Annotated in this window: 95 protein-coding genes, 1 tRNA gene and 1 pseudogene (2 of these 97 running past the window's edge); 36 read left to right on the forward strand and 61 right to left on the reverse strand. The window is 69.7% G+C overall.

Annotation, left to right across the window (positions count from 1 at the left end; translation table 11 throughout):
- The 5 genes from FHR56_RS07270 to FHR56_RS07290 all read right to left on the reverse strand — a co-directional run.
- Positions 1-1,502: the 5' portion of a glucoamylase family protein gene (locus tag FHR56_RS07270; RefSeq protein ID WP_160947361.1), read on the reverse strand. Its footprint begins 121 nt before the window's first position; 1,502 of the gene's 1,623 nt are visible here — the first part of the coding sequence; the start codon lies at positions 1,500-1,502; its stop codon lies beyond the left edge, outside the window.
- Positions 1,503-1,595: 93 nt separating this feature from the next.
- Complete coding sequence (locus FHR56_RS07275; RefSeq protein WP_160947360.1) at positions 1,596-4,568, reverse strand: TonB-dependent receptor; 2,973 nt, start codon at positions 4,566-4,568, stop codon at positions 1,596-1,598.
- Between the two features lie 105 nt (positions 4,569-4,673).
- Positions 4,674-5,687, reverse strand: coding sequence for a LacI family DNA-binding transcriptional regulator (locus tag FHR56_RS07280; protein WP_160947359.1), 1,014 nt, complete (start codon positions 5,685-5,687; stop codon positions 4,674-4,676).
- 246 nt (positions 5,688-5,933) lie between these two features.
- The gene (locus FHR56_RS07285) at positions 5,934-6,218 is read right to left on the reverse strand and encodes a BolA family protein (protein ID WP_160947358.1); all 285 of its coding nucleotides are present in this window, start codon (positions 6,216-6,218) and stop codon (positions 5,934-5,936) included.
- Entirely contained in the window at positions 6,215-6,514 is a 300-nt protein-coding gene (locus FHR56_RS07290) for a YciI family protein (RefSeq protein ID WP_160947357.1), read from the reverse strand. Before FHR56_RS07290 ends, FHR56_RS07285 begins: the two co-directional genes overlap by 4 nt.
- 373 nt (positions 6,515-6,887) lie before the next feature.
- Here FHR56_RS07290 and FHR56_RS07295 point away from each other — a divergent pair, with 373 nt between their 5' ends.
- From FHR56_RS07295 to FHR56_RS07305, 3 genes are read left to right on the forward strand one after another with little or no spacing between them, the layout of a single operon-like run.
- Entirely contained in the window at positions 6,888-7,829 is a 942-nt protein-coding gene (locus FHR56_RS07295) for a ScpA family protein (protein WP_160947356.1), read from the forward strand.
- A gap of 22 nt (positions 7,830-7,851) precedes the next feature.
- Positions 7,852-8,829, forward strand: coding sequence for an SMC-Scp complex subunit ScpB (scpB, locus tag FHR56_RS07300; RefSeq protein WP_160947355.1), 978 nt, complete (start codon positions 7,852-7,854; stop codon positions 8,827-8,829).
- Positions 8,822-10,369: a pseudouridine synthase gene (locus tag FHR56_RS07305; RefSeq protein ID WP_160947354.1), complete on the forward strand. Its 1,548-nt coding sequence runs from the start codon at positions 8,822-8,824 to the stop codon at positions 10,367-10,369. Before scpB ends, FHR56_RS07305 begins: the two co-directional genes overlap by 8 nt.
- 170 nt (positions 10,370-10,539) lie before the next feature.
- Here the strand turns inward: FHR56_RS07305 and FHR56_RS07310 are convergent, their stop codons facing one another.
- Complete coding sequence (locus FHR56_RS07310; protein ID WP_160947353.1) at positions 10,540-10,986, reverse strand: pesticin immunity protein; 447 nt, start codon at positions 10,984-10,986, stop codon at positions 10,540-10,542.
- Positions 10,987-11,232: 246 nt separating this feature from the next.
- Here FHR56_RS07310 and FHR56_RS07315 point away from each other — a divergent pair, with 246 nt between their 5' ends.
- Positions 11,233-11,940: a hypothetical protein gene (locus tag FHR56_RS07315; protein ID WP_237473245.1), complete on the forward strand. Its 708-nt coding sequence runs from the start codon at positions 11,233-11,235 to the stop codon at positions 11,938-11,940.
- Between the two features lie 202 nt (positions 11,941-12,142).
- Here FHR56_RS07315 and FHR56_RS07320 read toward each other — a convergent pair whose 3' ends face one another.
- From FHR56_RS07320 to FHR56_RS07335, 4 genes are all read right to left on the reverse strand, one after another.
- Positions 12,143-12,580: a hypothetical protein gene (locus FHR56_RS07320; RefSeq protein ID WP_019796370.1), complete on the reverse strand. Its 438-nt coding sequence runs from the start codon at positions 12,578-12,580 to the stop codon at positions 12,143-12,145.
- Positions 12,581-13,070: 490 nt separating this feature from the next.
- Positions 13,071-13,898, reverse strand: coding sequence for an amidohydrolase (locus FHR56_RS07325; protein ID WP_160947352.1), 828 nt, complete (start codon positions 13,896-13,898; stop codon positions 13,071-13,073).
- Positions 13,895-14,203 carry a hypothetical protein gene (locus FHR56_RS07330; RefSeq protein WP_160947351.1) on the reverse strand — a complete coding sequence of 103 codons (309 nt, stop codon included), beginning with the start codon at positions 14,201-14,203 and terminating at the stop codon, positions 13,895-13,897. Before FHR56_RS07330 ends, FHR56_RS07325 begins: the two co-directional genes overlap by 4 nt.
- Before the next feature lie 73 nt (positions 14,204-14,276).
- Complete coding sequence (locus FHR56_RS07335) at positions 14,277-15,425, reverse strand: pyridoxal phosphate-dependent aminotransferase (RefSeq protein WP_160947350.1); 1,149 nt, start codon at positions 15,423-15,425, stop codon at positions 14,277-14,279.
- A 206-nt stretch (positions 15,426-15,631) separates the two neighbouring features.
- Between FHR56_RS07335 and ccmA the strand changes: the two genes are divergently transcribed.
- From ccmA to FHR56_RS07385, 10 genes are all read left to right on the forward strand, one after another.
- Positions 15,632-16,279: a heme ABC exporter ATP-binding protein CcmA gene (gene ccmA / locus FHR56_RS07340; protein WP_160947349.1), complete on the forward strand. Its 648-nt coding sequence runs from the start codon at positions 15,632-15,634 to the stop codon at positions 16,277-16,279.
- Complete coding sequence (gene ccmB / locus FHR56_RS07345; RefSeq protein ID WP_048488885.1) at positions 16,276-16,971, forward strand: heme exporter protein CcmB; 696 nt, start codon at positions 16,276-16,278, stop codon at positions 16,969-16,971. The genes ccmA and ccmB overlap by 4 nt, the downstream gene beginning before the upstream one ends.
- A gap of 105 nt (positions 16,972-17,076) precedes the next feature.
- Positions 17,077-17,826, forward strand: a complete 750-nt coding sequence (gene ccmC, locus FHR56_RS07350) for a heme ABC transporter permease CcmC (protein ID WP_010343777.1) — start codon at positions 17,077-17,079, stop codon at positions 17,824-17,826.
- The gene (locus FHR56_RS07355; RefSeq protein WP_160947348.1) at positions 17,823-17,999 is read left to right on the forward strand and encodes a heme exporter protein CcmD; all 177 of its coding nucleotides are present in this window, start codon (positions 17,823-17,825) and stop codon (positions 17,997-17,999) included. Before ccmC ends, FHR56_RS07355 begins: the two co-directional genes overlap by 4 nt.
- The gene (gene ccmE, locus FHR56_RS07360) at positions 17,996-18,445 is read left to right on the forward strand and encodes a cytochrome c maturation protein CcmE (protein ID WP_160947347.1); all 450 of its coding nucleotides are present in this window, start codon (positions 17,996-17,998) and stop codon (positions 18,443-18,445) included. The genes FHR56_RS07355 and ccmE overlap by 4 nt, the downstream gene beginning before the upstream one ends.
- Positions 18,446-18,655: 210 nt before the next feature.
- Entirely contained in the window at positions 18,656-20,590 is a 1,935-nt protein-coding gene (locus FHR56_RS07365) for a heme lyase CcmF/NrfE family subunit (RefSeq protein ID WP_160947346.1), read from the forward strand.
- Positions 20,587-21,195 carry a DsbE family thiol:disulfide interchange protein gene (locus FHR56_RS07370; protein ID WP_184502603.1) on the forward strand — a complete coding sequence of 203 codons (609 nt, stop codon included), beginning with the start codon at positions 20,587-20,589 and terminating at the stop codon, positions 21,193-21,195. The genes FHR56_RS07365 and FHR56_RS07370 overlap by 4 nt, the downstream gene beginning before the upstream one ends.
- On the forward strand, positions 21,192-21,647 hold the full coding sequence (locus FHR56_RS07375) for a cytochrome c-type biogenesis protein (protein ID WP_160947344.1): 456 nt from the start codon (positions 21,192-21,194) through the stop codon (positions 21,645-21,647). Before FHR56_RS07370 ends, FHR56_RS07375 begins: the two co-directional genes overlap by 4 nt.
- A 4-nt stretch (positions 21,648-21,651) precedes the next feature.
- Positions 21,652-22,686, forward strand: a complete 1,035-nt coding sequence (locus FHR56_RS07380) for a cytochrome C biogenesis protein (protein WP_160947343.1) — start codon at positions 21,652-21,654, stop codon at positions 22,684-22,686.
- A gap of 313 nt (positions 22,687-22,999) precedes the next feature.
- The gene (locus tag FHR56_RS07385) at positions 23,000-24,112 is read left to right on the forward strand and encodes a homoserine O-acetyltransferase (protein WP_160947342.1); all 1,113 of its coding nucleotides are present in this window, start codon (positions 23,000-23,002) and stop codon (positions 24,110-24,112) included.
- Positions 24,113-24,378: 266 nt separating this feature from the next.
- Here FHR56_RS07385 and cydC read toward each other — a convergent pair whose 3' ends face one another.
- Together cydC and cydD are read right to left on the reverse strand one after the other, a co-directional pair.
- Positions 24,379-26,055 (reverse strand): thiol reductant ABC exporter subunit CydC, encoded by a 1,677-nt coding sequence (gene cydC / locus FHR56_RS07390; protein WP_160947341.1) that lies wholly within the window; start codon positions 26,053-26,055, stop codon positions 24,379-24,381.
- On the reverse strand, positions 26,052-27,782 hold the full coding sequence (gene cydD, locus FHR56_RS07395; protein ID WP_237473298.1) for a thiol reductant ABC exporter subunit CydD: 1,731 nt from the start codon (positions 27,780-27,782) through the stop codon (positions 26,052-26,054). The genes cydC and cydD overlap by 4 nt, the downstream gene beginning before the upstream one ends.
- Before the next feature lie 273 nt (positions 27,783-28,055).
- On the opposite strand from cydD, the gene FHR56_RS07400 reads away from it, so the two are divergent.
- The 5 genes from FHR56_RS07400 (at position 28,056) to FHR56_RS07420 (ending at position 31,725) form a co-directional block, all read left to right on the forward strand.
- The gene (locus tag FHR56_RS07400) at positions 28,056-29,645 is read left to right on the forward strand and encodes a cytochrome ubiquinol oxidase subunit I (RefSeq protein WP_160947339.1); all 1,590 of its coding nucleotides are present in this window, start codon (positions 28,056-28,058) and stop codon (positions 29,643-29,645) included.
- Between the two features lie 19 nt (positions 29,646-29,664).
- Complete coding sequence (gene cydB, locus FHR56_RS07405) at positions 29,665-30,816, forward strand: cytochrome d ubiquinol oxidase subunit II (RefSeq protein ID WP_160947338.1); 1,152 nt, start codon at positions 29,665-29,667, stop codon at positions 30,814-30,816.
- Positions 30,817-30,839: 23 nt separating this feature from the next.
- Positions 30,840-30,971 carry a cytochrome bd-I oxidase subunit CydX gene (gene cydX, locus FHR56_RS07410; RefSeq protein ID WP_019796409.1) on the forward strand — a complete coding sequence of 44 codons (132 nt, stop codon included), beginning with the start codon at positions 30,840-30,842 and terminating at the stop codon, positions 30,969-30,971.
- Between the two features lie 60 nt (positions 30,972-31,031).
- Positions 31,032-31,108 (forward strand) — tRNA-Pro (locus tag FHR56_RS07415).
- 287 nt (positions 31,109-31,395) lie between these two features.
- Entirely contained in the window at positions 31,396-31,725 is a 330-nt protein-coding gene (locus FHR56_RS07420; protein ID WP_019796408.1) for a hypothetical protein, read from the forward strand.
- Positions 31,726-31,748: 23 nt separating this feature from the next.
- Here FHR56_RS07420 and FHR56_RS07425 read toward each other — a convergent pair whose 3' ends face one another.
- The 17 genes and pseudogenes from FHR56_RS07425 to FHR56_RS07505 form a co-directional block, all read right to left on the reverse strand.
- Positions 31,749-32,933, reverse strand: a complete 1,185-nt coding sequence (locus FHR56_RS07425; RefSeq protein WP_160947337.1) for an HlyD family efflux transporter periplasmic adaptor subunit — start codon at positions 32,931-32,933, stop codon at positions 31,749-31,751.
- Positions 32,926-35,064: a type I secretion system permease/ATPase gene (locus FHR56_RS07430; protein WP_343160759.1), complete on the reverse strand. Its 2,139-nt coding sequence runs from the start codon at positions 35,062-35,064 to the stop codon at positions 32,926-32,928. The genes FHR56_RS07425 and FHR56_RS07430 overlap by 8 nt, the downstream gene beginning before the upstream one ends.
- A 19-nt stretch (positions 35,065-35,083) precedes the next feature.
- A complete protein-coding gene (locus tag FHR56_RS07435) occupies positions 35,084-36,256 on the reverse strand; it encodes a TolC family protein (RefSeq protein WP_237473243.1) in 1,173 nt (390 codons plus the stop codon).
- 95 nt (positions 36,257-36,351) lie between these two features.
- Positions 36,352-43,041: an Ig-like domain-containing protein gene (locus FHR56_RS07440; protein ID WP_184502454.1), complete on the reverse strand. Its 6,690-nt coding sequence runs from the start codon at positions 43,039-43,041 to the stop codon at positions 36,352-36,354.
- Between the two features lie 1,717 nt (positions 43,042-44,758).
- Positions 44,759-46,675 (reverse strand): CocE/NonD family hydrolase, encoded by a 1,917-nt coding sequence (locus tag FHR56_RS07445; RefSeq protein WP_160947333.1) that lies wholly within the window; start codon positions 46,673-46,675, stop codon positions 44,759-44,761.
- 224 nt (positions 46,676-46,899) lie between these two features.
- Entirely contained in the window at positions 46,900-48,147 is a 1,248-nt protein-coding gene (locus FHR56_RS07450) for a glutamate-5-semialdehyde dehydrogenase (RefSeq protein WP_160947332.1), read from the reverse strand.
- A gap of 136 nt (positions 48,148-48,283) precedes the next feature.
- A complete protein-coding gene (gene proB / locus FHR56_RS07455) occupies positions 48,284-49,480 on the reverse strand; it encodes a glutamate 5-kinase (RefSeq protein ID WP_160947331.1) in 1,197 nt (398 codons plus the stop codon).
- Positions 49,481-49,484: 4 nt separating this feature from the next.
- Positions 49,485-49,742 (reverse strand): YciI family protein, encoded by a 258-nt coding sequence (locus tag FHR56_RS07460; protein WP_160947330.1) that lies wholly within the window; start codon positions 49,740-49,742, stop codon positions 49,485-49,487.
- 156 nt (positions 49,743-49,898) lie between these two features.
- A complete protein-coding gene (argH, locus tag FHR56_RS07465) occupies positions 49,899-51,197 on the reverse strand; it encodes an argininosuccinate lyase (protein ID WP_184502455.1) in 1,299 nt (432 codons plus the stop codon).
- Between the two features lie 113 nt (positions 51,198-51,310).
- Positions 51,311-52,276, reverse strand: a complete 966-nt coding sequence (gene argC, locus FHR56_RS07470) for an N-acetyl-gamma-glutamyl-phosphate reductase (protein WP_160947328.1) — start codon at positions 52,274-52,276, stop codon at positions 51,311-51,313.
- Positions 52,273-52,890: a GNAT family protein gene (locus FHR56_RS07475; protein ID WP_160947327.1), complete on the reverse strand. Its 618-nt coding sequence runs from the start codon at positions 52,888-52,890 to the stop codon at positions 52,273-52,275. The genes argC and FHR56_RS07475 overlap by 4 nt, the downstream gene beginning before the upstream one ends.
- A gap of 26 nt (positions 52,891-52,916) precedes the next feature.
- Positions 52,917-54,233, reverse strand: coding sequence for an acetylglutamate kinase (locus tag FHR56_RS07480; RefSeq protein ID WP_160947326.1), 1,317 nt, complete (start codon positions 54,231-54,233; stop codon positions 52,917-52,919).
- A 79-nt stretch (positions 54,234-54,312) separates the two neighbouring features.
- Positions 54,313-55,410 carry an acetylornithine deacetylase gene (locus FHR56_RS07485; RefSeq protein ID WP_160947325.1) on the reverse strand — a complete coding sequence of 366 codons (1,098 nt, stop codon included), beginning with the start codon at positions 55,408-55,410 and terminating at the stop codon, positions 54,313-54,315.
- Between the two features lie 11 nt (positions 55,411-55,421).
- The gene (locus FHR56_RS07490) at positions 55,422-55,871 is read right to left on the reverse strand and encodes a GNAT family N-acetyltransferase (protein WP_160947324.1); all 450 of its coding nucleotides are present in this window, start codon (positions 55,869-55,871) and stop codon (positions 55,422-55,424) included.
- A 245-nt stretch (positions 55,872-56,116) separates the two neighbouring features.
- On the reverse strand, positions 56,117-57,352 hold the full coding sequence (locus FHR56_RS07495) for an argininosuccinate synthase (RefSeq protein WP_017912497.1): 1,236 nt from the start codon (positions 57,350-57,352) through the stop codon (positions 56,117-56,119).
- Positions 57,353-57,409: 57 nt separating this feature from the next.
- The gene (locus FHR56_RS07500; protein WP_160947323.1) at positions 57,410-58,441 is read right to left on the reverse strand and encodes an N-acetylornithine carbamoyltransferase; all 1,032 of its coding nucleotides are present in this window, start codon (positions 58,439-58,441) and stop codon (positions 57,410-57,412) included.
- Between the two features lie 298 nt (positions 58,442-58,739).
- A pseudogene (locus FHR56_RS07505) lies at positions 58,740-59,271 on the reverse strand (hypothetical protein).
- A gap of 389 nt (positions 59,272-59,660) precedes the next feature.
- On the opposite strand from FHR56_RS07505, the gene cysS reads away from it, so the two are divergent.
- The 3 genes from cysS to FHR56_RS07520 all read left to right on the forward strand — a co-directional run bounded on the left by cysS (position 59,661) and on the right by FHR56_RS07520 (position 62,973).
- On the forward strand, positions 59,661-61,076 hold the full coding sequence (cysS, locus tag FHR56_RS07510; protein WP_160947322.1) for a cysteine--tRNA ligase: 1,416 nt from the start codon (positions 59,661-59,663) through the stop codon (positions 61,074-61,076).
- A gap of 209 nt (positions 61,077-61,285) precedes the next feature.
- Entirely contained in the window at positions 61,286-61,726 is a 441-nt protein-coding gene (locus FHR56_RS07515; protein WP_160947321.1) for a SufE family protein, read from the forward strand.
- Positions 61,723-62,973: an MFS transporter gene (locus FHR56_RS07520; RefSeq protein WP_160947320.1), complete on the forward strand. Its 1,251-nt coding sequence runs from the start codon at positions 61,723-61,725 to the stop codon at positions 62,971-62,973. The genes FHR56_RS07515 and FHR56_RS07520 overlap by 4 nt, the downstream gene beginning before the upstream one ends.
- A 131-nt stretch (positions 62,974-63,104) precedes the next feature.
- On the opposite strand, the gene FHR56_RS07525 is transcribed toward FHR56_RS07520, so the two are convergent.
- Positions 63,105-64,184: an alpha/beta fold hydrolase gene (locus tag FHR56_RS07525; RefSeq protein ID WP_345776732.1), complete on the reverse strand. Its 1,080-nt coding sequence runs from the start codon at positions 64,182-64,184 to the stop codon at positions 63,105-63,107.
- Between the two features lie 626 nt (positions 64,185-64,810).
- Here FHR56_RS07525 and FHR56_RS07530 point away from each other — a divergent pair.
- Positions 64,811-65,206 carry a hypothetical protein gene (locus FHR56_RS07530; protein ID WP_160947318.1) on the forward strand — a complete coding sequence of 132 codons (396 nt, stop codon included), beginning with the start codon at positions 64,811-64,813 and terminating at the stop codon, positions 65,204-65,206.
- Positions 65,207-65,388: 182 nt separating this feature from the next.
- The gene (locus tag FHR56_RS07535; protein ID WP_160947317.1) at positions 65,389-66,063 is read left to right on the forward strand and encodes a secreted signal peptide protein; all 675 of its coding nucleotides are present in this window, start codon (positions 65,389-65,391) and stop codon (positions 66,061-66,063) included.
- A gap of 262 nt (positions 66,064-66,325) precedes the next feature.
- Here the strand turns inward: FHR56_RS07535 and dksA are convergent, their stop codons facing one another.
- The gene (gene dksA / locus FHR56_RS07540) at positions 66,326-67,456 is read right to left on the reverse strand and encodes an RNA polymerase-binding protein DksA (protein ID WP_160947316.1); all 1,131 of its coding nucleotides are present in this window, start codon (positions 67,454-67,456) and stop codon (positions 66,326-66,328) included.
- 114 nt (positions 67,457-67,570) lie between these two features.
- On the opposite strand from dksA, the gene yidD reads away from it, so the two are divergent.
- Genes yidD through FHR56_RS07555 form a run of 3 tightly spaced genes read left to right on the forward strand, consistent with a single transcriptional unit; the run spans position 67,571 to position 70,037 of the window.
- Complete coding sequence (gene yidD / locus FHR56_RS07545; protein WP_184502456.1) at positions 67,571-67,843, forward strand: membrane protein insertion efficiency factor YidD; 273 nt, start codon at positions 67,571-67,573, stop codon at positions 67,841-67,843.
- On the forward strand, positions 67,843-69,177 hold the full coding sequence (locus tag FHR56_RS07550; RefSeq protein WP_160947314.1) for a dihydroorotase: 1,335 nt from the start codon (positions 67,843-67,845) through the stop codon (positions 69,175-69,177). Before yidD ends, FHR56_RS07550 begins: the two co-directional genes overlap by 1 nt.
- On the forward strand, positions 69,177-70,037 hold the full coding sequence (locus tag FHR56_RS07555; protein WP_160947313.1) for a M23 family metallopeptidase: 861 nt from the start codon (positions 69,177-69,179) through the stop codon (positions 70,035-70,037). Before FHR56_RS07550 ends, FHR56_RS07555 begins: the two co-directional genes overlap by 1 nt.
- 881 nt (positions 70,038-70,918) lie before the next feature.
- On the opposite strand, the gene FHR56_RS07560 is transcribed toward FHR56_RS07555, so the two are convergent.
- Both FHR56_RS07560 and FHR56_RS07565 read right to left on the reverse strand, forming a co-directional pair.
- Positions 70,919-71,875: a hypothetical protein gene (locus FHR56_RS07560; protein WP_237473240.1), complete on the reverse strand. Its 957-nt coding sequence runs from the start codon at positions 71,873-71,875 to the stop codon at positions 70,919-70,921.
- Positions 71,872-73,554 carry a diguanylate cyclase gene (locus tag FHR56_RS07565; protein WP_160947312.1) on the reverse strand — a complete coding sequence of 561 codons (1,683 nt, stop codon included), beginning with the start codon at positions 73,552-73,554 and terminating at the stop codon, positions 71,872-71,874. The genes FHR56_RS07560 and FHR56_RS07565 overlap by 4 nt, the downstream gene beginning before the upstream one ends.
- Before the next feature lie 379 nt (positions 73,555-73,933).
- Between FHR56_RS07565 and FHR56_RS07570 the strand changes: the two genes are divergently transcribed.
- Entirely contained in the window at positions 73,934-75,115 is a 1,182-nt protein-coding gene (locus tag FHR56_RS07570; protein ID WP_160947311.1) for a putative acyl-CoA thioester hydrolase, read from the forward strand.
- A 28-nt stretch (positions 75,116-75,143) separates the two neighbouring features.
- Here FHR56_RS07570 and FHR56_RS07575 read toward each other — a convergent pair whose 3' ends face one another.
- The 6 genes from FHR56_RS07575 to efp form a co-directional block, all read right to left on the reverse strand.
- Entirely contained in the window at positions 75,144-75,848 is a 705-nt protein-coding gene (locus FHR56_RS07575; RefSeq protein ID WP_160947310.1) for a squalene/phytoene synthase family protein, read from the reverse strand.
- Between the two features lie 193 nt (positions 75,849-76,041).
- Positions 76,042-76,746 (reverse strand): phosphoglycolate phosphatase, encoded by a 705-nt coding sequence (locus FHR56_RS07580; RefSeq protein WP_160947309.1) that lies wholly within the window; start codon positions 76,744-76,746, stop codon positions 76,042-76,044.
- Positions 76,747-76,792: 46 nt separating this feature from the next.
- The gene (ubiG, locus tag FHR56_RS07585; RefSeq protein ID WP_160947308.1) at positions 76,793-77,512 is read right to left on the reverse strand and encodes a bifunctional 2-polyprenyl-6-hydroxyphenol methylase/3-demethylubiquinol 3-O-methyltransferase UbiG; all 720 of its coding nucleotides are present in this window, start codon (positions 77,510-77,512) and stop codon (positions 76,793-76,795) included.
- A 53-nt stretch (positions 77,513-77,565) separates the two neighbouring features.
- Positions 77,566-78,900, reverse strand: a complete 1,335-nt coding sequence (locus FHR56_RS07590) for a TRZ/ATZ family hydrolase (RefSeq protein ID WP_160947307.1) — start codon at positions 78,898-78,900, stop codon at positions 77,566-77,568.
- Between the two features lie 25 nt (positions 78,901-78,925).
- Complete coding sequence (locus tag FHR56_RS07595; RefSeq protein ID WP_160947306.1) at positions 78,926-79,585, reverse strand: TMEM175 family protein; 660 nt, start codon at positions 79,583-79,585, stop codon at positions 78,926-78,928.
- A 126-nt stretch (positions 79,586-79,711) separates the two neighbouring features.
- Positions 79,712-80,278, reverse strand: coding sequence for an elongation factor P (gene efp / locus FHR56_RS07600; protein WP_010343528.1), 567 nt, complete (start codon positions 80,276-80,278; stop codon positions 79,712-79,714).
- A 99-nt stretch (positions 80,279-80,377) separates the two neighbouring features.
- Here efp and epmB point away from each other — a divergent pair, with 99 nt between their 5' ends.
- Positions 80,378-81,415, forward strand: a complete 1,038-nt coding sequence (gene epmB, locus FHR56_RS07605; RefSeq protein ID WP_184502457.1) for an EF-P beta-lysylation protein EpmB — start codon at positions 80,378-80,380, stop codon at positions 81,413-81,415.
- Positions 81,416-81,466: 51 nt separating this feature from the next.
- Here the strand turns inward: epmB and FHR56_RS07610 are convergent, their stop codons facing one another.
- The 3 genes from FHR56_RS07610 to FHR56_RS07620 form a co-directional block, all read right to left on the reverse strand.
- Positions 81,467-83,611, reverse strand: coding sequence for an EAL domain-containing protein (locus FHR56_RS07610; RefSeq protein WP_184502458.1), 2,145 nt, complete (start codon positions 83,609-83,611; stop codon positions 81,467-81,469).
- Complete coding sequence (locus FHR56_RS07615) at positions 83,608-84,498, reverse strand: phosphate/phosphite/phosphonate ABC transporter substrate-binding protein (RefSeq protein ID WP_160948479.1); 891 nt, start codon at positions 84,496-84,498, stop codon at positions 83,608-83,610. The genes FHR56_RS07610 and FHR56_RS07615 overlap by 4 nt, the downstream gene beginning before the upstream one ends.
- A 165-nt stretch (positions 84,499-84,663) precedes the next feature.
- Positions 84,664-85,422 (reverse strand): RNA methyltransferase, encoded by a 759-nt coding sequence (locus FHR56_RS07620; protein ID WP_160948478.1) that lies wholly within the window; start codon positions 85,420-85,422, stop codon positions 84,664-84,666.
- 118 nt (positions 85,423-85,540) lie between these two features.
- On the opposite strand from FHR56_RS07620, the gene FHR56_RS07625 reads away from it, so the two are divergent.
- Positions 85,541-86,368 carry an inositol monophosphatase family protein gene (locus tag FHR56_RS07625; protein ID WP_160948477.1) on the forward strand — a complete coding sequence of 276 codons (828 nt, stop codon included), beginning with the start codon at positions 85,541-85,543 and terminating at the stop codon, positions 86,366-86,368.
- Positions 86,369-86,449: 81 nt separating this feature from the next.
- On the opposite strand, the gene FHR56_RS07630 is transcribed toward FHR56_RS07625, so the two are convergent.
- From FHR56_RS07630 to FHR56_RS20755, 5 genes are all read right to left on the reverse strand, one after another.
- Positions 86,450-87,169 (reverse strand): DUF6796 family protein, encoded by a 720-nt coding sequence (locus FHR56_RS07630; protein WP_160948476.1) that lies wholly within the window; start codon positions 87,167-87,169, stop codon positions 86,450-86,452.
- A complete protein-coding gene (locus tag FHR56_RS07635) occupies positions 87,166-87,363 on the reverse strand; it encodes a hypothetical protein (RefSeq protein WP_160948475.1) in 198 nt (65 codons plus the stop codon). The genes FHR56_RS07630 and FHR56_RS07635 overlap by 4 nt, the downstream gene beginning before the upstream one ends.
- Positions 87,360-88,574 carry a PepSY-associated TM helix domain-containing protein gene (locus tag FHR56_RS07640; RefSeq protein ID WP_160948474.1) on the reverse strand — a complete coding sequence of 405 codons (1,215 nt, stop codon included), beginning with the start codon at positions 88,572-88,574 and terminating at the stop codon, positions 87,360-87,362. The genes FHR56_RS07635 and FHR56_RS07640 overlap by 4 nt, the downstream gene beginning before the upstream one ends.
- Positions 88,574-90,679 (reverse strand): TonB-dependent receptor, encoded by a 2,106-nt coding sequence (locus FHR56_RS07645; RefSeq protein ID WP_160948473.1) that lies wholly within the window; start codon positions 90,677-90,679, stop codon positions 88,574-88,576. Before FHR56_RS07645 ends, FHR56_RS07640 begins: the two co-directional genes overlap by 1 nt.
- 139 nt (positions 90,680-90,818) lie before the next feature.
- Positions 90,819-91,910, reverse strand: a complete 1,092-nt coding sequence (locus FHR56_RS20755) for an AraC family transcriptional regulator (protein ID WP_160948472.1) — start codon at positions 91,908-91,910, stop codon at positions 90,819-90,821.
- 383 nt (positions 91,911-92,293) lie between these two features.
- On the opposite strand from FHR56_RS20755, the gene FHR56_RS07655 reads away from it, so the two are divergent.
- Positions 92,294-94,441, forward strand: coding sequence for a methyl-accepting chemotaxis protein (locus FHR56_RS07655; protein ID WP_160948471.1), 2,148 nt, complete (start codon positions 92,294-92,296; stop codon positions 94,439-94,441).
- A gap of 318 nt (positions 94,442-94,759) precedes the next feature.
- Here FHR56_RS07655 and secF read toward each other — a convergent pair whose 3' ends face one another.
- The 6 genes from secF to FHR56_RS07685 form a co-directional block, all read right to left on the reverse strand.
- Positions 94,760-95,725, reverse strand: coding sequence for a protein translocase subunit SecF (secF, locus tag FHR56_RS07660; RefSeq protein WP_019798136.1), 966 nt, complete (start codon positions 95,723-95,725; stop codon positions 94,760-94,762).
- A gap of 73 nt (positions 95,726-95,798) precedes the next feature.
- Positions 95,799-97,643: a protein translocase subunit SecD gene (gene secD / locus FHR56_RS07665; RefSeq protein WP_160948470.1), complete on the reverse strand. Its 1,845-nt coding sequence runs from the start codon at positions 97,641-97,643 to the stop codon at positions 95,799-95,801.
- A 56-nt stretch (positions 97,644-97,699) separates the two neighbouring features.
- Positions 97,700-98,044 (reverse strand): preprotein translocase subunit YajC, encoded by a 345-nt coding sequence (gene yajC, locus FHR56_RS07670; RefSeq protein ID WP_019798110.1) that lies wholly within the window; start codon positions 98,042-98,044, stop codon positions 97,700-97,702.
- A gap of 287 nt (positions 98,045-98,331) precedes the next feature.
- Complete coding sequence (tgt, locus tag FHR56_RS07675) at positions 98,332-99,477, reverse strand: tRNA guanosine(34) transglycosylase Tgt (RefSeq protein ID WP_184502459.1); 1,146 nt, start codon at positions 99,475-99,477, stop codon at positions 98,332-98,334.
- A gap of 145 nt (positions 99,478-99,622) precedes the next feature.
- Positions 99,623-101,452: an ABC transporter ATP-binding protein gene (locus FHR56_RS07680; protein ID WP_160948457.1), complete on the reverse strand. Its 1,830-nt coding sequence runs from the start codon at positions 101,450-101,452 to the stop codon at positions 99,623-99,625.
- Positions 101,453-101,760: 308 nt separating this feature from the next.
- Entirely contained in the window at positions 101,761-103,377 is a 1,617-nt protein-coding gene (locus tag FHR56_RS07685) for a serine hydrolase (RefSeq protein ID WP_160948458.1), read from the reverse strand.
- A 368-nt stretch (positions 103,378-103,745) separates the two neighbouring features.
- Between FHR56_RS07685 and FHR56_RS07690 the strand changes: the two genes are divergently transcribed.
- The 3 genes from FHR56_RS07690 to FHR56_RS07700 all read left to right on the forward strand — a co-directional run bounded on the left by FHR56_RS07690 (position 103,746) and on the right by FHR56_RS07700 (position 106,760).
- Positions 103,746-104,585 (forward strand): DUF72 domain-containing protein, encoded by an 840-nt coding sequence (locus FHR56_RS07690; protein WP_160948459.1) that lies wholly within the window; start codon positions 103,746-103,748, stop codon positions 104,583-104,585.
- A gap of 198 nt (positions 104,586-104,783) precedes the next feature.
- Positions 104,784-105,758, forward strand: coding sequence for a 2-keto-3-deoxygluconate permease (locus tag FHR56_RS07695; RefSeq protein WP_184502460.1), 975 nt, complete (start codon positions 104,784-104,786; stop codon positions 105,756-105,758).
- A 54-nt stretch (positions 105,759-105,812) separates the two neighbouring features.
- Positions 105,813-106,760, forward strand: coding sequence for a DMT family transporter (locus FHR56_RS07700; protein WP_160948461.1), 948 nt, complete (start codon positions 105,813-105,815; stop codon positions 106,758-106,760).
- Between the two features lie 199 nt (positions 106,761-106,959).
- Here the strand turns inward: FHR56_RS07700 and FHR56_RS07705 are convergent, their stop codons facing one another.
- The 3 genes from FHR56_RS07705 to FHR56_RS07715 form a co-directional block, all read right to left on the reverse strand.
- Positions 106,960-108,027, reverse strand: coding sequence for a sensor domain-containing diguanylate cyclase (locus FHR56_RS07705; protein ID WP_160948462.1), 1,068 nt, complete (start codon positions 108,025-108,027; stop codon positions 106,960-106,962).
- Between the two features lie 109 nt (positions 108,028-108,136).
- A complete protein-coding gene (locus FHR56_RS07710; RefSeq protein ID WP_160948463.1) occupies positions 108,137-108,856 on the reverse strand; it encodes a pseudouridine synthase in 720 nt (239 codons plus the stop codon).
- A gap of 241 nt (positions 108,857-109,097) precedes the next feature.
- The gene (locus FHR56_RS07715; RefSeq protein ID WP_160948464.1) at positions 109,098-111,056 is read right to left on the reverse strand and encodes a DEAD/DEAH box helicase; all 1,959 of its coding nucleotides are present in this window, start codon (positions 111,054-111,056) and stop codon (positions 109,098-109,100) included.
- A gap of 264 nt (positions 111,057-111,320) precedes the next feature.
- Here FHR56_RS07715 and FHR56_RS07720 point away from each other — a divergent pair, with 264 nt between their 5' ends.
- Positions 111,321-111,542, forward strand: coding sequence for an RNA-binding S4 domain-containing protein (locus FHR56_RS07720; protein WP_160948465.1), 222 nt, complete (start codon positions 111,321-111,323; stop codon positions 111,540-111,542).
- Between the two features lie 67 nt (positions 111,543-111,609).
- Positions 111,610-111,936, forward strand: a complete 327-nt coding sequence (locus FHR56_RS07725) for a hypothetical protein (protein WP_160948466.1) — start codon at positions 111,610-111,612, stop codon at positions 111,934-111,936.
- Positions 111,937-112,124: 188 nt separating this feature from the next.
- Here the strand turns inward: FHR56_RS07725 and ubiM are convergent, their stop codons facing one another.
- The 5 genes from ubiM to FHR56_RS07750 all read right to left on the reverse strand — a co-directional run.
- Entirely contained in the window at positions 112,125-113,312 is a 1,188-nt protein-coding gene (gene ubiM / locus FHR56_RS07730; protein WP_160948467.1) for a 5-demethoxyubiquinol-8 5-hydroxylase UbiM, read from the reverse strand.
- A 99-nt stretch (positions 113,313-113,411) separates the two neighbouring features.
- Positions 113,412-113,801 (reverse strand): MAPEG family protein, encoded by a 390-nt coding sequence (locus FHR56_RS07735; protein WP_160948468.1) that lies wholly within the window; start codon positions 113,799-113,801, stop codon positions 113,412-113,414.
- A gap of 43 nt (positions 113,802-113,844) precedes the next feature.
- Positions 113,845-114,387, reverse strand: coding sequence for a DUF4019 domain-containing protein (locus FHR56_RS07740; RefSeq protein ID WP_184502606.1), 543 nt, complete (start codon positions 114,385-114,387; stop codon positions 113,845-113,847).
- Positions 114,388-114,506: 119 nt separating this feature from the next.
- Positions 114,507-114,767, reverse strand: a complete 261-nt coding sequence (locus FHR56_RS07745) for a hypothetical protein (RefSeq protein WP_184502461.1) — start codon at positions 114,765-114,767, stop codon at positions 114,507-114,509.
- An 87-nt stretch (positions 114,768-114,854) separates the two neighbouring features.
- Positions 114,855-115,343, reverse strand: partial view of a hypothetical protein gene (locus FHR56_RS07750; RefSeq protein ID WP_237473357.1) — the end only. 582 nt of this gene lie beyond the right edge of the window; 489 of the gene's 1,071 nt are visible here — the last part of the coding sequence; the start codon falls outside the window, past its right edge; its stop codon occupies positions 114,855-114,857.

Below are 115,343 nucleotides of genomic sequence, written 5' to 3' on the forward strand. Positions count from 1 at the left end.
GGCTGGGCCTCGCCCTCCGGGGTCAGCCAGCCGCCGGTGAAGCCGGCGCGCTCCAGGCCGGTGCGGATGTACTTGTTCTTCTTCATCACGTTCCAGACGAACTCATTGCGGTAATTGGCGATCATGGTGACGATCGCGCCCTGGTCGATGCCGATGTAGTCGCTGGCCACCCAGCCGCGGTTGGGGATCATGCGGCCGGTCTTGAGCGGGATATCGTAATTGAAGCTGGGATTGAACGAATCCAGGAAGCCGTAGCTCGAATACAGGAAGTCGCCGAAGCGCTTGTGCATTTCCTGGGTCGCCGGAATCACCACCTCAGGTGCGAACACGATCGAGGACACCGCCGCGGTCGGCGCGATGGTGCCGTCGTCGAACGCCTCGAACAGGCCGGCGCCGCGGGTGCGGTAGTGGAAGAACTGGCGCTGCTCGCCGCGGTACTCCTGGGTGGTGTTCTGCGGACCGTCGCTGGCGGTCAGGCCCCACACGTTCTCGCCGTACTCCTTCCACTTCATCGGGTTGTCGATGGCGTACTCGCGCTGCGCCAGGGTGGCGCGGCGGCTGTTGAGGAAATAGTCGATGCCATGCTCGCGCATGTACTGGTCCTGGATGTCGCGGAAATCGATCCAGACGTGGTTGTACTGGTGCGCGAACAGCGGGCCGAACGCCAGGTATTCCTGGCCGTAGTACACGCCCCAGTCCTTGTTGTAGGTGCGGGTCCACTCCTGCCACGCGTCCGGTTCCACCGGATGGGTCGGCGAGCCCAGCGCCAGCAGGTACACCATCATGCCTTCGTTGTAGCCCATCCAGTCGTGCTGGATGAAGCCGCGCTCGGGATACCAGCCCATCGAGATCAGCGGCTTGCGCTGCTGCATCCACGGCCAGTCCACGCGCCGGTACAGCGTGTCGGCGATCTGGCGGATCTCCTTCTCGTCGGCCGTGTCGCCTTCGTAGTAGGACTGGGCGAACAGCACACCCATCATCAGCAGCGCGGTGTCCACGCTCGACAGTTCCACCCACTGGTCGTAGCGCAGCCCTTTTTGCATGTCCAGGAAGTGGTAGTAGAAGCCCTTGTAGCCGGCGCGCCCGGTGCGCTGCGGGCCGACCGGCACGTCGCGCAGGAAGCGCAGCGTGGTCAGGGTGCGTTGCACGGCCTGCTCACGGCTGATCCAGCCGTTCTCGTAGCCGATGGGATAGACGGTGAGCGCGAAGCCGACCGACGCGATCGACGCGAACGGCCGCGACGGATAGCGGTCCACCGCCATGCCGTTCTGCTCGTTGGTGGTGTCCCAGAAGAACTGGAAGGTGCGGCGTTCGATGTCCTCGAACAGGGGCGGCAGCTCCGGCTTCAGCAGTTTCGGCGGCAGTTCGGCCTCGACCAGGATGACCTTGACCGGCTTCTTCTCCACCGCCTTCGGCTCCTCGGTCTTCTTGCAGGCCGTCAGCAGCACCCCTGCTGCCATCAGCATCAACGAAAACCTGATGAAACTGCGCTGCTTCTTCATCGTGCCCCCCGTGAAATCGTTTACACGCACGCAAAAAATACCCCACTTCCGCATCGCCGCGGCCCCCGTGCGAGGGAGCCGCGGCGACCTTGCTTACCAGTTCAAGCCAAACGACAGCTTGAACGTCCGCATCGGCGAGGCGAGCACGCCGTTCGGCGTGCCGAACGCCGTGTTCAGGTCGGCATAGGTGCCGGTATCGGTGCTGTAGTCCGCGTAGTTGGTCCAGTTGAACAGGTTGATGACATCGGCGCGGACGTTGAACTTGATGCCCGAGCCGGTATCCCATTCCTTGTTCGCCGCCAGGCTGAATTCCTTGTAGCCCAGCGTCGCATCCGGCTTGTACTGGATGATATAGCACTGGTCGTTGCCCGCCAGGCAGTTGGTGCCGTAGCGCGGGGTCTGGCTGGCCAGCGACAGCTTGGCCGACAGGGTGATGTCGTACGGCAGGTCGTAGATGCCGGTGACCACCAGGCGGTTCTTCGGGATGCCGCCGGCCTCACGCCAGCCGTAGCCGGCCATCGACGGCTGGTCCAGCGCGTAGTGCTCGCCGTACTGACGGTTCTCCTTGGCATCGGAGAAGGTATAGGCCACGGTCAGGCCCCAGCCGGACTCCTTGTCGTAGGGCTTGTCCAGCTTCAGCGCCAGTTGGTTGTTGCGCGTCTTCAGGCCGTTGGTGCCGAGCACGATCGCGCTGTAGCCATTGGGCGAGTCGGTGGGCACGCCGGAGGTGGTGCCGGGCAGGAAGAACGAGCCGTCGGCACGACGGTTGCCGCGCAGGAACACGAAGCCGTCCTCGCTGACGATGCGGCTCAGGGTCACGTCCGTGTACCAGTCGTTGCCCCAGAAATGCACCATGTTGCGCATGCCCAGGCTGAACTGGTCGGAGTACGGCACCTTGATGTTGTTGTCGATCAGGTACACCTCGCGGCCACCGCCGGTGCCGGCGGTGGTGGAGGCGGCCAGCCCGTTCAGGCCGGCCTGGGTCGCATAGCTCGGATCCCATGCCACGCACGGCTGGCCGAGGCACGGCGTGTTGGCGCTGTTGAAGTAGTAGCTGTAGGAGCGGAAGTTGTTGTTCAGCTGCTCCAGCGCCAGGTAGTCGAACAGGTTGCGGTCGTAGGCACGGCCGGCACCGCCGTAGATCACGTGCGCCTGGTCGCCGAACAGGTCGTAGGAGAAGCCCAGACGCGGCTGCCAGGCATCCTTGAATGCCTTGCGGTTGTTGCCGGTGCTGATGTAGTTGGCGATGTCGTAGTTGGCGTTGTCCAGGTTGCGCCAGTTCAGCAGCGCGCTGGCGACGTCGGCCGGGGTGACGAAGTCGAGGAACGAGGGGGTCTTCTCGTAGTCGTAGCGCACGCCCAGGTTCAGGGTCAGGTGCTCGTTGACCTCCCAGTCGTCCTGCAGGTAGATGCCGTACTGCTTGTTCTGCGACTGCACCGAACCGCCGTCGCCGGTGTCGCCGAAGCGCACCCGGTACGGCGTGCCGACATCGCTGAGGATGTTGTAGTAGTACTGCGGATTGGCCGGATTGATCTGGGTCGAATCGAGCTGGATGTCCTTGTACTTCAGACCCATCTTGATGGTGTGGCTGCCGTGCCAGTCGAGGCTGTTGAGGGTCAGGTCGTCCTGCAGGGTCCAGCCCTTCTGGCCCTTGTTCTGGAAGCTGCTGCCGGCGCCGGCGCTGAGGATGGTGGTCTCGTTGCCGGCCTGCGGCACGTAGGACAGCACGTAGCCGCTGCCGTCGGTGAGCGGGGTCTGGGTCCAGAACGCGCTCTCGTAGCTCAGGTTCAGGTCGTTGAGGAAGGTCTCGCCGCTGTACTGCCAGCGCAGGTTGGCGCGCTTTTCCTTCTGCCCGTTGGTGCTGCCGTGCTGGTAGGTGGTGGTTTCGCCGATGTCCGACAGCTCGTCTTCCTTGCGGTACTTGCCGGTCAGCTCGAACAGGTTGTTGTCGCCCAGGGTCCAGTCGATCTTGCCGAAATACAGGTCTTCCTTGAACGGCGTGCTGTAGGTGGCAACCAGCGGCTGCAGCTGCGCCGGCAACTGGTCGACGCGGTCGGCGTAGATGCCGCCGGGGATCACCGTGTTGGGCGTGGTGTATTCCTTGGCCTCGTAGGCCACGAAGAAGTGCGCGCGGTCCTTGAGGATCGGGCCGCTGAAGGTGGCGCCGTACTGGGTCTCGGAGAAGTCGTCGCGCTGGCCGGCCTTGCGCTCCAGCGGGCTTTCGGCGCGCCAGTCGTCGTTGGTCGTATCCCAGAAGAAGCTGCCGTGGAAATCGTTGGTGCCGGACTTGGTCGAGGCCACGATCGCCGCACTGCTGACCTGGTCGAACTCGGCCTTGTAGTTGGAGGTGATGACCTTGTACTCGCCGATCGCCGATTGCGGGAACGGATTGCCGCGGCTGGAATCCTGGCCGCTGACGCCGCCGGTCAGCACGTAGTTCTTCTGGCTGATGCCGTCGATGTAGACGTTGGTGCCGTTGGCCGAGGTCGCGCCGGAGCGCACCGTGGTGTTGCCCTTGGCGTCGCGCTGGAACTGCACGCTCGGCACGCTGTCGGCCAGTTCGAGGAAGTTGCGCGTGGCCTGCGGCAGCTTCTCGATCTGTACGTTGGAGATGTAGGTGGCGTTCTCCGAGGTGCGGGTTTCCACCAGCACCGGCGGCGCCTGCACCTGCACCGCGTCGAGCGTGGTCGCGCCCTGCCCGTTGGCAGTGGCCGCTTCGCCGCCCACGCCCAGGTCCAGGGTGGCGGTCTGGCCGACCTGCACGGTGACGTTCTGCGAGGTGGTCTTGCCGTCGGCGGTGACGTCGATGCGGTAGGAACCCGGCGGCAGGCCGCCGACCGAGTAGGTGCCGTTGCTGGTCTGCACGCTGCGGCTCAGACCGGTGGCGAGGTTGGTGGCGGTGACCTGCGCGGACGCGGCCGGCGCCGAATCGACCTTGACCTGGCCACGAATGGTGGCGCCGGTGCTTTGCGCGAATGCCGGCGCGGCGCCCAGCAGCAGGCAACTGGCGAGGGCGCAGCTCAACAGCTTGCGCGTGGGCCGGGCGGAGTGCGGGGTGTGTTGCATGTGGGGTTTTCCCTCCAGGAAGACGTGAAGCTCGTTATGGGTGGTGCGTGGTGCTTCGATCAAACGAAGTGGAACAAGCGATGCGGCGCGAAACACCGCGTCGCATCAGGAACGGGCCGTGCTGGAATCGCGCACGACCAACGTAGGAACCAGGGTCTGTCGCCGTCCATCGTCCGCGTCGGGACGATCGATCAGTTGCAGTAGGCGATGCATCGCCTGCTCACCAAGCCCGGCGATGCTGACGCGCATGGTGGTGAGAGACGGGTGAACGAAACGCGCCAGCGGAATGTCGTCGAAGCCGGCCAACGCGATGTCGTTGGGCACGCGCACGCCGTTCTGGGTGAAGGCGTAGAGGCAGCCGAGCGCGGTCATGTCGTTGGCGGCGAACACCGCATCGGGCAGCGTGCCAGCCTGCAGCATCGCCTGCCCAGCGCGATACCCGGAGGCTTCGTCGAAGTCGCCCGGGAACTCCTGGCCGTGCGCGTCGCCGGGATGACGCGCGATGGCGTCGCGAAAACCGCGCAGGCGTTCGCGCGCGTCGAAGTTCAGTTCCGGGCCACCGATGAAGGCGATGCGGCAATGCCCCATCGCCAGCAGGTGCTCGGTCATCGCCACCGCACCGGCATGGTCGTCGATGCTCAGTACCGGGTACTCGGTGCCCGGCAGGTGGGTGTTGATCAGCACCGTCGGCAGCGCCTGCGGCAGGTTGTCGGTGAGGAAGCCCGGGCGCTCGGCATACGGCGACAGCACCAGCAGACCGTCGACGCGACCGCGCATCGCGCGCAGCGCCCGTCCCTGCTCTTCCGGGTCGCCGTGGTAGCTGGACACCAGCAGGTGCTGGCGGCGCGCGCGGGCGGCGCCGTCGATGCCGCGGATCAATTCGGAGAAGAACTCGCCGTACAGGTCGGGCAGCACCACCCCCAGGGTCTGGGTGCGGCGGCTGCTGAGGCTGCGCGCCGCCGCGTGCGGGCTGTAGCGCAGGCGCTCGGCCACTTCCAGGACCAGGGTCCGGACTGGCGCGGCCACGTTCTCGTGGCCGTTGAGCGCACGCGACACGGTGGCCACGGAAACCCGGGCCTCGCGTGCAACGTCTTTGATGGTGACCGCGCTCTTCGCCATCGTGCCGCCCTCCGCGGCAGAGACCTTGAGAAACTGGCGCGGACTGTAATCGTTTTCAGCGCGAGGCAGAAGCCCTTTGTTATTTTTCCAATAAAACTCTTATTTTTCAGTTACTTGAATAATGCGACACCAGTCGAAATCGTGCCGCAATGCAACATAATCCAGGTGCAGATTCCGCTTTTCCGCGGGATCCACACTCCTGTTTGGACCTGCTTTGGACCTGCGGCACCCCTTCGCCGCAGCGCGTCAGCGGGCGGCGCCCGGCACCTCGGCGCGGATCGACAGCGCATGGATGTCGGTTTGCATCATCTCGCCCAGCGCCGCGTAGACCGCGCGGTGCCGGGCCAACGGCGCCATCCCGGCGAAGGCCGCACTGACGACCCTTACATTGAAATGTCCACGGCCATCGCGCGCGCCGGCATGGCCGGCATGGCGATGGCTGTCGTCCTCCACCTCCAGCGCCTGCGGCGCGAACGCCGCCTCCAGCGCAGCGCGGATCCGCGCCACCCGCTCGGCGCCGACCTGGCTCATGGCAGCACCTTGCGGAACGGCCGCACCTCGACCCGCGCGTAGACCCCGGCCTCGACATACGGGTCGGCCTCGGCCCAGGCCTGCGCCTCGGCCAGCGAGTCGAACGCGGCCACCACCAGGCTGCCGCTGAAGCCGGCCGGGCCCGGATCCTCGGCGTCGATCGCCGGGCACGGCCCGGCCAGCAGCAGCCGTCCGGCCTCCTGCAGCTGGGTCAGCCGCTGCAGATGCGCCGGTCGCGCCACCGCCCGCCGCGGCAGCGCATCGGCCACGTCATACCCCTCGATCACGTACCACATCGCGTATCCGCCCTCGTTCCATCGTCAGAGACGCGCCATTGTAGGACCTGCCCCGGTGCGGCGGCGCTGGACACCGACCCCGCCGGCGCATTACCCTTGGTTCCATTGCACGCGGCCGGATGCAGCGGCCCGTCGGTGATCGGCGACCCCAAGCCCCTTCCGACGACCGATTCGCTGCCTGACACCGCCCGCGCAGACGTCCTCCTCTGCAGTTCCCGCCGCCACGACACGCGTGGCGTGCGTCGTGTGTCTTGTTGAAGTACCGAGCGCGTTGCGGGGACGACGTGCCATTGAACCGCAGCACTGCCGGCAAGGAGCCGCGCCGGGTCGCGCCTGCCCGGCCCTTCGCTACCGCAACACCGATGTCCAACCGATGACCTCCGAACTCGCGCTCGACGCGAACCCGCCAACCCAGACGAGCCCGCCACAGCAGCAGGAAATGCCGCTGGCGGTCGTGCATGGGCAGCCGGTGCTGCAGATCCCGCAGGATCTGTACATCCCGCCGGACGCGCTGGAAGTGATCCTGGACGCGTTCGAAGGCCCGCTGGACCTGCTGCTGTACCTGATCCGCCGGCAGAACCTGGACATCCTGGACATCCCCGTCGCCGAGATCACCCGGCAATACGTGGACTACATCAACGTGATGCAGGAGCTGCGCTTCGAACTGGCGGCCGAGTACCTGGTGATGGCCGCGATCCTGGCCGAGATCAAGTCGCGGATGCTGCTGCCGCGGCCGCCGGCCGAAGACGGCGAGGAAGTGGACCCGCGCGCCGAACTGGTCCGCCGCTTGCAGGAGTACGAACGCTTCAAGCAGGCGGCCGAGGACATCGACGCGCTGCCGCGACAGGACCGCGACACCACCCCGGCGCACGCCCACGTGCCGGACCGCGCCGCGGTCAAGCTGCCGCCGCCGGTGGAGTTGAAGGAAATGCTGCTGGCGCTGTACGACGTGCTCAAGCGCGCCGAACTGTTCAGCGGCCACGCGATCAAGCGCGAGGCGCTGAGCGTGCGCCAGCGCATGGGCGACGTGCTGGGCCGTCTGGACGACGGCAAGTTCCACCGTTTCGAATCGCTGTTCAGTGCCGAGGAAGGCAAGCTCGGCGTGCTGGTCACCTTCCTGGCGCTGCTGGAACTGGCCAAGGAGCAGTTGCTGGACATCGTCCAGGAGCCGCTGGCGCACGTCCCCGCCGAGGCCACCGAGCGGCCGCCGATGCCACCGATCTACGTCAAGTCGCTGGCGCTGGGCAACACCAACGCGCCGCTGCAGTTCAACAGCGAGTTCGACGACAGCGACGCCGCCGACGCCACCACCTGAGTCCCCGAGAACCCGCCCCCGCATGGATCAAGCGCTGATCAACCGCATCGTCGAGGCCGCCCTGCTCGCCGCCAACCAGCCGTTGCCGCTGGCGCAGTTGCACGGCCTGTTCCCGGAGGAGGAGCCCGCGCCGCCGGGCAGCATCGAGCGCGCGCTGGAACTGCTGCGCGAGGCCTGCGAGGGCCGCGGCGTGGAGCTGGTCGAAGTGGCCTCCGGGTTCCGCTACCAGGTGCGCAGCGACGTGCATGCCTGGGTGGCGCGGCTGTGGACCGAGCGCAAGACCCGCTACACCCGCGCCACGCTGGAGACCCTGGCGCTGATCGCCTACCGGCAGCCGATCACCCGCGGCGAGATCGAGCAGGTGCGCGGCGTGGCGGTCAGCAGCAACATCATCCAGGCGCTGGAAGAGCGCGAGTGGATCCGCGTGGTCGGGCACCGCGACGTGCCGGGCAAGCCGGCGCTGTTCGGCACCACCAAGACCTTCCTGGACTATTTCGGGCTCAAGCGCCTGGACGAACTGCCGCCGCTGTCCGAACTCAAGGACATCGGCGAGCTGGAACCGCAGCTGCCGCTGGACCGCGACGCGCTGCCGGTCGGCGACATGGCCCAGGCCGGCGCCGCGCCGGGCGAGGACGCCGGCCAGGGCGACCAGGGCACCCAGGGCGACACCACGGCGCAGGCCGCGGCCGCCAACGAATCCGCCGCGCCTGCCGCGACGGCGCAGGCAGACGCGGCCGTGGCCGCAGACGCCACGGACACCGACACCAGCGACACCGCAGTACCCCACACCCCCGCGACCGACGACGCCGACGCGCCGACGGCCACGGATTCCACGACCGCCCCGACGGGCGAACCCGAAGCCGCGCCGGGAGAGCGCGCGGCGGATGCGAACGAAGCCGAAGACAACGCCGTCGCGACGACGACCGTGGCTGTTGACGATGCCGATTCCGAACCACAGGCCGACGCGCAACGCGCCGGCCGGAGCCAAGTAAATGAGTGACACCTCCCGCAAGCTGTCGTTGAACAAGCTCTCGCTCAAGCGCGACGCCGCTGCCGCCGAGCAGCCGAAACTGGAAGAACGCCTGCACAAGGTCCTGGCCCAGGCCGGGCTGGGGTCGCGCCGGGCGCTGGAACAGCGCATCGCCGACGGCCTGGTCAAGGTCAATGGCGAGGTCGCGCAGACCGGCATGTCGATCCGCAGCGGCGACAAGATCGAGCTGGACGGCCGCAGCTTCGTCGCCAGCGCACTGACCGAGCCCTCGCGCGTGCTGATCTACAACAAGCCCGAAGGCGAAGTGACCACGCGCGAAGATCCCGAAGGCCGCCCGACCATCTTCGAGGCGCTGCCGGCGCTGAAGGGCGCGCGCTGGATCGCGATCGGCCGCCTGGACATCAACACCACCGGCCTGCTGCTGCTCACCACCGACGGCGAGCTGGCCAACGCGATGATGCACCCCTCCTACGAAATTGAGCGCGAGTACGTGGTGCGCGTGCGCGCCCCGGAAGGCGAAGAGACCGTGCCCGACAGCATGATCGAGCGGCTCTCGCGCGGCGTGCTGCTGGAGGACGGCGGCGCCAAGTTCGACGAGATCGAACGCATCGGCGGCACCGACTCGCACGACTGGTTCCGGGTGGTGGTCAAGGAAGGCCGCAACCGCGAAGTGCGGCGCCTGTGGGAATCGCAGGGCTGCCAGGTCAGCCGGCTCAAGCGCACCCGCTATGGCAAGATCGCGCTGCCGCGCGAACTGCTGCGCGGGCACTCGATGGAGCTGGCGCAGGACAAGGTCGAGGCGCTGCGCGCCGAACTGAAGCTGGAGGAAGGCACCCCGTCGGCGCTGACCCTGCAGCCGGTGATCGGCCAGCGCAAGGCCGCCAAGGCCACCGTGCAGGTCGGCCGCGGCGGCAACGCCTACGTCAACGGCCACAACACCGCCGACGAAGGCCGCGAGCTGCGCCGCTTCGACACCTTCCGCGAGGACCGCGGCCGCGGCCGCGGCGGCAAGAAGCCGCACGGCGGCCTGACCGTCAGCGGCGAAATGGCCGCCAAGCAATCGCAGAAGCCGTTCAAGCAGCGCACGCCGAAGGGCCCCAAGCCGCTGCCGGACGGCAACCCGGCGGCGTTCCGCACCTGGTACGTGCCGGACGGCGTCAGCACCGGTCCGACCGGCCACCGCAACGCCGGTCCCGGCGGCCGCGGCGGCCAGGGTCAGGGCCAGGGGCGTCCTTATGCCAATGCCAAGCCGCGTCCGGCCGGCGCCGGTGCGGGCGCTGGCGGCCAGGGTCGCGGCCAGGGCCAGCAGCGCAAGGCGCATCCCTACGGGCATCCGGGCAACGCGCCGAGCTTCCCGTCCGATCACGCCACCCCCGGCTTCAACCCCTACGGCGCCGCGCCACGCGCCGCGCGCCCGGCCGGCGGCCAGAAGCGCGGCCCGGGTCCGGGCGGGCGCCCCGGCGGCGGCAACCGCCCGGCCGGTGGGCGTCCGGGCGGCGGCGGCCGTCCTGGTGGCGGCGGCAACCGTGGCGGCAACCGCGGCGGCTGAGTGACGGCGCCGACGCGGCCTGCGTCGGCCAGCCCGCTCCCGACAAGGGCGTCTGCGCAAGCGGCGCCCTTTTTCGTGGGCGCTACCGCTAGCCGGAATGGAGCGCGCCGCTGGACGCCAGCGTCCGCGCCATGGACGCGAGACGGTCCGCATCGCGGCCGCCTGCTCGCTCACGCATCGACAGGATCGTTCTTGCAGTCCGCAAACCCCGCGGAGACCTGCCTGGCGGTCCAGTTGCCATGGGAAGATTTCGAGACCAGCAACGCCGAGGTCGCGTTGTAGCTGGGGGCGCGTGTCTCGCCGGGCCTGGCCAATCCCGTGTCATGGAAGCACAAGCGCACGGACGTGGCGTCGGCCGACAGCACCTCGAAGCGCATCATCCAGCCCTTGTCAGTCTGGAGCAGACGCGCACCATCGGCGGTTTTCGTGACATCCACGAAACCATAGTCCGCGAACGTCGTCTTCCCCGGCAGGCGGCGCGGGCCGACCGAATTGGGGAACGAGGTCAGGTCCAGATGCTGGATGACCGCGTCCGCGATGCCCGCCTGCGGCGGCGCGGCCGGGGACGAAGCGCTGACCCCAAGCGCGACAAAGCCAACCAGCATTCCGGGGTTCATGCGGACGATCTCGCGTGCAGAGGCAGGATCGGATGATAGGCGCCGGGAAAGCCGGCATTCAATGGTGAGGGCCGTGACGGCTGCAGCCGAAGCGGCCCCGATGGCATCCCCGCCATTGCATGACATCCGTGTGGCGATACCAGGGCGCCCGACCATTGCGCCGTTCGCCCTGCGCGAACGAAGCCGATATCCTGGCGCATCTGGCGGCCGCCGCGGGTGGCCGCCCCTCACCGACCAGGAATCCCGATGACACGGAAGATGAAGATCGCCCTGCCGCTGCTGATCGCCGGCGTGCTGAGCCTCGGCGCCTGCCAGAAGGCGCAGCAGAAGGCCCAGGAAGAGATCGCCGCGGCGCAGAACCCCTACCCCAAGGATTCGCCGCTGCACGCGCCGTTCGATCGCATGTTGCGCAAGCTGGCCAGCGATCCGCGCTATGTGGCGCTGCTCAAGCAGAGCGGTCCGCAGGCGCAGCAGGCCGGCTTCCAGCTGGCGCAGAACGGCATCGCGCGGCTGGATCACGCCACGCTGGAACAGCGCCTGGAGATCCTGTCCCAGGTGAGCGAAAAGGTCGATGTGCCGCAGTGCGCGGTGCTGGCCCGCGGCGGCAATCCCAACGATGCGCAGGCGCTGAGCGCGGCGATGCTGTCGGGGCTGGAAAAGCTGCCGCAGGCGCAGATCGACCGCTGGTTCGATGCCTCCCTGAAGGCCACCGACGCGGAGTTGAACAAGACCCCGCCGCAGACGGTGGCGCCGGCGCAGATCCAGGCGGCGATGAGCACCCTGGTCAAATCGCTGCCTGCCGATCAGCAGCAACGTCTGATGCGGGTGTTGCCGCAGATCACCAAGGCCAGCGACGAGGATGCCTGCTGGACGGCGCGCACCCTGTACCGCCAGGCGCTGGCCACCCCGGAGCCGGTGCGCGGCCAGTTGGCCTGGGTGTTCGCGCAGCAGTAAGCGCGCCGTAAGCGCGACGCGCGTCCTCGTGCGGGGGCGCGTCGCCGGGTCGCATTGCACGCCAGACACGTGGTCGGCTTACGGTTGGCAACCACAAAAAACCCTTGACGCAAAAAAGAATCCAGGCGCACTGCGCCTGGATTCGATCAGTTCTCTTTGTGTCCGCCTGGCTGCGACACGACTGCAGCCAGCGCGCGGCGCCTTACTTGCGGCGCTCGATCACGAAGTTGCCGACGTTGACGCCCAGATCGACGCCTTCGCCGGTGCCGGCCAGGGCAAGCGAGATGTCACCCTTGGTGACGACCTGCGCGGTGCTGGACTTCACCACGCCGGCATGGGCTTCGGCGGCGGCATAGGTGCCGAACAGATCGTTGAGGCTGTAGGCGCCGCTGAAGGTGCCGCGGCCGCCGACGATCTTCGACTTGCCGACGGTCAGGCCACCGCCCTTGCTGCTGATCTTGACCGGAATCACCGCGCCGTCGTTGCAGGTGATGGTGCCGGTGCCCTTGGCGGTCTTGTAGAACACCGACCAGCCCGACAGGTTGAAGGACAGCTTGCAATCGATGTTGCCGGCGGCCTGGGCCTGCGGCGCCAGGGCGGCCGCGCCCAGCAATGCGAGCAGGGAAAGCGACTTGATCATGGGGGCATTCCGGTGAGTGGACCAAGCGCGAGCGTAGCAATGGGATTGTCGCGGCCGCGACAAGGTTGCCGGGGCGCGGCGCATGCGTTCAGCAGGCATTTCCACTCGCGGCAGGCAGGACCGGTTCCGGCCCGGCCGGAGTACATGCAGGACCCGACGCCGACGCCGACGCCGACGCCAAGCATCTCCAAAAACGCGTTTTCTGCGCCTCGGCCGGGTTGCCTCGTTGTTTTGTTGGGTCAACCGTCATGCAGCCGCGACACGCGAAGCGGCGTGCTTTCCGATGGCGCAATGCGTCGGGACTGAAGTTCCTCCCACAATGAACCCGCCAAACTTGCCGCAGCATGGTGCGGGCCGGGCTATTGCCGCGTTTTCGAAATCAGTCGCGACAGGCGTTGCAGGGAGAGCCCGTCGCGGCTGAAGCCGCTCCTACAAGGAGGGCCTTCAGGGATAGCAAAGGTGAGCTCTCCGGCGTCACTGGAGCCGCAGGCTAATCGTCCAGGCTGAAAGCGTCGGCATCGAGCATGGCCGGGAAACGCGCGCGGTGCGCGGCCAGCGCGGCGGCGGAGATGGTGGTGGTGGCCACCTGCTCGCGCTCGCGGATTTCCAGTTGCGGCTGGCCGAGGAAATCGATCACCGCGCTGTCGCCGGCATAGTGCAGGTCGTTGCCGTCCACGCCGACGCGGTTGACCGCGGCCACGAAGCACAGGTTCTCGATCGCACGCGCGCGCAGCAGCGTACGCCAGGCGTAAGCCCGCGCCGACGGCCAGTTGGCGACGAACAATTGCAGATCGAAATCCAGCTGGCCAGGGCGCTCGACGTCGTAGCGGTTGCGGCAGAACACCGGGAAGCGCAGGTCGTAGCAGACCTGCGGATTGATCCGCCAGCCCTTCCACTCCACGCACAGGCGTGCGTGCCCGGCGGCGTAGCGCAGGTGTTCGTTGCCGTAGCGGAACAGATGGCGCTTGTCGTAATGCTGCAACGTGCCATCGGGCGTGGCCCACAGCAGGCGGTTGAACACCTTGGCCTGGTCATCGGCGCCGGGCACGCGCAACTGAACGCTACCGGTCACCGCGGCCCCCAGCCGCGCCGCCTGCTCGCGGATCCAGGCCACGGTCGGCCCGTCCATGTCCTCGGCCTGCGCCAGCGCATCGTTGGAGAAACCGCTGGTGAAGGTCTCCGGCAGGACCACCACATCGGTGATGCCGGCCAGCGGCGCCAGCAGTTCGGCGTAATGCGCGCGGTTGCCGGCGGGGTCGTGCCAGCGGGTATCGCCCTGGACCAATGAGATCCTCAGATCCTGTGCTACCTGTGTCATCCCCAACGTACTCCGATGCAGATCGTGCCGACCAGGCACAGCAGGCCCAGTGTAGGCGTTACCCATGGCAGGTGGCGCACCAGTCGGTTGGCCAGCGTGCCCCGCTCCTGCGGCGTCAGCAGCGCAAGGTAGCGATCCACATAGGCCTGGCGCCGGAACGGCACCACCCAGAAATCCATCCCGACACGCTGACCGCGATCAGCCAATCCAGTCAGCACATGCCCGTAGAACAGCGCGCCATCGACCACCGCACAGACCGCCGCCAGCCCAAACGTCACGCCGAAATAGATGCCTGTCACCGACATGTTCCACCCCGCCCCAGGAACCCGCTTCTACGAATCACGAATCCCCATTCCCGAATCCCGGCGGCTCCGCGCGCTACAGCGCGCGAAGTCGTTCGATCGCCGCATCCAGCGTCGCCTCGTTCTTGGCGAAGCACAGCCGCGCCAGGCGCTGGGCGGGCGGCGGGTCCTGGTAGAACGGCGACAGCGGGATCGCCGCCACGCCCTTCTCGACGGTCAGCCACTTCACGAACTCGGTGTCGGGCAGGTCGCTGACCGCCGAATAGTCCACCAGCTGGAAGTAGCCGCCGGGCACCGGCAGCGGCTTCAATCGGGTGCCCAGCAGCTGCTCGCGGAAACGGTCGCGCTTGGCCTGGTAGAACGCGCCGAGCTGCTCGTCGTGCTCGGGCTGCTCGCGGATCATTGCGGCGAAGGCGTGCTGGGCCGGGCCGAAGCTGGTGAAGGTGTTGTACTGGTGGACCTTGCGGAACTCGGCGCTAAGTGCCGGCGGCGCGATCGCGTAGCCGATCTTCCAACCGGTGCAGTGATAGGTCTTGCCGAAGCTGGAGACGACGAAGGCGCGCTCGCGCAGTTCCGGCCAGCGCAGCACCGACTCGTGGCGGCGGCCGTCGAACACGATGTGCTCGTAGACCTCGTCGGAGACCAGGAAGATGTCATTGCCGCGCAGCAGCTCGGCCACCGCCTGCAGGTCGTCGGCGCCGAACATCGCCCCGGACGGGTTGTGCGGGCTGTTGAGCATCAGCACGCGGGTGCGCGGGGTGATCGCCGCGCGCACGCGCTCCCAGTCCACGGCGAAGCTCTGCGGGTCCAGCGGCACGTGCACCGCCCGCGCGCCGGCCAGGTCGATCGCCGGCTCGTAGCTGTCGTAGGCCGGATCCAGCACGATCACTTCCTCGCCCGGGCGCACCACGGCGTGGATGGCGTTGAACAGCGCCTCGGTGGCGCCACTAGTGACGGTGACCTCGGTGTCGGCATCGACCTGGGCGCCGTAGCAGCGCAGCGCCTTCTCGGCGATCGCCTGGCGCAGCGCCGGCACGCCGGTCATCGGCGGGTACTGGTTGTGGCCGTCGCGCATGGCCTGGTCCAGCGCCTCGATCAGCCGCAGCGGCACCGGGAAGTCGGGAAAACCCTGGCCCAGGTTGACCGCGCCATGCTCGGCGGCCAGTTGCGACATCACGGTGAAGATGGTGGTGCCCACCTTGGGCAGCTTGGTCTGCGGATGCATGCGGGGGATCTGCGGGCAGCGGGAAAACGCCGAGTGTACGCAAAGCCGCTTGCCGGCGATGCGCCATGCCCCGCCGCTCGCCTGCAACAGCGCACGCGCATCGCCGCGTGTGGCCGCCGCCGGCATCCGCCGGACGCCCGCATGCCGATACAATGCGCGCCTTCCCTTGCCGCCCACCGCCGCGCCATCCGCCGCGGCCTTCGCCGATGACCGATCCGCTGTACACCCCGCCGCCGCTGCTGGCCGCGCACGGGCTCACGTTCGCCCGCGACGACGCGGCGGTGTTCGGTCCGCTGGATTTCCACCTGGATGCCGGCGAGGCGTTGCTGGTGCAGGGCGACAACGGCGCCGGCAAGACCACCCTGCTGCGGGTGCTGGTCGGCCTGCTGCGCGCCGAGGCCGGGCGCATCGAGATCGACGGCCATCCGGTGCGGCGCGGCGACCGCGCCCGCTTCATGGCCTACCTGGGCCACCTGGGCGCGCTGAAGGCCGACCTGAGCACCCTGGAGAACCTGCACTACCTGTGCGGCCTGCAGGGGCGCCGGGCCAAGCAGATGCCCGGCAGCGCGCTGGCCATCGTCGGCCTGGCCGGCTACGAGGACACCCTGGTGCGGCAGTTGTCGGCCGGGCAGAAGAAGCGCCTGGCGCTGGCGCGGATGTGGCTGTCGCCGGCGCCGCTGTGGCTGCTCGACGAGCCCTACGCCAACCTCGACCTGGACGGTATCACCCTGGTCAACCGCATGATCGCCGCACACCTGCGCAGCGGCGGCGCGGCCCTGGTCACCACCCATGGCGCCTATGCCGCGCCGCCGGTGCGCACCCGCATGCTGACCTTGAGCGGAGTCACCGCATGAGCCTGGCCACGCCGGTTCCTTCCCTCTGGCAGGCCACCCGTGCGCTGCTGGTGCGCGACCTGCGGCTGCTGTGGCGGCGCCGCGGCGACGCGTTGCAGCCGGCGCTGTTCGCCCTGCTGATCGTGGCCCTGTTCGCGCTGGCGCTGGGCAACCAGCCGCGCCTGCTCGGCGAGGTGGCCGGTGCCGCGCTGTGGCTGGCGGTGCTGCTGGCCGGCCTGCTGGCGCTGGACAGCCTGTTCCGCAGCGATGCCGAGGACGGTTCGCTGGAGCAATGGCTGCTGGCGCCGGTGCCGCTGGCCTGGCTGGTGCTGGTAAGAGTGCTGCTGCACTGGGTCACCACCGCCTTGCCGCTGATCGTGGCCGCGCCGCTGCTCGGCGAATTGCTGCACCTGCCGCATGACCGCATGCCGGTGCTGCTGGCATCGTTGGCGCTGGGGACCCCGCTGCTGAGCCTGCTCGGTGCGGTGGTCGCGGCGCTGACGGTGGGCATGAAGCGCGCCGGCATCCTGGTCGCGCTGTTGGCCTTGCCGCTGTACGTGCCGGTGCTGGTGTTCGGCGCCGGCAGCGTGGCGGCGGCAGCGCAAGGCCTGGACCCGGCCGGCGGCCTGCTGTTGCTGGCCGCGGGCCTGGTGGCGGGCCTGGTGCTGGCACCGCTGGCGGCGGCCGCGGCGATCCGCATCTCGCTGAGCTGAGCCGTTGGCGCAGCGGCTCCCGTCGCACCCTGCAAGCACAGTACTCCATCGCCGTTCCGTCGTTGTCGCATCGAAGCCCGCCTCTCGCCAGCTAGAATCGTCCGCATGGCCTCTCTCGTCCGCTGGTTCCACCAACTCGGTTCGCCGCCGACCTTCGATCGCTTCGCGGCGCGCTGGACCCCGTGGTGCTACCTGGCGGCGCTGCTGCTGGCCGGCGTGGGCATCTGGCAGGCGCTGTTCGTGGTGCCGGCCGACCGCCTGCAGAGTGACGCCTTCCGCATCCTCTACATCCACGTGCCCAGCGCCTGGATGAGCCTGTTCGTGTTCGGCCTGATGGCCGTGTATGCGGCCATCGCCCAGGTCTGGCGGATCAAGCTGTGCGAGATCCTGGCGATGGCCTGCGCGCCGATCGGCGCCGCCTTCACCCTCATCACCCTGCTGACCGGCAGCATCTGGGGCAAGCCGATGTGGGGCGCCTGGTGGGACTGGGACCCGCGCCTGACCACCGAACTGATCCTGCTGTTCCTGTACATCGGCGTGATGGGCCTGTACCTGGCCATCGAGGACCGGCGCACCGCGGCGCGCGCGGCCGGGTTGCTGGCCATCGTCGGCGTGGTGCTGCTGCCGGTGATCCGCTATTCGGTGGTGTGGTGGAACTCGCTGCACCAGGGCCAGACCATCCGCCTGTTCGGCCAGTCCAGCATGGACCCGAGCATGCTGCCGCCGCTGTGGTTGATGGTGGCCGCGACCAAGTTCTGGTTCGCCGGCTCGCTGCTGGCGCGCGCACGCGCCGACAACCTGCGCCGCGAGGCGGGCAAGGACTGGGTGACGCAGCTGGCGGAGGCGCGCGGATGAACTACCTGCCGTATGTGGCCGGGGCCTATGCGGTGTTCGCCGGGGTGCTGCTGGCCGATTTCGTGCTGGCGCGGCTGCAGGTGCGCAACGCCTTGCGCGCGGCGCGGCTGCGCGCGCAGCGCAAGCGCCAGGCCAAGGCCGAACCAGCGCCGCCGCTGGAGTTGAGCCGATGAACCCGCAGCGCAAGCGCCGCCTGCTGTGGCTGATGCTGCTGGTGCTGGCCGCCGGCCTCACCACCACGCTGGTGGCGATGGCGCTGCAGCGCAATACCGCGTACCTGTACACCCCGGCCGAGGTGCTGTCCGGCAAGACCGGCGCGCACGCGCGTTTCCGCCTCGGCGGCATGGTCGAGAAAGGCTCGTTCCAGCGTGCGCCCGGCGCGCTGCAGTCGCACTTCCGCGTCACCGACGGCGACGCGCAACTGACCGTGCGCTACGACCGCATCCTGCCCGACCTGTTCCGCGAGGGCCAGGCGGTGGTGGCCACCGGCAGCATGCACGACGGCGTGTTCGTCGCCGAGGACGTGTTGGCCAAGCACGACGAGACCTACATGCCGAAGGAACTGGCGGACAAGATGGGGGAAGCGCACGGGAAGCATCGGGTGGGGGGCATGCAGTGATGCGATCGCATCTGGACCCGGGACCCGGGACCCGGGACCCGGGAAAGCGGTTGCACGGCGTCTGCAATTTGTCGGCGCGTCCATGCATCGGAACTGGCATCGTTCGTTTCTGCTTTGTCCGGAGACCGCTCCGCTCCGCGCTTAACCTAAAGACCTCGCATCTGCGCTCTTCCGGGCCCCGGGCCCCGGGTGCCGGGTCCCGGCCACACCATGCTTCCTGAGCTCGGCCAACTCCTGCTCATCCTGGCGCTGCTCACCGCGACGCTGCAGGCGGCGCTGCCGCTGGCCGGTGCGCAGCGCGGCGATGCACGCTGGATGGGCGTGGCGCGGCCGGCGGCGTTCGCGCAACTGGCGCTGGTCGCCGGCGCCTTCGCGATCCTCACGCATGCCTTCGTGACCCAGGATTTCTCGGTGGCCTACGTGGCCGAGAACTCCAACTCCTTGCTGCCGCTGGTGTACCGCTACTCCGCGGTGTGGGGCGCGCACGAGGGCTCGCTGCTGCTGTGGACGCTGATCCTGGCGCTGTGGACCGGCGCGGTGGCGCTGTACTCGCGGCGCCTGCCGGCCCCGGTGGTGGCGCGGGTGATCGGCACCCTGGCGATGGTCAGCGTGGGCTTCCTGGCGTTCCTGCTGTTCACTTCCAACCCGTTCGCGCGGCTGCTGCCGGCGCCGCTGGAAGGGCGCGATCTCAATCCGCTGCTGCAGGATCCCGGCCTGGTGATCCATCCGCCGCTGCTGTACGCCGGCTACGTCGGCTTCGCGGTGCCGTTCGCGTTCGCGGTGGCGGCGTTGCTGGACGGCCAGGTGGACGCGCGCTGGCTGCGCTGGACGCGGCCATGGACCAACGTGGCCTGGGGCTTTCTGACCATCGGCATCGCCCTCGGCAGCTGGTGGGCGTACTACGAACTGGGCTGGGGCGGCTGGTGGTTCTGGGACCCGGTGGAGAACGCCAGCTTCATGCCGTGGCTGGCCGGTGCGGCGCTGCTGCATTCGCAGGCGGTCACCGAGAAGCGCGGCAGCTTCGGCGCCTGGACCCTGCTGCTGGCGATCGCCGCGTTCTCGCTGTCGCTGCTGGGCACCTTCCTGGTCCGCTCGGGCGTGCTGACCAGCGTGCACTCCTTCGCCGCCGATCCTGCCCGCGGCCTGTTCATCCTGGTGTTCCTGAGCCTGCTGTGCGGCGGCGCACTGCTGCTGTACGCGCTGCGCGGCGGCCGCGTGGCGGCTGCGGCCGACGAGGCGCGGCAGCGCTTCGCCCCGGCCTCCCGCGAGACCCTGCTGCTGGCCAACAACCTGCTGCTGACCTGCGCCTGCGCCATGGTGCTGCTGGGCACGCTGTATCCGCTGCTGGCCGATGCGCTGGACCTGGGCAAGCTGTCGGTGGGGCCGCCCTATTTCGGCACCTTGTTCATCGTGCTGATGGCGCCGCTGGTCGCGCTGTTGCCGTTCGGGCCGCTGACCCGCTGGCAGCGCGAACAGGCATCGCGGCCGCTGGCCCTGCTGGCGCCCTGGGCCGGCTTGGCCCTGATGGCCGGCGCGATCGGTTTCTTCCTGGCACCGCAGGGCGCGTGGAAGACCGCCGCCGGCGTCGCCGCCGCCACCTGGGTGCTGCTGGGCACCGCGCGTTTCGTGTGGAGCCGGCGCCAGCTAAAGGGCAGCCGCTTCACCGCCGAAATGCTGGGCATGACCCTGGCCCACACCGGCATCGCGGTGTTCCTGGCCGGCGCGCTGCTGGTCGAGGCGCTGGAGCAGCAGCGCGAGGTGGCGCTGGCGCCCGGGCAGCACCTTGACCTGGGCCGCTACCGTTTCGAGCTGCAGGGCCTGGACCAGCGCAAGGGCCCCAACTACGTGGCCGAACGCGCACACGTGCAGGTGCTGCGCGACGATCGCCCGCTGGCGCTGCTGCACCCGGAAAAGCGCCTGTACGCCAGCGGCGGCCAGAACATGACCGAGGCCGGCATCCACCCCGGCCTGTTCGGCGACGTCTACGTCGCCCTCGGCGAGCCGCTGGGCGGCAATGCCTGGGCGATGCGCGTGCACGTCAAACCTTTCGTGCGCTGGATCTGGCTTGGCGCGGCGCTGATGGCGCTGGGCGGTTTCGTCACCGCCGCCGACCGGCGCTTCCGTCGTTCTCCGGAGACCCCCTGATGTCCGCTCCCGCTCCACGTCGCCTGCCGCTGCCCGCCATCCTGCTGGGCGCCCTGTTCTTCCTCGGCCTGCTGGCGTTGATGGTGTATGCGGTGCAGCGCTCCGGCAGTGCCGACCGCGACGCGCTGCCGTCGGCGCTGATCGGCAAGCCGGCACCGGCGTTCGAACTGCCGCTGCTGCACGATGCCTCGATCCGCGTGCGCAGCAGCGAATTGCTCGGCGCGCCGTACGTGCTCAACGTGTGGGGCAGCTGGTGCCCGGCCTGCCGCGAGGAACACCCGGTGCTGACCCGCTTCGCGCTGAGCAAGCGCGTGCGGGTGATCGGCTACGACTGGAAGGACAACCGCGAGGACGCGCTGCGCTGGCTGGAACAGCTCGGCAATCCGTTCCTGGCGGTGCTGTTCGATCCCGAGGGGCGCACCGCGATCGACTGGGGAGTGGCCGCGGCGCCGGAGACCTTCCTGGTCGATGCGCGCGGCGTGGTGCGCTGGAAGCATGCCGGCCCGCTGACCGACCAGATCATCCGCGACGACCTGCTGCCGGCCTTGCAGCAAGCCGAGCGCGACGCCCCGCCGACGCGGGCGCAGGGCAAGGCCACGCCATGAGCCGCGGCCGGCGCGCGCTGCGGCTGGGCTTGCTGGCGCTGCTGGCGTGGTCCACGCTGGCCGGCGCCGAGCCGGTGTCCGATCCGACGCCGCTGGCCTACCGCTCCACCGCCGAGGAAGCGCGCTTCCATGCGCTGACCGCGGAATTGCGTTGCGTGCAATGCCAGAACCAGTCGCTGGCCGACTCGCACGCGCAGATCGCCATGGACCTGCGCCGCGAAGTGCTGGAGCTCATGCACCAAGGCAAGTCGGATGCGCAGATCAAGCAGTTCCTGGTCGATCGCTACGGCGAGTTCGTGCTGTACCGGCCGCAGCTGGAAGCACGGACCTGGCTGCTGTGGTTCGGCCCCTTGCTGCTGCTGGCCGGCGGCGCCGTGCTGCTGATCCGGATGGTGCGGCGGCGCGCACCGGCGGCCACCGCGCTGCCGCTGCAGGACGAACAGGAATGGTGAGGCGATGCTGAGTTGGGGCATGTCGGCCGCGGCGGTGGCGCTGGCGGCGCTGGTGTTCGCGGTGGTGTTGTGGCCGCTGCGCAGCCGTGGCCGCAACGGCGCGCTGCTGGCGGTCGCGGTGCTGGCGCTGGGCGTGGCCACGGCGGCGCTGTACGCCCTGGTCGGCACCCCGCGCGCCCTGCAGGCGCAGAACCGCGAGGCGCCACGCACGCTGGAGGACGGGGTCAAGCAACTGCAGGCAGCGCTGGCCAAGGATCCGAATCGCGCAGACGGCTGGGCCTTGCTCGGCCGCAGCCAGTTGTCGCTAGGGCACAACGCCGAGGCCGCGGCCGCGTTCGCGCGTGCGGTGCGCCTGGCGCCGGAGCAGGCGCCGCTGCTGATCGAAGCCGCCGAGGCGCGTGCGTTGGCCAACCCGCAACGGCAATTCGACGAGCAGGCGCTGGCCTGGCTGCAGCATGCCCTGCAACTGGCGCCAGGCAGCGAACGCGGCGCCTGGTTCCTGGGCATCGCCCAGCGCCAACGCGGCCAGGACGCCGCCGCGGCCGCCACCTGGGAAGCCCTGTTGCCGCGCGTGGACGCGGCCACCGCCGCGGCGCTGCGGCCGCAGATCGACGCCGCCCGTCTGGCGGCTGGCCTACCCGCCCTGCCCGCTGCGGCGGCCACCACGGCGCAGGATGCAAAGGCACCGGCGAGCACCGGCCTGACCGTGGCGGTGTCGCTGGATCCGGCGTTCGCCGCCCGTGTGCGCCTGCGCGGCGACGCCAGCGTGTTCGTGATCGCGCGCGTCCCGGGCGGTCCACCAATGCCGGTGGCGGTGCAGAAGCATCCGCTGCAGGCCCTGCCGTTGCGGGTGACGCTGAGCGACGCGGACAGCCCGATGCCCACGCAGAAACTCTCGCAACTGCAGCAGGTGCAGGTGGTCGCCCGACTGTCGACCAGCGGCAATGCGATGCGCCAGGAGGGCGATTTGGAGTCGGCACCGGTGACGGTGAGCCTGCCGGCGACTGGGCCGGTGGAATTGGTGATCGGGAAGCCGTAGCGAACGCATGCGTGCAGGAGCGACCGTGCCTGATCGGGAACGCCCGGTCGCAACTAGGCAAGACGCCAGCAAGAATGCGAAACGTCGGTGTAGGAGCGGCTTCAGCCGCGACGCGCTTTACCAGGAGGCTTGTCGCGGCTGAAGCCGCTCCTACGCGGCAACAGCATGTCGGACTGGATCGCTGCGGGAAGCGAATGACCAGACGGGCAGTAGATTCGTCCCTGCGTCACTAACGGACGCCATTGCGGCCCGACACGCGCCATCTCGCACCACGCATACGCCGGATGCGCGATGGCGCAGCTAGAATCGACGCATGACCGAATTCATCCCGCCCGGCAGCCGCTTCCTCGCCCTGCCCTCGCCGTTCCCGATGAAGCGTGGCGGCCAATTGCACGGCGCGCGGGTCGCCTACGAGACCTGGGGCACGCTGTCGGCCGCACGCGACAACGCGATCCTGATCGTCACCGGACTCTCGCCCGATGCACATGCCGCCGCGAATGCCGACGATCCCACGCCCGGCTGGTGGGAAGGCATGCTCGGCCCGGGCAAGCCGATCGACACGCAGCGCTGGTTCGTGATCTGCGTGAACTCGCTGGGCAGTTGCAAGGGCTCGACCGGTCCCGCCTCGCCGCACCCGGACGATGGCCAGCCGTATCGCCTGCGCTTCCCGGAGCTGTCGATCGAGGACGGCGCCGATGCCGCCGCGCAGGTGGTGCACGCGCTGGGCATCGCGCAGTTGGCCTGCGTGATCGGCAACTCGATGGGCGGCATGACCGCCCTGGCGCTGCTGCACCGGCATCCCGGCCTGGCGCGCAGCCACATCAACATTTCCGGCAGCGCGCAGGCGCTGCCGTTCTCGATCGCGATCCGCTCGCTGCAGCGCGAGGCGATCCGGCTGGATCCGAACTGGAACGGCGGCGACTACGACGAAGCCACCTATCCCGAGTCCGGCATGCGCATGGCACGCAAGCTTGGCGTGATCACCTACCGTTCGGCGCTGGAATGGGACGGCCGCTTCGGCCGCGTGCGGCTGGATTCGGACCAGACCGACGACGATCCGTTCGGCCTGGAGTTCCAGGTCGAGAGCTACCTGGAAGGCCACGCCCGGCGCTTCGTGCGCCGCTTCGACCCGAACTGCTATCTTTACCTCAGCCGCTCGATGGACTGGTTCGACCTGGCCGAGCCTGCCGGCGGCGACGTGCTCGCCGGCATCGCCACGATCCGCATCGAACGTGCCCTGGCGATCGGCGCCAACACCGACATCCTGTTCCCGGTGCAGCAGCAGCAACAGATCGCCGACGGCCTGCGCGCCGGCGGCGCACAGGCGCAGTTCCTGGGACTGGATTCACCGCAGGGCCACGATGCCTTCCTGGTCGATTTCGCGCGGTTCGGGCCGGCGGTGCGGGCGTTTCTGGACGCGCTGTAGCGGCTGCGCGCAATTGCACGTCCGCCATGTCGCGAGGGTGATGATGCACTTCGCTCGTTGTGGCTGATCCCACGCAAGGCAACACGCTCCGCTCCTGCAAGCGCAATGGTGCGAAAAGCCAGGGGGCGTGCATCCCTGATTCCATCTCAGACCTCGGCCTGAAAGGCACCAGATGGCGCTGTAGGAGCGGCTTCAGCCGCGACCGGCGTTCCCGGTCAGGTCGGGTCGCGGCTGAAGCCGCTCCTACAGAGCGCTGCGCAGTAGCGCTAGGCCTCGACCTGCAGCCGCCCCTCCTGCAACCGATAGCGCACATGCACCACGCCCTCGGGCAGCACGTCGTGGCTGATCAGCAGCAGGCTGCGCTGGCCCAGCGCCTGCGCCAGGTCGCGCAGCAGCGCCTGTGCGGTGTCCACATCCAGGCCTTCGGTGGGTTCGTCCAGCACCAGCAGCGGTGCTTCGCGCAGCAGCGCACGGGCCAGGGCCAGGCGCCGGGCCTGGCCGGCGGACATGGTGGCGCCGTTTTCGCCGAGCCAGGCATCGAGGCCACCGACTTCGTGCAGCCAGGCATCCAGCCGCACGTCGGCCAGCACCTGCTGCAGGCGCGCATCGTCGGCCACGGGATCGCCCAGGCGCAGGTTGTCGCGCACGCTGCCGGCGAACACCGGTGCGCCCTGCGGCAGCCAGGCGATGCGGCGATGCCACTGCGCCTCGGCCACCTCGCGCAGGTCCAGGCCGGCGTAGCGGACGCTGCCCTGTTGCGGATCCCACAAACGCAGCAGCAACGCCGACAGGGTGGTCTTGCCGCTGCCGCTGTCGCCGGAGAGGGCGATGCGCTCGCCCGGCGCGATGCGTAGTGTCACACCGTCGAGCACGCGCCGGGTCTCGCCCGGCCAGGCGAACGCCACGTCGTCGAACTGCACCTCGCCACTGGCTGGCAGCGCCTGCGGGTGCGCCGGGTTGGCGACCGGCGGCGCCTGCCCGGCGATCGCCTGCAAACGCCGCGCGGCGACCCGGCCGGACTGCAGCGCCTGCCAGGCCAGGCCGGCGCCGGCCCAGACCTCGAGTAGGGCCACGGTCAGGAACACCAGGCCGGCGGCCTGTTCGGCGCCGATCGCATCGGCGCGCGCCGCCCCCAGCGCCACCCACAGCATCGCCAGCAGGCCCGCCGCGGCGCACAGCGCATGCAAGGCGTTGCCGCCGATCAGCCGCTGGCGTTGGCGCCGGTCCTCGGCGCGCAGCGCCTGCGCGCTGGCGTCCACGCGCGCGATCCAGGCGGCCTGCGCCTCGAGCGCGGCCAGGTCGGCGGCGCCCTCCAGGCCTTCGTAGGCCAGCGTGCGCAAGGCTTCGCGCTGCTGCGCGCGTGCGCGTTCGCGGGCCTCGCCGCCACGTGCCACCACCCAGGGCACGCCGAGTCCGATCGCCAACGCCAGCGCGGTCAGCACCAGCGCCGCCGGCCAGTGGATCGCCGCCGCCGCGGCGATGCCGATCGCGCCGACCCCGAGCAGTGCCGCCAGCGGCGCCAGTGCGCGCACCACCAGGCCGTCGACCTCGCCGATGTCCGACATCAGCCGTGCCAGCAGTTCGCCGGTGCGGCTGGCGCCGAGCCGTGCCGGTGCCAGCGGCAGCGCGCGACGGAAGAACCACACGCGCAGGTCGCGGGCGATGCGCAAGGTGGCATCGTGCCCGACCAGCTTTTCGCCGTAGCGCGAGGCGATGCGGGCGAAGGTCAGTGCGCGGATGCCGGCCGATGGCGAAAAGAAATTGAAGCCGCTGCCCATGCCGACCGCACCGGCCAGCGCCGCGGCGGTGAGGAAGCCGCCGGACAGGCCGAGCAACCCGACCCCGGCCAGCATCGTGCACAGCACCAGCAGCGCGGTCAGCAGCAGCCGGCCGAGATGGCGGCCGAACACGCCGCGCAGGGTGTCGCGCTTGGTGCGGCTCATGGCCGCGCCCCCTGCCCCGCGGCGGACCCGTCGCGCGCCGGCAGCCGCAGCACGGCATCGGCCCACCGCATCGCCGCCTCGCTGTGGGTGGCGACGATCACGCTGCGGCCGCGGGCGAAGGCCGCCAGCGTGCGCAGCAGCGCCGCCTCGGTGTCCGCATCCAGGAACGCGGTCGGCTCGTCCAGCAACAGCAGTTCCGGATCGCGCAGCAGCAACCGCGCCAGGCCGATGCGCCGTGCCTCGCCGCCGGACAGGCCGAAGCCGCGCTCGCCGATCGGCGTGTCCAACCCCTGCGGCAGACGCGCGGCGAAGCGCAGCACCTGCGCCGCTTCGGCGGCGGCATGCAACCGCGCTTCGCTGGCCTGTGGATCGGCCAGGCGCAGATTGTCGGCAATGCTGCCGTGGAACAGATACGGGCGCTGCCCCGCGTAGCCGATGCGCAGTCCCGCGCGCATCTGCAAGGTGCCCGCGCGCGGCGGCAGCCACCCGGCCAGCGCTTCCAGCAGCGTGCTCTTGCCGCTGCCGCTGGGGCCGACCAGGGCCAGGCGCTGGCCGACATCCAGGTCGAAATCCAGGCCCTGCAGCGCATCGCAGCGCGCGCCCACTGGCCGCAGGCGCAGCGCGCGCGCCTGCACAAGCGGTGCGGCACGCGATGCGCTTGTGGCCGGTGCGGCGACGGGTGCGGCATCGACAGCGGTAGCGGTAGCGGCGTCGTTTGGCACTGCTGCACCCTCAGTGCGCGCTGCCGGCGCATCCGTGGCCGGCGGCAGCCCCTCCAGCAGACGCTCCACCTCCGCCGCCGCCGCCAGCGCATTGGCGCGGTCGTGGTAATGCGCGGCCAGGCGCCGCAGCGGCGCATAGAACTCCGGTGCCAGCAGCAGGCAGAACACGCCGGTGCCCAGGGTCGGCACGCTGGCGTGCAGGGCGATCATGCCGAGGTAGCTCAGGCCCAGGTAGAGCGCGACGATCGCCACGCTGACCGAGGCGAAGAACTCCAGGACGGTGGAGGACAGGAACGCGATGCGCAGCACTTTCAGGGTGCGCTCGCGCACGTCCTCGGCAGCCTCCGCGATCCCGCGCAGTTCGTCGTCGCCACGTCCGTACAGGCGCAACAGGCCCAGACCCTTGAGCCGGTCGGCGAAGTGCCCGCCCATCCGCGCCAGTTCGCGCAGTTGGCGGCGGCCGGCGGCCTCGGCGCCCCACCCCACCAGCATCATGAAGATCGGCACCAGTGGCGCGGTGAACAGCAGGATCAGGCCCACCACCCAGTCGCTCCACGCCACCGCCAGCACGATCAGCAGCGGCACCACGCTCACTTCCCAGCGCGCAGGCCGGTAGCCGGCGTAGTAGCCGTCCAGCGCATCGCCATGCGCCAGCAGCAGTTCGCCGAGTTCGCCGTTGCGCTGTCCGCGCAGCCACAGCGGCCCGCGCTGCAGCAGCTGCCGGTACACGCGGCGACGCAGCTCGAGTTTGGCCGCATCGGCGACATCGCCGGCGGCGCGCTGCGCGGCGGCGCCAAGCCCGGCGCGCAGCACCAACATCAGCGCCAGCAGGCCGAAGGCCGGCAGTGCCTGCGCCAGGTCGCGGCGCTCGACCAGCAGCGCCTGCACCAGCCAGGCGATGGCGCCGGACTGCACGATCAGCAGCGCGCCGGACACGCTGATGGCCGCCGCGGCCAGGCGCTGGCGGCCGCGCGCCGCCGCGGCCAGGGCATCCAGCCAACGCATGCGCTGCTGCCGCTGTTGCGGCGCGTCGGCGGGCAGTGCGGCGGACGGCTCGGCGAAATCGGTCAAAACGGGCTCGGCGCGGCGAACGAAGCCGCCAGTTTAGCGGGGAAGGCGGTTCCGGGCTGGAACCGCCGTGGCCGCCACGATGCCGCGCACCCCCATTGCACACATTGATCTGGATCAAGGTCGAACGCGCCGGGGCGGCGGAAGATCGCCTCCAATCTCCCGCCACTCGGCCACCCAGATGCACATTTTCCACGAGGTAGCACAGCCATGATCGACACCACTGTCGTAGAGCTGTCGCGGCTGCAGTTCGCCATGACCGCCATGTACCACTTCCTGTTCGTCCCGCTCACCCTGGGCTTGTCCTTCATGATCGCGATCATGGAGAGCGTGTACGTCATGACCCGCAAGGACGTGTGGCGGCGCATGACCCTGTTCTGGGGCGTGCTGTTCGGCATCAACTTCGCGATGGGCGTGGCCACCGGCATCGTGATGGAGTTCCAGTTCGGCATGAACTGGTCCTACTACAGCCACTACGTCGGCGACATCTTCGGCGCGCCCTTGGCGATCGAAGGGCTGATGGCGTTCTTCCTGGAGGCGACCTTCATCGGCCTGTTCTTCTTCGGCTGGAGCAAGCTCACGCCGGTCAAGCACCTGATGGTGACCTGGCTGATGGCGCTGGGCACCAACCTGTCGGCGGTGTGGATCCTGATCGCCAACGGCTGGATGCAGAATCCGACCGGCGCGGTGTTCAACCCGGACACCATGCGCATGGAAGTGGTCGACTTCATGGCGGTGGTGTTCAACCCGGTGGCGCAGGCCAAGTTCGTGCATACGGTCAGCGCCGGCTATGTGACCGGCGCGGTGTTCGTGATGTCGATCAGCGCGCTGTACCTGCTGCGCGGCAAGCACCGCGACATCGCCCGGCGCTCGTTCGCGGTGGCCGCCGCGTTCGGCATGGCGTCCTCGCTGTCGGTGGTGGTGCTGGGCGACGAGAGCGGCTACGCCGCCAACGAACACCAGAAGATGAAGCTGGCCGCGATCGAAGCGATGTGGGAAACCGAGCAAGCGCCGGCCGACTTCACCGCCTTCGGCATCCCCAACCAGGCCACCGGCAAGAACGACTACGCGATCAAGGTGCCGTACCTGATGGGCCTGATCGCCACGCGCTCGTTGAACACGCCGGTGCCGGGCATCCTGGAGCTGGTCAAGCGCGCCGAGCACCGCGTGCGCGGCGGGCAGATCGCCTACGGCGCGCTGCAGCGGCTCAAGGCCAACCGTAACGATGCCGAGGCGCGGGCGGTGTTCGATCGCCACTGGCAGGACCTGGGGCACGGCCTGCTGCTCAAGCGCTACCGCGAGGACATCCTCAACGCCACCCCGGAGGAGATCGCCAAGGCCGCGCTGGACACGGTGCCGCGCGTGCTGCCGCTGTTCTGGACGTTCCGGGTGATGGCCGGCCTGGGCTTCTACCTGATCGCCTTCTTCGCCGCCGCGCTGTGGTTCTCGTGCAAGCACAATTTCGAGGACAAGCGCTGGTTCCTGAAGCTGGCGCTGTGGACCCTGCCGGCGCCGTGGATCGCGATCGAGTGCGGCTGGTTCGTGGCCGAGTACGGCCGCCAGCCGTGGGCGGTGGAAGGCGTGCTGCCGACCTTCTATGCCGCCTCCGGCCTGGCCCTGCACGACATCCTGATCACCCTCGCCGGCTTCGTGGCGATCTACACCACGCTGCTGATCATCGAGATCAAGCTGATGCTCAAGGCGATCCGCAAGGGGCCGGACGCGCTGCCCGCCCTGCTGCAACCCGCCCCGCGCCCCGTTCCCCCGATCGCCGCACCTGCGGCCGCCGGCCACCTCTGACCCCGGCAGGAGACACACCATGGACTTCATTGCATTGGACTACACCACGCTGCGCGTGATCTGGTGGCTGCTGCTGGGCATCCTGCTGATCGGCTTCGCGGTGATGGACGGATTCGACCTGGGCGTCGGCGCGCTGCTGCCGTTCGTGGCCAAGACCGACGCCGAACGCCGGCTGGTGGTGAACACCATCGGCCCGGTCTGGGAGGGCAACCAGGTCTGGCTGGTGCTCGGCGGCGGCGCGATCTTCGCCGCCTGGCCGCCGCTGTACGCGGTCAGCTTCTCCGGCTTCTACCTGGCGATGTTCGTGATCCTGTTCGCGCTGATCCTGCGGCCGGTCGGGTTCAAATTCCGCGGCAAGCTGCCCGGCCAGCGCTGGCGCAACGGCTGGGACTGGGCGCTGTTCCTCGGCGGCTTCATCCCGGCGCTGATCATGGGCGTGGCGGTGGGCAACGTGCTGCTGGGCGTGCCGTTCCACTTCGACGACACCCTGCGGGTGTTCTACACCGGCAGCTTCTTCGGCCTGCTCATGCCGTTCGCCCTGCTCGCCGGCCTGCTCAGCGTGAGCATGCTGGTGGCGCACGGCGCGGCGATGCTGGTGCTGAAGACCGACGGCCCGGTGGCCGAGCGCGCGGCGCGCTACGGCAGCGTCGCCGCCCTGGCGGCCTGCGCGCTGTTCGCCGGGGCCGGGGTGTGGGTGGCCACCGGCCTGCCTGGCTACGCGGTCACCTCGCAGGTGGTCACCGACGGCGCCACCAACCCGCTGCTGAAGACCGCCGTGCTCGGCGAGGTCGGCGGCTGGATGCACAACTACCAGAGCATGCCGCTGACCGCGCTGGCCCCGGCCGCGGGCCTGCTCGGCCTGTTGCTCAGCGCGGTACTGCTGCGCAAGCGTCGCGGGGGCCTGGCGTTCATCGCCTCCGGCGCGGCCATCGCCGGCATCATCCTCACCGTGGGCTTTGCGATCTTCCCGTTCCTGTTGCCCTCCTCCAGCCAGCCGGGCTCCAGCCTGACCGTGTGGGACGCCTCCAGCAGCCACCTGACCCTGTGGATCATGCTGCTGGCCACCGTGGTGTTCCTGCCGATCATCCTCGGCTACACCACCTGGGTGTACCGCGTGCTGAAGGGCAAGGTCACCGCCGCCTCCCTGGACGACAACCCCAACGCGTACTGACGCACCCGCAAGGAGAAACGATCATGTGGTACTTCGCCTGGATTCTCGGTGTCGGCCTGGCCTCCACCGCCGCCATCCTCAACGGCATGTGGTTCGAGGCGCGCGAGCGCAACGCGGCGGATGCCGCCGCCGACACCACCGGCGCGACGGACTGAAATTTTTTTGCAAAGGCGCTTGCCGAATGCGGAAGACCTCCGTATCATGTGCGGCTCCTTCGGGGTGTAGCTCAGTCTGGTAGAGCGCTACGTTCGGGACGTAGAGGTCGCAGGTTCGAATCCTGTCTCCCCGACCAGTTTCAAGGTCACAAGAAGCCTGGAAAACCACCGTTTTCCGGGTTTTTTTGTGCCCGCAATCCGGCACTGGCCGCGCATCGCGGCAACCGGCTGTCCGCGCCCGCCTGCCCCGATCCTCTCGCGGCAGCCGGGCCTTGACGCCGGAGCCTGGCGTCTCGCCACAATGGCGACGGGGGAACCGGCGCATTCATCACGCCCTGCGTCTTCGGCGACGCCACGCGCCGGAAGCGAGGCGGCGGGCATGTCCGTTTCGACGCTAACGACTCAGACAAACGGACACGACACCATGAAACTGCAAGCGACGCTCTGCCTCTCACTGATCGCGCTCTACTGCGCACCCGCAGCCGCGGTAACCGAAACCGACAAGCTGGTGGACCGCCTCGGCGTACAGGGCGTACAGGGCGGCACGACTGCCTACTTCAGCGTCAAGGATGCGCTCTCCACCACCTGCAAGTTCGACATCGTCTACTTCAACATCGGCGACGAGTTCGGCAAGGCCGCCTATGCGAGCCTGCTTGCCGCGCAGACCTCGGGCAAGAAGCTCTCGCGCTTCGAGTATTGGCAATCCGCTCCAGGCGAAACCTGCACCCTCTCGCTGGTCGAATCGCGCAGCTGAGCGGTGCGGACTGCGGTTGCTCCTCAGCGCAACCGCGCCTTCAACAACGGCCGCAGCAGGTAGTTCAGCACGCTGCGCTTGCCGGTGAGGATATCGACCTCGGCAACCATGCCGGGAATGATCGGCAGCGTGTCGCCGTCGCGACGCAACTGGCTGCCGTCGGTGCGGATCAGCACCTGGTAGAACGACTCCTTGCCGTGCGCGGTCTGCTCCTCGATGGTGTCGGCGCTGATCTGCTCGACGGTGCCGTTCAACTCGCCGTAGATGGTGTAGTCGTAGGCGGTGATCTTGACCCGGGCCTGCATGCCCGGCACCAGGAACGCCACGTCGCGTGGCTTGATCCGCGCCTCCACCAGCAACCGCTCCTCCACCGGGATGATCTCCATGATCGGCTCGCCCGGCGGGATCACCCCGCCGCGGGTATTGATCAGCACCGTGTTCACCCGTCCGCGCACCGGCGACAGGATCTCGGTGCGGCGCAGCTGGTCGTGGCGCTGTTGCACGATCGGCTCCAGCGCGCTGAGATCGGCCTTGCGCTTGGCCAACTCGGTGTAGGCCTCCTGGAAATAGCTGTTGCGCAGCTCGCCGAGACGCCCGCGCAGGGTGGCGATGTCCTGGCTGAGCTTGAGCGCCTCGACCTGGCTGACCGCCCCCTTGGCCACCAGCGGGCGCACGATGTTCAACTGGTCCTGGGCCAGGGCGATCTGGTGCTGGATCGCCTGGGTGCCTTCGGCCAGCTTGCTGCGCCGCGACTCGAACAGGTCGCGCTCGGACCGCAGCAGGGCGCTCTCGCCGGCGATCTGCGCCGGGAAGGCGATGCTGGTCTTGCCCAGCACTTCCGCCTCCAGCCGCGCGATCGCCGCATGCAGCACCTGCGCCTGGTTGACCGATTCCTGGTAGTTGGTCAGGAAGTGGGTGCGCTCCAGCCGCACCAGCGGCTGCCCCGGCTTGACCAGTTCGCCCTCCTGCACCAGCAACCGATCGAGGATGCCGCCCTCCAGGCTCTGGATCTTCTGGATGCGGCTGTACGGCACCACCCGGCCGTCGCCGCGGGTGACTTCGTCCAGCTCGGCCCAGGCCGCCCAGCCCAGGAACAGCGCCACCGTCGCCAGCACCGTCCACAGCAGCGGCCGGTACCAGGGATGCGTGGATGCCAGCAGCGGGTCGCCCAGCCGCCGCCGCACCGCCACCGCCGCGCGCTCAGCCATGGCTGCCCGCCAATGCCGTCGCCGGCACCTGCACCCGGTTGCCCTGCAGCACCTGCTCCACCGGCCCGTCCACCACCACCCGCCCCTGCCGCAGCACCACGGCGCGTTGCGCCAGCTCCAGCATGCTGCGCTTGTGCGTGCTGACGATCAGCGTGCGCGTGCCCAGCCAGCGCTGCAGGTAGGCGATGAACACGTGTTCGCTGTGCTGATCAAAGGCCGCGGTGGGCTCGTCGAGCAGCACCACGCTGGGGTCCTGCAGCAACAGCCGCGCCAGTCCCAGCGCCTGCCGCTGCCCGCCGGACAGGCTGGCATTGCCCTGGATCGGCAGGTCCAGCCCGAACGGATGCGCGCGCACGAACGTGCCCAACCCGACCCCGTCCAGCGCCGCATACAGTTCCTCGTCGCCGAGCGCGGACCCGTGCAGGTTGAGGTTGTCGCGCAGGCTGCCATGGAACAGCGCCACGTCCTGCGGCAGGTAGCCGATGTTGCGCATGCGGTCGGCCGGGTCGATCTGCGCGATCGCCACGTCGTCCAGCAACAGCCGCCCCGCGTGCGGATCCAGCAGGCCGGCCAGCACCCGCAGCAGCGTGGACTTGCCGGCGCCGTTGCCGCCCAGCAGCGCCACGCGCTCGCCGGCGCCGATGCGCAGCGCCTGCACGTCCAGCACCGGCGGCTGCTCGCCGTAGCGCAGGCTCACCGCCTCCAGGCGGTAGTCGCCGCGCACGCGCAGCTTGTGCACGAAGCGCTTGCCCGGCGGCCGCTCCTGTTCGGCCCCCAGCAACTGGTCCAGCCCCTCCATGGCCACGCGTGTGTGCTGCCAGCGCCCCAGCACCGCCGCGGCCTGCCCCAGCGGCGCGATGGCGCGCGAGGCCAGCAGCGAACAGGCCACCAGCGCACCCACGCTCATCTCGCCCTGCTGGATGCGGTAGACGCCGAACACCACCACCCCGACGTAGGCCAGTTGCTGCACCACCGATGCGGCATAGCTGAGCGCGGTGGTCAGCGCGTACGTCCGCATCGCCGAGGCGGACAGCTGCGCGGTCAGCGCTTCCCACAGTCCCTGGCAGCGGCCTTCGCCGCGTGCGGCCTTGATCGACTCCAGATGCTCGAATGCCTCCAGCAGCAGGCCGTTCTTCATCGCCCCCTCGCGCAGGTTCTGCCGCGACAGCTCGCCGAGCAGGCGCTGCGCCAGCAGCCCGGGCAGCACCATCAGCACGCAGGCGACCAGCGGCACCCAGACCACGTGGCCGCCGATCAGGGCGATGATCCCCAGGAAGATCGCCACGAACGGCAGGTCGCTGATCAGCGCCGCGCTGGAACTGGTGAAGAACTCGCGCACCGATTCGAACTCACGCACCTGGGTGCTGAACGCGCCCATCGACGCCGGCTTGGCGGCCATGCGCATGGCCAGCACGCGCGAGAACAGCAGCGTGGACAATTGCAGGTCCAGGCGCTTGCCCAGCACCGCCAGCAACTGCCCGCGCAGGGTGCGCAGCACGCCTTCCATCACGATCGCCAGGACCACGCCGCTGGCCAGGATCCACAGCGTGTCGAAGGCCGCGTTGGGCACCACGCGGTCGTAGACCTGCATGGCGAACAGCGCGGTGGCGATGGCCAGCAGGTTGGCGACCATCGCCGCCAGCGCCACTTCCGCATAGGAGCGCCACAGCTTCTTCAGCGGCCCGTAGAACCAATGCTCCGACGCGCTGCCGGCGTACCCGCCGATGCGCCCGTCGTCGCGGAAGCGCGGTTTGGCGAAGACCGCCGACCCGCTGTACAGCGCCTCCAGTTCCGCCACCGGCACCGCCTGCTCGCCACCGCCGGCATGCGGCAGCAGCAGCCGTGCCTGTCCCGCCTCGACCGCCTCCAGCAGCACCGTGCGCCCATCGTGCAACAGCAGCAGCGCCGGCAGCAGGTAGCGGTCCATGCCGTCCAGCGGATACGCCAGCACCTCGGCCGTGAGCTCGGCACGGCGCAGCGCGCGCGGCACCAGGTGCAGCGGCAGGCGTCCCTGCACCAGGGCGATGCCGTCCACCAGTTCGGCATCGCTCAACGGCCGTCCCAGGCGCTGGCACAACAGCAGCAGGCCTTCGCGCAGTCCGTCCGCGGCGCCGGCCCGCGGCGTCGCCACGGATGCTTCGATCCCCCCTTCACCCTGCATGCTTCGTCTCCTGGAACAGCGCGTGCAATGCGCCGATCTGTGCCGCCGCGCGGTAGCGCAGGCGCTTGCGTTCGATCCGCAGGCTGATCAATTGCCGCTCGGCTTCCAGGCGTTCGCGCTGCACGTTCAGCAGCTCGATCACCTCGCGCCGGCCCACGCTCAACTGCTCGCGGTACAACTCGGCCACTTCCACCGCCTGCTGCGCCTGCCGCAGCAGCGCCTGCTCGCGCCCGCGCAAGGCCTCGCCGCTGTCGGCGAGGGTCTGTACGGTGCGCCGCACCTCGCGGCGCATCGCCTCCAGGTTCCACTGCGCCGCTTCCAGGCGCTGGCGCGCGGCCTGCGGGCGCAGGAACGTGGACATGCCCTGGAACACGTCCATGCTCAGCCGCAGCGAAATGGTCGAATCGTTCTGCAGGCGGCCGCCGACGTCGCGACGCAGCGCGGCGGCCTCCAGATTGAGTTGCGGCTTCATCGCCGCGCGCGCTTCGCGTACTTCGGCCTCGGCCGCGCGTACCTGTTCGCCGGCCTTGCGCAGCAGCGGCGAGGCGTCCACCGCCTGCGCCAGCAACGGCGGCGCCAATTGCGGCAATTCCAGCGTCTCCGGTTCGACCAGATCCTCGGCCTCGGCCCCGACCAGCAGCAGGAACTGGTTGCGCAACTCCTGCAGCGCACCCTGCTCGGTCGCCAACTGGTCCTGGCCGCGGGCCAGTTCCAGCCGCGTACGCTCCAGTTCGCTGCGATCGGCATAGCCGCCGCTGCGCGCCTCGCTGAGGTCGGCGATCACCTGCAGGCGTTGCAGATGCGCTTGCACCGCCTGCAGCCGCTGCTGCGCCGCCAACACGTCCAGATACACCTCCACGATCTGCAGCGCAGCGTCGTCGGCGGCCACCTCCACCGCCGCGTCCTGCCCGCGCTGCTGCGCGCGTGCATTCGCCACCCGGCTCGACACGCGCCCCCAGTCGTACAGCATCTGCGAGAGATTGACGTCGTAGACCATCTCGCCCGGGTCCAGCGCCTTGGGCCCGGCGGCGACCGACAACGCCGGGTAGTAGCCGCTGCGGGCGATGCGCACGTCGGTGGCGGCGCGCGCCGCGTCCGCCATCGCCGCGCGCAACTGCGGCTCGATCGCCAAGCCGCGCTGCACGGCCTGCGTCAGCGACATCGCGCAGGCGCACGCCGGCAGCGCCAACCACAGCCCGACGGCCAGCGCCGGGCCGGACCGGCGCGTGCGCCGGTCCCCATCCCCCTTCCTCGCCATCAGGCCGTCACCACCGCGAGCGTGTTGTCCTCCACCAGCAAGGTCGCGGTGCCGAAGCTGTAGACGTGATAGGTGATGCCGTCGATCGCCTGGGTGGTGCCGCTGTCCACCGCGCCGATCACGTTGAGCACATCCGCCCCGTCGCCGGTGATCTGCAGGGTGTCGTTGCTGTCGGTGATCGCCAGCACTTCCGACGCGGTCAAGGTCAGCGTGCTGCCGGAATCGCCCTTGCCCAGGTCCAAGCGCTCGATGTTGCTCAGGGTGCCGATGCCCGCGGCGTTGTAGTCCAGATCGATGCCGTTGGCGAACAGCAGCGTGTCGAAGCCGGCGCCACCGTCGATGCTGACGAACGTGTTGCCGGTGATCTGGATGGTGTCGTCGCCGTTGCCGGCCAACACCTGATCGCCGCTGCCGACGTTGAAGATCAGGTCGCTGCCGTCGCCGGCGAGGATGCGTTCGCTGCTGCCGTCGGCACCGGACAGGATGTCGATGCCGCCGGTGCCATTCACGCTGATCGTGCCGATGCCCAGGCTGGCGCCGTTGTTGGCCAGGGTGATGCCGTAGCGGGCGCTGTCGTTGCCCTGCGTATCGGTGCCCACCACTTCGAACGACACCTGGGTTCCCAGGTTGAGCAGGCCCGAGGCGGTGAGCCCGAGTTGGTTCAGCACGCTGGAGCTGAGCAGGTTCAGGGCGAAGTCGCCGCTGGCATCGGCCTGGATCGGCGTGAGTTCGACATTGAGCGTGGGCGTGATGACCCGGATCGCCAGGCTCGCGTTCGGCTCGGCCTGCCCGCTGAAGCCGAACGTCGCCGGCAGCAGCGCGAAGTTCACGCCGAAGTCGCCGAGCGTCAGCGGCTGCGCGATGTTGGTGCCCACGCCCAGCGAGACGACCGGGCTGGGATTGCCGGCCGGGTCGGCACCGACCACCGAGACCTGCGCGTTCAACAGCTGCGCCCAGCTCAGGTCGATGTCCAGGCCGGTCAGCAGGTCCAGCGAGGCCAGGCCGCTGTTGTCGGCGGCGAGCGTGGCGGTGGCCTGCACGCCGCCGACGTTGACGTTGACCGTCAGCGCCAGGCCCGGCTCGCCGGAAATCGTCAGCAGGCTGCCGACCAGCGACAGCACCGGCGTCGCCGGCGCGACCGTGTCGATGGTGAAGCCGACCGAGGACGACAGCGGGCCGCCGTTGAGGTCGACCGTGACCGTCGCCGCCCCTTGCGGCAATGCCGCGCCGCCGCTCGGCGGCAGCACCGATACCAGCACGTTGCCGGCGCTCAGGTCGGCGCTGGTCAGGGTGTGGCTGACGTCGACCTCGTAGCCGTTCTGACCGGCGAAGTGCACGGTGACCACCTGCCCGACCAGCATGTTCGGCCGCAGCTGCACCGCCACCTGGATGCCGTTGCCGATCTCCGCAGCGTTGATCCAGGTATCGCCCGCCTCCGCCACGCTGAGCAGTGGCGGCGACAGGTCCGGCGCAGTGAGCAGCGCCGGCGCGCTGACGTTGCCGGCGGCGTCGACCGCCACCACCGACAGCGCCTGACCGATCACCAGCGGTGGCGACAGCGGCAGGCTGAAGCTGCCGTTGCCATCCACCTGGATCAGCAGCGGATTGGCGGTATCGCCGTTCACCACCACGCGCAGTTGCGCATTGGCCTCGGCGGTGCCGCTGAGCAGGCTGCCATCCAGGCTGATCGACACCACCGGCGCCGCTGGCGCCAGCGCATCGATGGTCAGCGTCGCCGGCGGGCTGGCATTGCCGGCCGCGTCGGTGGCGATGGCGCTGATCACCGTGCCGTTCGGCAATGCAGCCCCCGGCGTCACACTCCAGTTGCCGGACGCGTCGGCCGTGGCCTGACCGACCATCGTACCGTTGCCGTCGGTGACGGTAATGGTGGCACCGGCTTCGGCGCTGCCGACGATGGCCACGCCATTGCTCGCCTGCAGGATCGGGGCGGCGGGCGCCACTGCATCCACGATCAACGTCGCCGGCGCACTGGCGTTGCCCGCGACATCGGTGGCGATGGCGGTCACCACCGTGCCGTTCGGCAATGCGGTGCCCGGCGTCACGCTCCAATTGCCGGACGCGTCGGCGGTGACCTGGCCGATGAGCGTGCCGTTGCCATCGGTGACGGTGATCGTCGCCCCCGCTTCCGCGCTGCCGACGATGGCGACGCCATTGCTCGCCTGCAGGATCGGCGCCGCCGGCGCCAGCGCATCCACGGTCAACGTTGCCGGTGCACTGGCGTTGCCGGCCGCATCGGTGGCGATGACGGTCACCACGGTGCCGTTCGGCAACGCCGCGCCCGGCGTCACACTCCAGTTGCCGGACGCGTCGGCCGTAGCCTGGCCGATCAGCGTGCCGTTGCCGTCGGTCACGGTGATCGTCGCGCCGGCTTCGGCGGTGCCGACGATCGCCAGGCCATTGCTGACCTGCAGGATCGGGGCGGCCGGGGCCACGGCATCGATGGTCAGCGTCGCCGGCGGGCTGGCATTGCCGGCCGCGTCGGTGGCGATGGCGCTGATCACGGTGCCGTCGGGCAAGGCGGCCCCCGGGGTCACGCTCCAGTTGCCGGACGCATCGGCGGTGGCCTGCCCGATCAGCGTGCCGTTGCCGTCGGTGACGGTGATCGTCGCACCCGCTTCCGCGCTGCCGACGATGACCAGGCCATTGCTCGCCTGCAGGATCGGGGCGGCCGGCGCCAGTGCATCCACGGTCAACGTCGCCGGCGCACTGACATTGCCGGCCGCATCGGTCGCGATGGCGGTCACCACGGTGCCGTTCGGCAATGCGACGCCCGGCGTCACGCTCCAGTTGCCGGCCGCATCGGCGGCGACCTGGCCGATCAGCGTGCCGTTGCCGTCGGTCACGGTGACCGTCGCACCCGCTTCCGCGGTGCCGACGATGGCGATGCCATTGCTCGCCTGCAGGATCGGCGCCGCCGGCGCCAGCGCATCCACGATCAACGTTGCCGGTGCACTGGCATTGCCGGCCGCATCGGTGGCGATGGCCGTCACCACGGTGCCGTCGGGCAACGCCGTCCCCGGCGTGACGCTCCAGTTGCCGGAGGCATCGGCGGTGGCCTGCCCGATCAGCGTGCCGTTGCCGTCGGTCACGGTGACCGTCGCGCCGGCTTCGGCGGTGCCGACGATCGCCAGGCCATTGCTGACCTGCAGGATCGGGGCGGCCGGGGCTACGGCATCGACGATCAGTGTCGCCGGCGCACTGGCGTTGCCAGCGGCATCGGTGGCGACGGCCGTCACCACGGTGCCGTCGGGCAACGTCGCCCCCGGCGTGACGCTCCAGTTACCGGACGCATCGGCGGTGGTCTGGCCGATCAGCGTGCCGTTACCATCGGTGACGGTGACCGTCGCGCCGGCTTCGGCGGTGCCGACGATCGCACTGCCGTTGCTCGGCTGCAGCACCGGGGCGGCCGGCGCCACGGCATCCACCGTGGTCGTCGCCGGCGCGCTGGCGTTGCCGGCCGCGTCGGTGGCGATGGCGCTCAGCACGGTGCCGTCGGGCAATGCCGCCCCCGGGGTGATGCTCCAGTTGCCGGAGGCATCGGCCGTGGCCTGGCCGATCAGCGTGCCGTTGCCGTCGGTCACGGTGACCGTCGCGCCGGCTTCGGCCGACCCGACGATCGTCAGGCCGTTGCTCGGCTGCAGGATCGGCGCCGATGGTGCCGTCGTATCTACGGTGGTCGTACCCGGCGCGCTGACGTTGCCGGTCGCATCGGTGGCCACGGCGTTGATCACCGTGCCATCGGGCAGCGGGGCTCCGGGGGTCACGCTCCAGTTGCCGGACGCATCGGCCGTGGTCTGGCCGATCAGCGTGCCGTTGCCGTCGGTGACGGTGACCGTCGCCCCGGCTTCGGCGGTGCCGACGATCGCGGTACCGTTGCTCGGCTGCAGCACCGGGGCGGCCGGCGCCACGGCATCGACGGTCAGCGTGGCCGGCGCGCTGGCGTTGCCCGCCGCGTCGGTGACCACGGCGTTGACCACTGTGCCGTCGGGCAGCGCCGTGCCGGGCGTGATGCTCCAGTTGCCGGACGCATCGGCGGTGACCTGGCCGATTAGCGTGCCGTTGCCGTCGGTGACGGTGACCGTCGCCCCGGCTTCGGCGGTGCCGACGATCGCACTGCCGTTGCTCGGCTGCAGCACCGGCGTCGCCGGCGCCACGGCATCCACCGTGGTCGTCGCCGGCGCGCTGGCATTGCCGGCTGCGTCGGTGGCGATGGCGCTCAGCACGGTGCCGTCGGGCAATGCCGCCCCCGGGGTGATGCTCCAGTTGCCGGAGGCATCGGCCGTGGCCTGGCCGATCAGCGTGCCGTTGCCGTCGGTCACGGTGACCGTCGCGCCGGCTTCGGCCGACCCGACGATCGTCAGGCCGTTGCTCGGCTGCAGGATCGGCGCCGACGGTGCCGTCGTATCTACGGTGGTCGTGCCCGGCGCGCTGACGTTGCCGGTCGCATCGGTGGCCACGGCGTTGATCACCGTGCCATCGGGCAGCGGGGCTCCCGGGGTCACGCTCCAGTTGCCGGACGCATCGGCGGTGGTCTGGCCGATCAGCGTGCCGTTGCCATCGGTGACGGTGACCGTCGCCCCGGCTTCGGCGGTGCCGACGATCGCGGTACCGTTGCTCGGCTGCAGCACCGGGGCGGCCGGCGCCACGGCATCGACGGTCAGCGTGGCCGGCGCGCTGGCGTTGCCCGCCGCGTCGGTGACCACGGCGTTGACCACTGTGCCGTCGGGCAGCGGGGCTCCCGGGGTCACGCTCCAGTTGCCGGACGCATCGGCGGTGGTCTGGCCGATCAGCGTGCCGTTGCCGTCGGTCACGGTGACCGTCGCGCCGGCTTCGGCGGTGCCGACGATCGCACTGCCGTTGCTCGGCTGCAGCACCGGGGCGGCCGGCGCCACGGCATCCACCGTGGTCGTCGCCGGCGCGCTGGCGTTGCCGGCCGCGTCGGTGGCGATGGCGCTCAACACGGTGCCGTCGGGCAACGGGGTAGCCGGGGTCAGGCTCCAGGTGCCGGAGGCATCGGCGGTCGCCTGGCCGATCAACGTGCCGTTGGCGTCGGTGACGGTGACCGTCGCGCCGGCCTCGGCGCTCCCGGCGACGACGCTGCCGTTGCTCGGTTGCAGCACCGGCGCCGCCGGCGCCACCGCATCCACGGTGGTGGTCGCCGGCGGACTGACCGTGCCTGCGGCATTGCTGGCGACGGCGGTGATCACCGTGCCGTCCGGCAGCGGCGTGGCCGGGGTGAAGCTCCAGTTGCCCGCGGCATCGACGACGGCCTGGCCGATCGGCGCGCCATTGCCGTCGCTCAGCGTGATGGTGGCGCCCGCTTCGGAGGTGCCGGCGATCACGCTGCCGTTGGTCGCCTGGATGATCGGTGCCGCCAGCAGATCCGGCGCCTGCACGCTGGTCGGGGGGCTGTTGTTGCCGGCCGGATCAGTCACCACCACGGTCAGCGTCTGGCCGTCGGTCAGCGGCGGCTGCAACGGCAGGCTGAAGCTGCCGTCGCCGCCCACCACGACGGTGAAGTCGGGAACGCCGTCGCCATTCGCATCGACGCCCACCGTCGCGCCCGCCTCGGCGGTGCCGGTCAAGGTACCGCCATCGGCCGAGACCTGCAGATTCCCGGCCGCCGCCGGCGGCGTAGTGTCGGGCGCATTGACGCTGGCGCCGGGGCCGGTGTTGCCGGCCGTATCGGTCACCACCACGGTCACGGTCTCGCCGTTGGTCAGCGGCGGCTGCAACGGCACGCTGAAACTGCCGTCGCTGCCGACCACGGCGGTCACGTCCGGCACGCCATCGCCATTGGTGTCCACACCCACCGTTGCACCCGCCTCCGCGGTACCGGTGAGGCTGCTGCCATCCGCCGCGACCTGCAGGTTGGCGGCCGCAGCAGGCGGGGTGACGTCCGGTGCCTGCACCATCGCCGGCGGGCTGGAGGCCCCATCCGGGCTGGTGACCACCACGGCCACCATCTGGCCACCGACCACCGGCGCCGGCAGCGTCACGGTGAAGCTGCCGTCGGTGCCGACCACGACCACCGTGTCCACCTGTCCGTCGCCATCGGCATCGACGCCGACCGAGTGGCCGGGAGGCGCGTTGCCGCTGATCTGGGTGCCGTCCGGGGAGATCTGCAGATTGGTCGCCACGGCTGGTGCCGACGGCTGCGGTTGCGGCTGGGGCTGTGGCTGCACGATCTCGTTGCGGTCGTCCTCGCTGCCCATGCTGGCCAGCGCGCCCGCGCCGAGTGCGACGCCGCCCGCCATCAGCCAGGGCGCAGCCAGCCCACCGGCCGCGCCGCCCGCGCCGGCCACGCCGGCCGCGGTCAAGGATTCGAACCCGGCATCGCCGCCCACCGGCGCATAGCTGGCCAGCAACACGGCCCCTTCGCCGCCGGCGAACTGCACCGCCAGCAGATCCTGCTCCTGCGTCAGGAACAACGCGCTCGGCTCGGACGCAGGGTCGAAGAAGTGAACGATGCGGACCGTCTCGCCGTTCTTCATCCGCACCAGAAGATCGTCGCCTTCGCGGCTGTAGGCGGCGACCCTGTCGGGCGACACATCCAGTACCACCTGGCTGGCCTGGGTCAGTCGCACCACGCCGTCGGCCGGCAGCGGGACGGCGTGGGCGCGGGCGATGTCGGCACCGTGCGGGACAACCTTGACCTGGATACTCATGGCGAACACTCCTATCGCGAAATGGGACGGCAGCGTGCGAGCGCAAGCCAAAGGTGTTGGGCGGTCGGCGCGACAGCACGCCGTGCCGGCCGCTGCGCAGGCAAGACCTCACCTGCGCGGCCCGATTGGTCCACGACAAGCATTGGGATTGACGATCAGGCGACGCGGAAGGCGACGAACGCGCTACCGCGGCACGTCTACGGGCAGAACGCGCCTAGCGTCGACAGCGTGGGGATGCCCGATCGGGCGGGCGGCGGCAGCGGAACGCGAGGCACGGCGAACGGGACACACCGGCGGTATCGATAGACATCACGGACCCTCCTTCCTTGAGTCGCTCACAGTTCGAAAGCGGTGCAGCAAACACGCGTGCAGACGCAGTGCGCTTAGCTCCCCCCGGGCCGCCCCGACGGAACCGCCAATGGTGCCGGCCCGCCTTTCACTACTGAAGCGATCACGCAAATATGGATGCTGGCAACAGCGCCGACGTCGTATGCAATGCACCTCCGTCTGCACGCGGCGATCTTTGCCAACGACGCCACGCGATGGCAATAAAGCGTCACTCACCGTTTCTGAAAATGTGTTGAGCACCAACAAAAGATGACGGTTTTTTCACCATGTCATCTACCTAATTTAAGGCGTGTTTGCGCAAGACCGCGCGGCGGTGCGCGGCGTGGACGACAATGACGACGCGCGCCGGTGCGCTCTGCAAGCGATTGCAAACATGTCGAAGCAGCGCCGTACCTGTGCGTACGCAAACCATGCATACACGCGCACCGTGGGCACACACGCTGGAGCGCAGCTGCGCACCATGGAGCGATCGCGCGCGATGGCGTGGTCAAGCGACGACCAGGCCGGATCTGTACGCCAGCGCATGGCGGGACGCGCAGCCTGGAAGGCATGGCGCAGTCGTGCGGAAGCAGCCGGTTTTTAGCGCTTTTTTGCAGACAATGTCTGCTGCCACGTTCGTATCCCGCGGCAAGACTGCGCGACCAGCACCGATACGGCCACGGGCAACTCGGGTTGCATAGCGCGTAGCGACCTCCCTTGTTGATGCCTTGGCGCTCGGCGAGATCGGTGATGCCGGCGATGACCCATCGCCCTTTGTCGAACAGATGACCAGACATGCGATGAGGTCGCGCCGGCGACACCATGGCAGTGACATCCATGCACCTGGCTTCCATCGTCGGCATGATCCCTTCGTCGCTGGCGAAGGCGACCGGGCTGGTGGCGGAGAACCTGCTGTGGCTCTTCCGCAGCACCGTCTTCGATCCGATGGAGACGATCGCACTCGACGCGCTCGCGCCGAGCAGCCGCATCATGATCTCGGCTCTCCCAGTCCGACCGACAATGACCAGCACGCCCGCGTCGTGCAGACGCTCCTCGCCGGCGCCAGCGGACCGATCGCTGCGGATGGACGCGAAAGCAGTGCGAAGGGGTGCATCGCCTGTTCGCGCCCGGCAGCCAACTCCTGCAGTTCGCGGGGTCGGCCATCGTCGACACCCTGAACACGCGCTTCGCTGCCATCCCGACGATCGCCCGCCGTTTCGGCCACGGCCAGGCGCCACCGGGCGCGCGCGCATTGCTGCGAGGACCTGCACGCGTCCGCACCGCCAGTGACCCATGCATCGCGCCCCGAGCCAGGCGGCGGCGCCGGCAGCGCCGCCATCTGGCCATCAACATCCCCGCCGCGACGGCGCAGGCGGCAACCGCCGCGCGTTCAGTCCACCGGCAATGCGATGTAGCTCGCCTGCTGCGGCGTATGCCAGATCCGCTGCGTCGCCTTCTGGTAATCGCCCGGCTTGGCGAAGTAGATGTTCGGCACGTAGGTCTGCGGGTTGCGGTCGTACAGCGGGAACAGCGTGGACTGCACCTGCACCATGATCCGGTGGCCGCGCTCGAAGGTGTGGTTGGCGGTGGGCAGGCCGAAGCGGTAGGCCAGCGGCTGGTTCGGGGTCAGCGGCGCCGGATGCTCGAAGCTCTCGCGGTAGCGGCCGCGGAAGATCGCCAGCGACACCGGCAGCTCGTAGCCGCCCAGCTTCGGCTCGGAGGCCATCTGGTCCGGATAGACGTCGATCAGCTTCACCACCCAGTCGCTGTCGCTGCCGCTGGTGGACGCCTGCAGGTGCACTTCCGGCGCGCCGGCGATGCGCAGCGGCGCCTGCAGCGGCTCGCTGACGAAGGTCAGCACGTCCGGGCGGCCGTCGACGAAGCGCTGGTCGTGCACCAGCCAGGTGGTCCACATGTCGCGGTCACCGAACACCACCGGGCGCGGCACGAACGGCACCGGCTTGGCCGGGTCGGACACGTACTCGGTGTACTCGCCCTGCCCGGCCTTGGGCGCCTCGAACGAGACGCGGCCGCCAGCCTGCAGGTACAGCGGCTTGCTCTGCGCCGGGCAGCCCTGCGCGCAACTCAGCGGCCAGCGCTGCAGGCGGTCCCAGTGGTTGGCACCGGTGTCGTAGATCAGCACCGGCGGCGTGTCGGCCTTGGGCGCACCATCGACCAGGTACTGGTCGAAGAACGGCTTGAGCACGTCGCGACGGAACTGCAGCGCGGTGTCGCCGTCGAACTGCAGCGCGCCCAGCGAGGCGCCCTCGTAGTTGACCTGGCTATGCCGCCACGGCCCCATCACCAGGTAGTTCTTGTCGTTGCCGGTGTCGCGCGGCTCCATCGCCTCGTAGCTGTGGATCGCGCCCCACATGTCTTCCTGGTCCCACAGCCCCTGCAACCACATCGTCGGCACCTTCAGCGGGGTACGCGCCATCACCCTGTCCAGCGCCTGCTCCTGCCAGAACGCATCGTAGGCCGGGTGCTCGGTGAGTTTTCGCCACCACGGCAACTGCTCCAGCCCGGCGGCCTTGGCGTAGTCGCCGGCCGAGCCGGCGCGCAGGAAGTTGCTGTAGTCGTCGTAGCCCTGGCGCGGGATGCCCTCGCCCTTGCCGCGCCGGGTCGTCTGCCCGGTGAAGTAATCCAGGTTGACCTGGCGGAAGGCGCCGTAGTTGAGCCAGTCGTCGCCCATCCAGCCATCGATCATCGGGCTTTCCGGCGCGGCCACCTTCAGCGCCGGATGCGGATCGGCCAGCGCCATCACCACGGTGAAGCCCTCGTAGGACGAGCCGATCATGCCGACCTTGCCGTTGGATTCGGGCACGTGCTTGACCAGCCAGTCGATGGTGTCCCAGGCATCGGTGGCGTGGTCCACCTTGGTCGGATTGAGCGGCCCGCGCAGCGGCCGGGTCACCACGTAGTCGCCCTCGGAACCGTACTTGCCGCGGATGTCCTGGAACACGCGGATATAGCCGCCATCGACGAACACCTCGTCGCCCTGCGGCAGCAGATCGCGCATGTGCGGCGAGGCCAGCCGGCTGGCGCGGCCGCTAGCGTCGTAGGGCGTGCGCGTCAGCAGGATCGGCGCGCCGTGCGCGCCCTTGGGCAGCACGATCACCGTGTGCAGCTTGACCCCGTCGCGCATCGGGATCATCACCTCGCGCTTGATGTAGTCGTTGGCCGCGGTCGGCGCGACGAACGGCTTGCCGGTGATGTCCGGGGTCATCGGCGCGGTCTGGGCGAACGCGGTGCCGGTGGTGGCGAAGGCGACGGCAGCGGCGAGCAGGCAGGGAGCGAGGCGGCGCATGGGCGTTGGATCCCGAAAGGAGGCGAACCGGCGACGCTAGGCGACGGCGCCTCGCTCGGCAAGTGACAAAGGCTGGGCCGTCGGTCGCGCCTGGCCGCCGCCACGCCATGCAGGGGCGCCGCGCTTGAGTCCAGGTCGCTCAGCCCAGACCGACGCCCGGCCCCATCGCCGCCACGAACAGGACGCTGGCCACGTGGCTGGTCGCCACGTGACCACACCCCATGTCAGTGCCGGACCTGCCCTTCGCCGCGCACCACGAAGCGCTCCACGGTCAGCGCTTCCAGGCCCATCGGGCCGTAGGCGTGTAGGCGCGTGGTGGAAATGCCGATCTCCGCGCCCAGGCCGAGTTCGCCGCCGTCGGAGAAGCGCGAGGAAGCGTTGACCATCACCACCGCCGCGCGCAGCGCCTGCACGAAAGCCTCGGCGTTGGCGGGATCGCCGGTCGCGATCACCTCGGTATGGTCCGAGCCGTAGCGGCGGATGTGCGCGATCGCCGCGTCCAGGTCCGGCACCACCGCCACCGCCAGGATCAGGTCCAGGTATTCGGCGGCGTAGTCGTCGTCGCTGGCGGGGTCGATCTCCGGCAGCAGGGCGCGGGTGGCGGCATCGCCGCGCAGGGCGACGCCGTGCTCGCGCAGCGCCTGCGCCGCCAGCGGCAGGAAGCGCGCGGCCACGTCGGCGTGCACCAGCAGCGTCTCCAGGGAATTGCAGGCGGCCGGCCGCGTGGTCTTGCCGTCGAGGAGCAGCTTCACCGCCAGGTCCAGATCCGCCGAGGCATCGACGAACAGATGGCACACGCCCTTGTAGTGCTTGATCACCGGCACCCGTGCATGTTCGGCGACGAAGCGGATCAGGCCCTCGCCGCCGCGCGGGATCGCCAGGTCGACGATGTCGTGGAGCTGCAGCAGCTCCAGCATGGTCTCGCGGCGCAGATCCTCCACCAGGGTCAGCGCGGCCTCGCCGATGCCGGCCTCGCGCAGCGCCCGGCGCAACGCCGCGGCGATGGCGGTGTTGGAGTGGATCGCTTCGGAACCGCCACGCAGGATCACCCCGTTGCCGGCCTTGATGCACAGCGCCGCGGCGTCGGCGGTAACGTTGGGGCGCGCCTCGTAGATCATCGCCACCACGCCCAGCGGCACGCGGATCTTCTGCACGCGGATGCCGTTGGGGCGCACGTCGTCGCGGGTGACCTGCCCCACCGGATCGGGCAAGCCCGCCACCTCGCGCAGCGCCGCGGCGATGCCGTCCAGGCGCTTGCGGTCCAGCGCCAGCCGATCGAGCATCGCGCTGCCGACGTCCTTGGCCCGGGCCGCGGCCAGATCGCGCGCATTGGCGGCGAGGATGGCCTCCGCATCCGCCTCCAGCGCCGCCGCCATCGCCTCTAGGAGTTCCTGTTTGGCCGACGACGACAACTGCGCCAGCGCTTGCGCGGCATCGCGGCAGTGCAGGGCCTGGGTGCGGATGGAGGTCATTGGGGAAGTTCCAAAGTAGTTGGTGGTTTTGGGGGCGGGACCCGGGACCCGGGACCCGCAAGGCTGGGCGGCTGCCGAGTGCCGCCAAGCCAACACATCGCAAAAGCACGGCCAGCGCGACGGCAACACCCCGCCGCTAGGTCGTCGTTCCGGGCCCCGGGTCCCGGGCCCCGGGTCCCGGCTTCTCCAGCACCACCAGATCGTCCCGATGAATCACGTTCTCGCCGTAGTTGTAGCCCAGGATCGCCTCGATGTCGCGCGAGTGGCGGCCGGCGATGCGGCGGATGTCCACCGCCGCGTACTGGCTAACCCCGCGCGCCAGGCAGCGCTCGCCGGCGGCGTCGCGCAGGCGCACCTCGACCATGTCGCCGCGGCGGAACTCGCCCACGGCGCCGGCGACGCCGCCCGGCAGCAGCGAGGCGCCCTTGTCGAGCAGCGCGGCCGCAGCGCCGGCATCGACCAGGATCGCCCCGGGCTCGACCGGCACATGGCGCAGCCAGTACTTGCGCGCGGCGATGCGGGTGCGCGCGGCATGGATGCGGGTGCCGCGCAGGCGGTCCTGGGCCAGACCGCGCACCACCTCGGCGCTGCGGCCGTTGAACAGATAGGTCTCGATGCCGGCGGCGCCGGCCTTGGCCGCGGCCTCCAGCTTGGTGCGCATACCGCCGGTGCCCACGCCGCTGCCGCTGCCGCCGGCCATCGCCAGCACCGCCGCGCTCAGTTCCTGCACCTCGTGCAGCGGCTGCGCCTGCGGGTCACGGCGCGGGTCGGCGGTGTACAGGCCGTCGATATCGGTGGCGATGAACAGCGCATCGGCATCGACCAGAGCGGCGACGATCGCGGCCAGGTTGTCGTTGTCGCCGAGCTTGAGTTCGTCCACCGAGACGGTGTCGTTCTCGTTGACCACCGGCAGCGCGCCCAGCCGCAACAGTTCGCCCAGGGTGGCGCGCGCGTTGAGATAGCGGCGGCGGTTGCGCAGGTCGTCGTGGGTCAGCAGCACCTGCGCCACCGGCCGCTCGAAGAAGCGCTGCCACAGCGCGATCAGCTGCGCCTGGCCGAGCGCGGCCAGCGCCTGCCGCGCGGCCAGTGCCGCGCCGGCCTCGGCGGCCTTGGGCACGATGGCGCGCCCGGCGGCGACCGCGCCGGAGGACACGATCACCAGTTCGCGCCCGGCCGCCAGGTTGGCCGAGACGAACTGCGCCAGGCCCAGCGCGAAGCGTGGCGTGAGCCCGCCGCCGTCGGCGGCCAGCAGGCTGCTGCCGACCTTGAGCACCGCACGCCGCCACGGCGGCAGCGCTTGCTCGACGAAGGACGATGGGGTCTGCGAGGTCATGGGATCAGCGCGTGTTCCATTCGTGCACGGTGAGGTCGGAGCAGCCCTGGATCGCCAGCGGATCGGCGGCGACGATCGCCTGCGCCTGCGCCAGGTCGTCCACGCCTTGCAGCAGGTAGGCGCCGCCGCTGCGGTCGCTGAAGCCGCCGGTCAGCGCCAGCAGGCCGCGTGCGCGCAGGTCGTCGAGGAAGGCCAGGTGCGGGGCGACCACGCTCTCGTCGAAGTTGGGGTTGCGCATCGCCAGGACCAGGTAGTACTTCATCGTACGGTCTTCCTTCTGCAATCGGTTTGAATGTTCGGCGTCACAGCGAATCCTGTCTGTGGGAGGGGCTTCAGCCCCGACGCGTTAGCGCTGGGGCGTCGGGGCTGAAGCCCCTCCCACAGGATCAAGGCGCGGGACCGAAGCCTCTCCCACGCATCAGCCGCCCAGCGCCTGCCAACGCGCCTGCAGCGCGTCCAGGCGCAGATCCGCCGCCGCCCCTGGCGAGACCCGCGCGGCCAGGCTGCCTTCCGGCGTGCGCCCCTGCCCCGCGCTGTCGGCCGACGCGGCGGCGGCCTGGTAGGCCTCGCGGAACGGCACGCCGGCCACCGCGGCTTCCACCGCCACGTCGGTGGCGTACATGCCCGAATCGATCGCCGCGCGCAGCTTGTCCTCGCGCCACTCCAGGTTGGCCAGCAGCGCCGGCAGCAGTTCCAGCGCGGCCAGGCCGCGGCCGAAGCCGTGGAAGATCGCGCCCTTGCTGCTCTGCAGGTCGCGGTGATAGCCCGACGGCAGCGACAGCAACTGCTCGATCTCGGTGCGCGCGGCAGCCACGCTGGCGTGGGTGGCGCGCATCAGCTCGATCACGTCGGGGTTGCGCTTGTTAGGCATGATCGAGCTGCCGGTGGTGTACTGCGCCGGCAGCGCGACGAAGCCGAACTCGCCGCTGGTGAACAGCGACAGGTCCCAGGCCAGGCGGCGCAGGTCCAGGGTAGCGCTGCCCAGCGCTTCCAGCGCGGCCATCTCGAACTTGCCGCGCGACAGTTGCGCGTAGATCGGGCTGACCTGCAGGCGCGCGAAGCCCAGCGCGGCGGTGGTGTGGGCGCGGTCCAGCGGCAGGTTGACGCCGTAGCCGGCGGCGGTGCCCAGCGGATTGCAGTCGACCAGGCGCAGGGTGTCGCGGGCGCGCACGGCATCGTCGATGAAGGCCTCGGCCCAGCCCGCCCACCACATGCCGGCCGAGGACACCACGGCGCGCTGGATGTGGGTGTAGCCGGGCACCGGCAGGTCGCGCTCGGCCTGGGCGCGGTCCAGCGCCACCTTGGCGATCTCGGCGCTCAGTTGCGCCAGGCGCGCCAGCTTGTCCTTCAGCCACAGCCGGGTGGCGACCAGGATCTGGTCGTTGCGGCTGCGCCCGGTGTGGATCTTGCGCCCGGCATCGCCCAGGCGCTCGGTCAGCCGCGCCTCGATCGCCGAGTGGCCGTCCTCGAAGCGCGCATCCAGCACGAACGCGCCGCTGCGGAAATCCTCGGCCAGCACCGCCAGCTCGCGCTGCAGCCCGGCCAGTTCGTCCGCGGACAGGATGCCGATGCGCTGCAGGCCTTCGGCGTGCGCGCCGCTGGCGGCGATGTCGTGCAGGAAGAACTCGCGGTCCAGGAGCACGTCGTCGCCGGCCAGGAACGCCTGGATCTGCGTGTCGACGGCGACGCCGGGTTTCTGCCAGAGCAGATTAGTCATTAGGGGTCCTTTTTTTGCGGGACCCGGGACTCGGGACCCGGGACCTGGAAGAGCAAAAGCATTGGCTCTTGCTTCTTCGGGTCCCGGGCCCCGGGTCCCGGGTCCCGATGAATTCACACGGGAATCGACGTCAGTTCGTCCACGCCCAGCGCCAGGTTGAGGTTCTGCATCGCCTGCGTCGCCGCGCCCTTGAGCAGGTTGTCCAGCGTCGCCACCAGCACCAGGCGTTTGTTGCCCGGGGCCAGGGTGAAGCCGCCGAGCTGCACGCCGTGGCGGCCGGCGATGCGGCTGACCCACGGCGCCTCGTCGATCACCTCGATCAGCGGCTCATCCGCATAGCGGGCGCGATACAGCTGCTGCACCGCCTCCCGCTTCAGCGGCTGCTGCAGCCACAGGTTCACAGTCATGGTGATGCCGCGGAAATGCGGCGCCACATGCGGCATGAATTCCACCGGCACGCCGAGCTGCGCGGACACCTCGCGCTCGTGCATGTGGTCGGTCAGCGCGTACGGCATCAGGTTGTCGTGCAGCAGCGCGGGGTTGTTCTTGTCCGACGGCGTGGTGCCGGCGCCGGAATAGCCGGACACGCCGAAGCACTGCGGCGGCCCGGCGAGCTGCTCGCGCAGCGGCGCGATCGCCAGCTGCATCGCGGTGGCGTAGCAGCCAGGATTGCTGATGCGGCGCTGCCCGGCATAGCGCGCGCGGGTCAGTTCCGGCAGGCCGTAGTACCAGGCCGGGTCGAAGCGGTAGTCGGCGGACAGGTCGACCACTATCGGATCGGCCGCACCGGCGGCGACCGCCGCGTCCAGCGCCGCCACGTAGGGCGCGGCCTTGCCGTTGGGCAGCGCCAGCACCACCACGTCGGCGCGCTTGGCCGCCACCGCCTCGGGATCGAGGTTCTCGTAGCGCAGTTCGCCCTGGTAGGCGTCGTGGTGCGCATCGACGCGCTGCCCGTCCAGCTCGCGCGAGGACAGGAACGCCAGGCGCAACTGCGGATGCGCGGCGATCAGGCGGATCAGTTCTGCGCCGGTGTGGCCGCGGGCGCCGACGATGCCGATGGAATAAACGGGAATGCTCATGCGTGCGAATCCAGGCGGAACTGCAGGTGGCGTTTCACCCCGGCCCATTCCGTATCGATGATGGAGAAGATGACGGTGTCGCGCGGCGTGCCGTCGGCGTGGCGCTTGTGGTTGCGCAGCACGCCGTCCTGCTTGGCCCCCAGCCGTGCGATCGCGGTGCGCGAGGCGTGGTTGAACCAACTGGTCTCGAACACCACGCTGAGGCAGCCGAGCGTGTCGAAGGCATGCCCGAGCAGCAGCAGCTTGGCCTCGGTGTTCAGGCCGCTGCGCTGCACCCGCGGCGCATACCAGGTGTAGCCGATCGACAGCGTCGGCACCTGCGGATCCAGGCCGTAGAAGCGCGTGCTGCCGACGATCTCGCCCTGCGCATCGCGCACCACGAACGGCAGCACCCGGCCCAGCGCCTGCACCTCCAGCGCGGCGGCGACATAGGCGTCCACCCGCTCCGGCGCCGGCACGTTGGTGTACCACAGCGCCTCCAGGCCGCTGCCGCGTACGGCGTTGCGCAGGCCCTCGGCGTGCGCCGCCTGCAACGGCTCCAGGCTGACGTGGCGGCCGCGCAGCGTCGGCACCTGGCGCCAGGCGTCGGGAAGCTCGGGATCGATGCTGGACATGGGGTCGGTCCTAGGCGAAAAGTCGCTCAACCCTGCAGGGTCGGCGTGCGCGTGGCGCAATGCGCCACGCAGTGCTGGATCTGCTCGAAGGTCTCCAGGCCGTACCAGAACACCTTCCACTTCTCCTGCTTGAAGCAGCCGTCGGACTCGGCGTAGTAGAAAATGTTGACCTGGTTGTTGTGACGCGAGCGCCAGAACAGCTGCGGCGTCTCCTCGCGCATCACGTTCCACACCGCCCGCCCCAGGCCCTCGCCCTGCGCGTCGTCGAGCACGGCGAACTTGTCCAGGTAGGTGTAGCCGCCCTCGTCGGTCAGGATCACCGCGGTGCGGTAGTTCTCGCTGACGTAGGCGCGCAGCAGCCTGGTGGTGTCGAAGTAGTCCGGCACCAGGGTGCGGCCGAAACTGGATTCGATCAGGGTCTTCAGCCGCGGCAGGTCCAGCTCGCTCCACGCCGTGGCGCGCAGCACCTTCTCGCCGCGCCGCACCAGGGTGCCCGAACCCTTGTGGGTGAACAGTTCCTTGGCCAGGTCGGCCGGGCGCGTGATCGACACCGACGACTCCAGCGGCAGCCGGTCCAGCAGATCCTTGATCTGCTCGATCTTCACCTTCATGCCGCCATGGATCCACGGCTGCGCGATCAGGTGGTCGTACTCGGTGGACAGGTTGATCGAATCGATCACCGTGCCGCGCTCGTCGAGCAGGCCGCCGGTGCCGGTGAGGAAGATGATCTTGTACGGCTGCAGCTCCTGCACCAGTTCGTTGGCGGCGAAATCGGCATTGATGTTGAGGATCTGCCCGCTGGGGGTTTCGCCCAGGCTGGTGATCACCGGGATCGAGCCGGCCTGCAGGCTGGCCTCGATCGGCGCCAGGTTCACCGCGGTGACCTCGCCGACCAGCCCGTAGGTGTCGCGGTCCAGGTACTGCGCCTCGAACACCCCACCGGTGATCGAGGTGGCGCGCGCGCCGTTCTGCTGCAGCGCCTCGACCAGCTTGAGGTTGGAGGCCTGGAACACCCGGCGCACGATCGCCAGCGCTTCCGGCGAGGTCACCCGCAGGCCGTTGACGGTCTGCTTCTCGATGCCGGCGGCGGACAGCTCCGCATCCAGTTGCGGGCCGGCACCGTGCAGCACGATCGGGGTCAAGCCCACTTCCTGCAGGAACGACAGCGAGGAGGTCAGCGCTTCCAGGTCGTCGCGCAGCACCGCGCCGCCGACCTTGACCACGGCGAAGCGCTTGGCGTCCAGTTGCGAGAAGCGCTTGAGGTACTGGCTGATCTCCTTCGCGCTGGCCATGCTCGAGAGCAGGCGCACGATGGTCTGGCGGGTTTGGCGGTTGGCGTGCATGGCGTGGGGCGGTGTCCGAAGGAATCCAGGGTGGACGCGATCGCGGGATCGGTCCGGGCGACGTGGGAAGGCGCGCGGCTCAGCGCGCGCCGTTGATGATGCGGTGCACCGAGACGGCGTAGCGCTGCAGTTGCTCCAGCGTCACGAACTCATCGGCAGTGTGCGCCTGGGCGATGTCGCCCGGGCCATAGACCAGCGCGGTGTAGCCGCCGGCGGAGAACAGCGAGGCCTCGGTCCAGAAGTCCACCGCGTTGCCGATCGGCAACTCCAGCGCATCGGCGACATCGCGCGCGGCCAGGCGCTTGTCTTCGGCGCGGGCGACGTCGCCGGAGGGCAGACTCGGCCCGCGGAAGGTCTCCTCGAAGTGCGCCGCGGCCGGCTCGGCGAAGCCGGCGAAGGTCGCCAGCAGCGCGTCCACGTCCATCGACGGCAGCGGGCGGAAGCCGAAGCGCAGCTCCGCCGCCGGCGCGATCATGTTGGCCTTGATCCCGCCTTCGACCCGGCCGATGTTGAAGCGCAGCCCGGTCAGCCCGCCGAAGCGCGCATGCGCAAGCGACTCCACGTGGTCCAGCGCACGGCCGCCCCAGCGCATCGCCTGGTGCAGCGCACTGGCCGCGGCGTCCTGCTTGCCCGAGGCGTGGCCGGCGCGGCCGGCGAAGCGCATCAGCACCGAACTGATGCCGCGGTGCGCCAGCACCGCCTCGCTCATGGTCGGCTCGGCCACCAGCACCGCCTCGTAGGCGATATCGCGGGCCAGGAACGCGGCGATGCAGCGCGGGTCGTTGGCTTCCTCGTCGCTGGAGAACAGGAACGCGGCATCGCCGTCGCCGGCATTGGCCGCGGCCAGCAGCGCCGCCGCCGCGCCCTTGATGTCGCACACGCCCAGGCCGACCACGCGGTCGTCCAGGCGCCGCATCACGTGCGGATCAGCGCTCCAGTGCGGCGAATCCGGCACCGTGTCCAGGTGCACGTTGAACAGGTACTTCGGCGTGCCGCGCACCGCATACAGGCTGACCGCGCCGGCGCCGTGGTCGATCACCTCCACGGTGAAGCCGGGCAGTTGCGCGCGGATGTAGTCGAAGATGCCATCGGTCCCGATCGCCCGCGGCGGATTGCGGGTGTCGAAGGACACCAGTTCTTTCAGGTGGGTCAGGGTGGATTCGAGCAGGTCTGTCATGGCGGATCGGATCAGGCGGCCGTCGCCGCGGCCTGGTAGATGTCGGGACGCAGCACTTCCATCAGCGTCTGCGGCCGCGCCGGCGCGGCGAAGCCGTACTGCGCATACAGCGCATGCGCATCGGAGGTGGCGAGCATGAAGCGACGCAGGCCTTGCAGCTGCGGGTGGGCCATCACCGCCACCAGCTGCTTGGCGTAGCCGCGGCCGCGGTAGGCGTCGAGCACGAACACGTCGGCGAGATAGCCGAACGTCGCCCCGTCGGTGATCGCCCGCGCGAACGCCACCTGCCCCACGCCATCGAGATAGCCGCCGAAGCACAGCGAGCCGGCGATCGCCCGCTGCACCGTGTCCAGCGGGATGCCCAGGCTCCAATAGGCCTGCTCGCTGAGGAAGCGATGGATCAACGGCAGATCCAGTTCCTGCTTGTCGGTGCTGATGCGCAGTGCGTGCATGGGTTCCATCGCAGTGGCCCCCTTCTCCCACTGGGAGAAGGTGCCCCCGAAGGGGGCGGATGAGGGGCGCCTCGCGACACTTCGAGAAGCGCCCAGGCCGAACGCGTCGCCACGCGCCCGGATGGCGAACGATGGGAGCAAATGCTGCAGCAGTTCCCCATGGCTGGCGCGTGGCGACGCGTTCGTCATGTCGGTTCCGAAGGCTTCCTGCGGCGCCCCCAACCCCTCTCCCAAAGGGAGGGGGGCTCTAAGCGTCAGCGGTTGACCTGCGCGTACAGCGTCGAGCTCATCCCGAACAGCTTGATGAAGCCCTCGGCCTCGGCCACGCCCCAGTCCGCCGACTGCGCGTAGGTGGCGCCCTTGGCGTTGAGCAGGTGCGGCGACTTCACCGCCACCGCGTCGACGCGGCCGCCGCGGGTCTCCAGCGTCACTTCGCCGTTGACCATCGCCTGCGACGACTTCAGGAAGGCTTCCAGGTCAGTCTTCAGCGGATCGTGGTAGAAGCCTTCGTAGACCAGCTCCACCCACTTGCGCGCCACGTCCGGCTTGAAACGGTTCTGCTGCTTGGTCAGCACCGCGTCCTCCAGCGCGCGGTGCGCGGCCAGCAGCGCCACCAGGCCCGGCGCCTCGAACACGATGCGGCCCTTCAGGCCGATCACGGTGTCGCCGGTGTACACGCCACGGCCCACGCCGTACGGCGCGAACAGCTTGTTGAGCTTGGCCAGGATCTGTTCGCCCGGCAGCGCCTTGCCGTCGAGCTCGACCGCCTCGCCCTGCACGAACTTCAGCTTCACCGTCAGCGGCTCGGTCGGCCACGCGCTGCGCGGCGCGCACCAGCCGCGGGCGCCCTCGCCCGGCGCTTCCCAGCGGTCGATCTCGCCGCCGGACATGGTCAGGCCGAGCAGGTTCTCGTTGATGGTGTAGGCCTGCTGCTTGGCGCGCACACCGAAGCCGCGCTCTTCCAGGTACTTCTGCTCGTAGGCGCGGGTCTGGGTGTGTTCCTTCTGGATCTCGCGGATCGGCGCGACGATCTCGTAGTCGCCCAGCGCCTTGACCGCCAGGTCGAAGCGCACCTGGTCGTTGCCCATGCCGGTGCAGCCGTGCGCGATGGTCTTGGTGCCCAGTTCCTCGGCGCGCTTGAGCGCGGCATCGACGATCAGGTAGCGGTCGGACACCAGCAGCGGATACTGGCCCTGGTAGCCCTCGCCGGCCCACACGAACGGCTTGACGAAGCCGGCCCAGATCGCCGGGCCGCCATCGACGGTGACGTGGCTGGCCGCGCCCAGTTCCGCCGCGCGCTTCTCGATGAAGTCGCGCTCCTCGGCATCCACGCCGCCGGTATCGGCGAACACCGTGTGCACGGCATAGCCCTTGGCCTGCAGGTAGGGAATGCAGAAGCTGGTGTCGAGGCCGCCGGAGAAGGCGAGGACGATGTCCTTGAGGCCGGGAGTGGGGAGTGGGGAATCGGGAATGGTAGAAGCGGTGCTCATGGTTGTTTCCTTATCACGCGTAAAAGTGGGGGCTAACGCTGTTGCTGTACCGATTCTCTATTCCCGATTCCCGATTCCCGCTTGCGAAGCAAGCGCCGCCATGATCGCCTTCTGCACATGCAGGCGGTTCTCGGCCTCGTCGATGGCGATGCAGTTGGGCGAATCCATCACCGCGTCGGTGGCCTTGACGTTGCGGCGCAGCGGCAGGCAGTGCGAGAACACACCGTTGTTGGTCAGCGCCATCTTGCGTTCGTCGACGATGAAGTGTTGGTACTGGTCGCGAATCGGCTTCTCCGGGCCCCAGTTGCCGAAGAACGGCAGCGCGCCCCAGCTCTTGGCGTAGACCACGTCGGCGCTGGCGTAGGCGCTGTCGATGTCGTAGCTGACGGTCAGCGAGCCGCCGCTCTCTTCCACGTTCTGCGCGGCCCAGCCCATGTAGCGCTCGTCGAGCACGTAGTCCGGGGTCGGGCACAGCAGGGTCACGTCCATCCCCAGGCGGGTGGCGATGGTCAGTGCAGAATTGGCCACCGCGGTGTTCAGCGGCTTGGGATGGTAGGTCCAGGTCAGCACGTACTTCTTGCCGCGCAGGTCGCGGGTGCCGAAGTGCTCCTGCAGCGCCAGCGCGTGCGCCAGCTCCTGGCACGGGTGGGTGATGGTCTCCATGTTGATCACCGGCACCGGCGAGTACTTGGCGAAGCTCTTCAGCACCAGGTCCTCGCGGTCCTTGGCCCAGTCGACGAACTTCGGGAACGCGCGCACGCCGATCAGGTCGACGTAGCGGCCCAGCACCCTCGCCACTTCGGCGATGTGCTCTTCGGTGTCGCCGTCCATCACCGTGCCCAGGTCGAACTCGATCGGCCACGCGTCCTTGCCCGGCTGCAGCACCACCGCGTGGCCGCCCAACTGGAACGCGCCCAGCTCGAAGCTGGTGCGGGTGCGCATGGACGGGTTGAAGAACACCAGCGCGATCGACTTGCCCTTCAGCTCGCTGCCGAGACGGTTGCGCTTGAACAGCGCCGCCTGGGTCAGCAGCGCGTCCAGTTCGGCGCGGCTCCAGTCCTGGGTGTTCAAGAAGTGCTTCAGAGACATCGATCGATCCTTTGCAGCGGTGGGGACGCGGGACGCGCGGGAGGTTCTACAGCCTGGTTCTTTACGGGTGAAACTTTTCCGGGCGATGAAAACGAAAAAACCCAGCCTCGGGCTGGGTTTTCAGAACGAACGGCACGACGCTCCGGTTACCCAGCGAGAATGTGGGATTCCGGTCGACGCGCGCGCGACGTCATGCCCGAGGCCATGCGTGCGGCGCTGAGATCGTGCTGGGGCAGGTTCGCTTTCATCGGCGCGCATCCTCGCACGCGCACGCCACAGGCGCAAGCGCACGCGGCGCTCAGCGTGGCGGCACCACCACCGCATCGGGCACGTACGGCGCCACCGAGACGCGGATGCGCAGCCGGTTGCCCGGATCTTCCGGCAGCCGCGAGCGGTACTTGGTGCCCTTGTAGACATAGTCCACGTCGTAGGCGATGGGCCGACGGAACTCGCGGCCGACCTCGACCATCCGGCAATTGCGTCCGCCCGCCGGCGCCGTGGTCGGCGTGGCCGCCGGGGCCGGCTCCTCGTGGCGGCGGCTGAAGATGTCCTTCACCGAATCCATCAGCCGGTTGAAGCGGCTGTCGTCCTCGGCCGGTTTGGGCGCCGGGGCCGCCGGGGCCGGCGCGGGGGGCCGGATCGCATTGCTGCTCGGTCCGGGTGGCGCGCAGGGTCTGGTAGACCGGCTCCACGTTCAGCACCTGGGCGTAATCCAGCTTGACGTTCTCGATCACCACCACCCGGTTGCGCGCCTCGGAGTCCTGCGCCCAGGCCGGCGCGACGGCGCAGGCAAGGATGCCGACCAGCGGCAACAACAGGTTCGGACGCATCGGCAGCAGGCTTCGCAAGGGCAGACCAGTGAGTGTAGGCATGCCGCCTTGCGTCGGGCTGAACGCGAGCCGACAACCGCGCCCACCTGGCCAGAACGCGTCCCGCATCCCGGGCACCCGCGTCGGATCCGCCAGGCGCACGGCCCTCGCGTGGCGCAGCGCCCGACCGGCCGTCGGTCAAACCGTGCGGCCTGCGTGCCAGCCCACCCCGACGGACATGAGTGAGGCGCCCGTGGCGGCGGCGTCGCTCCGGCATGAAGACACGGCCTCCTCCTCGCGCGTTCTCGCCGACAGGCACGCGCAACGGCGGCGCGGCGCGCTCGGGCATGGATGGCCCGTCCTGGGGCGGCTGCCGGTAGAATCGGGCGGTTTCCCCACCGCCGATGCCGATGAGCCTGCGCCTGCACAACAACCTGACCCGCCGGGTCGACGCCTTCGAACCGCTCGATCCGGTGGCCGGCCCGACGCTCTACGTCTGCGGCCCCACCGTCTACAACTACGCGCACATCGGCAACGCCCGCGGCCCGGTGGTGTTCGACGTGCTGGCGGCGCTGCTGCGGCGCCGCTACGGCAAGCTGCGCTACGCCCGCAACATCACCGACGTGGACGACAAGATCAACGCCGCCGCGCAGGCGCAGGGCGTGCCGATCTCGGCCATCACCGACCGCTTCGCCGCCATCTACCGCCAGGACATGGCCGCGCTGGGCGTGACCCCGCCCGATATCGAGCCGGCGGCCACCGCGCACATCCCGCACATCGTGGCGATGATCGAGCGGCTGATCGCCAGCGGCCACGCCTACGCCGCCGAGGGCCACGTGCTGTTCGCGGTGGCCAGCTTCGCCGACTACGGCAAGCTGTCGCGGCGCGACCCGGAGGAGATGCTGGCCGGCGCCCGCGTCGAGGTGGCCCCGTACAAGCGCGACCCGGGCGACTTCGTGTTGTGGAAGCCCTCCAGCGACGACCTCCCCGGCTGGGATTCGCCGTGGGGCCGCGGCCGCCCCGGCTGGCACATCGAGTGCTCGGCGATGGCCGCCGCGCACCTGGGCGAGACCATCGACATCCATGCCGGCGGCGTCGACCTGCAGTTCCCGCACCACGAGAACGAGATCGCGCAGAGCGAATGCGCCCACGGCGGCGCCCCCTTCGCCCGCGTCTGGCTGCACAACGGCATGCTGACCTTCAGCGGCGCCAAGATGAGCAAGTCGCTGGGCAACATCGAGACCGTGCACGACCTGATCGAGCGGCATCGGCCGGAGGCCCTGCGCTGCGCGCTGCTCAGCGCGCACTACCGGCAACCGCTGGACTGGTCCGACGCCCTGATCCAGGCCCAGGTCGCCCGGCTCGACGGCCTGTACGGAACGCTGCGCGATCTGCAGGGCATCGACGCCGCGCCGGTCATTCCGGCGGAGATCGAAGAAGCGCTGGACGACGACCTCAATACGCCGCTGGCGCTGTCGGTGCTGTCGAGCCTGGCGACACAGGCACGACAGGCGCTGCGCGAGCTGGCACCGGCCGGCGGCCCCGCCCCTGCCGATGCCGCGCAACGTGCCGACGCGCTGCGCCAGGCCAAGAGCCACCTGCTCGGCGCCGGCCTGGCCCTCGGCCTGTTGCAGCAGGATCCGCAGGTCTGGTTCCAGGGCGCCGGCAGCGACGACGACGCCCACATCCAGGCGCTGATCGACGCCCGCAGCGACGCCAAGAAGGCCCGCGACTTCGCCCGCGCCGACGCCATCCGCCAGGAACTGGCCGAGGCCGGCATTGTCTTGGAGGACACGCCGCAAGGCGTACGCTGGAAGCGTGGGTGAACACCACACGCGCAGTCAGAAGAAGCGAGGCTGTTCCCTTCTCCCCTCGGGAGAAGGTGCCCCGAAGGGGCGGATGAGGGTACGGGCGCCGGATGAGGGTACGGCGCGAAGCAACTCGCATGGACAGTTCGCGAGGCGACGCTCGGACCCTCACCCCAACCCCTCTCCCGGGGGAGAGGGGCTTTACATCGCTTAATTCTGGATTACTGATGACCGACACCGACTTTCCGCTCGAACCCACGCCTGCCGACGCCCAGGCCGCCATCGCCGAGGAATTCGGCTTCTTCGGCGACTGGTCCGAGCGTTACCAGTACCTGATCGACCTGGGCCGCAAGCTGCCCGTTTTCCCCGAACACTGGAAGACCGAGGAGCATCGCCTGCACGGCTGCCAGTCGATGGTGTGGATCGTGCCGGAGGGCAATGCCGAGCGCCTGGTGTTCCATGCGATCAGCGACTCGGCGATCGTCTCCGGGTTGATCTACCTGGCGCTGCGGGTCTATTCCGGGCGCAGCGCCGCGGACATCCTCGCCACCGCGCCGGACTTCGTCGCCGCCATCGGCCTGGGCAAGCACCTGTCGCCGACCCGCAGCAACGGCCTGGCCGCGCTGCTGGCCTTCATCCAGGACACTGCGCGCGCCCAGCAGGCATGAGCGCGCCGCTGCCTACCCCACCGCAGACCTTGCGCACGCTGCTGGCGCACCCCGGCTTCGCCCTGGTGCTGGCCTACCGCATCCTGGCGATGCTGTCCTACCAGATCGTCGCGGTCACGGTCGGCTGGCACATCTACGAAATCACCCGCGATCCGTTCTCGCTGGGCCTGATCGGGCTGGCCGAGATCCTGCCGTTCTTCTGCATCGCCCCGTTCGCCGGCTACCTGGTCGACCACCTGCCGCGGCGCTACCTGGGCATGCTCGCCAGCGTCGGCCTGATCGCCACCGCCGCGGTGCTGCTGGCGGTCAGCCGCGGCTGGCTGCCCGCGCACGGCGTGTGGCCGATCTACGCGGCGATCGCGCTGACCGGCGCCGCACGCGCGTTCCTGTCGCCGGTGTACAACGCGCTGTTCGCCCGCGTCCTGCCCCGCGAAGCCTTTGCGCGCGGCGCCAGCGTCGGCAGCGTCGCGTTCCAGGCCGGCATGGTGATCGGCCCGGCGCTGGGCGGACTGCTGGTCGGCTGGGGCGGCAAGAGCCTTGCCTACGGCACCGCCATCGGCGCCTCGTCCGCGGCGCTGCTGGCGCTGTGGCTGCTGCGCGTCGCCGAGCCGGTCCACGAAGGCCCGCGCGCGCCGATCTTCCGCAGCATCGCCGAAGGTGCGCAATTCGTGTTCTCCAACCAGATCATGCTCGGCGCGATGGCCCTGGACATGTTCTCGGTGCTGCTGGGCGGCGCGGTGTCGATGCTGCCGGCCTTCATCCACGACATCCTGCACTACGGTCCGGAAGGCCTGGGCATCCTGCGCGGCGCGCCGGCACTGGGTTCGATCCTGGTCGGTGTGTGGCTAGCCCGGCACCCGTTGCAGCGCAACGCCGGACGCGTGCTGCTGCTGGCGGTGGCCGGCTTCGGCCTGTGCACCATCGCGTTCGGACTGTCTCGGCACTTCTGGCTGTCGGCGGCGATCCTGCTCGCCTACGGCATGTGCGACGGCGTCTCGGTGATCGTGCGCCAGACCATCCTGCAACTGGCCACGCCGGACGCGATGCGCGGCCGCGTGTCCTCGATCAACGGCATCTTCATCGGCTCGTCGAACGAACTGGGCGCGTTCTACGACGGCGTGATGGCGCGACTGATCGGCCTGGTACCGGCGGTGGTGCTCGGCGGCTGCGTGACGCTAGGCGTGGTCGGCGTTACCAGTTGGAAAGCGCCCAAGCTGCGCAATCTGGATCTGCGCGACCTGCAGTAGGCGCGGCGGAGGGCTCGCCTGCGTCGTCCCCCGGCGGGCGCGACGACGACTCGACCTCGCCGCACCTCACGCGCAGCGCCATCGGCCTGCGCGCCATCCAATGCACGTCGGCTCCGCCGCAACGGCTGCGCTCAGTGCGCAGCCGCCACCGCATGCGCCTGCGCCTCGTCGTCGGCCCAGGCATGCGCGCAATCCGGCACGCCGGCCGGCTGGGTCAGGCCACCCTGCCCCGCCAGGAACCGGCAGGTGGCGGCGAACACCGCCGGCACCGCCCGCGAACGGATCGGCGAGGCCAGCACGTGATTGTCGGCACCCGGGAAATCCACCGCCTGGCGCAAGGCCGGCGGCGTGCCCAGCTGCTTGAACATCGCCTGCAGCGCCGCCACCGACACCGTGCGGTCCTGATGCTGCGGATCGCGGTAGTAGTAGCCGAGGAACACCGGCACATGAATCCGTGCATACGTCGCCGGCTGCATGCCGCCACGGGTCAGCGCCGCCAGCGCGCGATAGCCGTCCAGATGCGTGGCGTCGGCCCAATAGGCGCTGTCGACCGGATAGCGCAGGATCGGGTCGCCGCCGTTGTGCGTCCACGCCAGCACCTGCGCGCCCCACGGCCACAGCATCGGCTGCAGCTGATCGCCGTACTCGCGCACCAGCGGCGACCACAGCACCAGCGCCTGCACCTGGCGTGGATTCGCCGCCACCGCCTGCACCGCCAGCGCGCCGCCCATCGAATTGCCGATCACCACCACCCGATCGCCGAGCACCCGCGCCACCGCTAGCGCCTCGGCCGCGCCGGCGAGCAGGCGCCCGGCATCGACGCCGCGCAGCGCGTCGGCCGCGACCAGCCCATGCCCAGGCAGGCGCGGCAGATACAGATTGCAGCCGAAGCTGCGCGCCAGCCGCACGTGCGTGGGCGCGCCCTCGCCCTGGCTGGCGGTGAAGCCATGCAGATAGACCATGGCGCACGCGCGGCGCCCCGGATGCGCCGGATCGGCCCAGACGATCCGCGCCTGGTTGTCCGGGCGCAACCCCGGCGTGGCGCGCTCGCGCGCATCGATCCACGCCTGCAACGCCAACGGATCCTGCGGCACCGCCGGCGCCGCCACCTGCGGCAGGGCCACGCTGACCCGTGGACCCAGCGCAATGACCGCGAGCAATAACAAGGCGATCAGGATCGGCAAGCGCCAGCGACGGCGGCGCGTGCGCACGGATGACTCGGCCAGATCAGCATTGCGGTTCAAACGCGACGCTCCGCTATCGATGCAGCGCCGGACACATGATTGAAACAATTTTCACGCAATGACATGGATTTTCAGAATCGATATGGCGATATCCAACGCAACATGATGCGACATCGCCATGACAGGCGCATTTAAAGCAGTCGAAAGCCATCGCAGACACCGCATCTAGAACAATGATCAGCAGAATTCCAGGTGAATTCGCTATTGCTTGGCACCACTACCAGAGCGCACCTGTAGACAGGATAGAGCTTCAACAAACCCGGAAAGGGAAGCGAAAGAAGCTACGGAAACCATCCATCAAGATTAAGTTTCACCTTGATCTTCGAAACGCATGCGCCGAACCCGCGACTCACACATGAAAATGCATGGATTCCGCCGTATGGCACGTTCGCTTTTCCATGACGAGCGATGGACGATGGACGCGCAAGCCAGGCCTGCCTGCGAAGGCCCGATCGGCAACTCCACTCTCGACCCAGTCACGGACGTGCGTCGTCCTACGTATCGCCCCCCGCACATTGTGGCGTGGCTGCAAGCCCTCTCCCCCGCGCCGGCGCCACCAACCCGGCAGACAACCGCCTATTGGAGCTTTGCACATGAACATCGTCGGGCTACCGCGCATAGGCATGACCTTGGCATTCGCCATTGCCGTGCCAGGATCTTTGCAGGCGAAGCAAGCCTCTTCCCACACAGATGGAGAGCAAGCGATCGCGTATGTACTGAAGAACGACGTCGCCCTTTCCAGGCTATTCGAAAGCTGCCCGGCATTGAAATTCGCCCGCACCGGCGCCGACGGCAACAAGACCTTCCTGATCGAAGGTAACTGCGACATCAAGAACAACCCGGAGGAAGATGCGGACTGCCCCGCTTATTACGTCCATGCGATCGGGATGATCGACACACCGTCGCATTGGACGATCCGCCGCCTGGAACTGACATTGGCGTGCTCCAGCGAGCCAGCGAGGGGGACAGCAGGAACGCAGCGGATGTAATCGCCGCCTGGGCGCTTACGCGGCAGGTGCATGACGCGGTGGCAGATCGTGCGCTACGGGGTACGCCCCGCCGTTCATCACCGCCTACGGGCACCGGAAGGCTGGCACGGCATTAATTCACCCTGTGGCGAGGCCGGGGTTCCCCAGCCTCGCCACGCACGACTCGTCAATGGAGATGTCTCATGGCACCCCGATTTCTTTCGCTGTTCGGCCTGCTCGTGCTCGGCATGGTCTTCCCGCAGGCTCATGCCGCCGGCAGCGATGCGGCGGCCTGCACGCACGCGCTGCACCAGGCCTTTGCGAGTTCCAGCAGCGCCGCCACGCTGCCCAGCTCATGCACGCGTCTCGGCCCGGTCGCGCTCGGCATGCGCAAGCAACAGCTCCTGGCCGCGCTGGGCCAGCCGGACATCAGCCGCAGCGATGCGGCGCATCCGGACACGCTCAGCGTGGTGTATCTGTATCCGCGCGGGTTCAATGCGCAACTGGCGCAGCAACCGCAGCCGGCGACCGCTCTCCGCTACAGCCAGTTGGCGGTGCGCTTTCGCAACGACCGGATCACCAACCTGATCGCCTCCGCCAGTCCAGACGCCCCGTTACCGTTCGATCTGCTCGGCCAGCCGGCCGGCACGCACATCGACCGGGTATTGCAGGCCATCGGCGGGCAGCCGCAATGGAACGCCAGCCGCGACTATGTGCAGTTCGCCGCGATGCCGCTGGGCCTGGAGGTCGATCCGGAGACGTCGGCGATCATCGGGCTGGACCTCGCAGCCACCAAGCAGGACCTGGACAGTTTTGCCCTCCCCGGCTTGCAGATCAGCAAGGACGCGCAAAGCGGGTTGGTCAACGGCGTGCGCTAAAGGGCGCCGTCGCTCACGCCGCGATGTAGCCACCACGCGACGCGGCATTCACGCAGCGGCAGGTGGCTCGTCGCACAGGATCGGCCCACGGCCGAGCATCACGTCGATGCTGCGGGCCCGGTTTGCGGAGGCATCGCCTCCGCGGCATGCGGCATGCGGCCATAGCCGACAGGCGAACTGCCTGGACCGGCGATGAGGTGACCAAAACGCAAAGCCCCGCGCGAGCGGGGCCTTGCCTTGACACACTGAAGGCGAAGATCGCTCAGTCGCCCTGCTGCTTCTGCAGGTGCTCCCAACGCTCCTGCGCGTCGATGGTGCGCTCCGCGGTCAGGCGCGCCTCCAGGCGCTCCAGGCCGATCTCTTCGCCGGTGTCCACGCAGTAGCCGTAGTCGCCGGCGTCCAGGCGCTTGAGCGTGCTGTCGATCTTGCCGATCAGCTTGCGGTAGCGGTCGCGGGTCCGCAGTTCCAGCGAGTTCTCGGTCTCGCGGGTGGCGCGCTCGGCCTCGTCGCCGATGTCGCGGACTTCGTCACGCAGGTTCTCGATGGTCTGCTTGGATTCCTCGACCAGGTCGGCGCGCCAGGTGAGCAGGCGCTGGCGGAAGTACTCCTGCTGCAGCGGGCTCATGTACTCCTCGTCCGCCGCCGGCTTGTAGCCCTTGGGCAGGATCGGGCGGCCGGTGGCCTCGTCGGTCTTGTACTCGACCACCTTGTACTTGGCCGGCTTGGGCGGGGTGTTGGACTTGGCGGTCACGGCCACGGCGACCTTGCCGGTGGGCTTGGCGATCGGCGCCTTCGGGGTGGATTCGGACTTGGTGGGGGTCTTCGCGGAGGATTTCGAAACGGACACGGGATTCTTTTGTGGCGGGGTCGACGGCGCGGCGGACTTGGCGGCAACGGGCTTGGGGGCCGGTGCTGCGGCAGGCGCGGCGGGCTTGACCGGGACAGGCTTGGCCGCAGCCGGCTTGGGCGCCGACTTCGGTACGGAGGTGGTCACCGCGGGTGCGACGGGGGCGGTGGCCGGTTTGGATTTGGCGGGAGCGGCCGCGGCCTTGGCCACGGGCTTGGCCGCCGGCGTCTTCGCTGCCGGCTTGGCGGCGGGGGCAGGCTTGGCCGCGGCCTTGGCGGGCGCGACCGACTTGACGGGCGCCTTCTTGGCCGGGGCTTTCTTGGCGGGAGCGGACTTGGCCGGTGCAGCCGCGACCGGCTTGGCCGCCGGCTTCTTGGCCACGGCCTTGCTGGCCGATTTGGCCGGCGCGGACTTGGCCGCCGGCTTCGCGGGCACGGCTTTCTTCAGCGGTTTGCTGGCGGCGGACACCGGCGCTTTCTTGGCGACGGGCTTGGCGGGCTTCTTGGCGGCCTGGACGGCCTTCTTTGCAGGTTTTTTAGCAGCCACGAACGCTCTTCCTTGGTCTTCCCGGGGCCCGGGAAAGCGGGCCTTTATAGCCTACCCTACCCCCCGCGGCAACAACGCGGCGTATACGCCGAGCGACCCGCCTAGTCGAGCACAGTGGCATATCATGGCGGTGTGATCGCCCGCGCTCTCATCGCCTTGCTGCGCCTGTACCAGCGCTTCATCAGCACGCTGCTGGGGCCGCGCTGCCGTTTCGTGCCCAGTTGCTCGGCGTACGCGGTAACCGCCATCGCCCGTTTCGGCGCAGTGCGCGGCGGCTGGATGGCCGCCCGCCGCGTCGGCCGCTGCCACCCCTTCCATCCTGGCGGGTTCGACCCGGTGCCCGATCCCACGGCGCCGCCACCCTGCCGCTGCCAAGGAAAACACTGATGTCCGCTTCCACATTGATCGTCAACGCGCGCCTGGTCAACGAAGGCCGCGAAACCCAGGGCGACCTGCGCATCGCCGACGGCCGCATCGCCGCGATCGCCCCGCAGCTGGCCGCGCGCGACGGCGAGACCGTGGTCGACGCCGCCGGGCGCTGGCTGCTGCCCGGCATGATCGACGACCAGGTGCACTTCCGCGAACCCGGCCTGACCCACAAGGGCGACATCGCCACCGAATCGGCGGCGGCGGTGGCCGGCGGCCTGACCAGCTTCATGGACATGCCCAACACCAACCCGCCGACGCTCGACGCCGCCGCGCTGCAGGCCAAGTACGACGCCGCGCACGGCCGCGCCTGGGGCAACTACGGCTTCTACCTGGGCGCCAGCAACGACAACCTGGCCGCGATCCAGACCCTGGACCCGAAGACCGCGCCCGGCATCAAGGTGTTCATGGGCGCCTCCACCGGCAACATGCTGGTCGACAACCCGCAGACCCTGGACGCGATCTTCCGCGACGCGCCGACGCCGATCATCACCCACTGCGAAGACACCCCGACCATCGACGCGACCCTGGCCGCGTTCAAGGAAAAGTACGGCGATGCGCTGACCCCGGACATGCACCCGGACATCCGCTCGCGCGAGGCCTGCCTGAAGTCCTCGCAGCTGGCGGTGTCGCTGGCGAAGAAGCACGGCACCCGCCTGCACGTGCTGCACATCTCCACCGCCGACGAGCTGGCGCTGTTCACGCCCGGCCCGATCCAGGGCAAGCGCATCACCGCCGAGACCTGCATCCACTTCCTGCGCTTCGACCGCGCCGACTACGCCACCCTGGGCAACCTGATCAAGTGCAACCCGGCGATCAAGGACGCCAGCGACCGCGAGGCGCTGATCCGTGCGATCGCCGAGGACGTGATCGACGTGCTCGCCACCGACCACGCGCCGCACACCTGGGAAGAGAAGAGCAAGCCGTATGCGCAGGCGCCGTCCGGCCTGCCGCTGGTGCAGTACGCACTGGTCGCGGCGCTGGAACTGGTCCACGAGGGCCGGCTCAGCGTGGCCCAGGTGGTGCACAAGTTCGCGCACGCGCCGGCGCTGCTGTTCGACGTGCACGAGCGCGGCTTCCTGCGCGAGGGCTACCACGCCGACCTGGTGCTGATCGACGACACCACCTTCACCGTGCGCCGCGAGGACGTGCTGTCCAAGTGCGGCTGGTCGCCGTTCGAGGGCCGCAGCTTCCGCTCGAAGATCGCCGCGACCTGGGTCAATGGTGTGCTGGCCTGGGACGGGACCCGTCTGGTCGGCAGCCCTAACGGGCAGCGCCTGGCGTTCGACCGCTGATGCGCGGCGCCCTGGTGTCCGGCGCCGCACTGGCGCTGGTGCTGCTGACCGCACCGGTCGCCCCGGTGCTGCACGCGCAGACGCCGGCCGCGGCCGCTGCCGAGGCGCGCAGCGTATTCCCGCACAGCGCCTCGCAAGGCGCGCTGGTGATCGGCAAGGTGGCGCCGGGCAGCCGCGTGCAATACGCCGGCCGCACCCTGCGGGTCAGCGACTACGGCAGCGTGGTGTTCGGCATCGGCCGCGACGAGCGCGGCCCGCTGCGCATCGCCGTGCAGCGCCCGGACGGCGGCAGCGAAACCATCGAGATCGCGGTGACGCCGCGCGACTGGCCGCTGGAACAGGTCAACGGGGTGCCGCCGAAGACGGTGAACCCGCCGCCGGCGATCGCCGAGCGGATCAAGCGCGAACAGGCCCAGGTCACCGCCGCGCGCGACCGCGACGACCCGCGCACCGATTTCGCCGCGCCCTTCATCTGGCCGGTGCAGGGCCGCATCAGCGGCCGCTTCGGCAACGCCCGGGTCTACAACGGCCAGCCCGGCGCCGGCCATTCCGGCATGGACATCGCCGTGCCCACCGGCACCCCGGTCAAGGCCCCGGCCGCCGGCATCGTCACCTTCGCCGCCCCGGACCTGTACCTGACCGGCGGCACCGTGCTGCTGGATCACGGCTACGGCGTCAGCTCCAACTTCCTGCATCTGTCGCGGATCGACGTGAAGGTCGGCGACCGCATCGCCCAGGGCCAGGTCATCGGCGCAGTCGGCGCCACCGGGCGTGCGACCGGGCCGCATCTGCATTGGGGGATGAACTGGTTCGACGTGCGCATCGACCCATTGCTGGTGCTGGAGCGGACGAAGCAGTAGTCAAGCGCTGGTGGGTCAGGTGCGTGGCGCGCAGCGGCGCGTTCCTCATCCGGGTCACCGACACATTTGCCTGGCGCGGTTAGACGTACGCATCGATCCACTGCTGGTGCTGGAGCGGACGAAGCAGTAGTCAAGCGCTGGTGGATCAGGTGCGTGGCGCGCGGCGGCGCGTTCCTCATCCGGGTCACCGACACATTTGCCTGGCGCGGTTAGACGTGCGCATCGACCCGTTGCTGGTGCTGGAGCGGACGAAGCAGTAGTCAAGCGCTGGTGGGTCAGGTGCGTGGCGCGCGGCGGCGCGTTCCTCATCCGGGTCACCGACACATTTGCCTGGCGCGGTTAGACGTGCGCATCGATCCACTGCTGGTGCTGGAGCGGACGAAGCAGCAATAGAGCGCTGGTGCGCCACGTGCACAGGCGCGCGGCGGCGCGGTCATCAGATGAAATGGCGTACAGCAGCGCATGCATTTCGTAGGAGCGGCTTCAGCCGCGACGGGCATTCCCGGTAACGCCTGTCGCGGCGGAAGCCGCTCCTACAGATGTCCTGAAGTCGCTTCGACATTGCAACGCTGCGCGGCATCCACGTCGTGCAGCGGCTGGGACGTCGGATCTCGGTGCAGGAACGCAAGCGGCGGAGGCTAGGCGCGCCGGCGCTTGCTCGAATGGCGGCGCGCGACACGGGCGGTTTGGCGCGAAGCCGTACCCTCACCCCACCCCCTGTCCCGGAGGGAGAGGGGCTTGCTGCCGTTCCTTCTCCCGTCGGGACCACGGCCATCTTTCTGCCGTTCGGACCATGGCCCCTTTGTAGGGGAAGGTGCCCCGAACGGCGGATGAGGGGACGGGCGCAGCCTCATGCAATGCGCTGGCGCGCAGCCTTTCCGCTACGCAGGCGTGACCACCTCCAGCAGCCGCCCCAGCACCACGTGCGACGGGCTGTTGGCCAGGTCCAGCGGCATCACCAGCTTGGGATTGGGATGCGGCAAGGGCGTTCCCGGGGTCTCTTCGCCGGCTTCCCGCAGCAGCGTGCCGTTGTCGTCCACCTGGTCGGTGACCGGCGGCAGCGGCGGCAGGCCCAGCCCGGCACGGACCGCGTTGGCGCGGCTGAGCAGCTCGTCGTCGGCGACCGTGGTCAGCGCCGAGGCAGCCAGGCTGGCCGGGGCGCCCTCCACCGCTGCCAGGCGCTGCGCCACGTCGGCCAGGGCCTGCTGCCGATGCGGATGCAGCAGCTGCCACACTTCTTCCCACAGCGCCTTCCAGTCCAGCTGCGGGAACGGCATGTGGGTCGGCCCGCTCAGCACGATCTGCGGCGCCAGTCGGCCCGGCGGCGTCACGTCGCATTCGGCCAGCACGCGGTACACCACCTCGCTGCACACCATGTGCGACGGGTTGTCGCGCACCAGGTAATCCAGCGCCTCGCGCACCACGATCCGCGCCAACCAATGCTGCGGCCATTTGCCGCGAATGGCGACCAGCAGGCCGAGCGTGGCCAGGCTGTCCAGCGGGTACGGCACGCCCAGCAGCGACTGCGCCTTGGCCAGCACGCTGGCGCGGTCGGCGTCGTCCAGCGCCACGCCGGCATAGCTGAGCGGGCGGTAGGCATCGATGATCAGATAATCGGTGGTGTCGGTCAGCCGCTGCGACAGCGGATAGCGGCGCACGCCGCTGGCCGCCGCCTCGATCAGGTCGCCGTGATCGGCGACGATGGCGGCATGGCTGTAGATGCTGTCGCCGCACCAGGCGATCAGTTCGGACACCGGGCCGCAGCCCAGTTGCAGCAGGATGTCGCCGACCTGCAACTGATCGGGAGCGAACGCGGGCAAAGCGGGCTGTGCAGTCATGGCTGAGGCTCCTGGTGGGTGGCGCGGTGGGGGGTGGACACGCTGACGCGGTTGCGGCCGGCGGCCTTGCTGGCGTACAGCGCGGCATCGGCCCGCTGCAACAGCGTCGCGACGCTCTCGCCGCGCTGCCATTGCGCCACGCCGACGCTCAGCGTGCATGACAGCGCCTGGCCTTCGCGCGGCAACGGCTGCGCGGCCACGTGCTGGCGGATGTCCTCGGCCACGCGGCGCGCGGCCTCCAGGGTGGCGCCGGGCATCAGCAGCAGCATTTCGTCGCCGCCCTGGCGGCCGAGCGTGTCGGTGCTGCGCAGGCGCGCCCGCGCGCAGGCGGCGACCCAGCGCAGGCAGGCATCGCCGCTGGCGTGGCCATGGATGTCGTTGATGCGCTTGAAATGGTCGATGTCGATGTAGGCCAGCGCCAACGGCCGCTCGCTGCGCGCGGCCTCCTGCAGCGCGTCGGCCAGGCGCTGCTGCAGGGCGGCACGGGTAAGGATGCCGGTGAGCTCGTCCACCGTCGCCATGCGGCTGGCACGGTCGCGGTCGCGGCGCAGCTCCAGGATCTGCTCGGCCAGGCCGAAGGTCACCAGCAGGCAGGAGATCGCCAGGGCCAGGCTGATGCCGTGCGCCAGCACCGGCGCGGCCAGATCCAGGCGCAGCCAGCCGGTCAGCTCCAGACAGCGCAGCACGCATAGCATCCACAGCGGGGTCCACGAGGCCAGCAGCGGCCAGGCGTAGCGCTGCCCGCGCAAGGCCAGCAGCAGGCAACACGGCAGCAGCAGCGCCGCGCCGACGATCAGCCCGAGATTGCCGAGCAGGCTCAGCACTGCCGCGTCCGACAGCAGGCAGGCGATGGCGATGACCAGCAAATACAGCGCACACAGCCGCAGCACCCGGTCCAGCCGCGGCAGTTGCCGCTGCATCTCCAGTTGCCGACGCTGGAAGGTGATGATGAAGAAGCCGCCGAGCGCGGCGACGATGCGCATCGGCGTCGGCGAGGACGCGAACACGCTGGCCAGGCCGGGCACCGCGCGCGCCTCGCCGCCGAGGCCGAGCAGGTACAGCAGCACGCACATCACGTTGGCGGTGAAGTAGCCGTAGATCGACTCGCGCAGGCGCGCCCACAACGCGATCGCCAGGATCGCCAGCACCGCGGTCGAGCCGAGGATGAAGGCGCGCCAGCCGACGTAGTGCAGGTCCTCGCGCTGCACCTGCGCCAGCGGCACGATGCCCACCGGCATCGGCATCGCCGCCGGCGCATGCACCCGCAGCCAGATCGAGGCGCCGCGCGGCAGCCCCTGCGGCAAGTCGATCACCAGGGCGCGGGTGGAGTAGCGCAGGTCGGCGTCGGCGCCGTAGATCGCGCGCCGGATCGGCGCGGCGCGTCCCGGCACCCAGGCCTCGACCCGGGTCAGGTACGGCGACTGCAGCACCAGTTGCGGTTGGCCTTCGCTGCCAATCGCGCGGTCGGCGCGGATGCGCCACCAGGTGGGCTGCTTGCTGCGCTCGTACAGGGTCGCGCCATGGCCGGCATCGACAAACGCGGCATCGTGGCGCCCCGCCACCACCTCCTGCGCCGGCGGGTCGGCGGCCAGCCGTTGCAGCAACACTTCCTGCCCCAGCGCCGACCCGACCATCCCCAGGCACAGCAACAGGCAGCACCAACGGCACAGGCGCTTCAATCGACGGGTTCCAAGTGGGATGGGCGTCGAGCGTAGCGCAAGCCGCGACCACGTTCGTATCCAATTCACATCCCCATCACACGAGACGCCCGCACCGGCCTGCACGCGCAGATTCATGCCGCAGTGCCGCGGCGGGCCGGCGATCGACGGCCCGAAGGGGCAAGCAACTCCCCTGCTCTCCCGGCGATCTGCGCCGTCGCTCAACGGCGAACGTGATGGAGACGGCACAACCGGTCGCTGGCTGCGGCATCGGCCGGACGCGATAGACAAAGGCCCCTACCATCGCCGGTCCGCTGACGACGCCGACTGACGCGACCGGATGACACCGGTATCATTACGGGCGCCGCCGCGGGTCCTTATCCTTGAGCGGAGGCTTTCCATGACCGTATCGCGCTGGTTGCTGCTTTCCTCCACCCTCGTCCTGGCGGCGGGGGTCGTCACCGACGCCCCGGCGCTGACCGGGACCGCGTCGCGCCCGCAACTGACCAGCAGCGAGGCGGCCAACCAGACCGTCGCCCGCCACCTGGCCCAGGCCGGCCCGATCGGCGCGCTGGTCACCGACAACTGGGATCCGAGCGCCGGGGTCGCGCTGCTGCAGGCCGACTACGCGGTGGCGGCCGACGGCAGCACCCGCTACCGCACCGTGCAGGCCGCGGTGGACGCCGCGGTCGCCGCCGGCGGCAGCATGCGCCGCTACATCAGCGTGGCGCCGGGCACCTACACCGAACTGGTCTGCGTCCCCGCCGCGGCGCCGCCGCTCACCCTGTTCGGCCTCGGCGGCAGCCCGGCCAGCACCACGATCCGCTTCGGCAACGCCAACCCCACGCCCAAGCCCATCGGCAGCGCCACCCACCCCTGCGCCAGCAACGCCGCCAGCAGCACCGTCGGCACCTCCGACAGCGGCACCGTCACCGTACGCGCCGCGCAGTTCCAGGCGCGCAACCTGGCGATCGTCAACAGCTACGTCGAAGGCACCTACAGCGGCAGCAACCAGTCGGCGGTGGCGCTGGCGTTGCGCGGCGACAAGGCGGTGATTGAGAACGTGGTGCTGACCGGCAACCAGGACACCCTGCTGGTCAGCGCCGGCAGCGCCAACACGGTGATCCGCGCCTATTTCAAGGGCGGCACCATCGAGGGCGATACCGACTTCATCTTCGGCTCGGGCGTGGCGGTGTTCGCCGGCAGCACCATCCGCTACACCGCCGCGCGCCGTGGCGCCAACGATGGCGGCGTGATCTTCGCACCCAGCACCCGGCCGGGCAGCAGCTACGGCTTCCTCGCCGTCGGCAGCACCTTCGATGCGGTCGGCACACCAGGCAGCGGCACGGTGTGGCTGGGGCGGGCCTGGGACGAGAGCGTGGGCAGCCTGTCCAACTACGTCGGCGGCACCTCGCCCAACGGCAAGGTGGTGATCCGCGACTCGGCGCTGGGCGGCCACATCCGCAAGGACGCGCCGTGGAACGCCTCGACCATCGGCCGGCCGTACTGCAGCAGCGGCTGCAGCACCTCGGCCAATCGCTTCTACGAGTACGCCAACAGCGGCGCCGGCAGCGCGCCCTGAGGCAAGGGAGCAGCGCGGGTTGGCGGCCTCAGCCCAGCCCGGCCCACCAGGCGCGCCACAGCGTCGCCATCTGTCCCGCTGGCTTGGGCGCGGTGGCCGCCTGCTGCGCGGTGCGCGCACGCGCCAGCGCCGACAGGATGCGTCGCGGGCGCGGCCCGCGCACGCGGCGCGGCCACTGCTGCAGCAAGGCCTGCGCCCAGCGCTGGCGCTGCTGCGCTTCATCGCCGCCGCGCAGCGCCAGCGGCGCAGTGGCGGCGCCGCCCTCGGCCAGACGCTGCGCCAGCACCTGCAGCGCGACCGGCACCGCGACGCCCTCGGCCGGGGCCTCGAACAGCGCCCGCTCGACCGCAGCCACCGCCCGCGCGAACGGCTCCAGCCGCTCCAGCGCATGCGCCGTGTCGGCCGCGGCCGCGCGCGACTCCGGCAGGCTCGGCAAGGCCTCGGCCAGTTGTGTCCACGGCGCAGCGACCGGTTCCAGCACCCGGCCCAGCGGATGCCGCGAACGCTGCCCGGCCCAGCTGCGCAGTTCCTCGCCCCACCAGGCCAGCTTGGCGTCGGCCGGCAGCGGATCGCCGGCGATGTTGAGGATGTCGTCGAATTCCTGCAGCAGGGCGAACCAGGCCACGGTGCGGGCGCGCTGCGGCGCCGGCACGAAGGCCTCGGCCACGGCCCATTCCGGCCAGCGGCGGCGCCATTTGTCGAGGAAGGCATCCAGGGCGGACGAACTGCTCATGCGATCGGTGAATCCGGAGTCGGGCGCGCGCAACGACAGCGTCGCGCAACGGGAAAGTGAGCGCGTTGTCGCGCGGAACGCGCAGTTTACGTGCGTGGCCGGTGGATGCCGAGCGGTGGCGGCGTGCATGCGGCGACACAGCGATCGCGACATCAACGCGGCGGCGTCGCCAACGCGGCGACAGCGCCCGGCCTCAGGGAGCGGCTGCGCTCACCGGCCAGGCCGCAGCGTCGTACAACTCGGCCGGCGCGGCGACCATCGCATCGGCGCGCCAGGCCAGCGGGTCGTCCTCGTCCAGCCGGTAGCCCCACAGCACCGCGACCGAGGCCATGCCGGCTGCCCGCGCGGCAAGGATGTCGCGTTCGTCGTCGCCGACGTAGACCACCTCATGCGGCGCCACGCCCAAGCGCTGCGCCGCGACCTGCAGCGGCAACGGATGCGGCTTGCGCTCGGGCAGCGTGTCGCCGCCGATCAGCACCGCGCAGCGCTGCTCCCACTGCAGCTGCGGCAGAATCAACCGTGCCAGTGCCTCGGGCTTGTTGGTGACGATGCCCCATACGCTGCCCGCAGCCTCCAGCCGCTGCAGTAGCTCGGCGATGCCGTCGAACGGCTGCGAATGGCGGCCGATCAGCGCCTCGTAGTGGCGCAGGAACGCCGGAATCAACGCATCGCGCTCGGCCGCTGGCAGGTCCGGAAACGCGACCCCGAGCATCGCCCGCGAGCCCTTGGACACCACCGGCCGCAACTGCGCCAGGTCGAGCGCAGAGCGGCCATGCTCGGCCAGCACCGCATTGGCCGCGGCCAGCAGATCCGGCGCACTGTCCAGCAGCGTGCCATCCAGATCGAACAGCACCACCCGCGGGTAGCGCGTCCGGGTATCGCCCGCCGTGGACGTCACGCGCGCACGCACCCGCCGTTGCCAATCCCCAATCCCGACTCCCGAATCACGGCTTCCCCGCACATGCCAGGTAATTGACCTCGGTCCGCGAGGACAGCCGTGCGCGATTGCGCCACGGCTCGTAGGCCAGGCCGCTGACGTCGCGCAGTTGCAACTCGGCCTGGCGCAACCAGGCGGCCAGTTCCGCCGGCTTGATGAAATCCTGGTAGCGGTGGGTGCCGGTGGGCAGCAGCCGCGCCACGTACTCGGCACCGACGATGGCCAGGGCGAACGCGGCCGGGGTGCGGTTGAGGGTGGACAGGAACAGCTGTCCGCCCGGCTTGAGCAGGGTCGCGCAGGCGCGCACGATCGCCGCCGGATCGGGCACGTGCTCGAGCATCTCCATGCAGGTGATCGCATCGAAGCTGGCCGGCTGCGCCGCCGCCAGGTCCTCCACCGACTGCACGCGGTAATCGACCTCGACGCCGGATTCGAACTGGTGCAGGCGCGCGACCTTGATCAGTTCCGGCGACAGGTCGATGGCCGTGACCTGCGCGCCCTCCTTGGCCAGCGCCTCGCTGAGCAGGCCGCCGCCGCAGCCCACATCCAGCACCGTCGCACCGCGCAGCGGCAGACGCTCGGCGACGTAGCGCAGGCGCACCGGGTTGAGCGCGTGCAGCGGCTTCTGCGGGCCGTCGGCATCCCACCAGCGGGTGGCCAGGGCGCCGAACTTGTCCAGTTCGGCCTGATCGAAATTGGCGGAGGCGTTGGCGGCGGAAGCGGTCATGGCGGACTCTCGTTGGGGCCGCGCTCACGGCGCGGCACGGCGAACATAGGCGATCAGGCGTGGACGCTGCGGATACGTTCGCGCCACTGCCGGGCATTGGCGACCAGCGCGTCGACGTCCATGTCCACCAGCACGCGCTGGCTCAGCTTGGGCTGGCCGGCGATCCACACGTCGCTGACCTGCTGCCGGCCGGTGGCGTACACCAGCTGCGACAGCACGTTGTGCAGCGGCTGGGTCTCCAGCGCCGACAGGTCCACGCAGATCAGGTCGGCCTGCTTGCCCGGCTCGATCGAGCCGATCGTCTCGCCGAAGCCCAGCGCGCGCGCGCCGCCCAGGGTGGCCGCGCGCAGCGTGCTGGCCGCGTCCAGCGCGGTGGCGTCGTTGGCCACGGCCTTGGCCAGGATCGCCGCGGTGCGGTTCTCGCTGAACATGTCCAGATCGTTGTTGCTGGCGCAGCCGTCGGTGCCGATCGCCAGGTTCACGCCCGCACGCTGCAGCGCGCAGGCCGGGCAGAACCCGGAGGCGAGCTTGAGGTTGGATTCGGGGCAATGCACCACGCTGACCCCGCGCTCGGCGCACAGGTGGATCTCCGCATCGGTGAGCTGGGTCATGTGCACCGCGATCAGGCGGTCGTTGACCAGGCCCAGCCGGTCCAGCCGCGCCAGCGGGCGCTGCCCGTACTGCTTGAGCGAATCGGCGATTTCCTGCGCGGTCTCGTGGGTATGCAGGTGCACCGGCACCTCGAGCTGGTCGGACAGCATCCGTACCCGCTCGAAGTTGGCGTCGTTGACCGTGTACGGCGCATGCGGGGCGAAGGCGATGCCGACCAGCGGATCGTCGCGCCACTGGTCGTGCACCTCGCAGGCGCGGGCGAAGTATTCGTCGGAGGTCTTGGCCCAGGCGGTCGGGAAATCGATGATCACCGTGCCGACCCGCGCGCGGAAGCCGTGCTGCTTGTACACCGCGGCCTGCACGTCGGCGAAGAAGTAGTTCTCGTTGGCGCAGGTGGTGCCGCCGCGCAGCATCTCGGCGATGGCCAAGGCGGTGCCGTCGGCGACGAACTCCGGGCCGATCACCGCGGTCTCCACCGGCCAGATGTGCTGCTGCAGCCACACCATCAGCGGCAGGTCGTCGGCAATGCCGCGCAGCAGGGTCATCGGGTTGTGCGTGTGCGCGTTGACCAGGCCCGGCAGCAGCGCCGCGTCCGGGCGCGAGACGGTGCGTGCAGCGGCGAAGCGCGCGCGCGCCTCGGCGGTGGGCAGCACCGCCACGATCTCGCTGCCGCGCACCGCCACCGCGTGGTCTTCGAGCACCACCGCATGCGGTTCGATCGGGACTACGTAGCCGGCTTCGATCAGCAGGTCGCAGGATTCGGGAATGGAGGTCATCGCAGGGACTCTGGAAAAGGAAGGATCACGGTGCCGGTGCCGCCTGGGCCTGGCGGATGCGCCGCTGGTACACGCGCATCACCCCCCACTGCAGCAGGAAGATCGCCAGGAAGCCGACGCGGCCCAGCCAGGGCGCGACCATGCCCACGGGGATGCACAACGCAAACACCACCGGCGACACCGCCGCGCGCAGCTTCATCGCCTGCGCCTGCAGCGGCCCCAGCCGCTGCGCCAGGCCCTCCTTGCGCACCGCATAGGCATGCAGCCAGTACCCGGCCAGGCCGATCGCGGCCAGATGCGCGCAGTACACCGAGAAGGCCTCGTGGCTGCCGAAATAGTCCGAATACAGCGCGGTGGAGAACGGCAGCAGGCCAATCAGCAGCAGCTGCAGCACGTTGAGCCAGATCAGCCGGTCGTCGAACTGGCGGATGTGGCGGCACAGCTGCAGGTGCGACTTCCAGAACAGCGCGGTGACCAGGAAGCTGACCGCGAAGCCGATGAACAGCGGCAGCATCCGGTGCAGGGCGGAGAGGATGCCGCCGGCGGCCTCGACCTCGGCGTGTCCCGGCACCTTGATTTCCACCGCCAGCAAGGTGATGGCGATGGCGAAGACCGCATCGCTGAAGAACACGACCCGATCGTGCGGGTACTTGCTGTCGGCGCTGTCGGCGTGGCTGGTGGTCACGGGGTTTCCTTGGGAGCGAGGTGGTCCTTCACCGCCGCGCGGCACTCCGGCGCATGGCGCTGCCTCGCCGCCGCAGGCCAGCGCGTGCGCATGCCCGCGGCCGGCGGCGGCCGCGGGCACGCTGCCTTACTTGACGCGCGAGACGTATTCGCCCGAGCGCGTATCGACGCGGATCACTTCCTCCTGGCCGACGAACAGCGGCACGCGCACCACCGCGCCGGTCTCCAGGGTGGCCGGCTTGCCGCCGCCGCCGGAGGTATCGCCGCGCACGCCCGGGTCGGTCTCGACGATCTTCAGTTCGACGAAGTTCGGCGGGGTGACCTGGATCGGCGTACCGTTCCACAGCGTGACCACGCAATCCTCCTCGCCCTTGATCCACTTGGCGGCGTCGCCGACGCCGGCCTTGTCGGCCTGCACCTGCTCGAAGGTTTCCTGCTGCATGAAGTGCCAGTACTCGCCGTCGCTGTACAGGTACTGCATGTCGGTATCGACCACGTCGGCCGCTTCCACGCTGTCGGTCGCCTTCATGGTCATTTCGACCACGCGCCCGGACTTGATGAAGCGGTACTTGACGCGGGTGAACGCCTGGCCCTTGCCGGGCTTGACGTATTCGGTATCGGTGATGATCGCAGGCTCGCTGTTGACCAGGATCTTCATCCCGTTCTTGACGTCGTTCATGCCGTAGCTGGCCATCTGAAACTCCTCGGGTAAGGCAAACCCGCCGCGTTCGGCGGCCGGCCGGATAGAATGGAAGCTCCGCCGCAACGGCGGGCGCTCGTGTGATGACCGCCTATGATAACCGCAGCCCCCCGCCCGATGCAGCCGTCCCCGCCCCTGCCCGCCGCCGCGCCGCCGCGCTGGCAGCAGGCCTGGCGCGACGCCGTGCGCGATCCGTGCGAGCTGCTGGCCCTGCTGGACCTGGATCCGCAGGCGCTGGGCGTCTCCGAACAGGCTGCGACGCAGTTCTCGCTGCGCGTGCCGCGCAGTTTCGTCGCGCGCATGCGCCCGGGCGATCCGCACGACCCGCTGCTGCGCCAGGTGCTGCCGATCGACGACGAGCAGCGCCGGGTCGCCGGCTTCGCCCTGGATGCGGTCGGCGACACGGCGGCCAAGAAAGCCGACGGGGTGATCCACAAGTACCGTGGTCGCGCCCTGCTGGTGGCCACCGGCAGTTGCGCGGTGCACTGCCGCTACTGCTTCCGCCGGCACTTTCCCTATGCCGACGAGACCGCCGCACGCGATGGCTGGCGCACGGCGGTGGCGGCGATCGCCGCCGATCCCAGCATCGAGGAAGTGATCCTGTCCGGCGGCGATCCGCTGTCGCTGGCCACGCCGAAACTGGCCGAACTGACCGAGGCGCTGGCGACGTTGCCGCAGCTCAAGCGCCTGCGCATCCACAGCCGCCTGCCGGTGGTGCTGCCCGAACGCGTCGACGCACCCTTGCTGGCCTGGTTGCGCGCACTGCCGTGGCCGCTGGCGTTCGTGATCCACGCCAACCACGCCAACGAATTCGATGCCAGCGTCGATGCCGCGCTGGCGCGCCTGCGCGAGGCCGGCGCGCAGTTGCTCAACCAGGCGGTGCTGCTGCGCGGGGTCAACGACAGCGTGGAGGCACTGGCCGCGCTGAGCGAGCGCAGCTTCGCCGCCGGGGTGCTGCCCTACTACCTGCACCAGCTGGACCGGGTGCAGGGCGTGGCCCATTTCGAAGTGGACGACGCCACCGCGCTGGCGCTGCACCAGGCGCTGGCCGCGCGCCTATCCGGCTACCTGGTGCCGAAGCTGGTGCGCGAGATCGCCGGCGACACCGGCAAGCGCCCGCTGCTGCCCTGACCCGCGTGACGAAGGCTGCCGCCTGAGCGGCCGCCGCAGCGGCGGCGGCAGTCAGGCACCGGCCGGCGGCGCGTCCTCGTTGGCCAGCAACTGGCGGAATTCCTCCGCGCTGAGCGGGCGGCTGAGCCAGAAGCCCTGCCCCAGTTCGCAGCCGCGTTCGCGCAACAGCTCGAACTGCGCCTCCTGCTCGATGCCCTCGGCGACCACGGTGATGTCCAGCGAATGCGCCATGGCGATGATCGCGGTGGTCAGCGCCAGGTCGTCCGGATCGCGCTGCAGGTCGGCGACGAAGCTCTTGTCGATCTTGACCCCGTCCACCGGGACCTGGCGCAGGTGGCTCAGGCCGGAGAAGCCGGTGCCGAAGTCGTCCAGCCAGACCTTGACCCCGGTGCGGTGCAGCCGCGCCAGCATGCTCGCCGCCTGCAGCTCGTCGCCGATCACCGCGGTCTCGGTCAGCTCCAGGTGCAGCTGCGCCGCGGGCAAGCCGGAGTCGCGCAGGCAGTCGGCCACCAGCTCGGGCAGGTCGCCGCTGCGCAACTGCCGCGGCGAGACGTTGACCGAGACGAACAGGTCGCGGCTGCCGTCGGCCCGCCGCCACTGGGTGGCCTCGCTGCAGGCCGCGCGCAGCACCTTGGGGCCGATGCTTTCGATCAGCCCGCTCTGCTCGGCCACGTCGATGAACACCGTCGGCGAGATCGTGCCCATCGCCGGATGCTGCCAGCGCAGCAGCACTTCCACGCCGACCATGCGCCGGTCCTGGGTGCGGAAGATCGGCTGGTAGACCAGCTTGAGTTCGTCGCGTTCCCAGGCGCCACGCAGTTCGTGCTCCATGTGCACGCGCCGCTCCACCGCATAGTCCATCGCGCGGCTGTAGAAACGGTGGCAGTTCTTGCCGGCCAGCTTGGCCTGGTACATGGCGATGTCGCCGTTCTTCAGCAGCGCCGAGGCGTCCTCGGCATCGCCCGGGTAGACGGTGATGCCGATCGAGGTGCCCATGAACACCTCGCGGCCCTGGATCCGCAGCGGTTCGCGCAGTTCCTGCACCAGCCGCTGCGCCAGCGCGGTGGCGACCTTGGCCGCCTGCGCGTCCTCCACCAGGATCACGAACTCGTCGCCGCCAAAGCGCGCCAGCAGCGCATCGTCGCCGCCCAGTTGCTCCACCGCCAGCTGGATGCGCCGCGCAAACTGCAGCAGCGCTTCGTCGCCGGCCTCGTGGCCCAGGGTGTCGTTGATCCGCTTGAAATCGTCGATGTCGGCGAACAGCAGCGCCAGCCGGCGTTGCGAGGCGCGCGCCGACAGCATGCGGTGGTCCAGCGCCTCGCGGAACGCGAGCCGGTTGGTCAGCCCGGTCAACGCATCGGTATAGGCCATGTGCCGTACGTCGCGGTCGTGCCGGGCGATCGCCTCGCTCATGCGCCCGAACGCGCGCAGCAATTCGCTGACCTCGTCGTGGCGGCCACTGTCGCGGCGCTCCACCGCATAGTTGCCGGCCTCGATCTGGCGCGCCGCCGCCGCCATCCAGCGCAACGGCGCCACCAGCGTGCGCTGCACGTACACCGCCACCATCGCCGCGGTCAGGCCCAGGGCGGCCAGCAACAGCAGCAGCCAGCCGAGGTGGCGCTTGCCCAGCGCGCCCAGGCGCTGGTCCAGGTTCTGCCCGGCCTTGCGCTCGTACTCCTGCGCCCGCGCCCAGGACATGCCCACCCGCACCCCGCCCACGCGCTGGTCGCCGATCATGATCGGCATCGACACGTCGAGGAACTCCGGCGACTCCTGCGCCAGCAGGCCCTTGGCGCGGATCGCGGCGTCGGCCATCGGCCCGCGCATGCGCTGGCCGTAGCCGAGCAGGTCCTCGCTGCCGTCGTGGATCAGCCGCCCGTCGGCGTCGTAGACCAGCACATAGGCCACCGCGACGTAACCGAGCGCGCCGCGCACCTGGGCGCCGATCGCGTCCAAATCGGAGTAGTACACCGGGTTGGCCAGCGAGTCCGACAGTTGCCGCGCCAGCGACTCGCCGCGGGTGCGCATGCTGCTGTCGAACAGGTCGTGGATGGCATTGCCGCTGAGCGTGCGCACCTCGTGCTGCATCGCCGCCTGGCGCTCCAGCAGCAGGGCCAGGATCGCCATCACCAGCAGCGCAGCCACGCCCATGGCCAGCAGGAACCTGGCCTGCAACCCGAAACGCATCGTCTTCATTCCACTTCCAGCCTCACCCGCGCCACACCGGCACGCAGCGTGTCCAGGCGTTTCTGCGACGCCGGATCGATCGGGTAGAAACCGGAGGTCCCGAAGAATTGGCGCAGCGCGGCGCGTCCCTGCGGATCGTCGGCGGCGTGCAGCAAGACCTCGCGCAGGCGCGTCTCCACCTCGGTCGGCAGGTCGCTGCGGACCATTTCGATCGCACGCGGATACGGCTCGCTGCGGTAGATCACCCGGAAGTCGCGACGGAACGCCGGCGGAATGCGGCGGTCGTCGTCCCAGTCGAGATTGCTGAACGCCCCGGCATCCACCAGGTGCTTGTGCACGAAGGCGGCGATGTTGAGTTCCGAGCGCGCGAACACGTAGCCAACCGTCTCCGCCGAGGGCTGGTCCTTGGTCGAGAGCAGGATCTCAGGGTGCAGGCCGTGCTCGAACAGGGTCATCATCGGCACCATGTAGGCGCTGGTGGACAGCGCGCTCTGCAGGGCCAGCGTGCGTCCCTTCAGGTCCGCCAGGTCATGCACGGGCCCGTCGCGGCGCACGAAGAACACGGTGTGGTACTGGCGTACGCCGTTGCGCTCGGTCAGCAGCAGCGGCTTGGCGCCGCCGCGCTGCTCCAGCGCCATCGCCGTGGCGGCAGTCTCGGTGACCCAGTCGATGCGGCCACGGCGCAGGTAGCTGCTCATCTGCTGGCTGTCGCGGGCCATCAGGATCTGCCCGGAGGTGATGCCGACCTCGCGCATGCGCGGCACCACGTAGTCCAGCAGCGGCTTGAGTTGCTCGTAATGGGCCTTGGGGTTGTCGCTGATGCGCCCCAGCACCAGGACCGAGGGCCGCGCGTGCACGGACGCGGGCCAGCAGATCGCCAGCGCCAGCCACACCACGACCACCCGCCAACGCGAACTGGACAAACCACGATCCCCAAGTAGACCTTGCAAAGCCTAGCCGAAAGCGCATGCCGGTGACAGCGTCACAGAATGGCGCCTGCCGCGCGTGCGGCAGACCCAGGCGAACGCGCCGCGATGGGCGCCGTCGCGCCCTGCCCGGCCTCAGTGTCCGGCCTGTCCGGCGAGCCGCGCCATGCGCTGCGCATCGGACAGCACGCCGCGCAGCAGGCGCACTTCCTGCTCGGTCAGTTCGGTGCGCAGGAACAGCCGGCGCAGTTTGCGCATCGCCGAGTCCGGGGCGCGCCCCTTGTGGAAGTCGATGTCGTCCAGGGTCTCGGCCAACTGCCCGAACAGCCCTTCCACCTGCGCATGGCTGGCCGGCGCCTCACGGAAGCCCGGGGCCGGCGCCGGCGCCGGGGCGGCGCCGCGCAGTTGCGCCAGGCGCAGTTCGTAGGCCAGCACCTGCACCGCCGCCGCCAGATTGAGCGAGCTGAATGCCGGATCGGAGGGAATGTGCACGGCCGCGTGGCACAGTTGCAGTTCCTCGTTAGTCAGGCCGGTGCGCTCGCGTCCGAACACCAGCGCCACTTCCGCCGGCTCGGCGCCGACCGCGGTCAGCCGCTGCGCGGCATCGGCCGGCAGCAATTCCTCCAGCGACACGCGGCGGCTGCGCGCGGTGCAGCCCAGCACCAGCCGGCAATCGGCCACCGCGTCGGCCAGCGCCGGCAGCACCGGCGCCTGCTGCAGCAGGTCCTCGGCCCCGGCAGAACGCCGGTAGGCCTCGGTGTCCAGTTCGCACTCCGGCGCCACCAGCACCAGCCGCGACAGGCCCATGGTCTTCATCGCGCGCGCCGCCGCACCGATGTTGCCGGGATGCTGGGTCCCGACCAGGACGAAGCGGATACGCAGGGAATCGGTCATGGCGGCACGGCAGACGAAGCGAACGGGGGCGTAGATGGTAAACTGCGCGGCCGGCCTTGGCGCCGGACTGCTCTTTTCCTCCTCCAGACCCACCTCCGCCTTCTCGGGAGCGCTTGCCATGCAAAAACCCGCCGTCACCGTCATGGTCAAGGCCGCCCGCCTCGCCGGCAACGTCCTGTTGCGCCACATCAACCGCCTGGAAGCGCTGAACGTGGTGCAGAAGGACCGCATGGACTACGCCAGCGAAGTCGATGCCGATGCCGAGAAGGTGATCGTCAAGGAGCTGCGCCGCGCCTATCCCGATTACGGCGTGATGGGCGAGGAAAGCGGCGTGCAGGGCGGCGGCCGCTACATGTGGGTGATCGATCCGCTCGACGGCACCAGCAACTACCTGCGCGGCTTCCCGCACTACTGCGTGTCGATCGCCCTGGTCGAGAACGGCGAGCCGATCGACGCGGTGATCTTCGATCCGCTGCGCAACGAACTGTTCACCGCCAGCCGCGGCAACGGCGCCGTGCTCAACGATCGCCGCATCCGCGTCAGCGAGCGCAAGGAACTCAACGGCGCCATGGTCCACACCGGTTTCGCCCCGCGCGAGCGCAAGCGCGCCAGCCCGCAGCTGAAGTGCGTGGACGCGCTGCTGGTGCAGGCCGAGGACATCCGCCGCACCGGCTCGGCGGCGCTGGACCTGGCCTACGTCGCCTGCGGTCGCAGCGACGCCTACTTCGAAGCCGGGGTGAAGGCCTGGGACATCGCCGCCGGCGTGCTGCTGGTGCGCGAGGCCGGCGGCCGCGTCACCGACTTCAAGGGCGGCACCCTGGGCCGCATCGACGACCGCGGCCCGCCGCAGTTCCAGGTGGTCGCCGGCAACCTCAAGGTCGGCGATGCGCTGCAGAAGCTGATCGCCAACACCGGCTACGCCGGGGAGTTCGACGCGAAGTTCTGAGCGCGGGGCCGCACGGCGGCCCTAGCCACTGCCAGCGGCGCGCCAAGCCGGTGCGTTCGGCCCGCCGGCTCGGCATCTCCCCTACCGCCGGCGCAACAGATAGACCGACTGCAGATACAGCAGCAACTGCAGCGTATTGAAGCCGGCGCCGCTCAGCGCGTCGGCGACGGGCCCTTGCAGCAACTGCGGCCCGCCGATGACCAGCAGGCCCAGCACCACGGGATTGCCGCTCAACGCGAACCAGCGCGGATAGGCGCTGCGGCCGCTGGCTACGGCCAGTGCGAACGCCAGCAAGCCCAGCGCCGTGCAGGCCACCGACGGCACATAGACGATGAGCAATGCCTGACGGAATTGGCCGGCCAGCGCCAGCAACGGCGGGTGTGCCGCCGCATCGGTCAGCAGCAGCGTCTGGTACACCGCGCCGACGAAGTAGAACGCCGCATGCGCCAGCGGCGACCAGGCATAGCCGAGCAACAGCAGCACCGCCGCCGGCAACGCCCAGCGGCGCCCGGCCGGGCGCAGCCCACGCCACAGATGCCAGTTGCCGGCCAGGTACAAGGGCAGCGCGAACACCGGCAACAGCGCACCGGCGAGCAGCCGCCAGCGCGGCACACCGACCAGGCGCTCGGCCATCTCCGCATCAATCTGCGTGGCGTAGTGCTGGAACAGCAACGGGAACTGCGCCCGCGCCGCGACCTGGCCGACGACCAGCACATCGCCGGCGATCCAGGCCAGGGCGCCGAGTACGCCGGCCCAGCCCGCCCACGCCACCCAATCGCGCTCGCCGGCTGCCGCGCTCACGACTGCGCCCTTTTCGCTGCCGCGCCGGACCGGCGCAGCCACCACCAGCAGCCGACGCCGACCAGCAGCGGCGATGCCGCCAGCGCAAAGCACAGCCGGTCCAGCGCCCCTTCGGCCAGCAACATGCCGACGATGCCGCCGACCGCCGCCAGCGCCAGCACCGCCAGCAGGCACAGCGCGCGCAGACCGGTCATGGCCGGCCTGCCCGCACACCTGCCGCTCGCAGCGATCCGGTGCCTGCCGGCGTCGCCGGCGCACGCCGATGCCGGCGCCGACGGTCCCACCACAGCCAGGCGCCGTTGGCGGTGACGAACAGGGTCAGCCAGGCGCACAGGGTCCACAACAACTTCAGCGGCAGGCCGCCGTAGTCGCCGAAATGCAGCGGCTGCGCCAGCGCGATCGCCTTCAGATAGCCCGGCAGTTCCACCACCGCCGGCACCTGGCCGCTGGCCGCGTCCACCAGCACCACCCGGAACAGCCGCTGATCCAGCCCCTGCCCTGCGACCAACACCGTGTAGTGACGGTCGGTGGAAAAATCCGTCTGCGGGAAGACGATCGAGATCGCATGCCAGCCGCGCGGCATCGCCGCCAGCGCCGCCGCCTGCGCACGGTCCACATCGACCGGCGGCCGCAGCCGGTCGACCGCCGGGCCGGCATGGCGGCGCTGCAGCGCGACCAGCTCGGTGCGCTGCCACACACTCTGCGCCAGCGTGCCGAAGCCCAGCAGGAAACCGCTCAGGCCGACCGTCAGCGCCCAGCCCATCACCACCACGCCGAGCGTGTTGTGCAGATCCAGTTGCCGCAACCGCGGCCCACGCCCGCGCCGCAGCCGCCCGAACGCCACCTTCTTCACGTGCGGCCAGTACACCACCACGCCCGACAGCAACGCGATCAGCACCAGCAAGGCGACCAGCGCGCCGAGCAGTTCGCCGGGCAGCCCGAGGAACCAATGCGCATGCAGCTCCAGCAGGAAGCCGGTCAAGGTCCCGGTCTGTCGCGTCGCCGCGTCGGTCACCGGCCGTGCATCGGCCAGCCGTGTGTAGCGCATCCGGTAATGGTCGAAACCGCGTTCGTCCGCCGGCGCGGTCACCAGCAGCGCCACCCCCGGATGCGCCTGCGGATCGAGGCCGATGCTGAGCACGCGCTCGCCGGGGAACGCCGCCAGCACGCTGTCGACCGAGCGTGCCAACGGTAACCGCGGCGCGCGATCGGCGCCATGCGCCTCCGGCACCGTGCCCAGCGCCGCATCGATCTCATCATGGAAGATCAACACCGTGCCGCTCAGGCACAGGATCAGGAACGGCAGCGTCGCCACCAGGCCGCACCAGCGGTGCAGCCACAGGTTCAGCCGAAGCCAGCGCGAGGCGCCGACAGCGTCAGGAGCGCCCGCGCGACGGCGCCGCATCAGCGGAAATCCACGCGCAGACCGGCATACCAGGTGCGTGGCTCCGGCATCGTGCCGGTGTTGTAGGCCGAGTACGCGCCGGCCTTGGCATACACATAGATCATCAGCGGATCGCGATGATCGAACAGATTGTTGACGCCGGCGAACAGGTAGACGTTGCCCAGGTGGTAACCACCGCTGGCTCGCCCCAGCCAATACGGACCGATCCGCGCCAGCGGCGTGTTCTGCACGTCGGAGTAATACGCACCGCTGTGCCGAAGGTCGAGACTCAGATCCAGGCCGGACGCGCCGCGCCAACTGGCGCCGATGCCGCCGGTGACCCTCGGCGCATTGGCGAAGGCGTTGCCCCGGGTGCCCCAGCCGGCATCGTCGGTAATGCGCGTGCGCAGCAGGCCGAGGTTGGCATGCAGGTCGAAGCGCGACGTGGCCAGCCAGCGCAGCCCCACCTCGGCGCCGGCGTTGTGGGCACGTCGCGCATTGCGGATCACGAACTGGTAATAAGGCTCGGTGCTGGTCAGGAATGGCAGTTGCAGCCCGCGGTAGTCGCCGTGGAACAGATTGCCGTTCACTTGCAGCCTGCCCTCGGCCAGCTCGCCGCGCACATACAGTTCGTAGTCGCGCACATATTCCGGGGCATAGCGGTAGATCGTCGCCTGCGGGTAGCCGAGGGTCACCCCGCCACCGCCGGCGTTGTAGCCGCGCTGGGCGAGCAGGCCCACGGTCCACGCCGCACTCGGGTGCCAGGCCAGGTCGAGCTTGGGCAGGAAGGTGCGCCAGGTCTCGTCGAAATCCAGGGCGATGTAGCGCGCGGCATCGCCGCCATCGCGGCGGTGGCGTTCGCGCTCATAACGCGCGCCTACCGTCAGCTCCAGGCGCTCGCTCAGCGCCAGCGTCGCTTGCGCATAGACCGCTGCGGTATCCACGCGGTCGTGGAAACGCTCGTCGAACGGGTAGTCGATGCGCTCGTCCTGTCGCGCGCGGAACAGATACAGCCCGACCAGCCCACTGAAGACCGAATCGCCGCGCGCCAGCACCAGGTTCGGTTCCAGGGTGTACTGGGTGGCGTGCAGATCGGCGATTCCCAAGCGCGGCATCGCCTCGCGATCGACATGCAGGTCGGTTGCGGTGAACAGGCTGTGGAACGCGAGCCGTTCGCCGAGCGGCCACAGCGTGTCGGACAGCAAGGCGTTGGCGCGGGTCCGGAACACCGGCATCTGTGGCGTGCTGGCGATGCGGGAAGTGTAGGGAAAACTGGTGGTCTCCGATTGCGGCGCAATCGCGTCGGTATGTTGCAGGGTGAGCAACTGGCGCACGCCGGGAAGCGCCTTGGGCGTGTACAGCAGCTTGGCGCGGACGTCGCGCGTCTCGAAGCGCCCCGGGCGGCTGACCCTCGGGTAGCCGCTGTAGGCCAGAGCGCTGTCGTGATGCTGCACGTCGGCCGCGACGCGCAAGGCCAGTTCGTCGGCCAGCAGCGGTGCATTGAAATACAGCGCGCCCTGGTAATGCGCCAGATTGCCGGCGGAGAACAGCACTGCGCCCTCCGGCACGAAGACCGGATCGTGGGTCTTGATCGCCAGCGTACCGGCGATGGCATTGCGTCCCTGCAGCAGGCTCTGCGGACCGCGCAGCAGTTCGGTCTGCTCCACGTCCCACAGACCGCTGCTGCCGAACACGATCTCGTTGAAGCTCAGCGGCCGCCCGTCCAGGGTGATACCCAGGCGTGGACGCGAGCCAGCAAAGTAGGCATCGACGCCGACCGCCGCGCCGGAGCCGTCGATCCCGCGGATGGCCGGCGCGGCGTTGTCCTGGCCCAGATACACGACGTTGGCCGCCGCGCCGAACACGTCGCGGCTGCTGAAGAAGCCGCGCCGACGCAGTTCCTGCTCGCTCAGCACATCGGCACTGGTGGCGGTGTCGTGCTGCGCGCGCGCCTGCTTCTCGGCCGTCACCACGATGCGCGTCAGCGTGGTCGTCTCGCCGCGATCGGCCGACTGCGCGGCAGCGCCACAGCAGGCCAGGCCGGCGGCGACCGCGCAGGCGAGCGGTGCCGGGCGAAATGCGGGGAAGCACGACAGGGGACGTCGCGCGCGTGCAGCGAACAGCATGGAGGACCTCATCGGGACGGTGGACTGGCTCGCGACAAGGGACGCTGGCGACTCCCGCTAGCCTAGCGCCGAGGTGGCAGCACGCGCTTTCGCGCGGCGCAATCCTGCTTTCGCGCGACGCAATTTTTGCGCCGTGCGCTCACTGCGGCGCGGGCAGACGCCGTCTTGCCGCCATCGGCGGATGCCCGAACCGGCGCTTGTAGGCGGTGGCGAAGGCCGCCGGATTGGAAAAGCCGACACGGCGACCGATCTCGGCCGCCGCCATGTCGCCTTGCTGCAGCAGGGAGCGCGCCATCAGCAGGCGTTGCTCGCGCACGTAACCGAAGACGGTGGTGCCATGCACGTACTTGAAGTTGATCTGCAGCGTGGTCACGTTCACGCCGACCAGCCGGGCCAGGGCCAGCGTCGACGGCGGCGCGGCGATGCGTGCGTCGAGAATGGCGCGGGCCAGCATGGCCTGGTCGTAGCGGCGCTTGCCGATGCGCGGAACCTGGTGGTGCTCCTGCGTCAGCAGCGCCGCCACCTCCGCCACCAGGGCAAGCGCGCTGCTTTCGAGGAACAGGCGACCCAACGAACCGTCGTACGGACACTCGAGGATCTGCCGGGCGATGTCGAGCAGCCGCGGCGAACGCGCCAGCGTCGTGGTGCGGTAGTCGGTGTCGGCGAACGCGCACAGCGCGGCCAGATTGTCCTCGGCCAACTGCGCACCGAAGCGTTCGAAGAACGCCGGCTTGAGCATGAAGCCGGCATCGCAGCTGCGATGCGCGCGAACGACCTCCGGCCGTTCGACATGCACCTGCCCGGCATGGCCGATCAGCACCGGCCGCTCCAGGCACTTCGCGACCGCGGCATGCTGGTCGATCCGCATCTGCTCGGGCTCGCCCGCGAGCAGGATGCTGCAGCTCAACGCGGGCCCGGCGTGCAGCTGCGCTGCGCCTCCTTCGAGATGGAGGACGTCGCTGGCGGTGACGATCAGCCCGGGCTGCACCTCGTGCATCAGCAAGCGCCCGGAAAGCCACGGCGTGCGCAGCACACGCGCGGACATGTCGACCGGCGTCAGTTCCACCGCAAGGTCGGCAGCGCACCGCAGCAGGCGCTCGCCAGTGAAACGCTCCTGGATATCCCACAGTCCGGTCGCCATCGCGCGCACCCGTTGTTTCGCGTTCGCCGCAAATGATACGCAGCCGCATCGGCGGCGCAACTGCAGATGTCCATGGCTGCGTGGCGCCACGATGCGCGCAGCCGCCCCTTCGGGCGGCCGCGGCACCACACGGCTGACAACACCACGAAAAAAGGCTGCGCGTCACCTCCGCGGGGCCTGCACGACGCGACAAACGGCCGCGCGCCCGCTCACGTCGCGCTCACGCCATGCGCGCTGCGCGCTTCACTCTTGCTTGATCGGCGCTTGCGTAGAAAACGGCGACACGCGGCGCTGCGTGCAGCTGCCATGGCCTGTGCGATGCGACCGGCGAACATAGCCCTAAAGATCCAGGGAACGCGGCCGATACTGGTGCGGGCCTTTGCCCGACCCTCCCCCGCTGATCCGCGCTGCGTTGCCGTCCCTGCGGCGATGGAGCCGGTGGCGCCCGCTCTCGCATCTTTCGGAGATCTCGCGTGTCCTTCCATCATCTCACCGTCACCAAACGCCTGGCAATCGGCTTCTGCGGCGTGATCGCCATGTTATTGCTGGTCGGCATCACCAGCCTGATCGGCTTCCGCAAGTTCACCAGTGCCGCGGCGCTGGACGCGCACACCTACAAGGTCATCACCCTCGGCGACCGCATGCTGGTGAGCCTGCTCAACATCGAGAGCGGCGCGCGTGGCTTCGCCCTGACCCGCGATCCGTCCTATCTTGCGCCACTGGAACTCGGCGAACGCGAGTTCAGCGCACAGTGGCAGGAGTCCAAGCAACTGACCGCGGACAACGCGGCGCAGCAGGCGCGCCTGCAGACCCTGATGCAGGACTACACGCAGTTCATGGCGACCAAGCGCAAGGCCGTGGAGCACATGCGCAACACCCCCGCCGACAGCGACGACGCCCAGTTGGACGCGTTCCGGACCGTCGGCAAGCAGCAGATGGACGGGATGCGCGCCACGATCGGCCAGTACGAGGACGCCGAACGCGCGCTGCTGCAGGTGCGCAAGGCCGAGAGCGAGGCGCGCGCGCGGTCCGGCGAATGGACCAGCATGGGCGGCATGCTGATCGGCATCGTCGCCGCGATCCTGCTCGGCCTGCTGGTGCGCAACAGCCTGATGCGCCAGCTCGGCGGCGAGCCGGCCTACGCGGCCGACGTGGTGCGCCGCATCGCCAGTGGCGACCTGTCGCAAGAGGTGCGGGTGCGCACGCAGGCGCCGTCGCTGCTCAACGACATGCGGCAGATGCAGGAGGAACTGCGCACGGTGATCCAGGCGCAGACCGAGATGGCCCGGCAGCATGCCGCCGGCCAGATCAGCTTCCGCATGGACGAGGCGCGTTTCCCGGGCGACTACGGACGCATGGTGCGCGACACCAACGCGCTGGTCCACAGCCATATCGCGGTCAACCAGCGGGTGATCGCGCTGATGGGCGAGTACGCCGAAGGCGACCTCAGCCGCGACCTGGAACAGTTCCCCGGCGAGATGGCGATCCTGACCGAGACCATGGCCAAGGTGAAGCACAACCTCGGCGCGATCAACCACGAGATCGACCTGCTGGTGCGCGCCGCCGCGCAGGGCGACTTCTCCCGCCGCGGCGAGGCGCAACGCTTCCGCCACGCCTTCCGCGGCATGGTCGACAACCTCAACACCATGATGACCGGCACCGAGACCAACCTGGCGGCGCTGTCGCAGCTGTTGCGCGCGATCGCCGCCGGCGACCTGACCCAGACCATGCAGGGCGATTTCCACGGCGTGTTCGCGCGGATGCGTGACGACGCCAACGCCACCGTCGCGCAGCTCACCGACATGGTCGGCCGCATCCAGCAGGCCGCGGCCAGCATCGACACCGCTGCCAGCGAGATCGCCAGCGGCAACGACGACCTGTCGCGCCGCACCGAGCAGCAGGCCGCCAGCCTGGAGGAAACCGCCGCGTCGATGGAGGAACTGACCGCCACGGTGAAACAGAACGCCGAGCATGCGCGCCAGGCCAACCAGCTCGCCGCCGGCGCCGCCTCGGTGGCCTCGCAGGGCGGCACGGTGGTCGGCCAGGTGGTCACCACCATGGACGGCATCGAGGCGGCCTCCAAGAAGATCGCCGACATCATCGGCGTCATCGACGGGATCGCGTTCCAGACCAACATCCTGGCGCTGAACGCCGCCGTCGAAGCCGCGCGCGCCGGCGAACAGGGCCGCGGTTTCGCCGTGGTCGCCAGCGAAGTGCGCACCCTCGCCCAGCGCTCGGCCAGCGCGGCCAAGGAAATCAAGACGCTGATCGACGACTCGGTCGAGCGGGTGAGCGCGGGCTCGGCGCTGGTCGCCCAGGCCGGCACGACGATGCAGGACATCGTGGCCTCGGTGCAGCGCGTCACCGACATCATGGGTGAGATCGCCGCCGCCTCGCAGGAGCAGTCCGCCGGCATCGAGCAGGTCAACCACACCGTCACCCAGATGGACGAGACCACCCAGCAGAACGCCGCCCTGGTCGAGGAAGCCACCGCCGCGGCACGCGCGATGGAACAGCAGGCCGGCGACCTGGTGGAAATCGTCGGCCAGTTCCAGGTGCGCAGCGAGACCTACCCGGTGGTGGCGCACCTGGTCGCCCGCGCCACTGCCAACGTGGCCTAGAACGGACGCGCTGCGCGACACGCAGGGACGGGCCGTCATCGACGGCCCGTCTCGCGGCACAGGACGGCATGGCACCCGCCCGACGTGGCCGCAAAGCTGTAGGAGCGGCTTCAGCCGCGACGCGTTACCGGTAAGGCATCGCGGCTGAAGCCGCTCCTACGACAAAGCGGAAGTCGCCCTGCCCCAACCATAGCGCTGACAGCCGCACAAAGAAAAAGCCGCGCATCCGCGCGGCTTTTCTTGTTCGCTGGAGGAAGTTTCAGGGCCAGGAAATTCACGCTTCTACGAATTCCCACTCCCGAATCCATCCCGGCCCAATCAGGGCCGACGCGCCAGCGCCTCCACATCCTTCGACTTCGGCAGCAGATCCTGCTTGGTGACCTGGAACGGCCCGATCGACAGCAGCGGCACCGCCACGATCACCGAGGACACCACCACCACCACCGCGCCGATCATGTGGGTCAGCGCCAGGCCTTCCATCGACTCGCCGCCGTACAGGTACAGCGCCAGCGCCGACAGGAAGAACATCACCGCGGTGATCACCGTACGCGACAGGGTCTGGTTGATCGACCGGTTCAGCACCTCGATCGGCTCAACGCGCAGGCTGCGGAAGTTCTCGCGCACGCGATCGAACACCACGATGATGTCGTTGATCGCAAAGCCCATCACCGACAGCAGACCGGCCAGCACGGTGAGGTCGAACTCGCGGCCGGTGACCGACACGTAGGCGACCGTCACCAGCAGGTCGAACAGCGCGGTCAGGCTGGCCACCACCGCGAACTTCCACTCGAAGCGGAAGCCGATGTAGATCAGGAAGCCGACCAGCATGAACACCGTGGCGTAGACGCCGTTCAAGGCCAGGTCCTTGCCGACCTGCGGGCCGACGAACTCGCCCGGCTTGACCGTGGCCGGGTTCTGCGGCGTGCTCACCGCCTTGCGCACCTGCTCGGCGAGGTTCTTGGTGATGTCCTCGTTGTTGTGCTCGCCCTGCGGCTGCAGGCGGATCACCACCTCGTTGCCGCTGCCGACGTTCTGCACCTGCGCGTTGTCGAAGCCGGCCTTGGCCAGCTGCTCGCGTACCTGGTCCACGTCGACCGGCTTCTGGAAGCTGGTCTGCACCAGCGCGCCGCCGGTGAACTCCAGCGCGTAGTTGAAGCCCTTGGCGAAGATCACCGCGAACGAGGCCAGCGCCAGCACCAGCATCAGCACCAGGGTCGGGTGCCGCCAGCGCATGAAGTCGATCTTGGTGTCGTTGGGGATCAGGTGAAGCGGGAAGATTTTCATTGGAGACCGCTCTGCGTTTTTTTGGAGCCCGCGCCTGCCGGCGCGGGGTCGTGCGGAAGATGGCGTGCGCGGCTCAGATCGCCACGGACTTGAGCTTCTTGCGACGGCCGTAGATCAGCACCGCCAGCGCGCGCGACACGGTGATCGCGGTGAACATCGAGGCGAGGATGCCGATGATCATGGTCAGCGCGAAGCCCTTCAGCGGACCGGTACCGAACGCGTACAGCGCCACGCCGACAATGATGCCGGTGAGGTTGGCGTCGAGGATGGTGCCGCCGGCCTTCTCGTAGCCTGCGGCAATCGCCGACTTGGGCGGCACGCCCAGGCGCAATTCTTCGCGGATACGCTCGTTGATCAGCACGTTGGCGTCCACCGACAGGCCCACCGACAGCGCCAGGCCGGCGAAGCCGGGCAAGGTCATGGTGGCGCCGAACAGCGACATCACCGAGACCACGATCAGCAGGTTCATCAGCAGCGCGACCGAGGTGATCAGGCCGAACATGCGGTAGTACACGCTGAAGAACACCAGGGTGAACAGGAACGCGTAGACCACCGCGGTGATGCCGCGCTCCACGTTCTCCGCGCCCAGGCTGGGGCCGATCACGTATTCCTCGACGAAGTCCATCGGCGCGGCCAGCGAACCGGCACGCAGCAGCTTGGCCAGGTTCTCGGCCTCGGTCTTCTCCAGGCCGGTGGTCTGGAAGTTCTTGCCGAACACGCCGGCGATGCGGGTCGGCGCCAGCGCCTCTTCGTTGACACGCACGCTGCGCACTTCCTTGCCGTCGACCATGGTCACGGTGGGGATGCGTTCGATGTAGACCACCGACATCAGCTTGCCGGTATTGGCGCTGGTGTAGTCGAACATGCGCTGGCCGGCGGCGTTGTTGAGCGTCACCGCCACGGCCGGCATGCCGTTCTGGTCGGTGCTGACGGTGGCATTGACCATCTGGTCGCCGGACACCAGCACGCGCTTGCTCAGCAGCACCGGGGCGCCGCTGTCGCGCAGGCGGTAGACCTTGGCGTCGGGCGGGATGTTGCCGCTGCGCACCGCGTCCTCGGCATTGCCGTCGACCACGCCGCGGAACTCCAGCGTGGCGGTGGCGCCGATCATGCGCTTGGCCTCGGCGGTGTCCTGCACGCCCGGCAGCTCGACCACGATGCGGTCGTCGCCCTGGCGCTGGATGATCGGCTCGGCCACGCCCAACTGGTTGACGCGGTTGCGCAGGGTGGTCAGGTTCTGCTCGATGGCGCCGGCGGCGATCTGCTTCAGCTCGGCCTCGGGCACGGTCACGGCGATGGTCTGCCCGGACACGGCATAGCTGAGGGTCGGCTGCGCCTTGGCGATGGCCGCGCGCGCGGCGCTGGCGTCCACGCCCTCGCCCAGGCTGACCTGGATGCTGTTGTCCGGACGGCGCTCGACCGAGCGGTAGGCCAGGCGGTTGTCGCGCAGGGTGGTGCGGATGTCCTCGGCGAAGGCGTCCAGGCGCTTTTCCAGCGCCGCCTTCTGGTCCACCTGCAGGGCGAAGTGCACGCCGCCGACCAGGTCAAGACCCAGCACCATCGGCTTGCCGCCCAGCCGCGACAGCCAGTCCGGCACGGTCGAGGCCAGGTTCAGCGCCACCGTGTAGTTCTCGCCCACCTGCTGGCGCAGCACGTCGTTGGCGCGGGTCTGCGCCTGCAGGTTCGGCAGGCGCACCATCAGGCTGTCGCCTTCCTTGTCCACCCGCTTCGGGGTGATCCCGGCCGTCTTCAGGTCGGCGAGGACCCGCTCGCGCAGGGCGTCGTCGATCTTGCCGCCGCGGCTGGCGGTGATCTGGACCGACGGATCCTTCTGGTACACGTTGGGCAGCGCGTACAACGCGCTCAACGCCAGCACGATCAGGATGAGGACATACTTCCAGCGCGGAAACTCGAGCATTGCGGGACCCCGCACGACGCCACGCCGGCGTCGCGCCTAGCAGTAGGAGAAATGGATCAGGCGGACTTCAGCGTGCCCTTCGGCAGGACGTTGCCGATGGCGCCCTTCTGCACGCGGATGCGCACGTTGTCGGCCACTTCGATGGTGACGAAGTTGTCGCCGATGTCGGTGACCACGCCGGCCACGCCGCCGGAGGTGATGACCTCGTCGCCGCGGCCGAGCTTGTCCAGCATCGACTTGTGTTCCTTCTGGCGCTTCATCTGCGGCCGGATCATCACGAAATACATCACCGCGATCAGGATGATGGGCAGCAGGAACATCTGCAGGCCGCCACCGGCCGGCGCGGTGCCGCCGGCGGTCTGCGCCTGGGCGACGGGAATCAGGAAATCGAGCGGATTCATCGGGTGTGTCCTATGGTTTGGGCAGCCCGCCGCCCTGGGGGCACGGACTGCTGGTTTGCCTTGAGGCGGCAAGCAGCCGCCGATTATGCCACGATCTTCCCCCAACCCCGGGAACGGCCGCGGCGCCCCTCCCTGCTTCCTTCGCGGCCCACGGCCCCCTCCTGGGGGAAGGTGCCGCGTGGCGCGGCGAATCAGGGATGGGTGAAGCCTTGTGCGATCGACATGACACGAGGCTGCGCCCGGACCCTCACCCCAACCCCTCTCCCGGGGGGGGGGGGGACAGGGGCTTAGCCTTGCTCCGAGGGGAGCGGCGTGGCCTCGACCCCGCGCGCCGCATAGAAGGACCGCCGGAACTGGGCAAAGGTTCCCGCGGCGATCGCCGCGCGCATGTCGGCCATGAGCTTCTGGTAGTACCAGAGGTTGTGCAGGGTGCCCAGCATCGGCGCCAGCATCTCGTTGCAGCGGTCCAGGTGGCGCAGGTAGGCGCGGGTGTAGCCGCTGCCGCAGGCATGACAGCCACAGCCCGGCTCGATCGGGTCCAGGTCGCGCTCGTACTTGGCGTTGCGGATGCGCACCGTGCCGAACGAGGTGAAATAGTGGCCGTTGCGCGCGTTGCGGGTCGGCATCACGCAGTCGAACATGTCCACGCCGCGGGCCACGCCCTCGACCAGGTCCTCCGGCCGGCCCACGCCCATCAGGTAGCGCGGGCGGTCGGCCGGCAGGCGCGGATGCAGGTGCTCGAGCATGGCGTTGCGCTCGTGCTCCGGCTCGCCCACCGCCAGGCCGCCGATCGCGTAGCCGTCGAAGCCGATCGCCTGCAGGCCGTCGATCGACCGGCTGCGCAGGTCCGCATGCACCCCGCCCTGGACGATGCCGAACAGCGCCGCGTCGTTGCCCAGCGCATCGTGCGCGTCGCGCGAGCGCTGCGCCCAGCGCAGGCTCAGTTCCATCGAGCGCTGCGCCACGTCCTCGGTGGCCGGGTACGGGGTGCACTCGTCGAAGATCATCACGATGTCCGAATCGAGCACCCGCTGGATCTTCATGCTCTCCTCCGGGCCCAGGAACACCTTGGCGCCGTCGGTGGGCGAAGCGAAGGTCACGCCCTGCTCGCTGATCTTGCGCCGGTGCGCCAGCGAGAACACCTGGAAGCCGCCGGAATCGGTCAGGATCGGCCCGTCCCAGCGGGCGAAGCCGTGCAGGCCGCCGTGATCGCCGATCACGTCCAGGCCCGGGCGCAGGTACAGGTGGAAGGTGTTGCCGAGGATGATCTGCGCGCCCAGCGCCTTGATCTGCTCGGGCAGCACGCCCTTGACCGAGCCGTAGGTGCCCACCGGCATGAACGCGGGCGTCTCCACCGTTCCGCGCGGGAAGGTCAGGCGGCCGCGGCGGGCGGCACCGTCGGTGGTGTGGAGCTGGAACTGCAATCGGGACATGGTCTGGCGAATCTGGGTAAGCCCGGCATTGTCGCATTGCCGGGCCACCGGCGCCGAAACCCGTGCAGCGCTTGCGGTGACCCGCCTGGGCGCCGACCGACCGCCGGCCAGGCAGCGAACCGCGCGACGCCCTGGTTGTGCAAACCTAGTCCGCCGCGACGAAGCCGCCGGTCTGGCGCGCCCACAGCCGCGCGTACAGGCCGCCGCGGGCGACCAGCTCGGCATGGCTGCCGGTCTCGACGATGGCGCCGCGGTCCATCACCACCAGCCGGTCCATCCGCGCGATGGTCGAGAGCCGGTGGGCGATGGCAATCACCGTCTTGCCGGCCATCAGTTCGTCCAGGCTGTCCTGGATCGCCGCTTCCACTTCCGAATCCAGGGCGGAGGTGGCCTCGTCCAGGATCAGGATCGGCGCGTCCTTGAGCAGCACGCGGGCGATCGCGATGCGTTGGCGCTGGCCGCCGGACAGCTTGACCCCGCGCTCGCCGACCTGCGCGTCGTAGCCGCGCAGCCCCTCGCCGTCCTGCAACTGTTCGATGAACTCGTCGGCGCGCGCCTTGGCCACCGCGGCGCGCAGCTGCGCCTCGCTGGCATCGGGGCGGCCGTACAGCAGGTTGTCGCGAATCGAACGATGCAGCAGCGAGGTGTCCTGGGTGACCAGGCCGATCTGCTGGCGCAGGCTCTCCTGGGTGACGCCGGCGATGTCCTGCCCGTCGATCAGGATGCGTCCCTGCTCCAGGTCGTACAGCCGCAGCAGCACGTTGACCAGGGTCGACTTGCCGGCGCCGGATGGCCCGACCAGACCGATCTTCTCGCCCGCGCGCACCTGCAGGTCGAGCCCGGCGATGACCCCGCCGCGCTTGCCGTAGTGGAAGTGGATGTGCTCGAAACGCACCTCGCCGCGCTCCACGCGCAGCGGCACCGCGTCGGCGCGGTCCTGCACCTGCGCCGGCTGCGCGATCGTCTCCATGCCGTCCTGCACGGCGCCGATGTCCTCGAAGATGCCGTTGACCGTCCACATGATCCAGCCGGACATGTTGTGGATGCGGATCACCAGGCCGGTGGCCAGGGTGATCGCGCCCACGCTGATCTGGCCGCGGCTCCACAGCCACAGCGCCAGCCCGCAGGTCACCGCGATCAGGAAGCCGTTGATGATGGCGATGGCGCTGTCCATCGCCGTGGTCATGCGGGTCTGCCCGCGGTGCTTGACCGCCAGTTCGTCGATCGCCTCGCGCACGTAGGCCTGCTCGCGTCCGGCATGCGAGAACAGCTTGAGCGTGGCGATGTTGGTGTAGCCGTCGACGATGCGACCCATCGCCTTGGAGCGCGCGTCCGAGGCGATCCAGGCGCGGTGCTTCATGCGCGGCACGAAGTAGACCATCAGCGCCACGTAGGCCAGCACCCACACCAGCAGCGGCGCCATCAGCCAGGGATCGGCCTGCGCGAACAGGTACAGCGCGCTGCCGGTGTAGACCACGATGTACCAGAGCGCATCGACCATCTGCACCGCCGATTCGCGCAGCGAGGTGCCGGTCTGCATCACCCGGTTGGCGATGCGCCCGGCGAAGTCGTTCTGGAAGAAGCCCAGGCTCTGCCGCACCACGTAGTTGTGCATCAGCCAGCGCGCGCGGTTGCTCAGGCCCGGCACGATGGCCTGGTTCACCAGCAGGTTGTGCAGGGCCACGAACAGCGGCCGCGCCACCAGCACGATGAAGGCCATCCACAGCAACTCGCCGGCATGGCGCTGGAAGAAGTCCGGCCCCGGCTGCTCGGCGACCATGTCGACGATGCGGCCGAGGAAGTCGAACATCGCCACTTCCACCAGTGCCAGCGCCAGACCAGCCAGCAACGTGGACAGCAACAATGGCCACAGCGGACGCAGATAGTGCAGATAGAAGCGCACCACGCCACGCGGCGGCATCTGCGTCTCGATCTTCGGGAAGACCTCGATCAGGGACTCGAACCAGCGGAACATCGCCACGTCACGCAAAAAGGGGCGTCAGGGTAGCGTATCGGGCGTCACGGGCCGTGACGCTGGGATTGGGGAGTGGGGAATGGGGAATCGCAAAAGCGGCTGCCTGTGCGCATCGCTTCCCCTTGCAGGAGCGGCTTCAGCCGCGACGCGGTAGCGCCGGGAGTGGGGATTGGGGATTCGCAACAGCGGCTCCTCTATCGCCCCCCTCGTAGGAGCGGCTTCAGCCGCGACGGGCTTCACCGAGGAAGCCCGGTCGCGGCTGAAGCCGCTCCTACCACTCCCTATTCCCCATTCCCGATTCCCAGCAGTCACTCCGCCGGCGTCAGCACCAGGTCCTGGAAATCGAAGCTGAAGTCGGTCAGCGGCGAGATCGCCTCCATGCGTGCCTCGCGCACCTTGCCGTCGGCGGTCAGGGCGAACGTCAGGAAGGCGTCGGCGTTGAGCGAGCGGTCGCGCCAGCGCACGATGAAGGTGTCGTGCTGCCAGTGCTCCAGGGTGCCGACCAGTTGCGCGGTCTTGCTGAACTGCAGTTCCAGGCGCTTGCCCTGCTGGCGCACCACCACGTCGCCGTACCACGGGTCGCGGTAGGTGCCGGCATAGCCGGACAGCGGCAGCGACGGCGCGGATTTGGCGTCGCGCGCGGCCACGTGCTTGGCCCAGTCCTCGTCGGCGCTGGCGTCGGCCTTGGCCACGGCCTTGGCGTAGGCGGCGGTCCAGTCGGTCGCCGGCGCGCCCAGATAGGCGTCCAGCACCCGCAAGGTGATCGCGTTGAAGGCGGCGCCGACCTCCTGGTTGGTCAGCACGATCACGCCGAGCTTGCGCTCCGGCACCAGGGTCAGCCGCGAGACCATGCCCGGCCAGCCGCCGGTGTGCCAGACCAGCTTGGCGCCGCGGTAGTCGCTCAGGCTCCAGCCCTCGCCGTAGCCGGCGAAGTTCGGCTTGGCCGGCAGCAGTTCCGGCACGCTCGGCTCGGACACCGCGATCGGCGTGATCATCTGCCACATCTCCTGCTGGCGCTGCGCGCTGAACAATTGCCGCGCCTGGCCATCGGCCGACGGCAGGCGCCCGCCGTCGAGCTGCACCTGCATCCACTTGGCCATGTCGTGCACGTTGGCGTAGATGCCGCCGGCACCGGAATTGTTGGACCAGGTCAGCGGCGCCACGGTGCGCAGTTCGCGGAAGTCGAACTTGGCATGGCCGACCGCGGCTTCATCGCCCGGCTGCAGGTGGTCGCTGTTGATACGCGCGCCGGTCATGCCCACCGGCACGAAGATGCGCTGGCGCACGAACTCGGCGTAGCTCTGCCCGGAGACCTGCTCGATCAGCTTCTGCGCCACCGCGTACAGGATGTTGTCGTACGCGTAGCGGTCGCGGAAGCCGCCCTTCAGCGGCACGTGCGCCAGGCGCCGCACCACCTCTTCGTTGCTGTAGCTGGTGGCCGGCCAGAACAGCAGGTCGCCCGCCCCCAGGCTCAGGCCGCTGCGGTGGCTGAGCAGGTCGCGCACGCGCATCTCGCGGGTGACGTAGGCATCGGACATCTGGAACCACGGCAGGTGGTCCACCACCCGATCCTCGAGCTTGAGCTTGCCTTCGTCTGCCAGGATCGACAGCGCTGCGGAGGTGAAGGCCTTGGTATTGGAGGCGATGGCGAACAGGGTCTGCGCGTCCACCGGTTCCGGCTTGCCGAGTTCGCGCACGCCGTAGCCGCGCTCCAGCACCACCTTCCCGTCCTTGACGATGGCGATGGCGATGCCCGGCACGTCGAACTGCTTGCGCACGCGCTCCACCTGCGCATCCAGGTCCTGCAGCCCCGGCGGCAAGGCGGCCGGGGCCGGTGCGGGAGCCGCGGCGGGAACAGGCGCCTGCGCCTGCACGGTGGCGCTCATCGCCAGCAACAGGCCGCAGCCCATCGAGATGCTCTTCAACTGCGTCGCTCCTGAAGAAGGGAAACCAAAGCCGCGCGCAGCCGCACGCGTCCGGGCGAGTGTAGAGCTTGTCAGGCACTTGCTGCAGGCCCACAGGGGCGGCGAGTGCCGAGTGCGCGTGCCGCCCCGACCGGTGCCTGCGCTGACGGCCCACGTTGAAAAGCCAGGCAGCGCGACGCCACAACCGCGTCCCGCTTTTGCCGCGCAGGCGCACGCCGGCATGCCACATGCCCTCGCGCACGCCCCGAACCCCCACACAGGCATGGCCGCCACCGCCACGACACATCCAGCCCCTGCTTTCCGCGACGACACCCCGCAACGCCGCGCTGCGGCACAATCGCCGCCCGCCTACAGCCGGACACGCCCGCATGAACGACCTCTTCGACTCCGCCCCGGCCGCGCCGGACGGCATCCGCGTCGGCATCGGCGGCTGGACCTATGCGCCGTGGCGCGGCGGCATGTTCTATCCGCAGGGCCTGGTGCAGCGCCGCGAGCTGGAATACGCCAGTCGCCACGTCACCAGCATCGAGATCAACGGCACCTACTACGGCGCGCAGAAGCCGGAGACCTATGCGCGCTGGCGCGACGAGACGCCGCCGGGCTTCCTGTTCTCGGCCAAGGCGCCCAAGCGCATCACCACGCTGCGGCGGCTGGCCGGTGCCGGCACGCAGATCGAGGACTTCGTCGGCGGCATCGCCAGCCTCGGCGACCGCCTCGGCCCGCTGCTGTGGCAGTTCGAGCACGGCCATCGCCTGGACCTGGACGATCTGGCCGCATTCCTGGAGCTGCTGCCGCGCAAGGCCGGCGGACACCGGCTGCGCCACGTGCTGGAAGTGCGCGATCCGGCCTGCGTGGGCCCGGAACTGCTGCAACTGACCCGCCGGCAGGGCGTGGCCACGGTGTTCACCGATTCGCCCGAATTCCCCTCCTTCGCCGACCTGAGCACCGACTTCGTCTATGCGCGGCTGATGCGCAGCCGCGCCGACCTCGCCCATGGCTACCCGCCCAAGGAACTGCAGGCCTGGGCCGCGCACGCGCAGGCCTGGCGCCGCGGCGAGGACCCGCAGGCGCTGCCGCATGCCGATGCGACGGTGGCCAAGACCACGCCGCGCGAGGTCTTCGTCTACTTCATCAGCGCCGCCAAGGAACGCAATCCCGCCGCGGCGATCGCATTGCTGAAGATTTTGGGGTCCGCCGCCAAGGCGTGACGCATTCGGCCGCACGCAGACGACGTGCGGCACAGCGCAAGCGCGACCGGCGACGCGACGGTCGCAAGACGCCTGAACCGGGCCCCGGCTGAAGCACCCGGTGACACCCGCCGGTCGCCGCGCTGAGGTACAACAGCGCCCGTCCGGCGCCATGGCCGGGCCGCGGCCGGGCCGCGCCTCCACACGCGGAATCCATCGATGCGGATCAAGCGCACGCTCGAACGTCTTCCCGGCGGCATGATGCTGGCGCCGCTGTTGCTCGGCGCCCTCTGCCACACCGTGTGGCCGCAGGCTGGCGCCTGGTTCGGCTCGTTCACCCAGGGCCTGATAGGCGGGCTGGTGCCCATCCTGGCGGTGTGGTGCTTCTGCCTGGGCGCCTCGATCCGGCTGCGCAGTGGCGGCCGCGTGCTGCGCGCCTCCGGCGTGCTGGTGCTGACCAAGCTCGCGGTGGCGTGGATCACCGCGGTGATCGCCGCGCGCCTGCTGCCGCCGGGCGGCATCGTCGCCGGCATGTGGAGCGGCATGTCGGTGCTGGCGCTGGTCGCGGCGATGGACATGACCAATGCCGGCCTGTTCGCCGCGCTGATGCAGCAGTACGGCCGCCGCGGCGAGGCCGGCGCGATGGCGCTGATGTCGCTGGAATCCGGGCCGCTGATGACCATGTTGATCCTCGGTACCGCCGGCGTCGCCAGCTTCGAGCCGCGCCTGCTGCTGGGCGCGGTGCTGCCGCTGCTGGCCGGTTTTGCACTCGGCAATCTGGATCCGGCGCTGCGTGCCCTGTTCGCGCGGGCGGTGCCGGCGCTGATCCCGTTCTTCGCCTTCGCCCTGGGCAACACCCTGGACCTGCGCCTGGTCGCGCACGCCGGCCTGGCCGGGGTCGCGCTCGGCCTGCTGGTGATCGTGGCGACCGGGATCCCGCTGCTGCTGGCCGATCGCTGGCTGGCCGGCGGCAACGGCAGCGCCGGCCTCGCCGCGTCCAGCACCGCCGGCGCGGCGGTCGCCACGCCGGCGCTGGTGGCGGCGGTGGCGCCGCAGTTCCGCGCCACCGCACCCGCCGCGACCGCGTTGGTGGCGACGTCGGTGGTGGTGACGGCGCTGCTGGTGCCGCCACTCACCGCCGCCTATGCGCGCAGGATGGCGCGGACCGCGCCGCCGCCCGCAGCGGACGCCTGACCCGCGCGTGCCCATGGGCGACCGTTGCGCCGCGCTTTGCGCGACAATACGCCGATGCCGATGCACCCCACCACCAAAGCCCAGCTGCAAATCCATTTCTGCGTCCTGCTGTGGGGGATCACCGCGATTCTCGGCAAGCTGATCACCCTGCCCGCGCTGCCGCTGGTGTGCTGGCGGATGCTGATGGTGGTGGCCGCGCTGGCGCTGCTGCCGCGGGTATGGCGCGGACTGGCGGCGCTGACGCCGAAACTGGCGCTGGGCTATGCCATCGTCGGCGCCCTGGTCGGCCTGCACTGGCTGACCTTCTATGGCGCGATCAAGCTGGCCAACGCCTCGGTCGCGGCGACCTGCATCGCGCTGGCGCCGGTGTTCACCGCGGTGATCGAACCGTGGGTGGCCAAGCGGCCGTTCCGCCCCAGCGAACTGGCCTTCGGCCTGGCGGTGCTGCCGGGCGTGGCCCTGGTGGTCGGCGGGGTGCCGCACGGGATGCGCGCCGGCGTCGCGGTCGGGGCGGTGTCGGCGCTGCTGGTGGCGGCCTTCGGCTCGCTCAACAAGCGCCTGGTCGACCATGCCGATCCGCTGACCGTGACCGCACTGGAACTGGGCGCCGGCACCCTGACCCTGACCGCACTGGCGCCGTTGCTGCCGTTCGTGCTGCCGGCCCTGAGCGGACCGTTGCTGGTGCTGCCCAGCCTGCACGACACCGCGCTGCTGCTGGCGCTGGCGCTGCTGTGCACGCTGCTGCCGTTCGCCCTGGCCCTGGTCGCGCTGCGCCGGCTCAGCGCCTATGCGGTGCAACTGGTCACCAACCTGGAACCGGTCTACGCGATCGTATTCGCGATCGTGCTGCTGGACGAGCAACGCCAGCTCACCGGGCTGTTCTATCTCGGCGTGGCGGTGATCCTGGGCGCGGTGTTCCTGCATCCGCTGCTGACCCGCACGCGCGCGGTGCAGCACCCGGAACTGCTGGCGACCTGCGAGGCGAAGCACGTGGTGGAGTGAGCCCGGCGGCGCTCACTCCGGGATTGGGGATTGGGGATTCGGGATTGGCCCGTTTCTGTGCATGTGCGGCATGGCCGCAGGCCCAACGCGAAGGGCATCGCATGCTCCGGAAATAGCCCCTCTCCCGCCGGGAGAGGGGTTGGGGTGAGGGTACGGCGCGACGGCGTCCTGCGTCATCCGAGTTCGCGAGGTGGCGTGCCTACGCCGCCAGCGACACGCAATCGCGGCCGGCACGCTTGGCCTGGAACAGGCCGTGGTCGGCGCGCTTGAGCAGGTCTTCGGCAGTCTCGTGGCCCTGCAGCGTGGCCACGCCGATGCTGGCGGTCAGCGGTATGCCCAATTGCAGCAGGCTGGTGTCCTGGCGCAGGCGCTCGCAGGTGCGCATCGCCTGTGCCGCGTCCAGACCGGGCAACAACAACGCGAACTCGCCGCCGCCGTAGCGCGCCACCACGCTGTCCGGCGGGATGCGCGCACGCAGCATGTCGGCCAGCGCCAGCAGCACCTCGTCGCCCTTGTCGTGGCCGTGCAGGTCGTTGACGCTCTTGAAGTAATCCAGGTCCAGGATCGCCACGCTGAGCGGCGCGGTGCCCAGTTGCGCCGCCTCGGCATGGATCATCAGCGCGGTGGCGAAGGCGCGGCGGTTGAGCAGGCCGGTCAGCGGGTCGGTGCGCGCCTGCTCCAGCAGTTCGGCGTTGAGCGATTCCAGCGAGTGCTGGTACTGCAGCAACTGCTGCTCGTACCAGGCGCGTTCGCGCAGTTGCAGCGCCAGCGCATGGGTGGCGCGGCGCAGCTCGATCAGTTGCATCACCTGCCGCGACAACGCCTGCAGCGCCGCCAGCTGTTCGGGCTGGAGGGTGCGCGGCTCATTGTCGAGCACGCACACGGTGCCGACCGGCAGGCCGTCGCGGGTCAGCAGCGGTGCGCCCGCGTAGAACCGCACCCCGCCCTCGGTGACCAGGGGATTGTTCTGGAAGCGCGCATCGGCGGTGGCGTCGGCGACCATCATGACCTGCTCCGGGGTCAGGATGGTGTGCCCGCAGAACGACTCGTCGCGCGCATTGCTCAACAGGCAGACGTTGCGCTGCGCCTTCAGCCATTGCCGCTCGTCGTCCACCAGCGAGATCAGCGCCGAGGGCGTGCCGCACAGCTTGGCGGCGATGTCGACCAGATCGTCGTAGGACGCTTCCGGTTCGGTATCGAGGATCTGCAGCGCATGCAACGCCTGCAGGCGTGCGGCTTCGTTGTCGGGCTTGCGGGGCTTGATCACGGGGTACCCAGCGGCGGCGTTGGTTCGCGTTGCGCAGTATGGCCAAATCCGTGGCGGACGCCAGCCCTGGCCGGCGCGGCGGCGGCCGGCCGCGGACACTGAGACGCGGTTACCACTCCTGGCGCTGCGGCAGCAGGCCGTGCAGTTCCTGCTCGGTAAGATTGCGCCACTGGCCCGGCTTCAGCGCGCCGAGCTTGATGTTGTCGATGCGCACGCGGCGCAACTGGGTGACACGGTAGTCGAACGCCGCCGCCATCAACCGGATCTGCCGGTTGAGCCCTTGCTCCAGCACGATGCGGAAGCCGAACTTGGCGATGCGCGCGGTGCGGCACGGCAGGGTCATCTGGTCGTGCACGCGCACGCCGCGCGCCATGCCGCGCAGGAACTCGTCGGTGACCGGCTTGTTCACCGCCACCAGGTATTCCTTCTGGTGGCGGTTCTCCGCGCGCAGGATCTCGTTGACGATGTCGCCGTTGCTGGTCATCAGGATCAGCCCCTCGGACTCCTTGTCCAGGCGCCCGATCGGGAAGATGCGCTGCTCGTGGCCGACGAAGTCGACGATGTTGCCCTTGACCGCGCTCTCGGTGGTGCAGGTCACCCCGACCGGCTTGTTCAGCGCGATGTAGACGTGGCGGCGCCCGCTCCTAGCCTTGGCGCGCGCGCGCAGCGGCTGCCCATCGACCTTGACTTCGTCGCCCTCGCCCACCACCGAACCGACCCCGCCCGGCAGGCCGTTGACGGTGACGCGGCGCGCGGCGATCAGCCGATCGGCCTCGCGGCGCGAGCAAAAACCGGTCTCGGCGATGTGCTTGTTGAGGCGGACGGACATGGGGCGGGGATTCGGGAGTGGGGATTGGGGATTGGGGATTCGTCAAAGCACGTGATCGCGTACGGCGACGATAAGAGTAGTCAGGCAATGAACAGCGGCAGGCAGCAGGCGGACGTCGACCGGGCAGCGGCTCGCATGCCCGAGTCACCGCATGGAAGCGACCTGCCCGACGGCACGGGAGACATCGGGATCAGGGAACGCGACAACGAATCCCCAATCCCGACTCCCCAATCCCGGCCTTTCAGCGCTTCGGCGGCCCCTTGCGCGGCGGGCGGTCGGCGGCGAAGCGGCCGGCCGGGCGTGGGCCGGCGGCGTTGGGCTTGCCGCCGGGCTTGCCGGTGCGCGCGAACTTCGGCTTGAACGGGGCGCCGCCGGGGGCGTCGTCGTCAAGCTTGCGCATCTGCAGTTGCTGGCCGGAGACCCAGACCTTCTTCAGGTGCGTCAGCAGTTCGCGCGGCATGTCCGCCGGCAGGTCCAGGATCGAGTGGTCGTCGTGGATGTCGATACGGCCGATGTACTTGCTCTCCAGCCCGGCTTCGTTGGCGATCGCGCCGACGATGTTGGCCGGCTTGACTCCATGCTGGTGGCCGACCTCGATGCGGTAGGTCTCCATGCCCACTTCCGGGGCGCCGCGCGGCGCTTTCGGCGCCTTGTCGCGGCGCGGGGCCTCGAAGCTGCCGACGTCGCGGTGGTAGTCGAAGTCCTCGCCGCGCGCGGCCGGGGCCGGACGGGCGGCGCGCTCGCCGTCGTCGCGGCGCGGCGCACGCGGCTCGCGCTCGAACTTCGGCTCGAAGCGGGCGCGCTCCGGGCGCTCGCCGCGCTCGGGCCGCTCGCGGCGTTCGAAGCGGTCGCCCTGCGCCGGGCGCGGGCGGTCCGGGGCCAGCAGCAATGGCGTCTCGCCCTGCAGCAGGCGCGCCAGCGCCGCGGCCACTTCCACCATCGGCACGTTCTTCTCGGCCTCGAACTTCTGCAGCAGGTCGCGGTACATGTCGATGCCGCCGGCGGCGATGGTCTCGCTGATCTTCTCCATGAAGCGGCTCACGCGCTGGTCGTTGACCGCGTCCACGCTCGGCAGCTGCATTTCCTCGATCGGCTGGCGGGTGGCGCGCTCGATCGCGCGCAGCATGCCGCGCTCGCGCGGGCTGACGAACAGGATCGCCTCGCCGCTGCGCCCGGCCCGGCCGGTGCGGCCGATGCGGTGCACGTAGCTTTCGGTGTCGTAGGGAATGTCGTAGTTCAGCACGTGGCTGATCCGCTCCACGTCCAGGCCACGCGCGGCCACGTCGGTGGCGACGAGGATGTCGAGCTTGCCGTCCTTGAGCTGCTGGATCACCCGCTCGCGCTGCGCCTGCTGGATGTCGCCGTTGATCGCCGCCGCGGCCAAGCCGCGCGCCTGCAGCTTCTGCGCCAACTCGTCGGTGCCGGCCTTGGTGCGGGCGAAGATGATCATCGCATCGAACGGCTCGACCTCCAGGATCCGGGTCAGCGCGTCGAGCTTGTGCAGCCCGCTCACCGCCCAGTAGCGCTGGCGGATGTTGGCCGAGGTGGTGGTCTTGGAGGCGATGATCACCTCGGCCGGGTCGTTCAGATAGGTCTGCGCGATGCGCTTGATCGCCGGCGGCATGGTCGCCGAGAACAGCGCCACATGGCGCGAGTCCGGCAGCTTCTTCAGCACCGCCTCGACGTCGTCGATGAACCCCATGCGCAGCATTTCGTCCGCTTCGTCCAGCACCAGCGTCTTCAGCTCGGACAGGTCCAGGGTGCCGCGATCGAGATGGTCGATGACCCGTCCTGGGGTGCCCACCACCACGTGCACGCCGCGCTTGAGCGCCGACAGCTGCTGCACATAGGGCTGGCCGCCGTACACCGGCAGCACCTGGAAGCCGGGGATCGCCGCGGCGTAGCGGTGGAACGCTTCGGCCACCTGGATCGCCAGTTCGCGGGTCGGCGCCAGCACCAGCGCCTGCGGCTTGCGCTGGGCGAAATCCAGCCGCGACAGGATCGGCAGCGCGAATGCGGCGGTCTTGCCGGTGCCGGTCTGCGCCTGGCCGAGCAGATCGCGGCCGGTCAGCAGCGCCGGGATGGTGGCGGCCTGGATCGGCGACGGCGACTCGTAGCCGACGTCGGCGACCGCCTTCATCACAGCAGGGGAGAGGCCGAGATCTGCGAACAGCAGCGGCGCGGGGGTATCTTGGGACATGGGAGACTCCGGGGGCGCCGCAGAGAACCGGCAGGCGCAAAGAAGCCCCTATTGTGCGCTCTGCCGGGCCGCATGTCGAAATCAGGTGAACGGCACCGTTCAGGCGTGACCCGCTGCGCACTGCCGGCCGCGGCCGTTGCGGCCGGCCACAGGCGCGCCGACACAGCGGCCAACCGCTGCGGCCGGTCAGCGCAGACGATCGACATGGTGGGCGTTTTGCCGCGAATGACCGACAATGGGCGCCGATTTCCGAGCAGCTCCCCAATGCAGACCATCGATCTCCAGCTAGAAAGCGACTACGTGGAACTCAAGCACCTGTTGAAACTGACCGGCCTGTGCGACAGCGGCGGCGCGGCCAAGGCCGTGATCAGCGACGGCCAGGTGCGCGTGGACGGCGAGGTCGAGCTGCGCAAGGCCTGCAAGGTGCGCGCGGGCCAGGTGGTGCAGTTGGGCGACGTGCAGGTGCAGGTGCTCGGCAAGGCATGACCGGCGTCGGCGCGCGCGGCCTGCCACTTGCTGGCCGACGCTGCCGGGCAATGCGGGGCGCCGGACGATGCTGATCGAGCTCGGCGCCCGCAACATCGCGCCGTCCGCGGCACATCCGCGGCACGACGTGTACATCGTGCAGCTCGATCCGGACGCGGCGCGTCCGTTCTGCCTGGGCCAATCCATCTGCGGCGGGCATGGCGAGCGCGGCGGCTCCATCCACCTGGCGCTGGACGAACTGGAAGCCTGGCCCGGCGACTGGCGCCAGCACCTGCGCCACGCCGGCTGCGCCTGGGCCATCGCCCCGATCGAAGCGGCCCAGCGCTCCGGCGACCTGCAAACCGCCCTCGCCGCGCTTGTCGCCGGTGCGGCGCAACCGCGTTCACCCTCCTGAGGTTGCCGGACCCAGGAGGCATGCCTCCACCCCTCGCAGGAGCGGCTTCAGCCGCGACCGGGCGTTCCTGGTAAAGCGTGGTCGCGGCTGAAGCCGCTCCTGCGAGGAAGCGCACGACAGGCTCAGCCCGCGCGACAAGCACCACAGCGCATGCGCCGACGCGTCGCTCCGCTCGCCGCGGCCTGACCTCAGCGCCCCATGGCCGCCACGCGCTGGGTCAGGTGCGCGGCGATCGCGCGCTTGAACGGCGCGACCCGGTCGGCCACGCGCAACGCGGCACTGCGCAGGGCGCGCGCCGGCAGGCGGTCGTCGGTGTACAGCGCGGCGATCGCATTGGTCGCCTCGTACAGCGGGCGCGTGGCCAGGCGGTGCCCGCGCTGGTAGCCGGCCAGCAACGCGGGCGCGGCGATGTCGCCACCGCGCGCCACCGCCTCGTGCAGCGCGCGGGCCAGCCGCGCCTGGCTCTGCAGGCCGAAGTTGAAGCCGTGCGCGGTCACCGGATGCATGCCCACCGCGGCATCGCCGATCAAGGCATAGCGCTCGGCGACGAAGCGCTGCGCATACACCGCCACCAGCGGATAGGCCTGCGGCCGCACCAGCGGGGTCATCGCGCCCAGGCGGTGCTCGAAGCAGGCGCTGATCTCCGCCCCCAACGCTGCCTCGTCCATCTGCAGCAGCGCCTGCGCGCGCTCCGGCGGCAGGGTCAGCACCGCCGAGGCGGCGTTGCCGTGCAGCGGCAGCAACGCCATGGTGCGGCCGTAGCCGAACCACTCCCAGGCGGTCTGATGGTGCGGACGCGCATGGCGCACCCGGCATACCAGCATGGTGCGGCCGAAATCGCGCAGCTGCGCACCAATGCCGCTCATGCGCCGGGTGCTGGAAAAACGGCTGTCGGCCGCCACCACCAGCCGCGCAGCCACGCTGCGCCCGTCAGAAAGCTGCAGCTGCGCCTGGCGCGCGTCGCGGCGCAGCGCCTGCACCGAGACCCCGTCGAGCCACGTCAGGCCGGGCTGGTCCTGCACCGCGGCGAACGCGGCGCGGCGGATCAGGTGATTGGGCACCAGCCAGCCCAGGTCGCCACGGCTGCCCTCGCCCGCCGCGAAGGTCAGCGCGAACGGCGAGGAGCCGTTCATCACCCGCGCATCGCGCAGCGGCGCGATCGCCTGCGGGTCGATCCGTGCCCACAGGTCCAACTGCTCCAACAGCGCCCGCGAGGCATGGGTCAAGGCGATCTCGCGGCCGTCGAAGGCGGCCTCGGCCAGCGCCGCGCGCGGCTGCGGCTCGATCACCGCCAACGACAGGCCGCTGCCGGCCAGCGAGCGGGCGAAGCACAGGCCGGCAGGACCGGCCCCGACGATGGCGATATCCACTTGCATGCGGCAACTCCGTGATCGGACACCGCCAGGATACGACCGCCACGCGCCGCGTCCTTGATCTGGATCAGCGCTGCGACGATCGGTCGCAGCCTGCGAGGGTCAGAGCAAGGTCCACACCAGCTGCAGGATCGCCCACAGCGACACCACCCACACCAGGCTGCGCACGTACGGCACGCCGGCCGCGTACAGCGGCACGTAGGCCACCCGCGCCCACACATAGATCTGTGCCGACAGCGCGGTGTGCGCATCGCCCTTGCCCAGTGCCGCCACCGCCACCGCCGCGGCGGCGAAGAACGGGAAGGTCTCCAGGAAATTGCGCAGGGCGCGATCCAGGCGCCCGGCCACGCCGGCCGGCGGCGGCTGCGGCGCATCGCGTGCGCCGGCGTTCCACTTCAAGCCGCGCTGCGCGGTGACGAAGGCGGACGCGAGCAGCAATTGCGCGATCCCGAGCAGGATCGCCCAGGCCAGCATGCGGATTTCGGTGGGCATCGGAGCCTCGTCGGGAAAGGGAAGACGGCGCGCAGCATGCCGCTCAATCGGGCATGGCGACGTGATAACCGACCAGGCGCCAGGTCTTGTCCTCGTCCAGCCGCAAGGACACCAGCTCGCGCACCGGCTGCGGCGCGTTGGCGAAGCGGCTGGGGAAACTGATGTTGACGTAGGTGCCCGGCGGCACCTGCGAGCCGGCGGCGTACTGGACCCGCGCCACGCTGGCCACGCCGCGGCCGAGCAGCGCGCCCAAACGCGCCCGCGCGGCGTCGATCTCGCGCACGAACACCGCGCGCGTCACCGCCTTCTTCGCCACCGCCGAGGCGCCGTCCCACAGTTCGCCAGTGCGCCCGGCGTCGACCAACTGCGCAGCGCGCAGCCCGGCCTGGGCCATCTGCGCATCCTGCTTGGCCAGCGGCCCGGGGGCGGGGGCCGCGGCGCCGGCATGGCGCGGCGCCGGCTTCGCTGCCGCCGCGGGAGCGCCGGCGGGTGCGGCGGGGGCCGCTGGCGGGGCGGTCGCCGGCGTCGGCGTGGGTGCGGACGACGGTGCCGGGGACGCGGTTTGCGCGGAGGCGGCGCCGGCCATCAAGGCCAGCAGGACGACAGGAAAGCGGAACGGGACGGACGTGGGCAAGGACATCGCTCGGCAGCGGCGGTGGCGAGGGCCGCAGTCTACGCCGCCATGACGGACCAACGCAGTGGCGCCTACGGCGTTTCCTCGCTCGCCACCACCGCGGCCGCGGCGGCGTAGCGCTGGCGGTGCCAGGCGCGCCAGCTGGCCCACAGCGCCCAGGCGGTGGCCGCGAGTAGGCCGAACAGGCTCAGCAGCGAGCCGGTCCGCGCCAGCCAGGGCGCATGCAGACCGTTGGCGAGGTGCAGCAGCACTTCGGCGATCACGAAGCCCCCCAGCGCCAGCAACGCCGGGGGCAGATACAGCCGCAGCATCAAGCGGGTTCCGGCGGCCATGCGCGCGCTCCGGGGTGGTGATGCGGCGACGCTAGTCCCGCATCGATGCGTGCCACGTGAACGCGCGGGACGCGCCGCAGCCGCCGTTCAGGCCCCGGGCGAGGCCAGCGGCAGGGTCGCCACGTCGATCTCCGACAGCGGGCTTTCCATCGGGCAGGCCTGGTCCGGGAACCCGAAGCGCTGCTTCAGCGCCTGGCCGCAGGCGGTCAGGCTCTCCAGATCCACGTCCTTCCTGGTCTTGCACTCCTGGTCGAAGGCGACCAGGAACGCATCCTTGCGCCGCACGAAATCGTCGCCGCACTTGCGCAATTGCTTGATCCGCTCCAGATCGTCCTGCACCGCATTGGTGCCATCGAGCCCGTACTGCTTGAGTTCGTCGTTGCTGAGCAGGCGCAGGCTGCGGTTGGGCACGGTCATCATCAGATCCGCCACCGCCACCGCCACGCCGTTGCGCTCCAGGTAGTCCTTGACGTTGCCGTAGACCTCCTGCAGTTCGCGGTTGAGCTCGGCGCGCGAGGTCGCGGTGGAACTGATCCGCATCATCCGGTGGATGCCGACCTTGCCGGAGATCAGCCG

This window comes from Xanthomonas sp. F10 (genome assembly GCF_014206815.1).
In the GTDB taxonomy this organism is placed as follows: domain Bacteria; phylum Pseudomonadota; class Gammaproteobacteria; order Xanthomonadales; family Xanthomonadaceae; genus Xanthomonas_A; species Xanthomonas_A indica.

Coding starts and splice junctions, on each gene's coding strand:
- argC (WP_160947328.1), bottom strand. CDS start 52,276: ATGAGCATTCCCGTTTATTCCATCGGCATCGTCGGCGCCCGCGGCCAC.
- FHR56_RS07480 (WP_160947326.1), bottom strand. CDS start 54,233: ATGCACGCCAACCGCCAAACCCGCCAGACCATCGTGCGCCTGCTCTCG.
- FHR56_RS07485 (WP_160947325.1), bottom strand. CDS start 55,410: ATGACAGACCTGCTCGAATCCACCCTGACCCACCTGAAAGAACTGGTG.
- FHR56_RS07305 (WP_160947354.1), top strand. CDS start 8,822: ATGAGTGACACCTCCCGCAAGCTGTCGTTGAACAAGCTCTCGCTCAAG.
- scpB (WP_160947355.1), top strand. CDS start 7,852: ATGGATCAAGCGCTGATCAACCGCATCGTCGAGGCCGCCCTGCTCGCC.
- FHR56_RS07690 (WP_160948459.1), top strand. CDS start 103,746: ATGAACGACCTCTTCGACTCCGCCCCGGCCGCGCCGGACGGCATCCGC.
- FHR56_RS07590 (WP_160947307.1), bottom strand. CDS start 78,900: ATGACCTCCATTCCCGAATCCTGCGACCTGCTGATCGAAGCCGGCTAC.
- FHR56_RS07570 (WP_160947311.1), top strand. CDS start 73,934: ATGACCGTATCGCGCTGGTTGCTGCTTTCCTCCACCCTCGTCCTGGCG.
- FHR56_RS07290 (WP_160947357.1), bottom strand. CDS start 6,514: ATGTGGTACGTGATCGAGGGGTATGACGTGGCCGATGCGCTGCCGCGG.
- FHR56_RS07535 (WP_160947317.1), top strand. CDS start 65,389: ATGGCACCCCGATTTCTTTCGCTGTTCGGCCTGCTCGTGCTCGGCATG.
- FHR56_RS07450 (WP_160947332.1), bottom strand. CDS start 48,147: ATGACCTCCATCCGCACCCAGGCCCTGCACTGCCGCGATGCCGCGCAA.
- FHR56_RS07740 (WP_184502606.1), bottom strand. CDS start 114,387: ATGGCCGGCGCCGCCTCCGCGCAAACCGCGTCCCCGGCACCGTCGTCC.
- efp (WP_010343528.1), bottom strand. CDS start 80,278: ATGGCCAGCTACGGCATGAACGACGTCAAGAACGGGATGAAGATCCTG.
- cydD (WP_237473298.1), bottom strand. CDS start 27,782: ATGCGTTGGCTGGATGCCCTGGCCGCGGCGGCGCGCGGCCGCCAGCGC.
- secF (WP_019798136.1), bottom strand. CDS start 95,725: ATGAAAATCTTCCCGCTTCACCTGATCCCCAACGACACCAAGATCGAC.
- FHR56_RS07295 (WP_160947356.1), top strand. CDS start 6,888: ATGACCTCCGAACTCGCGCTCGACGCGAACCCGCCAACCCAGACGAGC.
- FHR56_RS07725 (WP_160948466.1), top strand. CDS start 111,610: ATGCTGATCGAGCTCGGCGCCCGCAACATCGCGCCGTCCGCGGCACAT.
- FHR56_RS07515 (WP_160947321.1), top strand. CDS start 61,286: ATGACCGACACCGACTTTCCGCTCGAACCCACGCCTGCCGACGCCCAG.
- FHR56_RS07610 (WP_184502458.1), bottom strand. CDS start 83,611: ATGAAGACGATGCGTTTCGGGTTGCAGGCCAGGTTCCTGCTGGCCATG.
- FHR56_RS07275 (WP_160947360.1), bottom strand. CDS start 4,568: ATGCAACACACCCCGCACTCCGCCCGGCCCACGCGCAAGCTGTTGAGC.
- FHR56_RS07490 (WP_160947324.1), bottom strand. CDS start 55,871: ATGGAACCCATGCACGCACTGCGCATCAGCACCGACAAGCAGGAACTG.
- FHR56_RS07710 (WP_160948463.1), bottom strand. CDS start 108,856: ATGTCCGTCCGCCTCAACAAGCACATCGCCGAGACCGGTTTTTGCTCG.
- yajC (WP_019798110.1), bottom strand. CDS start 98,044: ATGAATCCGCTCGATTTCCTGATTCCCGTCGCCCAGGCGCAGACCGCC.
- FHR56_RS07285 (WP_160947358.1), bottom strand. CDS start 6,218: ATGAGCCAGGTCGGCGCCGAGCGGGTGGCGCGGATCCGCGCTGCGCTG.
- FHR56_RS07735 (WP_160948468.1), bottom strand. CDS start 113,801: ATGCCCACCGAAATCCGCATGCTGGCCTGGGCGATCCTGCTCGGGATC.
- epmB (WP_184502457.1), top strand. CDS start 80,378: ATGATAACCGCAGCCCCCCGCCCGATGCAGCCGTCCCCGCCCCTGCCC.
- ccmE (WP_160947347.1), top strand. CDS start 17,996: ATGAACCCGCAGCGCAAGCGCCGCCTGCTGTGGCTGATGCTGCTGGTG.
- FHR56_RS07420 (WP_019796408.1), top strand. CDS start 31,396: ATGAAACTGCAAGCGACGCTCTGCCTCTCACTGATCGCGCTCTACTGC.
- FHR56_RS07320 (WP_019796370.1), bottom strand. CDS start 12,580: ATGATCAAGTCGCTTTCCCTGCTCGCATTGCTGGGCGCGGCCGCCCTG.
- FHR56_RS07560 (WP_237473240.1), bottom strand. CDS start 71,875: ATGACTGCACAGCCCGCTTTGCCCGCGTTCGCTCCCGATCAGTTGCAG.
- FHR56_RS07400 (WP_160947339.1), top strand. CDS start 28,056: ATGATCGACACCACTGTCGTAGAGCTGTCGCGGCTGCAGTTCGCCATG.
- cysS (WP_160947322.1), top strand. CDS start 59,661: ATGAGCCTGCGCCTGCACAACAACCTGACCCGCCGGGTCGACGCCTTC.
- FHR56_RS07425 (WP_160947337.1), bottom strand. CDS start 32,933: ATGGCTGAGCGCGCGGCGGTGGCGGTGCGGCGGCGGCTGGGCGACCCG.
- FHR56_RS07500 (WP_160947323.1), bottom strand. CDS start 58,441: ATGTCTCTGAAGCACTTCTTGAACACCCAGGACTGGAGCCGCGCCGAA.
- ccmB (WP_048488885.1), top strand. CDS start 16,276: ATGAGCCTGGCCACGCCGGTTCCTTCCCTCTGGCAGGCCACCCGTGCG.
- tgt (WP_184502459.1), bottom strand. CDS start 99,477: ATGTCCCGATTGCAGTTCCAGCTCCACACCACCGACGGTGCCGCCCGC.
- FHR56_RS07280 (WP_160947359.1), bottom strand. CDS start 5,687: ATGGCGAAGAGCGCGGTCACCATCAAAGACGTTGCACGCGAGGCCCGG.
- proB (WP_160947331.1), bottom strand. CDS start 49,480: ATGACCTCGCAGACCCCATCGTCCTTCGTCGAGCAAGCGCTGCCGCCG.
- FHR56_RS07555 (WP_160947313.1), top strand. CDS start 69,177: ATGCGCGGCGCCCTGGTGTCCGGCGCCGCACTGGCGCTGGTGCTGCTG.
- FHR56_RS07695 (WP_184502460.1), top strand. CDS start 104,784: ATGCGGATCAAGCGCACGCTCGAACGTCTTCCCGGCGGCATGATGCTG.
- FHR56_RS07645 (WP_160948473.1), bottom strand. CDS start 90,679: ATGCTGTTCGCTGCACGCGCGCGACGTCCCCTGTCGTGCTTCCCCGCA.
- FHR56_RS07435 (WP_237473243.1), bottom strand. CDS start 36,256: ATGTCGCTGACGCAGGCCGTGCAGCGCGGCTTGGCGATCGAGCCGCAG.
- FHR56_RS07325 (WP_160947352.1), bottom strand. CDS start 13,898: ATGACACAGGTAGCACAGGATCTGAGGATCTCATTGGTCCAGGGCGAT.
- FHR56_RS07330 (WP_160947351.1), bottom strand. CDS start 14,203: ATGTCGGTGACAGGCATCTATTTCGGCGTGACGTTTGGGCTGGCGGCG.
- FHR56_RS07495 (WP_017912497.1), bottom strand. CDS start 57,352: ATGAGCACCGCTTCTACCATTCCCGATTCCCCACTCCCCACTCCCGGC.
- FHR56_RS07385 (WP_160947342.1), top strand. CDS start 23,000: ATGACCGAATTCATCCCGCCCGGCAGCCGCTTCCTCGCCCTGCCCTCG.
- FHR56_RS07460 (WP_160947330.1), bottom strand. CDS start 49,742: ATGAAGTACTACCTGGTCCTGGCGATGCGCAACCCCAACTTCGACGAG.
- FHR56_RS07380 (WP_160947343.1), top strand. CDS start 21,652: ATGCTGAGTTGGGGCATGTCGGCCGCGGCGGTGGCGCTGGCGGCGCTG.
- ubiM (WP_160948467.1), bottom strand. CDS start 113,312: ATGCAAGTGGATATCGCCATCGTCGGGGCCGGTCCTGCCGGCCTGTGC.
- FHR56_RS07700 (WP_160948461.1), top strand. CDS start 105,813: ATGCCGATGCACCCCACCACCAAAGCCCAGCTGCAAATCCATTTCTGC.
- FHR56_RS07375 (WP_160947344.1), top strand. CDS start 21,192: ATGAGCCGCGGCCGGCGCGCGCTGCGGCTGGGCTTGCTGGCGCTGCTG.
- FHR56_RS07530 (WP_160947318.1), top strand. CDS start 64,811: ATGAACATCGTCGGGCTACCGCGCATAGGCATGACCTTGGCATTCGCC.
- ccmC (WP_010343777.1), top strand. CDS start 17,077: ATGGCCTCTCTCGTCCGCTGGTTCCACCAACTCGGTTCGCCGCCGACC.
- FHR56_RS07355 (WP_160947348.1), top strand. CDS start 17,823: ATGAACTACCTGCCGTATGTGGCCGGGGCCTATGCGGTGTTCGCCGGG.
- FHR56_RS07640 (WP_160948474.1), bottom strand. CDS start 88,574: ATGCGGCGCCGTCGCGCGGGCGCTCCTGACGCTGTCGGCGCCTCGCGC.
- FHR56_RS07745 (WP_184502461.1), bottom strand. CDS start 114,767: ATGGCCGCCGGAACCCGCTTGATGCTGCGGCTGTATCTGCCCCCGGCG.
- FHR56_RS07550 (WP_160947314.1), top strand. CDS start 67,843: ATGTCCGCTTCCACATTGATCGTCAACGCGCGCCTGGTCAACGAAGGC.
- FHR56_RS07310 (WP_160947353.1), bottom strand. CDS start 10,986: ATGAACCCCGGAATGCTGGTTGGCTTTGTCGCGCTTGGGGTCAGCGCT.
- ubiG (WP_160947308.1), bottom strand. CDS start 77,512: ATGACCGCTTCCGCCGCCAACGCCTCCGCCAATTTCGATCAGGCCGAA.
- FHR56_RS07635 (WP_160948475.1), bottom strand. CDS start 87,363: ATGACCGGTCTGCGCGCGCTGTGCCTGCTGGCGGTGCTGGCGCTGGCG.
- FHR56_RS07620 (WP_160948478.1), bottom strand. CDS start 85,422: ATGACCGATTCCCTGCGTATCCGCTTCGTCCTGGTCGGGACCCAGCAT.
- FHR56_RS07720 (WP_160948465.1), top strand. CDS start 111,321: ATGCAGACCATCGATCTCCAGCTAGAAAGCGACTACGTGGAACTCAAG.
- secD (WP_160948470.1), bottom strand. CDS start 97,643: ATGCTCGAGTTTCCGCGCTGGAAGTATGTCCTCATCCTGATCGTGCTG.
- FHR56_RS07680 (WP_160948457.1), bottom strand. CDS start 101,452: ATGTTCCGCTGGTTCGAGTCCCTGATCGAGGTCTTCCCGAAGATCGAG.
- argH (WP_184502455.1), bottom strand. CDS start 51,197: ATGACTAATCTGCTCTGGCAGAAACCCGGCGTCGCCGTCGACACGCAG.
- FHR56_RS07440 (WP_184502454.1), bottom strand. CDS start 43,041: ATGAGTATCCAGGTCAAGGTTGTCCCGCACGGTGCCGACATCGCCCGC.
- cydB (WP_160947338.1), top strand. CDS start 29,665: ATGGACTTCATTGCATTGGACTACACCACGCTGCGCGTGATCTGGTGG.
- FHR56_RS07315 (WP_237473245.1), top strand. CDS start 11,233: ATGACACGGAAGATGAAGATCGCCCTGCCGCTGCTGATCGCCGGCGTG.
- FHR56_RS07625 (WP_160948477.1), top strand. CDS start 85,541: ATGCAAAAACCCGCCGTCACCGTCATGGTCAAGGCCGCCCGCCTCGCC.
- FHR56_RS07520 (WP_160947320.1), top strand. CDS start 61,723: ATGAGCGCGCCGCTGCCTACCCCACCGCAGACCTTGCGCACGCTGCTG.
- FHR56_RS07445 (WP_160947333.1), bottom strand. CDS start 46,675: ATGCGCCGCCTCGCTCCCTGCCTGCTCGCCGCTGCCGTCGCCTTCGCC.
- FHR56_RS07715 (WP_160948464.1), bottom strand. CDS start 111,056: ATGTCCCAAGATACCCCCGCGCCGCTGCTGTTCGCAGATCTCGGCCTC.
- cydX (WP_019796409.1), top strand. CDS start 30,840: ATGTGGTACTTCGCCTGGATTCTCGGTGTCGGCCTGGCCTCCACCGCC.
- FHR56_RS07335 (WP_160947350.1), bottom strand. CDS start 15,425: ATGCATCCGCAGACCAAGCTGCCCAAGGTGGGCACCACCATCTTCACC.
- cydC (WP_160947341.1), bottom strand. CDS start 26,055: ATGAGCCGCACCAAGCGCGACACCCTGCGCGGCGTGTTCGGCCGCCAT.
- FHR56_RS07575 (WP_160947310.1), bottom strand. CDS start 75,848: ATGAGCAGTTCGTCCGCCCTGGATGCCTTCCTCGACAAATGGCGCCGC.
- FHR56_RS07365 (WP_160947346.1), top strand. CDS start 18,656: ATGCTTCCTGAGCTCGGCCAACTCCTGCTCATCCTGGCGCTGCTCACC.
- FHR56_RS07475 (WP_160947327.1), bottom strand. CDS start 52,890: ATGTCCAGCATCGATCCCGAGCTTCCCGACGCCTGGCGCCAGGTGCCG.
- ccmA (WP_160947349.1), top strand. CDS start 15,632: ATGACCGATCCGCTGTACACCCCGCCGCCGCTGCTGGCCGCGCACGGG.